This is a genomic window from Corallococcus sp. AB011P (genome assembly GCF_003611605.1).
GTDB classification, from domain to species: domain Bacteria; phylum Myxococcota; class Myxococcia; order Myxococcales; family Myxococcaceae; genus Corallococcus; species Corallococcus coralloides.
In genome coordinates, this window is the sequence record NZ_RAVX01000027.1 from 1 (window position 1) to 98,573 (window position 98,573).

The 98,573-nt window shown below is 70.3% G+C and carries 77 protein-coding genes; 35 read left to right on the forward strand and 42 right to left on the reverse strand.

Annotated elements, in window-relative coordinates:
* Positions 1 to 123: 123 nt before the first annotated feature.
* Positions 124 to 630, reverse strand: a complete 507-nt coding sequence (gene greA / locus D7X30_RS37400; protein ID WP_120567767.1) for a transcription elongation factor GreA — start codon at positions 628 to 630, stop codon at positions 124 to 126.
* A 183-nt stretch (positions 631 to 813) separates the two neighbouring features.
* Here greA and D7X30_RS37405 point away from each other — a divergent pair, with 183 nt between their 5' ends.
* Positions 814 to 1,344, forward strand: a complete 531-nt coding sequence (locus D7X30_RS37405) for an FHA domain-containing protein (protein WP_120567768.1) — start codon at positions 814 to 816, stop codon at positions 1,342 to 1,344.
* An 18-nt stretch (positions 1,345 to 1,362) separates the two neighbouring features.
* Here the strand turns inward: D7X30_RS37405 and D7X30_RS37410 are convergent, their stop codons facing one another.
* The 5 genes from D7X30_RS37410 to D7X30_RS37430 form a co-directional block, all read right to left on the reverse strand.
* Entirely contained in the window at positions 1,363 to 2,316 is a 954-nt protein-coding gene (locus D7X30_RS37410; protein ID WP_120567769.1) for a hypothetical protein, read from the reverse strand.
* Between the two features lie 311 nt (positions 2,317 to 2,627).
* The gene (locus tag D7X30_RS37415; protein ID WP_147443413.1) at positions 2,628 to 3,140 is read right to left on the reverse strand and encodes a hypothetical protein; all 513 of its coding nucleotides are present in this window, start codon (positions 3,138 to 3,140) and stop codon (positions 2,628 to 2,630) included.
* Between the two features lie 50 nt (positions 3,141 to 3,190).
* Positions 3,191 to 6,283: a CHAT domain-containing protein gene (locus tag D7X30_RS43740; RefSeq protein ID WP_120567771.1), complete on the reverse strand. Its 3,093-nt coding sequence runs from the start codon at positions 6,281 to 6,283 to the stop codon at positions 3,191 to 3,193.
* Positions 6,280 to 6,825 (reverse strand): RNA polymerase sigma factor, encoded by a 546-nt coding sequence (locus D7X30_RS37425; RefSeq protein WP_233592041.1) that lies wholly within the window; start codon positions 6,823 to 6,825, stop codon positions 6,280 to 6,282. Before D7X30_RS37425 ends, D7X30_RS43740 begins: the two co-directional genes overlap by 4 nt.
* A gap of 170 nt (positions 6,826 to 6,995) precedes the next feature.
* Entirely contained in the window at positions 6,996 to 7,616 is a 621-nt protein-coding gene (locus tag D7X30_RS37430) for a hypothetical protein (RefSeq protein ID WP_120567773.1), read from the reverse strand.
* 114 nt (positions 7,617 to 7,730) lie between these two features.
* Between D7X30_RS37430 and dgcN the strand changes: the two genes are divergently transcribed.
* The 3 genes from dgcN (at position 7,731) to D7X30_RS37445 (ending at position 11,263) form a co-directional block, all read left to right on the forward strand.
* The gene (gene dgcN, locus D7X30_RS37435; protein ID WP_120567774.1) at positions 7,731 to 8,744 is read left to right on the forward strand and encodes an N-acetyltransferase DgcN; all 1,014 of its coding nucleotides are present in this window, start codon (positions 7,731 to 7,733) and stop codon (positions 8,742 to 8,744) included.
* A gap of 60 nt (positions 8,745 to 8,804) precedes the next feature.
* Complete coding sequence (locus D7X30_RS37440; RefSeq protein WP_120567775.1) at positions 8,805 to 9,533, forward strand: YebC/PmpR family DNA-binding transcriptional regulator; 729 nt, start codon at positions 8,805 to 8,807, stop codon at positions 9,531 to 9,533.
* Positions 9,534 to 9,625: 92 nt separating this feature from the next.
* Positions 9,626 to 11,263, forward strand: coding sequence for a DUF2339 domain-containing protein (locus D7X30_RS37445; RefSeq protein WP_120567776.1), 1,638 nt, complete (start codon positions 9,626 to 9,628; stop codon positions 11,261 to 11,263).
* Positions 11,264 to 11,290: 27 nt separating this feature from the next.
* On the opposite strand, the gene D7X30_RS37450 is transcribed toward D7X30_RS37445, so the two are convergent.
* Both D7X30_RS37450 and D7X30_RS37455 read right to left on the reverse strand, forming a co-directional pair.
* Positions 11,291 to 11,557, reverse strand: coding sequence for a hypothetical protein (locus D7X30_RS37450; RefSeq protein WP_120567777.1), 267 nt, complete (start codon positions 11,555 to 11,557; stop codon positions 11,291 to 11,293).
* The gene (locus D7X30_RS37455; RefSeq protein WP_120567778.1) at positions 11,554 to 11,907 is read right to left on the reverse strand and encodes a hypothetical protein; all 354 of its coding nucleotides are present in this window, start codon (positions 11,905 to 11,907) and stop codon (positions 11,554 to 11,556) included. Before D7X30_RS37455 ends, D7X30_RS37450 begins: the two co-directional genes overlap by 4 nt.
* An 89-nt stretch (positions 11,908 to 11,996) precedes the next feature.
* Between D7X30_RS37455 and D7X30_RS37460 the strand changes: the two genes are divergently transcribed.
* From D7X30_RS37460 to D7X30_RS37475, 4 genes are all read left to right on the forward strand, one after another.
* Positions 11,997 to 12,830, forward strand: coding sequence for an alpha/beta fold hydrolase (locus D7X30_RS37460; RefSeq protein WP_120567779.1), 834 nt, complete (start codon positions 11,997 to 11,999; stop codon positions 12,828 to 12,830).
* Between the two features lie 149 nt (positions 12,831 to 12,979).
* Positions 12,980 to 14,587 (forward strand): patatin-like phospholipase family protein, encoded by a 1,608-nt coding sequence (locus D7X30_RS37465; protein ID WP_233592043.1) that lies wholly within the window; start codon positions 12,980 to 12,982, stop codon positions 14,585 to 14,587.
* Between the two features lie 88 nt (positions 14,588 to 14,675).
* Entirely contained in the window at positions 14,676 to 15,077 is a 402-nt protein-coding gene (locus tag D7X30_RS37470) for an MGMT family protein (RefSeq protein WP_120567780.1), read from the forward strand.
* A 121-nt stretch (positions 15,078 to 15,198) separates the two neighbouring features.
* On the forward strand, positions 15,199 to 15,741 hold the full coding sequence (locus D7X30_RS37475; RefSeq protein ID WP_120567781.1) for a D-alanyl-D-alanine carboxypeptidase family protein: 543 nt from the start codon (positions 15,199 to 15,201) through the stop codon (positions 15,739 to 15,741).
* Here the strand turns inward: D7X30_RS37475 and D7X30_RS37480 are convergent.
* Positions 15,738 to 18,071, reverse strand: coding sequence for a PAS domain S-box protein (locus tag D7X30_RS37480; RefSeq protein WP_233592044.1), 2,334 nt, complete (start codon positions 18,069 to 18,071; stop codon positions 15,738 to 15,740). The two genes, D7X30_RS37475 and D7X30_RS37480, sit on opposite strands and share 4 nt — an antisense overlap.
* Positions 18,072 to 18,341: 270 nt before the next feature.
* On the opposite strand from D7X30_RS37480, the gene D7X30_RS37485 reads away from it, so the two are divergent.
* Positions 18,342 to 20,147: a serine/threonine-protein kinase gene (locus tag D7X30_RS37485; protein ID WP_233592045.1), complete on the forward strand. Its 1,806-nt coding sequence runs from the start codon at positions 18,342 to 18,344 to the stop codon at positions 20,145 to 20,147.
* Between the two features lie 3 nt (positions 20,148 to 20,150).
* Here the strand turns inward: D7X30_RS37485 and D7X30_RS37490 are convergent, their stop codons facing one another.
* Positions 20,151 to 21,359, reverse strand: a complete 1,209-nt coding sequence (locus D7X30_RS37490) for an extracellular solute-binding protein (protein ID WP_120567782.1) — start codon at positions 21,357 to 21,359, stop codon at positions 20,151 to 20,153.
* Between the two features lie 104 nt (positions 21,360 to 21,463).
* Between D7X30_RS37490 and D7X30_RS37495 the strand changes: the two genes are divergently transcribed.
* Positions 21,464 to 23,665, forward strand: coding sequence for an LON peptidase substrate-binding domain-containing protein (locus D7X30_RS37495; protein ID WP_120567783.1), 2,202 nt, complete (start codon positions 21,464 to 21,466; stop codon positions 23,663 to 23,665).
* Here D7X30_RS37495 and D7X30_RS37500 read toward each other — a convergent pair.
* Positions 23,662 to 24,654 (reverse strand): alpha/beta fold hydrolase, encoded by a 993-nt coding sequence (locus D7X30_RS37500; RefSeq protein ID WP_120567784.1) that lies wholly within the window; start codon positions 24,652 to 24,654, stop codon positions 23,662 to 23,664. The two genes, D7X30_RS37495 and D7X30_RS37500, sit on opposite strands and share 4 nt — an antisense overlap.
* A 112-nt stretch (positions 24,655 to 24,766) precedes the next feature.
* Here D7X30_RS37500 and D7X30_RS37505 point away from each other — a divergent pair, with 112 nt between their 5' ends.
* The 5 genes from D7X30_RS37505 (at position 24,767) to D7X30_RS37525 (ending at position 31,600) form a co-directional block, all read left to right on the forward strand.
* A complete protein-coding gene (locus D7X30_RS37505; RefSeq protein ID WP_233592046.1) occupies positions 24,767 to 25,690 on the forward strand; it encodes a hypothetical protein in 924 nt (307 codons plus the stop codon).
* Positions 25,691 to 25,817: 127 nt separating this feature from the next.
* Entirely contained in the window at positions 25,818 to 28,049 is a 2,232-nt protein-coding gene (locus D7X30_RS37510) for a DUF4139 domain-containing protein (protein ID WP_120567785.1), read from the forward strand.
* Positions 28,049 to 29,608 carry a mucoidy inhibitor MuiA family protein gene (locus D7X30_RS37515; RefSeq protein ID WP_120567786.1) on the forward strand — a complete coding sequence of 520 codons (1,560 nt, stop codon included), beginning with the start codon at positions 28,049 to 28,051 and terminating at the stop codon, positions 29,606 to 29,608. The genes D7X30_RS37510 and D7X30_RS37515 overlap by 1 nt, the downstream gene beginning before the upstream one ends.
* A gap of 14 nt (positions 29,609 to 29,622) precedes the next feature.
* Positions 29,623 to 30,387, forward strand: coding sequence for an alpha/beta fold hydrolase (locus tag D7X30_RS37520; RefSeq protein ID WP_120567787.1), 765 nt, complete (start codon positions 29,623 to 29,625; stop codon positions 30,385 to 30,387).
* 7 nt (positions 30,388 to 30,394) lie between these two features.
* Entirely contained in the window at positions 30,395 to 31,600 is a 1,206-nt protein-coding gene (locus tag D7X30_RS37525) for a DUF6348 family protein (RefSeq protein WP_120567788.1), read from the forward strand.
* 9 nt (positions 31,601 to 31,609) lie between these two features.
* Here D7X30_RS37525 and D7X30_RS37530 read toward each other — a convergent pair whose 3' ends face one another.
* The 5 genes from D7X30_RS37530 to def form a co-directional block, all read right to left on the reverse strand.
* The gene (locus D7X30_RS37530) at positions 31,610 to 32,044 is read right to left on the reverse strand and encodes a hypothetical protein (protein WP_120567789.1); all 435 of its coding nucleotides are present in this window, start codon (positions 32,042 to 32,044) and stop codon (positions 31,610 to 31,612) included.
* Positions 32,045 to 32,186: 142 nt separating this feature from the next.
* Complete coding sequence (locus D7X30_RS37535; protein WP_120567790.1) at positions 32,187 to 33,347, reverse strand: FAD-dependent monooxygenase; 1,161 nt, start codon at positions 33,345 to 33,347, stop codon at positions 32,187 to 32,189.
* A 30-nt stretch (positions 33,348 to 33,377) separates the two neighbouring features.
* On the reverse strand, positions 33,378 to 34,226 hold the full coding sequence (locus tag D7X30_RS37540) for an MBL fold metallo-hydrolase (protein ID WP_120567791.1): 849 nt from the start codon (positions 34,224 to 34,226) through the stop codon (positions 33,378 to 33,380).
* Positions 34,227 to 34,245: 19 nt separating this feature from the next.
* On the reverse strand, positions 34,246 to 35,313 hold the full coding sequence (locus tag D7X30_RS37545) for an NADH:flavin oxidoreductase/NADH oxidase (protein WP_120567792.1): 1,068 nt from the start codon (positions 35,311 to 35,313) through the stop codon (positions 34,246 to 34,248).
* Entirely contained in the window at positions 35,310 to 35,936 is a 627-nt protein-coding gene (gene def, locus D7X30_RS37550) for a peptide deformylase (protein WP_120567793.1), read from the reverse strand. The genes D7X30_RS37545 and def overlap by 4 nt, the downstream gene beginning before the upstream one ends.
* A 138-nt stretch (positions 35,937 to 36,074) precedes the next feature.
* Here def and D7X30_RS37555 point away from each other — a divergent pair, with 138 nt between their 5' ends.
* Complete coding sequence (locus tag D7X30_RS37555) at positions 36,075 to 36,572, forward strand: hypothetical protein (protein WP_120567794.1); 498 nt, start codon at positions 36,075 to 36,077, stop codon at positions 36,570 to 36,572.
* Between the two features lie 2 nt (positions 36,573 to 36,574).
* On the opposite strand, the gene D7X30_RS37560 is transcribed toward D7X30_RS37555, so the two are convergent.
* The gene (locus D7X30_RS37560; protein WP_120567795.1) at positions 36,575 to 37,726 is read right to left on the reverse strand and encodes a fatty acid desaturase; all 1,152 of its coding nucleotides are present in this window, start codon (positions 37,724 to 37,726) and stop codon (positions 36,575 to 36,577) included.
* 94 nt (positions 37,727 to 37,820) lie between these two features.
* Positions 37,821 to 38,297: a MaoC family dehydratase gene (locus tag D7X30_RS37565; RefSeq protein WP_120567796.1), complete on the reverse strand. Its 477-nt coding sequence runs from the start codon at positions 38,295 to 38,297 to the stop codon at positions 37,821 to 37,823.
* Between the two features lie 211 nt (positions 38,298 to 38,508).
* Here D7X30_RS37565 and D7X30_RS37570 point away from each other — a divergent pair, with 211 nt between their 5' ends.
* The gene (locus tag D7X30_RS37570) at positions 38,509 to 39,906 is read left to right on the forward strand and encodes a BamA/TamA family outer membrane protein (protein ID WP_370052032.1); all 1,398 of its coding nucleotides are present in this window, start codon (positions 38,509 to 38,511) and stop codon (positions 39,904 to 39,906) included.
* Positions 39,907 to 39,915: 9 nt separating this feature from the next.
* Here the strand turns inward: D7X30_RS37570 and D7X30_RS37575 are convergent, their stop codons facing one another.
* The 5 genes from D7X30_RS37575 to menA form a co-directional block, all read right to left on the reverse strand.
* Positions 39,916 to 40,767 (reverse strand): DUF5995 family protein, encoded by an 852-nt coding sequence (locus D7X30_RS37575; RefSeq protein ID WP_147443415.1) that lies wholly within the window; start codon positions 40,765 to 40,767, stop codon positions 39,916 to 39,918.
* Positions 40,768 to 41,037: 270 nt separating this feature from the next.
* Positions 41,038 to 42,291 carry a c-type cytochrome gene (locus D7X30_RS37580; protein ID WP_120567799.1) on the reverse strand — a complete coding sequence of 418 codons (1,254 nt, stop codon included), beginning with the start codon at positions 42,289 to 42,291 and terminating at the stop codon, positions 41,038 to 41,040.
* 100 nt (positions 42,292 to 42,391) lie between these two features.
* Positions 42,392 to 43,531 carry a hypothetical protein gene (locus tag D7X30_RS37585; RefSeq protein ID WP_120567800.1) on the reverse strand — a complete coding sequence of 380 codons (1,140 nt, stop codon included), beginning with the start codon at positions 43,529 to 43,531 and terminating at the stop codon, positions 42,392 to 42,394.
* 15 nt (positions 43,532 to 43,546) lie between these two features.
* Positions 43,547 to 45,457 (reverse strand): hypothetical protein, encoded by a 1,911-nt coding sequence (locus D7X30_RS37590; protein ID WP_120567801.1) that lies wholly within the window; start codon positions 45,455 to 45,457, stop codon positions 43,547 to 43,549.
* 248 nt (positions 45,458 to 45,705) lie between these two features.
* Positions 45,706 to 46,632 (reverse strand): 1,4-dihydroxy-2-naphthoate octaprenyltransferase, encoded by a 927-nt coding sequence (menA, locus tag D7X30_RS37595; protein ID WP_120567802.1) that lies wholly within the window; start codon positions 46,630 to 46,632, stop codon positions 45,706 to 45,708.
* Between the two features lie 255 nt (positions 46,633 to 46,887).
* On the opposite strand from menA, the gene D7X30_RS37600 reads away from it, so the two are divergent.
* On the forward strand, positions 46,888 to 47,577 hold the full coding sequence (locus D7X30_RS37600) for a DNA-binding protein (protein WP_120567803.1): 690 nt from the start codon (positions 46,888 to 46,890) through the stop codon (positions 47,575 to 47,577).
* A gap of 209 nt (positions 47,578 to 47,786) precedes the next feature.
* The gene (locus tag D7X30_RS37605) at positions 47,787 to 50,237 is read left to right on the forward strand and encodes a transglycosylase SLT domain-containing protein (RefSeq protein ID WP_120567804.1); all 2,451 of its coding nucleotides are present in this window, start codon (positions 47,787 to 47,789) and stop codon (positions 50,235 to 50,237) included.
* Between the two features lie 47 nt (positions 50,238 to 50,284).
* Here D7X30_RS37605 and D7X30_RS37610 read toward each other — a convergent pair whose 3' ends face one another.
* Entirely contained in the window at positions 50,285 to 51,100 is an 816-nt protein-coding gene (locus D7X30_RS37610; RefSeq protein ID WP_199724661.1) for a hypothetical protein, read from the reverse strand.
* Positions 51,101 to 51,419: 319 nt separating this feature from the next.
* Between D7X30_RS37610 and D7X30_RS37615 the strand changes: the two genes are divergently transcribed.
* A complete protein-coding gene (locus D7X30_RS37615; protein WP_120567805.1) occupies positions 51,420 to 52,853 on the forward strand; it encodes a M28 family metallopeptidase in 1,434 nt (477 codons plus the stop codon).
* A 68-nt stretch (positions 52,854 to 52,921) separates the two neighbouring features.
* On the opposite strand, the gene D7X30_RS37620 is transcribed toward D7X30_RS37615, so the two are convergent.
* Positions 52,922 to 53,806 carry a fatty acid desaturase gene (locus tag D7X30_RS37620; RefSeq protein WP_120567806.1) on the reverse strand — a complete coding sequence of 295 codons (885 nt, stop codon included), beginning with the start codon at positions 53,804 to 53,806 and terminating at the stop codon, positions 52,922 to 52,924.
* Positions 53,807 to 54,025: 219 nt separating this feature from the next.
* Here D7X30_RS37620 and D7X30_RS37625 point away from each other — a divergent pair, with 219 nt between their 5' ends.
* The 3 genes from D7X30_RS37625 (at position 54,026) to D7X30_RS37635 (ending at position 56,518) form a co-directional block, all read left to right on the forward strand.
* On the forward strand, positions 54,026 to 54,688 hold the full coding sequence (locus D7X30_RS37625) for a TenA family transcriptional regulator (protein WP_014397545.1): 663 nt from the start codon (positions 54,026 to 54,028) through the stop codon (positions 54,686 to 54,688).
* A 176-nt stretch (positions 54,689 to 54,864) separates the two neighbouring features.
* Entirely contained in the window at positions 54,865 to 55,491 is a 627-nt protein-coding gene (locus tag D7X30_RS37630; RefSeq protein WP_120567807.1) for a DUF47 domain-containing protein, read from the forward strand.
* A gap of 1 nt (position 55,492) precedes the next feature.
* On the forward strand, positions 55,493 to 56,518 hold the full coding sequence (locus tag D7X30_RS37635) for an inorganic phosphate transporter (protein ID WP_120567808.1): 1,026 nt from the start codon (positions 55,493 to 55,495) through the stop codon (positions 56,516 to 56,518).
* A gap of 49 nt (positions 56,519 to 56,567) precedes the next feature.
* Here the strand turns inward: D7X30_RS37635 and D7X30_RS37640 are convergent, their stop codons facing one another.
* Positions 56,568 to 58,289 carry a hypothetical protein gene (locus D7X30_RS37640; protein ID WP_120567809.1) on the reverse strand — a complete coding sequence of 574 codons (1,722 nt, stop codon included), beginning with the start codon at positions 58,287 to 58,289 and terminating at the stop codon, positions 56,568 to 56,570.
* Positions 58,290 to 58,574: 285 nt separating this feature from the next.
* On the opposite strand from D7X30_RS37640, the gene D7X30_RS37645 reads away from it, so the two are divergent.
* The gene (locus tag D7X30_RS37645) at positions 58,575 to 59,990 is read left to right on the forward strand and encodes a radical SAM protein (protein WP_120567810.1); all 1,416 of its coding nucleotides are present in this window, start codon (positions 58,575 to 58,577) and stop codon (positions 59,988 to 59,990) included.
* Here D7X30_RS37645 and D7X30_RS37650 read toward each other — a convergent pair.
* From D7X30_RS37650 to D7X30_RS37665, 4 genes are all read right to left on the reverse strand, one after another.
* Positions 59,968 to 60,798 carry an acyl-CoA desaturase gene (locus tag D7X30_RS37650; RefSeq protein ID WP_120567811.1) on the reverse strand — a complete coding sequence of 277 codons (831 nt, stop codon included), beginning with the start codon at positions 60,796 to 60,798 and terminating at the stop codon, positions 59,968 to 59,970. The genes D7X30_RS37645 and D7X30_RS37650 overlap by 23 nt on opposite strands.
* 80 nt (positions 60,799 to 60,878) lie before the next feature.
* The gene (locus D7X30_RS37655) at positions 60,879 to 65,180 is read right to left on the reverse strand and encodes an AAA family ATPase (RefSeq protein ID WP_120567812.1); all 4,302 of its coding nucleotides are present in this window, start codon (positions 65,178 to 65,180) and stop codon (positions 60,879 to 60,881) included.
* Positions 65,181 to 65,198: 18 nt separating this feature from the next.
* Positions 65,199 to 65,600 carry a hypothetical protein gene (locus D7X30_RS37660; protein WP_120567836.1) on the reverse strand — a complete coding sequence of 134 codons (402 nt, stop codon included), beginning with the start codon at positions 65,598 to 65,600 and terminating at the stop codon, positions 65,199 to 65,201.
* 134 nt (positions 65,601 to 65,734) lie between these two features.
* Positions 65,735 to 66,265, reverse strand: a complete 531-nt coding sequence (locus tag D7X30_RS37665) for a molybdenum cofactor carrier protein (RefSeq protein WP_120567813.1) — start codon at positions 66,263 to 66,265, stop codon at positions 65,735 to 65,737.
* 243 nt (positions 66,266 to 66,508) lie between these two features.
* Here D7X30_RS37665 and D7X30_RS37670 point away from each other — a divergent pair, with 243 nt between their 5' ends.
* Together D7X30_RS37670 and D7X30_RS37675 are read left to right on the forward strand one after the other, a co-directional pair.
* Complete coding sequence (locus D7X30_RS37670) at positions 66,509 to 66,814, forward strand: hypothetical protein (RefSeq protein WP_120567814.1); 306 nt, start codon at positions 66,509 to 66,511, stop codon at positions 66,812 to 66,814.
* Between the two features lie 131 nt (positions 66,815 to 66,945).
* Positions 66,946 to 67,338, forward strand: a complete 393-nt coding sequence (locus D7X30_RS37675; RefSeq protein ID WP_147443416.1) for a hypothetical protein — start codon at positions 66,946 to 66,948, stop codon at positions 67,336 to 67,338.
* A gap of 74 nt (positions 67,339 to 67,412) precedes the next feature.
* Here D7X30_RS37675 and D7X30_RS37680 read toward each other — a convergent pair whose 3' ends face one another.
* The 6 genes from D7X30_RS37680 to D7X30_RS37705 all read right to left on the reverse strand — a co-directional run bounded on the left by D7X30_RS37680 (position 67,413) and on the right by D7X30_RS37705 (position 79,711).
* On the reverse strand, positions 67,413 to 70,766 hold the full coding sequence (locus tag D7X30_RS37680) for a serine/threonine-protein kinase (protein WP_120567816.1): 3,354 nt from the start codon (positions 70,764 to 70,766) through the stop codon (positions 67,413 to 67,415).
* Between the two features lie 4 nt (positions 70,767 to 70,770).
* Positions 70,771 to 71,595 (reverse strand): hypothetical protein, encoded by an 825-nt coding sequence (locus D7X30_RS37685; protein WP_233592048.1) that lies wholly within the window; start codon positions 71,593 to 71,595, stop codon positions 70,771 to 70,773.
* 26 nt (positions 71,596 to 71,621) lie between these two features.
* Entirely contained in the window at positions 71,622 to 74,231 is a 2,610-nt protein-coding gene (locus D7X30_RS37690; protein WP_120567818.1) for a TonB-dependent siderophore receptor, read from the reverse strand.
* A 235-nt stretch (positions 74,232 to 74,466) separates the two neighbouring features.
* Positions 74,467 to 75,393, reverse strand: a complete 927-nt coding sequence (locus D7X30_RS37695; protein ID WP_233592049.1) for a PhnD/SsuA/transferrin family substrate-binding protein — start codon at positions 75,391 to 75,393, stop codon at positions 74,467 to 74,469.
* On the reverse strand, positions 75,390 to 77,903 hold the full coding sequence (locus D7X30_RS37700; RefSeq protein ID WP_120567838.1) for a tetratricopeptide repeat protein: 2,514 nt from the start codon (positions 77,901 to 77,903) through the stop codon (positions 75,390 to 75,392). The genes D7X30_RS37695 and D7X30_RS37700 overlap by 4 nt, the downstream gene beginning before the upstream one ends.
* A gap of 8 nt (positions 77,904 to 77,911) precedes the next feature.
* Positions 77,912 to 79,711, reverse strand: coding sequence for a PP2C family protein-serine/threonine phosphatase (locus tag D7X30_RS37705; RefSeq protein WP_120567819.1), 1,800 nt, complete (start codon positions 79,709 to 79,711; stop codon positions 77,912 to 77,914).
* A 343-nt stretch (positions 79,712 to 80,054) separates the two neighbouring features.
* Between D7X30_RS37705 and D7X30_RS37710 the strand changes: the two genes are divergently transcribed.
* The 3 genes from D7X30_RS37710 (at position 80,055) to D7X30_RS37720 (ending at position 82,704) form a co-directional block, all read left to right on the forward strand.
* On the forward strand, positions 80,055 to 81,062 hold the full coding sequence (locus D7X30_RS37710) for a thiamine pyrophosphate-dependent dehydrogenase E1 component subunit alpha (RefSeq protein WP_120567820.1): 1,008 nt from the start codon (positions 80,055 to 80,057) through the stop codon (positions 81,060 to 81,062).
* A gap of 2 nt (positions 81,063 to 81,064) precedes the next feature.
* Positions 81,065 to 82,120 carry an alpha-ketoacid dehydrogenase subunit beta gene (locus tag D7X30_RS37715; protein WP_120567821.1) on the forward strand — a complete coding sequence of 352 codons (1,056 nt, stop codon included), beginning with the start codon at positions 81,065 to 81,067 and terminating at the stop codon, positions 82,118 to 82,120.
* 92 nt (positions 82,121 to 82,212) lie between these two features.
* Positions 82,213 to 82,704 (forward strand): GNAT family N-acetyltransferase, encoded by a 492-nt coding sequence (locus D7X30_RS37720; RefSeq protein ID WP_120567822.1) that lies wholly within the window; start codon positions 82,213 to 82,215, stop codon positions 82,702 to 82,704.
* Positions 82,705 to 82,762: 58 nt separating this feature from the next.
* On the opposite strand, the gene D7X30_RS37725 is transcribed toward D7X30_RS37720, so the two are convergent.
* On the reverse strand, positions 82,763 to 83,119 hold the full coding sequence (locus tag D7X30_RS37725) for a TIGR02266 family protein (RefSeq protein WP_014397565.1): 357 nt from the start codon (positions 83,117 to 83,119) through the stop codon (positions 82,763 to 82,765).
* A gap of 127 nt (positions 83,120 to 83,246) precedes the next feature.
* Here D7X30_RS37725 and D7X30_RS37730 point away from each other — a divergent pair, with 127 nt between their 5' ends.
* The 4 genes from D7X30_RS37730 (at position 83,247) to D7X30_RS37745 (ending at position 86,538) form a co-directional block, all read left to right on the forward strand.
* Positions 83,247 to 84,137: a hypothetical protein gene (locus D7X30_RS37730; protein ID WP_233592050.1), complete on the forward strand. Its 891-nt coding sequence runs from the start codon at positions 83,247 to 83,249 to the stop codon at positions 84,135 to 84,137.
* A 216-nt stretch (positions 84,138 to 84,353) separates the two neighbouring features.
* Complete coding sequence (locus D7X30_RS37735) at positions 84,354 to 85,631, forward strand: SGNH/GDSL hydrolase family protein (protein ID WP_120567839.1); 1,278 nt, start codon at positions 84,354 to 84,356, stop codon at positions 85,629 to 85,631.
* A gap of 101 nt (positions 85,632 to 85,732) precedes the next feature.
* Positions 85,733 to 86,086, forward strand: coding sequence for a DUF2845 domain-containing protein (locus D7X30_RS37740; RefSeq protein ID WP_120567824.1), 354 nt, complete (start codon positions 85,733 to 85,735; stop codon positions 86,084 to 86,086).
* A 98-nt stretch (positions 86,087 to 86,184) separates the two neighbouring features.
* On the forward strand, positions 86,185 to 86,538 hold the full coding sequence (locus D7X30_RS37745; RefSeq protein ID WP_120567825.1) for a DUF2845 domain-containing protein: 354 nt from the start codon (positions 86,185 to 86,187) through the stop codon (positions 86,536 to 86,538).
* Here D7X30_RS37745 and D7X30_RS37750 read toward each other — a convergent pair.
* The 3 genes from D7X30_RS37750 to D7X30_RS37760 form a co-directional block, all read right to left on the reverse strand.
* Positions 86,532 to 88,442: a CotH kinase family protein gene (locus D7X30_RS37750; protein WP_120567826.1), complete on the reverse strand. Its 1,911-nt coding sequence runs from the start codon at positions 88,440 to 88,442 to the stop codon at positions 86,532 to 86,534. The genes D7X30_RS37745 and D7X30_RS37750 overlap by 7 nt on opposite strands.
* Positions 88,443 to 88,520: 78 nt before the next feature.
* The gene (locus D7X30_RS37755) at positions 88,521 to 89,243 is read right to left on the reverse strand and encodes a hypothetical protein (RefSeq protein ID WP_120567827.1); all 723 of its coding nucleotides are present in this window, start codon (positions 89,241 to 89,243) and stop codon (positions 88,521 to 88,523) included.
* A 10-nt stretch (positions 89,244 to 89,253) separates the two neighbouring features.
* Positions 89,254 to 91,923: a phosphoenolpyruvate carboxylase gene (locus D7X30_RS37760; RefSeq protein ID WP_120567828.1), complete on the reverse strand. Its 2,670-nt coding sequence runs from the start codon at positions 91,921 to 91,923 to the stop codon at positions 89,254 to 89,256.
* A gap of 201 nt (positions 91,924 to 92,124) precedes the next feature.
* Between D7X30_RS37760 and D7X30_RS37765 the strand changes: the two genes are divergently transcribed.
* Both D7X30_RS37765 and D7X30_RS37770 read left to right on the forward strand, forming a co-directional pair.
* A complete protein-coding gene (locus D7X30_RS37765; RefSeq protein WP_120567829.1) occupies positions 92,125 to 94,476 on the forward strand; it encodes an immune inhibitor A domain-containing protein in 2,352 nt (783 codons plus the stop codon).
* Between the two features lie 150 nt (positions 94,477 to 94,626).
* The gene (locus D7X30_RS37770) at positions 94,627 to 95,592 is read left to right on the forward strand and encodes a hypothetical protein (RefSeq protein ID WP_199724662.1); all 966 of its coding nucleotides are present in this window, start codon (positions 94,627 to 94,629) and stop codon (positions 95,590 to 95,592) included.
* A 5-nt stretch (positions 95,593 to 95,597) separates the two neighbouring features.
* On the opposite strand, the gene D7X30_RS37775 is transcribed toward D7X30_RS37770, so the two are convergent.
* Both D7X30_RS37775 and mltG read right to left on the reverse strand, forming a co-directional pair.
* Complete coding sequence (locus D7X30_RS37775) at positions 95,598 to 97,292, reverse strand: ATP-binding protein (protein WP_120567830.1); 1,695 nt, start codon at positions 97,290 to 97,292, stop codon at positions 95,598 to 95,600.
* Positions 97,293 to 97,301: 9 nt separating this feature from the next.
* On the reverse strand, positions 97,302 to 98,318 hold the full coding sequence (mltG, locus tag D7X30_RS37780; protein WP_120567831.1) for an endolytic transglycosylase MltG: 1,017 nt from the start codon (positions 98,316 to 98,318) through the stop codon (positions 97,302 to 97,304).
* Positions 98,319 to 98,573: the final 255 nt, after the last annotated feature.

Below are 98,573 nucleotides of genomic sequence, written 5' to 3' on the forward strand. Positions count from 1 at the left end.
GCACAGCCAGTGTTGATCACGCCTGACGCTGGCCGGCAACCTCCAGATGCCCTCTGAAGCTGGGTCCAACCCTGAGGTTAGATCCGCCAGGTTGATTTTCGGGCCGGAGATCAGGGACAGCCCCTAGCTGGCCGCCTCTTCCCGAGGATCCTCGAAGCTGATGGAGACGACCTCCAGCTCGCGCACGCCGCCGGGGCTCTGCACCGTGGCGATGTCGCCCACCTTCTTGCCGATGAGCGCGCGCGCCACCGGCGAAGTCACGGCGATCCACCGCTTCTTCAGGTCGGCCTCCGTCTCACCCACCAGACGGTAGCTGATGGTCTTGTCGTTCTCCGTGTCCACCAGCTCCACGGTGGCGCCGAAGATGACCTTGTCGCCACCCAGCTTCGCTGGGTCGATGACCTCCGCGCGGGCGATCCAGTCGCCGAGGGTCAGGATGCGCCCCTCGATGTGCGACTGCTTCTCCTTGGCCGCGTGGTACTCCGCGTTCTCACGCAGGTCGCCGTGCGCACGGGCGACCTCGATTTCACGCGAAATCTTGCCCCGCTCCACGGACTGGAGGTGCTTCAGCTCGTCCTTGAGCTTCTGCAGACCGTGGGGGGTCATCGGGATGTTGTCGCTCCCGCTCATCGAACCACCGCTCCTTCCATCACCTGGCTGCGCATCGGAGGTCCGGCGTTCCCTCCTGGAACCCGGCCCGCGACTCGAAAGGGTCAATGTAGGGAACGAGTGACTGGCCGGTCAACGAAAGCCTTACAGCCATCGTCCGGTAGTGGCTGGGCGCCCGACGGCCGACCCGTTAGGCTGCTCCACGTGCTGTCCGTCCAGGAATTGCGCGCACTCGCCTCCGCCCTCCCCGTGGGCGCCTTCCAGCATCAGCTGGGCCCCTTCGCGCTGGTGCAGCGTCCGCCGTCGGAGCTGTCCGCCGCCGCGCTCGCGCCCACCCGCATGGCGGCCCCCGGCGACGTCGAGCAGGGCATGCTCGCCCTGCTCTTCGAGTTCGACGACCTGCTCGTCGCCACCCTCCCCACCCTCAGGGATTCGGAGGTGCTGCGCATTGGCCGGAGGCTGGACTGCGAGCTGGTGCTGGACGACGCGTCCGTGTCCAAGCAGCACGCGGAGCTCAAGTGGAGCCGCGCGGCGGGCCGCTGCACCGTGCGCGACCTGGGCTCCACCAACGGCACCTTCGTCAATGCCAGCACCATCGGGCAGCGCGAGGTGCCGCTCCGGGGCGGCGACATCCTCAGCTTCGGGAACGTCCAGTTCTGGTACCTGCTCACGGACGCGCTGCATGAACGGCTGCGCGTGGGCGCGGCCTCCGGCCTGGGCTCCCACTCCGGCTGAAGGCCACCCGCCTTCACCTCACGGACAGGCGCCGCAGTCCGCCGCGCACGCGTCGTAGGTGTCGGACGCCCCGCAGGACTCCGTCACCTGGCAGATGCCGTCGCCGCACACGGCCAGGTCTGCGGCGCGCACACGCGTGGTGAGCGGCTGGAAGCTCACGCCGCCCACCGTGCAGCTCACGAAGGCCGCGCCCGCCGCGCCCCCCTGCGTGCACACGTCCGAGCAGCTCCCCACGTAGACGAGCGGCGCGCACGTCATGCGGGGCATCCCGGAGCCATCCACCACCGCGCACGCGCGCGTGGTGCTCTGGGTCGCGTCCAGCGGCGGGTTCTGGCTGCCCGCGTAGAGCCCCTGGCCCTGGAAGAGGTTGCCGAAGAAGCAGGACTCCGGCCGGGCGAAGGAGGCCAGCTCACCGTCGGAGGCGGGGATCTCCTCCCCCAGCCCGTCCCGTCCCAGCACGGAGATGGGCACGCTCACACCGAAGGGATTGCTGTGCGCCGCGAGGCACGCGGAGACGATCTGCTGTTCGGCCACCGTCGCGGGAGCGCCACCGGCCCAGCCCGGCGCCAGTCCCAGCAGGCCCGTCCAGGTGTGCACCGTGTTCGTCTGGGGGTCCGTGAACGTGCGCGTCTGCCCTTCCGGGACGGCGCAGCGCACGATGTAGCGCATGACCTCCTCCGCGAGCGCCGGATCCGCGCCGTACCACGACGCGAAGTCAATGGATGACAAGCCATTGAACGACAGCCCGTTGAAGGACAACCCGTTGAAGGACAGGCCATTGAACGACAGCCCGTTGTACGAAAGGCTGTTGTAGCTGAGGGCGGCCTGCTCCTGCGTGGCCAGCGGATCCGCGGGCCCCGGCTCCCGGGCTCCCGGGGCACAGCCCGCTCCCATGACGGCCAGGGCCAGTCCCCACGCCCACCGTGAGAGCCCCCCCACGCCACGACGACGCCCGTTCTCCACGTTCCCCATGTGTGCAACCTCCTGCTACCGCGGGCGCTCCGACCGGCCCCACGAACGTTTGGACAAGGAGGGCGTCAAAAACAAACGGGCGAGCCGCGCCCCCTCACGCACGAAAAGTGCGAGCACGTTGTACGTATGGCAAGGCGCGAGAGATGCGGGAAACGCGGGAGCGACGTCAGGGCAGACACTCCGGGCGTCTGGGGTTGAACGCGTGGGCTGGCGTTCATCCAGGAACGTGAAGGCCGTGGCCCTCCGGGGTGAGGAGACGTGTCCCCACTCCGGCGCCACGGCCGTCCGTTCATTCCGTCGCGAGGCTGGGATTACCGCTGGGCCTGGGTGGCGATCTTCACCTGGGCCTTGTTCAGCTTCAGGCTGCCCAGCTCGCGGTTGATGTTGGCCAGGTCCGCCTGGGTAATCTGGCCCGGATCATGTCCGCCCGGAGGGCCGCCCTTGGGAGGCTTGCCTTCGGGGGCGACGGCGCCGCCGCGGTCCGGATCCACCAGGGCCGTGCCGCCACCGGCCTCCACGGCCGACAGCTCCTTGAAGCCGGCGGTGGTGCTGGCCGCCTCTCTCTGGGTGATCTGCTTCACCAGCGTGAGCTTCCCGCTGCTCCGGTCGTACCGGTACAGGCGGGTGCCCTTGGCGCCGTCGTCCACGGCCACGTCCACGGAGCCGGTGGACTTCGCCTTCGCCGGGCTCGCGATGGGCTTCGCCGGGGCGAGCTTCACCTGGTTGTTCTGGGTCCTCGCCGGCTGGGCCCCTGCCTGCGCCGCCGACAGGGCGACAAACCCCACGGCCATGCTTCCCACTGCGGACTTCCAACGCGTGTTCATGAATCCTCCCGGTTCCCTTACGCGCGGCGGCGCGGATATTCGCCGGGAGTCTATTCGAACGCGACCAGGTCCTGGACCCACCGGGCGCTGCCCTGCTGGAGCCACCGGGCGCGGGTGTCCCGGAGCGCCTGGGCCGGCGGGGTGCCTCGCCGCAGCGATTCCACCAGCGCCTGGAAGAAGGCCCCGGCCTCCACGTCCGGCACCTCCGTGGAGGGCGCGACCACGGCCCGCGCGCCCGCCTGGATCAGCGCGGACGGCAGGCTGGACACCGCGTGGTAGCGCCACGCGCCCACGTTCGCGTCGCAGGCGGCCAGCATCACCACCGGGGTGCCCCGGAGCGTGTGCCCCTCCAGCTCCTCCGCGGTGAGCGCGTACCGGCCGGCCGCGTCCGGGGACAGCGCCAGGAAGGCCGCGTCGGACACGGTGCCGGCGAGGCCGTGCGTGTGCAGCTCCACCTCCGTGGCGTCCTCCATCTCCGCGAGCACCGCTTCCGGCGTCGCCGCGCGGCCCCGCAGGTGGACGTCGCCCGGCCCCGTCATGCCCTTCCATGGCATCAGGCGCGGCAGCCCCAGCGTCGCGGGCGGCTCCACGTCCGACACCACCAGCCGCTTCGGGACGGGCGCCGGGGCCGAAGCCTCCACGCGGTGGCCGCCCGGAGCCAGGTAGCTCCACGCGCGGTCCGCGGGCAGCAGCCCCGGGCGCCCCAGGAGGATGGGCTCCGCGAGCACCCGCACCACGTCGCAGCCGGCGAGCACCTGCAGGAGCTGCTCGGGGACCGCGGGCACCTGTTCACGCAGGGGCTGCTTGAGGGCGTGGAGGTACACCCCGCCGCTCGCGCCGGTGGGGCCTCGGGCGACGAAGAGCATCCGTTCGTCCTGGCCGGCCAGCGCCAGCAGGCACGACGTGGGCGCGGTGCGGTCCACCTCCCGCGCGAGCAGGTCCACCGCGGTGCCCCACTCCTTCGCCCGGCCCGTGTCCATCACCAGCACGTGGTGGCTGTGGGCCCAGGCCTTGCGCGCCTCGATGTCGGTGGAGCGGTGGAGCGCCGAACCGGTGATGACCCCGCGCAAGAGCTTCTGGCCCTCCTCGCGGTCGCGCTCGATGAGGATGCGCCCTTCGATGTGGTCCACGAGCAACCGCTCGCCGGTGGTCAGCGACGGGTCCTGGCGCAGCACGCGGATGCGCTCGCGCACGCGGTCCAGCTCGCGGCCCGGCACGGTGCTTCCCTCCAAGCGCAGCAGATCTCCCGCGACGGCGACCTCCAGGAGCGTGGGCGCGGTGGGACAGGCGAGCGCGTCCTGCACCTCTCGCCGGGCCCGCTTCGCGTCCAGGTCCTCCACGAAGAGGAGCGCCCGTGCGTGGTGGTACTCGGACCGGCGTGCGCAGTCCTCCGGCGCGTGCTGGACGAACTCGTCCAGGTAGGCGCGCGCCAGCGCCGGGGCGTGGCTCAGCCGCGCGCTCGTCACCAGGTCGGACAGGAGCACCTCCTCCTGGAACCAGCTGTCGGTGCGGAACGCCTCTTCCAGCGCGGAGCGCGCCAGCGAGTCGGCTTCGTGGCGGCGATCCATCCGGTTGTAGAGCGCCGCCAGGTGCCGCTGGAGGTCCACGCAGCGGTCCTGGAAGCCCGCGCTCCGGCACGCCGCCAGCCCGTTCTTGAGGGACGTCTCCGCCGTCTCCATGTCCCCCCGGGCCTGCGCCGCCTGGGCCCGGCCCCGGGCGAGCGGAGCGTCGTACCAGGCGGGCTCACCGGACTGACGGACCAGCGTTGCCAGCTCGTCGACGAAGCGGTCCTCCTGGTGGAGCAGCAGGATGGCGCCCAGCAGCAGGTCGCGCTCGCCGGAGCGCCGCAGCCGCGCGAGGAACGCGTCCGCCTCCGCGCCCTCCAGCGAACGCGTGCCGGCCAGGAGCGCGTGGTAGGTGTTGGCCAGCGGGCCGCGCTTGCTGAAGTCCGCCGCCGCCACGCGCGCCACGTAGGCGCTCGCGGTCTTGGTGCGGGTGACGTCGTCCAGCAGCTCGGCCAGCGGGGCCAGGGCCTTCACGCGCTCCACGGACGGGGCCGCGCGCAACGCGTGGTAGAGGTACAGCCGCGCCAGGTCCGGGTTGCGCCGCGCCATCGAGCCCGGGTACGGCGTGCCGTCCAGCGCCAGCTCCATGCCGGCCCTGTTCATGGCCTGCCACGAGTCCCGCCGCGCCAGCGCGCCCTTGCGCAGGCCGTCCGCGCGCTCGGTGGCTTCGGTGCTCCAGCCGGGCTCCTTCGCCTGCGCCACGCGGGAGAACTCCGCCGCGGCGGCCAGCTCCAACGAGAGCGCCTGGAGCGCGAGGCCCCGGTTCCAGTGCAGCCGCGCGTCGTCCGGCGCGGTCTCCAGTCCCGACTCCAGCAGCGTCAGCGCGCGCTCCGGCTGGGCACGGCCCAGGGCCGCCACCGCCAGGTCGCCCATGACGGCGGGCGATGCGGGCAGCCGCTCCAGGATGCGCTCCGCGCGCTCGAAGTCCCCGGCCGCGAGCCAGGCGGTCGCGACGCCGTGCAGGTCTCCCTTCGCCTCCAGCTCAGACAGGGCCTTGAGGTCCAGCTCCGGCCGTCCGTCCGTGCCGCCGCGCATCGTGCCCGTGGCTCTGTAGTCCGCGAGGCCCGGGTGACTGAGCCGGCCCTCCAGCGGGCGCGCGGAGGCCAGCGCGAAGGGCAGCGCGCGCGCGGTCTCCGTGGAGCGCCACGGACGTCCCACCAGCAGCACCGCGAGCACCACCGCGGCGGCCGCGGCCGCGAAGCCCGCCACACGGCGGAGATCCCACACCGCACGGCCGCGAGGGCGCGCGGACGGGGACCGCGTCCCGGCATCGGGCGCCGGCTCGGACTGGCTCCCCGTCCCAGGGACGGCCCGGAGCCCCGGACCCGCGGGGGCTCCTTCAGAACCCGGGGACGCCACGGGCCGGGCGTCCGTGCCAGGAGGCCTCACGGCTTCCCCAGCTCCGGACGCGGCACGCGCGTCGGCGGCGGCCTGCACGAGGAGGCTCGCCTGCACCTGGTCCTCCAGGCCGGCCTGGCACTCCTCGCAGGTCGCGAGGTGGGCCTGGAAGGCCTCTGCCTCTTCTGGCGGAAGCTCCCCGTCCACGAAGGCGGCGAGCTGTTCACAGGAGACGGTCACGCCGGGCCCCCCGCGGTGCCTTCCCGGGCGAGGAGCAGCTCCTTGAGCTTCTTGCGCGCGCGGAACAGACGGGTGCCCACCGTCATGGACGGGATGCCGAGCCGTCGGCCGATCTCCGCGTAGCTCTGTCGCTCCATGTCCTTCATGCGGACCACCTCGCGCAGCTCCGGGGGAAGCTGTTCCACCGCCTTCCACACGTCATCCAACGTGTAGCGCGCCCATGTCTCCGGGGCGGCTTCTGCCTCCGCCAGGGTGTCCCCCATCGCGTCGGTGAATTCCTCCTGGGGGTGGCGCCGGTCGTGCCGGCACCAGTCGAGGAAGCGTCGAACGAGGATGGACGCCAGCCACGCCATGGGAGGCGCGGACCGGTCATACGTATGAAACGCGCGGAAGGCCCGCTCGTAGGTCTCCTGCAACAGGTCCTTCGCGTCCGACGGGTTGCGGCCCCGGCAGAGGATGCGGGCCCGCTCCTCCAACGCCGGAGCGCACCGCGCGATGAGCGCCTGGAACTCCGCGGCGTCCCCACGGGAGGCCGAAGGCACCTCCGGCTCGGATGCGGAGGACTCCCCGGGCGGGACGGCGCGGGGCGATCGCGGGCGGAAGACCACGGGGGCGTTCCTAGCAGGAGCCGCCCCGCCCGCGAAGTCCGTCGACACCCTCCCTGGCGCTTCCCACCCGACAGGTGGGAGTCCCGGGATGGCAGGCCGGAGGGCTAGCAGGGGCCGTTGCCGATACGAACGCCCGTGCGAACCCGGGCCTTGAAGACGCCCAGCGCCGCTCCGAAGCCCGTGACGCGGATCTTGCTGTAGCCGGACCCACCCGAGCCGATGTTGACGCGCAGCCCGCAGAACGCCGGGAAGAAGGGACCCGCCGGGTACCAGGTGCCGGTGGTGCTCACCGAGCCCAGCCCCCACCAGTAGCCGTTCGCGTAGCCGAACGCGGCGCCGGTGATCGCCACGCCCTTGCAGGCGCTCTCCGTGACGTTGCTCGACGCCGGGATGACCTCCACGAACGGCTGGGCGTAGTTGCCGTACAGGCCGGTGATCTCCGTCACGAAGCGGTGCGCGCAGGACGGCTGATCATAGGTGCCGTCGTTGGAGGCCGCCGAGATGTCCGCGTACGAGCAGTGGGGGAAGACGGCCGGGACCGACGCGCCGTCCGGCTGCGCCAGCACCACGCCCGAGCCCACGCAGGACTCGTCGACGCCCTGCTCCTGGCTGGCGATGGACTCGTCCACGACCTCGGCGCCAGGGGCCTCCTCGTCGAGAGGTCCCCCACAGGCGGTGGCGAGCGAGGCGGCGAACACGAACGCGGCGGCAGGGATGAAGCGCATGGGTGACTCCGGAAGCGTGAGCCCATCCGCGGGCTCCTCCCTGTTACGTCCGGTGTCGCGCTTATTCCCCGCGCCATTTCCACGCCGTTTTTCGGCCGTGCTAAGGCACCGCGCGTGGACATCGACAAGCCCTACCTGCTGTTCCTGGGAGACGTGAGGGATCAGCTCGCGGCCAAGACGGCCCAAGGCATCGTGGACTGGCGGCCCGACTGGTGCGTGGGTCAGCTGCGCCTCCCTGGCTGCGCGGCGGACTGTGGCCTGCCGGACATGGACATCGCCCAGGCGAAGGCGAAGGGCGCGCGCACGCTGGTGGTGGGCGTGGTGAATCCGGGCGGAGTGCTGGCGGACGCGTGGGTGGACACGCTGGTGCGGGCGATGGAGGCCGGGCTGGACGTGGCCACCGGGCTGCACAAGCGGCTGTCCTCGTTCCCCGCCGTGGCCGCCGCGGCGGCGAAGCATGGGCGCAAGCTGCACGACGTGCGCTTCCCGGACCGGGACTTCGCCACGGGACAGGGCACGAAGCGGCCCGGCCTGCGCGTGCTGACCGTGGGCACCGACTGCGCGGTGGGCAAGAAGTACACGGCGCTGGCGCTGGAGAAGGAGCTGCGGCAGCGCGGGTGGAAGGCGGACTTCCGGGCCACCGGGCAGACGGGCATCCTCATCTCCGGGCGAGGCGTGGCGCTGGATGCCGTGGTGTCCGACTTCGTCTCCGGCGCGGCGGAGTGGCTCACGCCCGCGAACGAAGCGGACCACTGGGACGTGGTGGAGGGCCAGGGGTCGCTGTTCCACCCCTCCTTCGCGGGCGTCACGCTGGGCCTGCTGCACGGCGCGCAGCCGGACGCGTTCGTCGTCTGCCACGAGCCCACGCGCAAGCGCATGCGCGGCGTCCAGCATCCGCTGCCGTCCATCCAGGACGTCATCGATCGCACGGTGCTGGAGGGCCGGCTGACGAACCCGGCCATCCAGTGCACGGGCATCGCCATCAACACGGAGCACCTGGGCGAGGACGAGGCGCTGGCGCTCCTGGAGTCCACCGGCCGGGCGCATGGCCTGCCCTGCGTGGACCCCCTGCGCACGGGCGCGGGCCCCCTGGCGGACGCGCTGGCGAGCCGCTTCCCGCGCGGGTGACACGGGCCCCTTTCGCGAAACCCGCTCCACTGGAGCGGCTCACGGTATATTGAGGACACCATGGGACGCATTTTCGAGACACGCAAGGCGACGATGTTCGCCCGCTGGAACAAGATGGCGAAGGTCTTCACACGCATCACGAAGGACATCGTGATCGCGGTGAAGGCGGGCGGGCCGACCATCGAATCGAACCCCGCGCTGCGCCGGGCCGTGCAGAACGCCCGCGCGGCGAACATGCCCAAGACCAACGTGGACGCCGCCATCAAGCGCGCCAGTGGTCAGGACCAGGCCGACTACCAGATCCTCCTGTACGAAGGCTTCGCGCCCCACGGCGTGGGCGTCCTGGTGGAGGCGGCCACGGACAACGTCACGCGCACCGTGGCCAACGTCCGCTTCCCCTTCACCAAGCTGGGCGGGAGCATGGGCACGGCGGGCAGCGTGTCCCGCCTCTTCGAGCACATGGGCGCCATCCGCCTGGACGCCGAGGGCGTGAATCAGGAGGAGCTGGAGCTGGAGCTCATCGACCACGGCCTGGAGGAGATGGGCGAGACGACCGGCGAAAAGGGCGAGAAGCAGCTGCTCCTGCGCTGCAAGTTCGCCGACTTCGGCAAGCTCATGTCAGCGATTGAAGCCAAGGGCATCACGCCCGTGTCCACGCAATCCGAGTACATCCCCCTGCCCGGCACCCTGAAGGAGCTGCCCGAGGAGCAGGCCACGGAGGTGCTCAAGCTGGTGGACATGCTGGAGCAGGACGACGACGTGCAGCACGTGTTCCACAACCTCGCCTGAAGCACGGGCATCCGGTCCCCGCGCGCACTCCCCGGGGGCCGGTGCCACGCTCACGCGGCGTCAGAGCTGCTGAAGCTCCGCCGAGGAGATCCATGGCCGACGAGGGTGACGGGCAGGACCTGCGGGACACGGTGAAGCGGTTGGAGGCGACGGTCGCGGCCCTGGAGACGCGGCTCGCGAGCCTGGAGTCCCGGGAGGAGCCGCGCACCTTGGCCTCGCCCTCGGCCGCCCCTGTCACGCCCCCGGTGGCCGCGCCCGAGCAGCGCGACCTGGAAGCGCATGTCGGCACCTACTGGTTGAGCCGCCTGGGCATCGTGGCGCTCATCATCGGCATCGCGTACCTCATCACGTACCACTTCGGGGAGCTGGGGGTGCTGGCGCGCGTGGGCGCGGGCTACCTGCTCAGCGCGGGGCTGGGCGCGTTCGGGCTGTGGCTGGCGCGGCGGCACCAGTTGTTCGGGCGCATCGTCTTCGGCGGCGGCCTGGCGCTCGCGTACTTCGTCACCTACGCACTGCACTTCATCCCGGCGGTGCGGGTCATCGACAGCGAGGTGCTGGCGCTGGTGCTGCTCGCGGGGTTCGTGGTGGCCATCGTCACCATCGCGCACCGGATGCAGTCGGAGACGGTGGCGGGCATCGCGCTGTTCCTGGGGCTGCACACGGGGATGCTCAGCGACATCACCGCGTTCACGCTGCTGTCCACGACGATGCTCGCGGCGGGCGCGCTGTTCTTCCTGGTGCGCAACCGCTGGGTCATCGTGCCCCTGTCCAGCCTGGTGGCCGTGTACAGCACGCACGTCGTCTGGGCGGTGCGCACGGGCCACATGGCGCCGGGTGCGCCGGAGGATGACCGGCTCCTGTTGAGCCTGGGCTTCCTCGCGCTCTACTTCCTGCTGTTCTCCGTGGCGCTGCTGGTGCGCCCGCGCGACCTGCCCGTGCGCGCGAGCCTCGCCTTCACGCTGCTCAACTGGGTGGGCCTGACGTCGCTGGGCGCGTACGAGGTCTCCCAGGAGCAGGACTCGCACCTCTTCGGCTTCCTCCTCGTCGTCGCGCTGGCGCATGGCGCGGGGGCCGTCGTGTCGAAGCTCCAGCGTGCTCCCGCGGCGCTGACACACGCGTACCTGGCGCTGACGGCGGTGACGCTCGCGCTGGCCATGCCCGCGCGCTACGACGACGTCGCGCTGGTGGCGGCATGGACGGTGACAGGGCTGATCGCGGGCCTGGCCGCGCGCGGGGTGGAGTCTCCGGTGCTGCGGGGCGTGGGCGTGCTCATCCTCTACGTGGCGCTGGGAGCGTGTGAATGGGAGACGCCGGGACGCCTGACGTTGCTCATCGGGCTGGTGGTGGCGTTCGTGCTGGTGGAGCGCGGCGGCACGGTGCGCGTCGCCGGCCTGCCAGAGCCCAAGGCCCGGACGGCCTTCACCGCCATCTGCGCGGCGGGCGCGGGGCTGTCACTGGTGGCGCTGGTGGGCGCGCGGATGCCCGGGGGACTCGTCACGCTGGGTTGGGTCATCGCCGCCTTCCTCCTCTTCGGCGTGGGCTTCGCGGTGCGCGAGCGCTGGTACCGGCTGGCCGCGTTGGCGGTGCTGGGGCTCGCCCTGGGGCGGCTGGTGCTCGTGGACGTGGCGAAGCTGCCGCCGGATCAGCGGGTGGTCACGTTCATCCTGCTGGGCGTCATGCTGCTGCTCGTCTCATACACATACACGCGGCTGCGCGACCGGCGCGGGTAAAGACACCGTCCCCTGAAGGGCGCGGCCTCAGATGTCGGTCTCCTGCCGCTCCGTCACCCGATACTCCTGCCGGTACGCCTTGCCCCCGCGCTCGAAGGTCTCCACCACGGTGACGCCGTCCTCGGAGAGGAAGAGGCGATAGTTCGTGTCCGCCGTGGGCGTCGTCACTCCGTAGCTTCCGAAGGGAAGCCTGAAGACCACGCGCGGGGGGCGATCCGGACAACAGGCCGTGAGCAGCGAGGAGGCCAGGGCGCTCGTCAGCATGCCCGCGAGCACGATGCCCAGCTTCCTCATGGCTGCCTCTGGAGGCTGAGGTTCCGGTAGAGCTCTCCCGTGCCTTCCGTCGGCTCGGCCTCGAAGAGCGTGGCCCTCGCGAAATCTCCGGTCGCACCCGCCTCCGGCCGCACGGCCCACACGTTGTAGACGGCACCAATGGGGCCAGTGCCCTGCGCGGGGATGATGGAAACACCATTCGCGGTGGCTGACACGAGCCGCAGCCGGATGCCTTCGGCTTCATCATTCAGCGGATCACACACCCCACCCTGGAGCTTCGCGCCCGCGAACAGGGGCCAGCCCAGCGCGAGTCCCGCGCAGAAGAGTGCCGTCGAGGCGACCTTGCGACGATGCGAGGAAGGAATTGGCATGGGGTGGGAGCCTGACCCAACTCACAACCGAAGCACCAGTGCCCCCGGGGACACGATAGCCTTCGCGCCTCCCTGCTCCAGGAGCCCGCATGCGCCTCGCCTACCGCCGACAGAGCACCCTGCACCGGGGCTGCACGCTGAGCTGGTTCGTGGAGGGAGACGGTCCTCCGGTGGTGATGATCCAGGGGGTCGGCGTTGGCGCCGCGGGATGGCGGCCGCAGGTGGAGGGCCTGGCCTCCCACTTCCGGTGCCTCTGCCTGGACAACCGGGGCTTCGGCGCCAGCCAGCCACCAGGCGACGCGCTCACGGTGGAGATGATGGCCGACGACGTGCTTGCCTTGATGGACGCGCAGGGCTGGGAGCGCGCGCACATCATGGGGCACTCGCTGGGTGGGCTGGTGGCGCTGTACCTCGCGCACCAGGCACGCGAGCGGGTGCGAAGCCTCTCGCTGCTGTGCACGTTCGCGACGGGCGCGGTGCCCACCCGCCTCGCGCCGGACCTGCTGCTCATGGGCCTGCGGACCCAGCTCGGCACGCGGCGCATGCGGCGCCACGCCTTCCTCCGCATGGTGCTGGCGCCCGAGGAGCTGGCCCACGCCGACAAGGACGCGTTGGCGGAACAGCTCGCGGAGCTGTTCGACCATGACCTCGCGGACCAGCCACCCGTGGCGATGCGCCAGTTCCGGGCCATGCGGAGCGCGGACGCGACCCCGTTCCTCCCGGGGCTGGCGGGCCTGCCAACCCTGGTCGTGAGCGCCACGCACGATCCCATCGCGCCCCCCACCGCCGGGCAAGCCCTGGCGGCGGGAATCCCTGGCGCCCGCTTCGTGGAGCTTCCCCATGCCTCGCACGGCGTGCCCCTGCGCTTCCCGGACCGCGTCAACGCGCTCCTGAAGGAGCACCTGGACGCCGCCGAGAGCTAGGGATTCCTCACGGGGGGGCACGGCCGGTCGAAGTACAGCGTGTGTCCCAGGGCAGCCATCCTTCCAGGCAAGGGATCGCCGGCCGCGTACCGGAAGATGGCGCCGCTGCCCTAAGTTCCCGCCGTCCTCCCCGCCGCGCCCCAGCCCCCATGAGCCAAGACGTCACGCCCCCTGTCTCCGTGAAACACGGTCCGCTCGGACCGCTCGTGCTGTGTCTTTCGGGTGGGGGTTACCGCGCGGCGGCGTTCCACCTGGGGACGCTGCGGTTCCTCGACACCGCTGGACTTCTGTCCGATGTCGTGGGCCTGTCCACGGTGTCCGGTGGCACGCTCACGGGACTGGCGTGGGTGGTGAGCCAGCTGGACGGCAAGCCGTTCAAGGCGTTTCACGAGACGTTCTCCGCGTACCTGCTGCGGACGAATGTGATTGCGGAGGCCCTGACCCGGCTCACCTCGAACCGCGACCACGGCAGCCATGCGTGGGCCAGCCTCATCCGGTCCGCCGCGGACGTCTACGCCCGGCCCGACTTCCTGGGCGACCGGCGCTTCGGTGAGGTCCTGGACGCGGGTGGGCTCCAATTCCAGGAGGCCATCTTCAACACCACCGAGTTCCACACCGGCCTGGACTTCCGCTTCCGGCGCAGCAACAACCCGCTCACCGTCCTGGGCAACAACGGCTACCGGATGCCGCGCCCGGTGGCCAGCCACGTTCGGCTGGCGGACATCGCCGCCGCGTCATCGTGCTTCCCGGGCGGCTTCGAACCGCTGGTGTTCCCGCAGCAGTTCCACTGGCCCCAGGGCTATCCGCTCGACACCGCGCTGGCGGCCCTGGGCCCGGGCTTCCAGAGCGGCCTGCCGCTGATGGACGGCGGCATCTACGACAACCAGGGCATCGACAGCCTGCTGCTCGCGTTCAACCGGACGGATCCGCCGCCCACGCTGCTCATCTCCGACGTCAGCGTCCAGAGCCCGGAGATGTACAACGTTCCGGAGAACCCGACGAAGCGCGGCTGGGTGACGCTGAACGGCGTCTCCTGGTTGGCCTACGGCCTCTTCTTCCTCACCCTGCTCTCCGCCGCCATCCTCGTGTGGCGCGGGTTCGAGACCGCGCGCGAGGGCAACTGGGAGCCCAGGGACTATTTCCTCTACCTCATCCCCGGCGTGTTGACGGCGTCGGTGGCGACGGCGCTGGTCTGGGTGCGTGCGCGACTGACGGATGTCGTCACGCTGGTGAAGCGGCAGATGGATCTGGACGTCTGGCCGTCGTTCAAGAAGCTCACCGTGCCGGAGTTCGCGCAGATGCTGGTGCTCCGCGCGACGTCGCTGCTGGCGCTGACGTCCAAGGTGTTCATGAAGCGGGTGCGCGGACTCGTGTTCGGTCAGGTGTATGGAGATTCGCGATTCAAGGACCGGCGCATCTCCAACCTCATCTCCGCGTTCACGGTGGACCGGCCCAACCTGTTCGCGAAGCACCCGTGGCTCAAGCCCGGTGCGCACCTGGTGGCCGTGGGCACGCAGGCATGTCAGATGCCCACCACGCTCTGGTTCACGGACGCGGGCCAGTTCACCACCGTGGAGAGCGCGGGCGCGGCCACCATCTGCTACGTGCTCCTGCGCCACATCGTGGAGCACCACGCCGGGCAGTACGAAGCGCCGGGCCAGCCGTTGAATGCGCTGTACCAGCGCCTGCGTCAGGAATGGGCGGTGCTCAATCAGGCCGGCGCTCCATCGCGGGAGCGACAGGCCGTGGCGGCCTAGCGCCCCGGGGACTGGCGGACGCCTCGGGTTTCGCGTGCATCGGGAGATGCCATGAGTAGGATTCTGGCAGCCCCAGCCCGGAGACCCGATGGCATCCCCCACCGATACGCAGGACCCGTACGAGCGCATCTACCGCGTCTGCGAACAGGTGCCCTCCGGACAGGTGGCCACCTACGGAGACATCGCCACCATCGTCGGCGGGGCCTGTGATGCGCGCACCGTGGGCCACGCGATGGCGGCGCTGGGGTCGCGCGCGGCGACCGTGCCGTGGCAGCGCATCATCAACCGCACGGGCGGCATCAGCACCTCCGGCCACCGCCAGCGCGAGCTGCTGGAGGCGGAGGGCGTCGCCTTCGACGCCGCGGGCCACGTGCGCATGGACGCGCACCACTGGAAGGGCCCGAGCGAGGCCTGGGCACGCGCCCACGGCTTCAACGTGCTGCCGCCCCAGGACGCGCCCGCACCCGACGCGCAGCTCAAGCTCTTCTAGGGCCCACGGAGCGTCCGGGCGACCGGGCACGAGGGGAAAGCGCTCGGCGGCCCGTCTGCTTTTCAGAGCGGAATAAAGGCGGCAGCCTCAGGTCCTCGCCCACTGCTTGGACCTCCGAAGAATGTCCTCTCCCCTGCTCCGCTGGGGCCTCGTGCTCCTGGTTTGTCTGCTGGCACCCGTCGGGTTCGCGAAGGAAACCAAGGTCCGCAGGGCCAAGGCGAAGGCACCGAAACTGGTGCGGATCCACAGCGGCCACCGGCTCCATCGCGACGCAGCGGCCGCCTTCGAGCGCATGGCGGCGGAGGCGCGCACTGCCGGTCAGTCCCTGCTCGTCACGAGCGGGTGGCGTTCGTATCAGCAGCAGCGCTTCCTGTGGCGCCGCTACCGCCAGGGCCTGGGGCCCAAGGCCGCGCGGCCGGGCCGCTCCAATCACAACCGGGGGCTCGCGGTGGACCTGGTGGTGGGCAGCGAGGAGGCGTCCCCCACGTATGACTGGCTCGCGGGCAACGCGTGCCGCTTCGGCTTCCGTCGCACCGTGGCGTCGGAGCCGTGGCACTGGGAGTACCGGCCGAAGAGCACCTCCGCGCCCCAGGACGGCGAGGACTGCCTGGGCCGCCCCCTGGACGTGAAGCCACCCGCCGTGGTCCGCCAGGACGCGAGCTAGGCCATGTGAGGCGGCAGCTCCACGATGAACCTCGCACCGTGCCCCGGCTCACTCTCGACGCGGATGCTTCCGCCGTGGGCCTCGACGATGCGTCGTGTGATGAAGAGCCCCAGCCCGAGCCCTCCGTAGTTGAGGGAGGCGGCGCGCTCGAAGCGCTCGAAGATGCGGGCCTGGGACTCGAAGGGGATGCCCATGCCGTGATCCTCGACGATGAGCCGCGCCCTGCCCGCGTGCTTCGCGACCTCCATCCGGATGGGACGGCCCGCGCCATACTTCATCGCGTTGGTCAGCAGGTTGAGCATGACCTGCTCCATCCGCAGGCGATCCCAGCGGCCCCAGACCGGCTCGGGGGCCACCAGCTCGAACTCGCAGCCCGCCTTCTGGAGCAGCTCCGCGACATGGCCCGCCATGTGCCGGGCGACCGTCACCAGGTCGATCTCCTCCATGCGCAGGTCGAGCCGCTTCTCATGGACGCGTGAGACGTCGAGCAGGTGGTCCGCCAGATTCGACAAGCGTTGGAGCTGATCCTGGAAGACCTCCAGCATCCGCGTCACCCGCTCCGTGGACAGGGGCTGCGCCCCCATGAGCAGCACGGACTCCATCTGCTGGACCCGCAGCCGCATGGACGTCAGCGGTGTCTTCAGCTCATGGGAGGCAATGGACAGGAATTCGTCCCGCGCGCGGATGGACTCCTGCGCCGAGCAGTAGAGCTGCGCATTGTCGATGGCGAACGCCGCCCGGCGCCCGAGTTCCTCCGTCAACGTCAGCTCCTCCGGCGCATACGTGCGCCCCGGTTCGGGAGAGAGGAGATACAGCACGCCCAGGGTGCGGCCTCGCGCCTGGAGGGGCACTCCGAGCGAGGGCCGGTCCTGGAGCGATCTCAGCTCCTCCGACAGCGCTTCGGGAGCCCACAGGCCCTGTGACGCTTCGGACAGCTCCGATTCTCCCGTGGCCAGCACCCGCGCCGGACCGTGACGTGCGTCCGGATCCGGCGGGTGACGTCGCAGGAACTCCCGCACGCTCGCGGCACGGGCCGGCGAACGGTCCGCCACCGCCACTGGCCGCAGGCCCACGCCGTCCGTCCGCACGAAGAAGACACACAGCTCCGCCAACAGCGGCACGGCCAGCTCGGCGACGCGCTGGAGCGTGGTTTCAGGGTCGAGCGAGGCCACCAGCTCGCGGCTCGCCTCGGCCAGGAATCGTTGGGACAGCTCCATCCGCTTGCGCGGGGTGATGTCGGTGGCGATTCCACAGAGCGCGTAGGCCACCCCATTGGTGTCGAGCAGCGGGAACTTCTGCGTGAGGTGGACGTGGAGCCCATCGTCGTGCAGGAGCCGCTCCTCCCGCTGCACGGGGACCCGGCTCTGGAAGATGTCCCGGTTGGCCTCGTGCAGCGTCTCCGCGATGTCCCGGGGAAAGACGTCGAAGACCGTCTTGCCAGCGACCTGTCGCCGGGTGCGGTGGAAGAGCCGCTCCCACTCGCGATTCACGAACAGGAAGCGCTCCTGCGTATCCAGGAGGAAGAACACGGTCGGCGCGTTGTCCAGGATGGCGCGCAGCCGCTGCTCGCTCTCCTGCAACGCTTCCGCTGTTCGCTTCCGTTCGGTCACGTCGGTCAGCACCGCGAGCGAACGGACCATCTGGCCGGAGGCGTCCCGCTCCACGATGGCGGACAAGAGGACGTCGATGACCTCCCCGCTCTTCTTCACGAGCTGGTACGGCACGTCCTTGCACACCCCTGTTTTGTAGTATTCGGGCAGGACGACCTCGCGGGCGTACCGCTGGGACTCTGGCGTGAGGAACTCCACCGATTCTCGCCCGAGCACCTCCTCGCGCTCGTAGCCCATCGTGCTCAACCAGTAATCGCTGACGCTGATGAGCCGCCCTCGAGGGTCGATGGATTGCATCATCACGGGCGTGCTGTTGTAGAGCGACCGGTACTTCTCGGCGCCCTCGCGCGCCGCGTCCTCCGCCCGCTTGACGTCGGTGATGTCACTGACGACGGAGACGCCGCCGCGCACCCGGCCGGCCTCGTCACGAATCGGGCTGGCGCTGACATGCAGCCAGGTCCCCGCCGGCCTCGCGGCGTTGCGCAGGAATACCTCCGCGCGGGTGACGCTCTCACCCCGGAGGGCCCGGCTCATGGGCAGGCGCTCGGGTGGATAGAGCGTGACCTGGTCCGACAGGTAGAGCCCGTAGTGCACCGGCCACCGGCTGACAGGCTCGTCGGTGAGCCCCATGCCCAGGATGCGCTCCCCCCTCGGGTTGATGAGCACGAGGCGCTCGTGCTCGTCCGCCACCAGCATCCCCTCGCCTATGCTGGAGAGCACGGCATCGAGGAGGCTGCCGTGCCCTGGCGGCGCGGCTCGCTGGGGCGGATACGCTGGGCTGTCGTGCGGGCGGGCCATGGGACGCGTGAAGGGGGCGGACTCTTCCCTCTTCAACGATGGGGGCTCGCCCGCCCATGTGCCAGACGTCGCCTCCCTCTCTGCGAAGCGGCGGCCGGGCATCCAAGGGCCGCCATCGGACAGACACTGTCACCCCACTCTTTTCTCACGGGTTGGACAAGGAATCCCTGCTGACGACTAAGATTCACGCCCGTGAATCCTTTCACGATGGTGCACCTGACACTCAGCGGAGCGTTCACCATGCTCGCGCTGGTGCATTTCGCCACCTGGGTGGCGGTGCGTTCGCAGCGCGTCCAGCTGTGGCTGGCGTGCGGCTTCCTGGGTTTCGCGGTCATCAGCATCACGGCGGGCATGACCCGCGAAGAGGCGACGGCGACGCTCACGGACACACGCCCGTGGCTGTTGCTGGGAGCGCTCACTTCGATTCCGCTGCCCTACGTCCTGCTGCGTGTCGTCTGGTCGCTGCTGGACCTGCCACTCACTCGCTGGCGGCGGGTGATGCTGGGAGTGGCGGTCGCGCTGGGCGCGGTGCGGGTGCTGGCCGTCGGGGTCGCCCTGTACGCGGCGCCCGTGGAGGGGCAGACCGCGGAGCAACTGGCGCGTGAGACCGCGAGCCTGGGGCTGCCCCTGTTCTGGCTGCTGGCGGCGGGCGTGGGCGCGACCTGGACCTTCGAAGCGGCGCGGCTGCTGAAGCGGCGGGGCGCGATGGCCGTGGCCGTGCTCGCCGCCGCGCTCTGTGCGCTGGCGCTCCTGCTGCGTGAGCTCGCGGTGGACCTCGGGTGGGTGGACGGGTTCCACGTGCTCCCGCTGGTGGGGCTGCCGTTCCTTCTGCTGTCGTCCACGGCGCTGGCCATCCTGACGGCGCGCTCGTTGCGCGGCGCGGACCTGGGAACGGGCATCCACCGCTACCGGCGGCTCTCACGGCTGGGACGTGGCGGCATGGGCGAGGTGTGGCTCGCGCTCCGGACCGGCCGCGCGGGCTTCCACCGGCTGGTCGTCCTCAAGCGGATGCTGGACGACGAGGCCGGGGAGGAGGTGGAGGCCGCGGAGGTCCGGGTGCGGCGCTTCATCGGCGAGGCGCGCACCTCCGCACGCCTGCACCACCCGAACATCGTCTCCGTCCACGACCTGGGGCAGGTGGACGGCGCGTGGTTCATCGTCATGGAGTACCTGAGCGGCGTGAACGTGCTGGAGCTCGTCCAACGCGCCACGACGGCCGGGGCGCTGCCGCTGGAGGTGATCATCGAGCTCTGTCAGCAGGCGCTGCGCGGGCTGGCCTACTCCCACGAACAGGGCGTCACGCACCGGGACATCAGCACGGACAACCTGGTCGTCTCCTTCGACGGTGTCGTGAAGGTGGTGGACTTCGGCATCGCCCAGAGGACCGGTGCGCTCCCGGAGCAGCGCACCGGCCGGGCGTCGCCAGTCCCCGGCGACGACCGCCTCACCCAGGAGGGCGGCATCATCGGGAAGCTGGCGTACATGCCTCCCGAACGGATGGAGGGCGCCGAGGCGACCCCCTCCGGAGACCTGTTCGCGTTCGGCTGCGTCCTCTTGGAGCTGCTCACGGGCAATCTGTCGCGGGTGATGCCTCCGGCCCCGGAGCAGGCGAAGGCCGTGGAGCGGGCGGACGCACTCGAAGCCTCACGGGTGCTCCGTGGAGTCCTGGAGGTGGCGCTCCATCCGGACCCGGCGCACCGCTTCGCGAACGCCAATGCCTTTCACCAGGCGCTGGAGCCGGCGCGCCAGGCGTTGCCAGCGGTGGACCTGGCCGGCTGGCTGCGCTCACGGTTCCCGGAGCGCTGGGCCCGTGAGCAGCGATTGCTGACACTGAGCGACCCTACTCCCGCGGAGGTGGAGGCCTTGCTTCGAGGGCCACCGCCGTCCGTGGCGGCGACCCTCGTCGCGAACACGCTCGAAATCGATTCGACCACCGAAGTGCTCGCGCCCAGGCCCGCGGCCGGTGACGCGCCCCTGCCGCTTCGACCCAGGCGCTGAGGCTCACTGGAGAGCTTCGAGCAGGGCCGCCTGGAGCGCCTTCCGGTTCTCGGGGAAGCGCTGGTTGGGATAGGGCCGCGCTCCGCTCAGGATGTCTTCGTACTGCTGGTACATGGGGTCGGAGCGTGCGGGCTCCTGCTGATAGAAGGCGCGGTTGGCCTGGAGCAGGTAGCGGGGCCGGGTGCCCTGGGGGGCGTCCGCACTGAAGGCGATGAGGCTGCGCGTTCCGGGGTCCTGCATGAACGACGTGAAGGCGCGGGCATCCTCCGCGCACGTCCCGGTGCAGTTCGCGTTGAGCACCAGCGCATCCACGAAGACCGCCGGCGCCGAGCCCGCGCCCAGCGGAACCGAGATGACCTCCGGGAGCGGCATGGAGGGCTGTGACTGGAGGATGTAGAACAGGCGCTCGGTGTAGCCCATGAAGCCGTTGGCCTGCTCCTGGGCGAAGGCCACTTCCGCCACCGTGTTGTCCGCGTAGCTGCCATCCAGGCACGGGTTGACGCCCGCTTCGAGCGAGCAGCTGTCGACGATGTCCGCGAACGCGCTCACCGTCGGTGCGTCGAGCGGCAGCGAGATGGCGCTCGCGAGCGCATCCCCCGGATGCGTGTCCGCCCAGGCATCGATGTACGAGGAAGGCAGCGTCCAGCTCCCGTCGAAGTTCGCCGCCAGTGGGCGCTTGCCGGGAGAGGCCTCGCGGAGGATTCGCGCGAGCGAGGCGCTGTCCGTCGCGGACCGGATGTTCGGGGTCCGCGAATAGATGACGTAGGTGCACAGATAGGTGGGTACGCCGTAGTGCTCACCGCCAATGCGGACGGCCTCCTCCGCCGCGGAATGCACGACGCCCGCTTCCAGCGCGACCGGCTGGATCCACTTCTTCTCCGCGAGCGAGCCGAGAATCAGCGTGTCCACCTCCACCACCTGGGCGGCCCCGGCCTCCGTGCCGAGCAGCTGGTTCAGCGTCCCGCCTTCATCCAGGTCATAGACATCCAGGTTGGCGTCGAACACGACGTCCAGGTCGATGTCCGGATGGGCCGCTTCGAAGTCGGCCTCCAGCCGCTGCTCCAGACTGGCGAAGCTGTCCCCCGCCGAGTCGGGGATGTACGGGAACAGGACCGCCTTCAGCGGACGCCTGGGAGTGGGGTCGGGATCGGACGACTCCGAGCAGGCGCTCAGGACCAGGATGGCGGGGCAGATCAAGGCTCTCCAACGCATTGCAGGTGACCTCTCAGAAGGGATGCCCGCTGGCGCGCGAGCGGTCCGGGGCGGGATGATGGCCGGGTGATGCGCGATTCGAAACGTAGGAAGGGACGAGACGCGTGACGACCGACCAGGCACCGTCGCAGCCCGGGGACTCCTTGCGTGGAGCCCTGGCCCGCTGGAGCGGTCATCTGCTCCTGTTCCTCACCCTCGTCGGACTGGGGCTTTCCGCCGCGATCTGGCGGCGCTTCGACAGCGCGCTCGTCCTGGCGGTCCTGGCCGGCATCATGGGTCAGGGCCTTGCCCACCAGTGGCCAGGCCTCCTGGCCGCGCGCGCGGACCTGTTGCTCCGCCGGGCGTACCAAGCCGCTGATCAGAAGAATCTGAAGCGCGCGCTACGGCTCGCGCACGCGGCCTGGACCCGCGCGCCCCAGGGGACCCAGACCCAAGCGGATTCGCTGGCCATGATGGCTTATGTGCGCGTCCACCAGGATCACGGCGCCGAGGCGCTGCGGGTTCTTTCCCACGTCCCAGAGGACTTCGTTCCCCCGTCCTCCTCACGCGCGGAGGCCTACCTGCTCACGGGAGAAACGGCGCTCGCGCTCAAGTGGGCGGAGGATGCGCACGCACAACGCCCGGATCCCCACGCACTGCATCTGCGGGTCAAAGCGTTGCTCCATCTGCGCCGCCTGGATGAAGCACGGGAACTGCTGGTCGATGCGACCCAGGAGCAGGTGTGCATGGACGCCTTCCACGAGTTCCAGCGCGCGGCGCTCGAAGCGGGCCGGCTCGAGGAGGCTGTTGTCCTGGGCCAGCGTGGATACGAGCAGCAGGCGTATCCGTTGGGTGCGTGGCTGCTGGCCCGGACGTTCGAGGCGATGGGACAGCCCGCGGACGCGGCCTTGTGGCAGGAGCGCGCCACGAAGGCGGGGTTCACCGACAAGCATGCACTGCCTCTCACCGAGAAGGAGCCGCTCAATCCCCTGGAGCTCGATGTCACGCCTGGAGCCCGGCAGTCCCGAACATGGATCGTGACGCATTGGGCGCTTGCGACGCTCGCGGGCTACGTGCTCGGCGGACTCTTCGTTGAGGTTCCGTACAGCTACCTCTTCGTCACCGCCCCCGAGCCCCTCGGCAGCGGATCCGCCCTCGTCCACGGTTTGCTTTTCGGAGCCGTGCTTGGGCTCGCCCAGTGGCTCGTCCTCCGCCACCAGGTGCCCGACACCCGACTGTGGATACCTGTCACCGCGCTCGGCCTGGGCATCGGGCGGTGGGCGATGCACCAGCTCACTGCCTTCCTGCCCCCCACGCACCTGTCGGGTTCCCACACCATCACCCTCGTGCAGTACGTGATGCTGACAGGAGCACTGATGGCGGGCTTCCAGGTGTGCCTGCTGGGACGCTGGTTCTCGAAAGCAGGGGTCTGGCCGCTCGCGCCGCTCCTGGGTGGAACGCTGGGGTTGAGGATCGCGAGCGGCCTGTGGCGGAGGGTGTCCTACGCCTACGAGCCATCTTTCATGATGTATGTGCCAGAGGTCCTCATCAACAACGCGATGCAGGGACTGCTGATCGGCATCGCGGAGGGATGGCTCCTCTCCTGGCTCCTCCAAGAGCGCTCACGGAGGTTTCCACTGCCCGTGGCGAAGCTCTTCCTGTTGGAGCCGCCTCACCAGCCGGTCGCGTTCCGGCCTCCCGTCCTCGACGCGCACACGCTGCCGGAGAGCCTGCCTCTCTTTCCAATGCGAGACGGAGTGCTCCTTCCGGGCCAGGTCCTGACCGTCGCTCCTGCCCCCATGAAATCGGTGGAGGCCTTCAATGCAGCGCTCACGGGCAACCGTCTCATCGTCGTCGTCACCCAGCGGGACGAGAGAGTGGAGGAGCCCGCCTTCGAGGATCTGCCCACCGTGGGCGTGCTCGCGTTCGCGTATCCGTTCCAGGCACCGGACGGGAGCACCCAGACGGCGATCCATGGGCTGGCGCGCGTGCGGTTGGAAGCGCCCGTCCCGCATGCGACGCATCTGCGGGTGCGTGCGCGCCCCTTCGAGGAGCCGCTGCCCCGGAACGCCCAGGCCATGCTCGATGTCCTGCGCAGGCACTATCACGCGTTTCTGCGAGCGGAGCCCGGACCGCTTCAGCGCCGATGGATGTTCCTCACCCTCGAGGATCCGAGGCTCCTCGCGGACTTCATCGCGAGCAACCTCGCCGCCCCGGTGACCGAGCACCAGGCGATCCTGGAGGAGGCGGATCCGGACGCCAGGACCCGCCTCGTGCTCGCCCTGGTGGAGCGCGCGAGCAGGGGGCAAGCGCAGCCGTCGGCCTAGCGCCCCAGGAACGCGCGCATCTCGGAGACGACCTCCGCCTGTCGCGGGAGCCAGAGGTAGTGACCCGCGCCCTGGAGCGTCACGATCTTCCAGTTCGGCAGGCTCTTGAGCAGGGCTTCCTGGTCGGCCTCGTGCTGACGCAGCTCCGGAAGGAAGACCCGGGCCCGCTCGCGCAGGTCGGCGGGGACGTTCTCCGCCTGGGACAGATACGCCACCCAGCCCGCGAAGGCCTGGTCGTCGGAGATGGCCAGCACCGGGCCCTTCAGCTTCGCGTAGTCCGGCAAGGCCGCGCCCCGGATGCACTGCTCCGTTGCCTCCGGCAAGCGGCGGTAGCGCAGGTACGCGCCCGTGCCCGCGTCGAATTCATACGCCTGATCAATCTCATGCGGCGGGAACGGGCCGCCCAGGTCGCGCGCCAGCAGCGCCGTCACCGCCTCACGTGACGGCTGCCCGTCGAGCACGGTGAACGGCAGCGGCGGCAGCGGACCGGGCTTCAGGAACTCGGCGATCTCTCCCTTGTTGTCCGTCGCGTCCAGGAAGATGAGCGCCTCCACTCGCTCCGGATGGTTCAGCCCCATCCAGTTCAGCTCATCCCCCGCGAGCGAATGCCCCGCGAGCGTCGCCTTCGCGAGCCCCAGGCCCTCCATCGCGGCCAGCACGTCATGCCCCAACGTCGCGCTGTCGTAGCCGGTGGCCGGCCAGCTCGACGCGCCGAAGCCGCGCCGGGTGAAGGCGTAGACGTGGTGCGTGGCGATGAACTCCGGCGCCAGCACGTCGAAGACGTGGGCCGTGCTCCCCACGCCCGCCAGGAACACCAGCGCCGGCCCCTTGCCGCCGTAGTCGAGCACCTCCAGCTCGACCTCCGGGGCCACCCGCACCCGGCCCACCTGGTGCAGTGGGTCCGCCGTGCCGCCGGGCGGCGGTGACGGCGTGGTCGCACAAGCGGAGATCAACAGCACCCACGACAGACGAAGCCAGGACGTTCGCATGGGCGGAAACCTTTGCATGGTCCCCCGCGACAACGAAACGGACTCAAGTCTGAGAATCACGCTTGGCTTCAGCGTAATTTTCCAACCCTCGCTGAATCCCCCTTGGAGACAGATGATTCGCTCGAACTGGATGACGTGGTTCCCTGCCCTGCGGGTGTCCGCGGGCCTGATGCTGGCCGCGTGCGGCGGCCCGGAGGTGGAGACTCCCGGGCCGGGCGTGTCTGCCATTGGCACGATGGAGGGTGAAGCAAACTCGCCCATCTACGACCGGGCGCGCGCGTACGCCGCCGCCAATCCCAAGCGCGACGGTGGTTCGTGGAACCAGTGGTGCGGTTCGCTGATGGTCCGCTTCGGGCAGCTTCCGGACTCCGCCGTGCGTCCCACGGCCATCGAGGCCTACCGCGCTTCGCGCATCGTCTCCACGGACGCGTCCAAGGCGCTGACGGGGGCCTTCCACTGGTGGGACATCGGCTCCGCGGGCCACGTGGGCGCGGACCTGAATGGCGGCGGCGGCACGGTGTTCATGGCCACGTACAACCTCTCCCAGTCGTGGGGGGATGCGATTGGCGTCAACAGCGTCTCCGGCTACTCGTCGAAGACGGGCGCGCGCTACCTGGGCTGGTCCATGGACTACGCGGGCGGGAAGATCGCCGGCGGTGGCCAGTCACCGGGCGGCGGTTCGAGCAGCCTGCCGCAGACGACCACCGAGTTCGACGGCATCCCGGGTGAAATCTATTACAAGCGCATCCAGACGGTGGGCCAGCGCGACTACGGCTACACGGGCCCCATCGACGGCGTGACGGGGCCGAACACGGAGAAGCTCCGCGTGCGCATCACCGCGCGCGAACTGAACCGGCGCGGCGGCCCCCGCACCTCCTCCGAGGACGATGGCATCCCTGGCTCCATCTACTGGACCCGCGTGCAGACGGTGGGCCGGTCCTTCGGGTACACCGGCCCCATCGACGGCCTCCCCGGCGCGAACACGTACAAGGCCGAGCACAAGATCTGCGCGTACGCCGTGAACCGCGCGTTCTGACCTCGCACGGTGGCCCACCGCGCGGTGCGTGATCCGCGCCGTGGAAAGCCTTGCCTCCTCTTCTCCCCGGTCGCCATTCGCGACGGCCTCGGGGTAGCCTGCGGGCCTCTCACGGAAGAGGGGGCCCATGCGCGTCGTACCGTCCGTCCTGGAATCCGTCACCGTTCACGCCGAGGGCGCGCTGTGCACTCGCGCGTTCGTGCTCTCGCCCGAGAACGGACACCTGCCCGGTCAGGTCCGCGTCGACGGCCTGCCGCTGTCCCTGCGCACGGGTTCGCTGCGCGCCCGGGTGGTGGAGGGGCCGCCGGACCTCCTCGTCCGCGACCTCAAGCCGACGTTCGATGTGCGGATGCCACCGGAGTCGGAGCTGCCCGCGGAACAGCACGCGCTCGAAGCGGCGGAGGCCGCGCTGGCGGCCGTGCATGGCCGGCTGGAGCGGGTTCGCGCTGAAATCACGGCGCTCCGCGGCCTGACTCCCGCCTGGCCGGCCCCGCGCAAGGGTCACCCCCCGCGCGAGGCACCGCTGGCCTCGATGATGTCCCTCACGGGCTTCGTGGACGCGGAGCTGGCGGAGCTGCAGGCCCAGGAGCTGGACCTGGCTCGCCAGCACCGCGACGCCACGAACGAGCTGGAGCTGCGCCGCCGCCGCGTCCAGGAGCTGTCCTCCGCGCGGAGCGTGGACCGGACCCGGCTGTTCCGCGCGGCGCTGCTGACGCTGTCCGGCCCCATCGCCGCGAACGCGGACGCGCGGCTGGTGCTGGAGTACGCGGTGGCCGGCGCGCGCTGGGTGCCCACCTATGACCTGCGCCTTCCACGCACGCTGGAGGAAGGCACGCTGCGCATGCGCGCCGCGGTCGTCCAGCGGACCGGCGAGGACTGGACGGGGGTGCGGCTGGCGGTCTCCACCGCGAGCCTGGAGCGGCGCGCGGAGGTGCCAGAGCTGAAGTCACTGCGCATCGGACGCAGCCAGCCGGCCCCCGCGCGCTCGGGGTGGCGTGAGCCCGCGCCGGGCCTGGAGGAGCTGTTCGCGGGCTACGACGCCCTGCACGTCGCCCGCCCGGAGCCGGTCCTCCCCAAGCCTCAACCGTCGCCCATGCCCGCGCCGCTCAGGAATGAAGGCGCCTACGAGCAGGAAAAGCTCTACAAGGAGTCGGCCTCGTTCGGAGGAGCACCCGGAGCGCCGCCCAGCATGTCCGCGCCTCCTCCGCCGGCGCCCATGGCGCCGGCACCGAAGTCCTCGGGGGCCTTCCTGGGAGCGGTTCGTCCCTCGGCGTCCCGCCGCAGCGACACCGGCGCCATCCCGGAACAGAACATGCCCGCGTCCCGCGGCGGGGGTGGCATGGACCGCCTGCGCAGCAAGAAGCGCGCGGTCGCGGAGGAAGACCTCGACGACGCCCCGATGGCGGACCTGTCGATGGATGAAGAAGAGGGCGGCGCCGGCGATGAGCTCCGGAGCGCGGCGGGCCTGGAGCCGGCGGACCGTCTGTTCGACTACGACTCGCTGACGCTGGCCCCCGCGGCCTCCCAGGCGCAGCGCGGCCGGCTGCGTCCCCGCTCCGCGCTCGTCTCCCAGGCGATGCTGTCCATCACGTCGGTGAACGTGCAGGTGGAGGTGGTGCGCCTGGAGGCCCAGGCCTTCGTCATCGCCGAGTCCGTGAGCAGCGTGGCGCCCCCCACCTGGGCCGTGCCGCCGCACGACTCCGCCCGTCACTTCGATGCGCGCTTCGACGCGGACGCCGTCGCGGACGTGCCCTCCGATGGCGCGTGGCACACCGTGCCCATGCTGACGGTGCCCCTGGAACTCAAGGCCGAGTACGTGTGCGTGCCCTCCGTGGAGCCGCGCGTCTTCCGCACGGTGCGCCTGGACAACGCCTCGCCGCATCCGCTGCTCGCGGGGCCGGTGGACGTGACGCTCGGCGACGAGTTCCTGATGACGTCGCCCATGCCCACGCTGGGGCCGGGCGAGACGCAGCGGCTGGGATTGGGCGTGGAGGAGGCGCTCCAGGTGGCGCGCAACACCCGCTTCGACGAGGCCTCGGGCGGCATGTTCGGCAACAGCACGGTGCTCACGCACCATGTCTCCGTGGAGGTGGCCAACCACCTCTCCCGCGCCGCGAGCATCGCCATCTCCGAGCGGATCAGCGCGGTCCCTGAATCCCAGAAGGACGTCAAGGTGGAGGAGGCGGAGGTGGCGCCGCCCTGGCAGAAGCCCACGCCGCTGCCGGGTGAAGAGGCGGTGGAGGGCGAGCGGGTGTGGCGCGTGAGCGTCCCCGCTGGAGAGAAGCGTTCGATGAAGGCGACGTGGGTCGTGAAGCTGCCCGCCAGCAAGATGCTGAACGGCGGGAACCGGAGGACGTGATGCGCACTTCCATTCTGTTGCCCCTGATCAAGGTGACGGTCCTGGAGGACCGGGCGCTCGTCGAGCGCAGCGGCACGGTGACGCTGCCCCCAGGGCCCTGCCGTCTCGTGGTGGACGGGCTGCCGGCGGTGGCGGTGGACCGCTCGCTCCAGGCGAAGCTCACCGGCGGCATGGTGACCCAGGCCAGCCTGCGCCGCTCCATGCGCGCGGTGCTGCCCGAAGCGCTGCGCGAGCACCACTCGGAGCTGGCCCGCCGCGCCTTCGAACGCGAGCAGGTGCTGGCACGCGCCCAGGCGGAGGTGCGGCGCCTGGAGGCGAGGCACGGCCTGCTGGAGACCGCGCGCCGGGACATCCTCCGCGCCATCTCCGAGCGCACCGGCGCGGGCGAGGCGGATCCAGCGAAATGGAAGGAACAGCTCGCGACGGTCCGCCAGGAGCAGACCGCGGCCGACGATCAACTGAGGCAGTCCCGCCGTGAGCTGGGGCGCCTGGAGCGGCAGCACATCCAGGAGAGCCGCGACGTGCTGTCCCGCACGGAAGCGCCGGAGCCCAGGCTGGACGTGCGCGCCGAGCTGGACGTGAGCCACGCCGCGGGCGGTGAAGCGACGTTGACGCTCAGCTACCTGGTGCCGTGCGCCGCATGGCGGCCGGCCTACCGCGCGGTGCTGGGGCTCGCTGAGGCGGCGTCCTCGGTGAAGTTGGAGTGTGAAGCCGTGGTCTGGCAGAACACCGGCGAGGCGTGGAAGGACGTGACGCTGGCCTTCTCCACGGCGCGGCCCACGCTGGGCGCCACGCCGCCCCGGCTCACGGAGGACTGGCTCTCCCTGCGGGAGAAGACGTCGCGCGAGAAGCAGGTGGTGGACGTCTCCATGCGCGAGGAGTCCCTCCAGGAGACGGGCGAGGCGGGAACGACGAAGGCAGCGGACGCGCTGCCCGGCATGGACGACGGCGGCGAAGCGGTGACGCTGTCCGCGCCGCACAAGACCACGGTGCCGTCGGACGGCGAGGCGCACCGCGTGGCGCTGTTCGCGTTCACGTCGCCCGCCACGTCGGAGCTGGTGGCCTGCCCGGAGCAGTCACCGCTGGTGCACCGCGTGGCGAAGTTCGACAACACGGGGCCGGCGGTGTTGCTCGCGGGGCCGGTGGACCTGGTGCGCGCCAACGGCTACGTGGGCCGCGCGCAGCTCAAGTTCGCGGGCCGGGGCGAGCGCGTGAAGCTGGGCTTCGGCAGCGAGGACTCGCTGCGTGTGTCGCGGCAGGTGGACGTGGGCGAGGAGGTCGCCCGTATCACCGGCCGGCGCACGCGCACGCAGAAGGTGAAGCTGTTCGTCTCCAACATGGGCGCGAAGCCCGCGGCGCTCGCGGTGGAGGAGCGCATGCCGGTGTCGGAGGTGGAGGCCGTGGAGGTGGCGCTGCTCAAGGACGCCACGAAGCCCGCGCCCAGCAAGGTGAGTGACGAGGGCATCGTGCGCTTCGAGCTGAGCGTGCCGCCGCGCTCCCGTCAGACGGTGGCCTTCGGCTTCACGGTGGCCCGCGCCGCGAAGGTCGCGGGCCTGTAGGGAATCACCACGCCATGCCCTTCGCGACAAAGTCCGGCCGCCGCATCTACTACGAGGTCCAGGGCCACGGCCCTCCCCTGCTGCTCCTGCACGGGCTGCTCCAGCTGGGCTCGCACTGGTCGCTCAAGGGGTACCTGCCCGCGCTGACGGATGCGTACACGGTGGTGACGTTCGACTCGCTGGGGCACGGCCAGAGCGACACGCCGCACGACCTGGAGGCCTATGCGCTGAAGCATCGCGTGGAGGACGCGCTGTCGGTGCTCGACACGCTCTCCATCGACCGGGCCCATGCGTGGGGCTACTCGATGGGAGGCTGGACGGTGTGCGGCCTGGCGTCCTTCGCGCCGGAGCGGCTGGCGTCCTACGTGGTGGGCGGCTGGGATCCGGTGGTGGGCCTGCCCGTGGCCTACGCGGCCCTGGAGAAACAGCTCAAGCCCGGCACGACCGTGGATTGGTTCCAGGTGCTCCTGATGGGAGCACGGCGCGCGCCGGAGCTGGCGGAGGCCATCGACGCGGGAGACCTGGATGCGCTCCGGCTGTGCATGAAGGCCTGTGAAACCTCGGCAGGCCTGGATGAGGCGCTGGTGGGCTCCGGCAAGCCGGGGCTGCTGTACTGCGGCGTGACGGACCCGTACCACGACTCCATGAAAGCGGTGGCGGAGCGGGCCGGCGCGGCGTTCGCGACCATCGAACACGCCGACCACGGCGGCGCCTGGGCGAAGGCACCCAAGGTGCTGCCCCACGTCCTGCCGTTCCTCGAATCCGTCACACGGTCCTGAGGCTTCCATGACTTCAACTCCCGCGAACGAGCAACTAGCGGAACTCCTCCGTGCCCACGGCCTCGCCCTCCAGGAGGAGGGCGAATGGCTCCGCGTGAGCCCGCGGGGCCCGCGCCTCCAGGCAATGTTCACCGACACGCGAACCGAGCCGGGCAACTGCACACGACGGCTCGACGTCTGGTTGGAGCCATGGACCGGCCGGTGGGTTGTCGAGTCCGTGGTAGGCTTTGGCAATACGGAAGAGGAGGCCTTGAACGATGCCCTGACGAACTTCGGCCGGGCGAGCCTACACGTGCTCCTGGCCGCCTTCATTCGTCCTCCCGATGAGCATGTCACCGTCGCGACCTGGCAGGTCGGTGGCGTCGACCGGAAGGTCATCCTGGGCAATATCATCACCCGAGGCGACAACCCCGGCCCGAAACTCGAGGAGCTGTGGTTCAAGGCCTTCGAGAGCGCGCTCCGGTCGCTGCCGCTGACCTCCGGCACTCATTGGGTGCGCGTCTATTACGCCCAGAGGGAAGAGAAGCGCATGGCGCTGGAGGTGCTGCTCGACAACGAGCCATGGCAGGAACTGGCGGACCTGCTCGAGACCGCCCCCTGGCCCGCGGCCCCCGGGTTTCTCAGCCGGAGGCTGTTCCTGGTGCTCCAGGGCGGCGTGGACGTGAGCAGCGCGGTCGGGGCCTGGTTTGACGTTCCCGAGGACGAGGATCCGATTCCCCTGATCCAGCAACAGGGGGCGACCCTGCTGGAAGCGGAGAAGCTCTACGCCTATCTGCCCCTGGCCTTTGGCGAGATCTTGATGAAGCAGATGGGCGCGGTGTCTCCTCTCTCGGCCGACTTCACCGCCAATCCACCGATCGTCCAGCGGAGCGTGTTGTTGGCGGAGGATCCGCTGTGGCGCGATGCCGTCCATCTGTCGGAGCAGGCCCTCCGGGGGGAGACTGCCCTCACGGGTCAGCAAGTGGTCCAGCTCGCCTGCTCCTCAGCGACGATCCACACTCTCAATGACTTGATGAAACAGGGCGCGAAGGCGAAGGACATCCGTTTCACTCCGCCCCTCATCATGCTCTCGCCCAAGGCGATGGCGGAATGGTTGACGTCCGAGCCTTTCGTCTCGATCCCCGCCTCTACGCCCGCGGCACCTGTGGAATTTTTCGAGGTGGGACCTGTCGCGCCTGTGGCGCCCAAGCGTCCCTGGTGGAAGTTCTGGTAGCTGCCCTGATCAATTCGCGGACTGGATGGCGATCACCCGGACGTCGAAGTCCTTGCACCCGGCGTCCTTGCAGACGCCGTTGAGCCACGCCTCGCCCTGGCCGAACATCACGCCGTCGGCGTTGACGAAGAGGTCCTCGTAGCGCTGCCGGGTGATGACGTTGGCGATGGCCGGTGTGACGATGACGTCGTAGTGCCGCACGAACGCCGCGGCGTCGGGCAGCTTCACCTTCCTTCCGCCCACGTTCGCGGTGAAGGGATACGCCACCAGGGCGGCGACGGCTTTCGCGTCGTGCGCGGCCACCGCCTTCTGGAACGCTGTGAAGGCCTGCTCGTACTTCGCGGGCTCCCCGAGGATGCTCTGGATGCGGGCGTTGACGTCTCCGGTCCCGGCATCCGGCGTACCGGTGACGACATTGGGAGCGGCTGGCGGCGCGGCGCCCACCGGTGTTTCAGTGCGTTGACAGGAAGCCGCTGACACAAGGACAAGGGCGGCAATCCGCGTGGGCTTCGTCTGCATGAGTTCCCCCCGCCAGGGCAGGCTGCTCTCTCCTGGCAAAGACAAACTCTACAGAGCTTGATACGTCTCAGCGCAGGCCTTGGACCAGCGTCCATAGCTGGCGTCTCGCGGCCGACTGCGGGACTCGCCGGAATAGTGCATCACGGACAAAACGCGCGGCTCCATTCTCCCACTGGGCCACACGTCCCACCTGATGTGAGCGCACGACCAGCGCGTTGGCACGTTTCACCCGGCGGGACTCGTATGCACGCAGTGCGTCTTCCACGCTGCCCGGCGCCGCGAGGCATTCCCCCAGCACCACGCCGTCCTCGATGGCCTGACAGCCGCCCTGCCCCAGGTTCGGCGTCATCGGATGCGCGGCGTCACCCAGCAGTGTCACCCGGCCCCGGCTCCAGTGACGCACCGGCGGGCGGTCGTGGATGTCCGTGCGCAGGACGCGCTCGGGCGGCGTCGCCGCGAGCAGCCGCGCGATGGGCGCGTGCCATCCGGCGAAGCGCTCCTGGAGGACGGAGAGCGTCTGTCCCGGTGCATCCTCCGCCCCCGCGGGCGCGTTCAGCGTGGCGAACCAGTACACCTCGCCATGGCCAATGGGCACGATGCCGAAGCGGGCCCCGGGTCCCCACGTCTCGCTGACCTGCCCCGCCTCCACGAGGCCCGCGCCCGGGCAGACACCGCGCCAGCTGGTGTAGCCGGAGTAACGAGTGGGCTGCGCGCCCAGCAGGCCAGTCCGCACGGCGGAGCGCAGGCCATCCGCGCCCACCAGGACGTCGCCGGTGACGGTCTCGCCAGTGGACAGCGTCACCGTGACGCGGGCCCCGTCGTCCTCGAAGCCCGTCACGCTGACCCCCAGCCGAACGGCCTCCTCCGGGCCCGCGTGGGCGCGAAGGACGGCCTGGAGGCGCGCGCGGTGCACGGCCACCATCGGGATGGCCAGTTCGTCCTGGAGCGAGCGCACGTCGACGGCGGTGATCCGGGCGCCCGTCGAATCCAGGATGAGCGTCTGCTCCGCGCGTTCGCCCTCCGCGACCACCGCGTCACACAGGCCGATGCGGCGCAGGGCGACCGCGGCGTTCATCTGCACGATGATGCCCGCGCCCACCGGCCGCAGGGCTTCGGCGCGTTCGAACACCGTGGCTCGAAGGCCCGCGCGCTGGAGGGCACAGGCCAGCGTGAGGCCTCCAATGCCTGCTCCGGCGATGAGGACGTGGCGGGTGGATGCGGACGTCATGGCGGGCTCCGGTCATGCCGGCGCCACGGGTCAACCGAACCAGCGGCCGGCGTCAGGCGCGAAGACTCGCACGCGTTCGAGCAGCGACGCCGGCAGACGGGCCTGGAGCGTCGCGTGGACCTGCGCGGGGCTGTAAGCCTGACTGAAATGCATCAGGACCAGGGCCTCGTTCTGGAAGCGGTCCGCCATGGAGGCGATCTCTTCCAGGTGGATGTGGGCCCGCTCCTGCGCGTCGCGCACGGTGCGCTCCGCGTCGATGAACGTGCATTCGAGGATGAGCACGCGGCTGTCGAACAGCGACGGCTGGCGCTCCAGCACGTTGGAGAGGGTGTCCGTGCAGTAGGCCAGCTCCAGCCGCTCGACCTCATCGAACAGCGGCTCACCGGCCTGACGGCGGCGGCCAATCTCCGCGGGAGGCAGCTCGCGGAACTCGGGCTTGAGCTTCGCGACGCGGCGCAGGAACTGATAGCCCAGCGACGGCACGGGATGGTGAGTGCGAAACGCGCGAACCCACAGGTCCTGCTGCACCTTCACGGTGTCACCGGGGCGCATGGGAACGGTGCGGATATCGGACTTCATCCGGTGCAGCCGCCCCAGGGCCGCGAGCGCCTCCTGCACGGGCGCTTCAATCTCCGCCGGCAGGTAGACGAACGGCGGCCCCTTCCCCACGAGCGCGCGGATGCCCAGCAGCGAGCCCAGCGCGCTCGCATGGTCCGCATGCCCGTGGCTGAGGAAGATGCGGTCCGTGGTGGCGAAGGAGCGGATGGGGATGCCCGCGTCGAGCAGCACCCCCAGCTCCGGCACCAGGAGCGACGTGTACACGCCGCCCACGGACACGCCGCGCACGGTATAGGGCCCCGCCTGCACCTCGGTCAGCATGCGCGGAAGCCTACGCCGATCAGTTCTTCGCGCGCTCGTACTGGTGCGGCCACAGCACGTCCGCGCGCAGCTCCTTCGCGGCGCGCAGCGGCCAGTACGGATCCCTCAACAGCTCGCGCGCCAGGAAGACGACGTCCGCCTGTCCCGTGGCCAGGATGTGCTCGGCCTGGTACGCGGAGCGGATCATCCCCACCGCGCCCGTGAGCAGGCCCGTCTCCTTGCGCACCTGCTCCGCCAGCTGCGTCTGGTAGCCCGGCCCCACCGGAATCTTCGCGTACGGCACCACGCCACCCGACGAGCAATCCAGCAGGTCCACGCCCTCCTTCGCCACCAGCCGCGCCAGCGCCACCGAGTCCTCCGGCGTCCAGCCGCCCTCCACCCAGTCCGTCGCGGAGACGCGCATGGAGAGCGGCAGCGACTCCGGCCACTTCGCCCGCACGGCGCGCGTCACCTCCAGCGCGAAGCGCGTCCGGTTCTCGAACGTGCCGCCGTACTTGTCCGTCCGCTTGTTCGACAGCGGCGACAGGAACTCGTGCAGCAGGTAGCCGTGCGCCGCGTGCAGCTCGATGACCTGGAAGCCCGCCGCCTTCGCGCGCACCGCCGAGTCCGCGAACGCCTTCACGATGCGCTGGATGCCCGCCTCGTCCAGCGCGGTGGGCACCGGGTATCCCTCCTCGAACGCCTCCGTCGTGGGCCCCAGCACCTGCCAGCCGCCGTGCTCCGGATCCACGCGCTTGCCCGCGTCCCACGGCCGGGGCGTGGAGGCCTTGCGGCCCGCGTGCGCCAGCTGCACGCCGGACGCGGCCCCGTTCTGGTGCATGAAGCGGTTGATGCGCGCCAGTTGCTCCACGTGCGCGTCCTTCCACAGCCCCAGGTCCTGCGGCGAGATGCGGCCCTCCGGCTCCACCGCCGTGGCCTCCGTCAGCACCAGCCCCGCGCCCCCCACCGCGCGGCTGCCCAGGTGCACCACGTGCCACTCGTTCGCGAAGCCGTCGTCGCTCGAGTACTGGCACATGGGCGAGACGACCACGCGGTTGCGCAGGGTGATGTCCCGCAGCTTCAAGGGGGAGAACAGCTTGCTGCTCATGTCGGGTCCTTTCGGGGAAGCGAGGAGGTCTGCTCTGGCAATCCCAGCGCCGTGCGCACCTGGGCCGTGCTCTTGCCCAGCCAGTGCCGGCGGTGGTTCTCCTGCGTCGTGAGGCTGCGCGTCTCCATGCGGTCCACGTAGAGCGTGCCATCCAGGTGATCCAGCTCGTGTTGGATGATGCGCGCGTACCAGCCGCGCGCGGACACCGACACCGGCTGCCCGTTCTCATCCAGCGCCTCCACCCGCACGCCGCGCGCCCGGGCCACCAGCGCCGCGAGCCCGTTCACGCTCAGGCAGCCCTCGTGGAACTCCATCGGCGTGGGGTCCTCCACGACGAGCTTCGGGTTGATCAGCACGTGGAAGGCCACCGGCGAGCGCTCGCGCAGCGCCAGGTCCGCGGGCGACGCGCCGGCCTGATACTCGGCGCGGTCCTCGATGACCACCAGCCGCAGGCCCACGCCCACCTGGGGTGCCGCGAGCCCCACGCCGGGCGCGTCCCGCATCGTGTCGCGCATCAGCTGGATGAGCTGCCGCGTCGCTTCACTGCCGATTTCTTCAGGGGTCAGCTCCCGCGCGCGCTGGCGCAGCACCGGCTCCCCCGCCTGGACGATCTTGAGCACCATGGTGGCCCCACCGTAACAACCGCTCTCCCGCCGCGCCGCATCGCCGTGGGGCCGGCATGGGCCTGGCCGCCCGGCTCCCCACGAAGAGGGCAGCCCCTGGCGTGGAGGGGTGCCACTGACGGTAGGCTGTGTCGCACCATGGCTCGCCGCAAGAAGGCCGAAGAAACCTCCGCGCGCGTGCGCAACCTGCTCGCCCTCGACGCCGCGGGCATCATGCGCCGGCTGGCCGCACGCCGGGAGGACATGTTCCTCCTCTTCTCCCGCCTGCGCAGCCGCGACCCGCTGGTGGAGACGGTGGCCTCGCGCTACGCGGACGGCGCCTTCGCCCAGCTCATCCACCTGACCGAACAGGAGCAGGCGGTGGTGGACCACTTCTACGGGCGACTGGACGAGCTGCGCTGGTACTTCACCTATACCGAGGACATGCCCGGCACCGCGCACCAGACCTTCGGCGCGCTGCACCGCCGCCTGGAGGAGAGCTACCGCCTGTTCGTGGAGACCCTGGGCCTGCCCGTCCAACCCGACGGTGTGCGCGTGGTGAACGCGGAGGCCGTGCGCCAGGAGGACACGGCCACGGAAGGAGCGCCCGTGGCGCTCGCCCCGCTGCCTCGCCGCCGCCGCGCGCCGCCCGCCTGACGCTAGGCCGCGGAGGCTTCCGCGCGGGCGTCCGCGGCCGACATCTCAGGCGCCGCGGGCTTCACCAGCCGCTTCATGGACGCCTTGCCCACGACGACGTCCACCATCTTCCGCGCGCGCGTCCAGACGCTCTCCTGCACGTAGGGGATGCCGTACTTCTCGCAGAGGGCGCGCACGTGCGGCTGCGCCTCGCGGTACTTCAGCATCGGCAGGTCCGGCCAGAGGTGGTGTTCAATCTGGTAGTTCAGCCACAGGTGGGCGTAGTCGTTGAGGTCGCCGCCCGTGCGGTAGTTCGCGCTGCCCACCACCTGCTGCACCATGCGCTCCGCCTTGTTCGCGGGCGCGGAGTCGAAGCGGTACAGGTCCTCGCCGGTGTGGTTGGGGCCCACCACGAAGAACGTGTGCAGGTTGGTGACGACGTCCGCCAGCACGGAGTTGCAGAACACGCTGAAGGCCGCCCACGGCGACACCAGCAGGAACGCCGCCGGGTACAGCCCGAAGAAGACGGTCGCGTACGGCACGTAGCAGCGCGTGAAGAGCTCCCACAGCTCCGCGCGCGTCAGCGCCCCACCCTCGCGCCGGCCCTTGCGGCGCAGCGAACCCAGCGTCTCCGGCGCGTAGTAGCTCGCGCGCCAGGTGACGGCCAGGAGCGCCAGCTGCACGTAGCGCAGGGCCAGCGGCCGGCTGGTGCCACGCAGCGAGCCCTCCGCGTTGCGCTCCAGCAGGTCCGGATCCGCATCCTCGCCGGTGTGCGAGTGGTGCAGCACGTTGTGCTCGAAGACCCACGCCTCCGGCAGCATCCAGTCCAGCCAGTCCACGAACCGGCGGTTGCCCTTCGCGAAGCCCTTGCTGGTGCGCGACGCGGGCAGGCCCGGCACCCGGTCATAGCCCCGGTGCCCCACGTGGTGCATCAGCAGCCAGCGCGTGGAGCGGCCCAGGCCCAGCGCCACCGCGGAGAGCGGGTTGGGGGCAATCCACGCCGTGGCCACGCCCAACACCGACGCGACCTTCCCCCAGCGCTCCATCTTCCGCAGGTGCGCCGCGTCCGCCTCTCCCAGGTTCGCGTCCAGCCGGGCGCGCAGTTCCTTCAGCTCCCGGTAGAAGCCCTCCACGTCCACGGAGGCCAGGTCGAAATCGGGGGCAGCGCGGGACATGCGAAGGGACTCCTCGGGAGCGGGACGGGGACCACGGCCAATGCGGGCCGCACCGTAGCCTCCGCCCGCGCTCACGCAAAGCGTCACGTCCCGCTCACCCGCTCGCCGGGCGACGGGGCAGCACCAGCTTCGCGACGAGCACCTGCAGCACGTCACCCTTCTGGTTGCGCGTCTCGCTGCGCACGGTGGCGATGCCCCGGTCCGGCCGCGTGCGTGAGGGAGTCACCTCCAGCACCTCGCTCTCCACGTGAAGGACGTCCCCCGGGCGCGTCGGCCTGGGCCAGCGGATGTCCCCGCCCGCCCCCACGATGCCGCCCTTGAAGGGCAGTCCGCTCTGGACGTTGAGCTTCATGGTGATGGCGGCCGTGTGCCAGCCGCTCGCCGCCAGCCCTTCGAACAGCGTGTCCTTCGCCGCGGCGTCGTCCAGATGGAAGCCCTGCGGGTCGAACTCCCGCGCGAAGGCGACGATCTGCGCCGCGTCCAGCGTGTGCGTGCCGCTGATGAACTTCTGCCCCACGGACAGGTCGTCCAGGAACAGCTCCCGGCGCCCGCCCTCTTCCGTCGATGCCATGCCCGCGTCCCTCCGGGACGGATGTCCGTCCAGATTATGAGCATAATCCGTCCAGACCCGGGCCGCTCGTCCGGATGCCAGTGTTCTCCAGGGCGCACGGGGGGCCGTCGGCGGGTCGAGCCGGACGCCGAACGTTGAACATCGCGCGACCGCGCCGTTCGACACGCGCCGAAACAACCAGCGCCCGCGGCCCGTGGAGTATGAGCAGTGCGTGCTTTTCTCCTGCTTCCGCCATCACCTGTCCGTCCTCGCCCTGGCCCTGACGGGCCTGGGGGCCCCCATGGCCCACGCTGACGAGGACCTGCCCGCGTCCACCTCCCTACGCTCCCAGGTCGGAGACGTGACGGTGGAGGGCGCGAACAAGACGCGGTCCTCGACGGTGCGCTCGTTCGGACAGGTGGGCGTGGGCGACGAGGTGGACAGCGAGGAGCTTGAGAAGGTGGAGCGGCGCCTTCTGGCCACAGGCCTCTTCCAGGATGTCCGTGTCAGCACCGAGCCGATGCCCGACGGGCGCGTGCGGCTGGTGCTGCGCGTGAAGGACAAGGCGTCGTGGGTGGTGGCCCCCACGGTGGCGCTGTCCTCCGCGAACACCGGCGGCGGGCTGCTCTACGCGGAGAACAACCTGGGCGGCCGCGCGAAGAAGTTCGCCGTCGCGGCGCAGGTGAGCACCGGCGAGAGCGGCCTGTACGTGGGCTTCCTGGATCCGATCCTCTTCGGCCTGCCGCAGCTCAAGTTCAGCCTGGAGGGACAGCTCAAGAGCGACCGCGTGGACGAGTACAGCATGGACGCCAGCGAGGACGACCCGGAGGTCCTCCGGCGCACGCGCTTCAACTCCGCGTCCATCAGCTCCGAACTGGGCGTCATCCTCTTCGAGCGCGTGCGCGCGGCGGCCAAGTACCGCCTGTCCAGCATCGACGCGAAGACTCCGGATCCGGAGATGCCGGTGACGACGCCGCCGTTCTCCACCGGCCCCGCCATGCGAGACACGTCGCTGCGCCTCATGGTGGGCCTGGACACGCGCCAGACGCTGCACGCGGTGACGGAGGGGCTCAACCTGGAGGCCTCCTACGAGGTGTCCACCCCGGACGTGTGGAGCGAGTTCGACTACCGCAAGTTCGGCCTCCTCTACCGCCACGGCATCCGCTTCTTCTCGGAGAACAACCTGGTGCTGCGCGGAGAGCTGGTCCTGGGCACGGACCTGCCCTTCCACCAGGAGCTGGTGATGGGCGGCAACACGCCGCGCGGCTTCCAGTACCGGCAGTTCCGCGGCGACAGCCGGCTCACCTTCACGGCCGAGTACCACTTCCCCCTCTTCAAGGTGCAGTCGCTGGCCTTCCGGGGCGTCGCCTTCTCCGACACGGGTGCCGTCGCGTGGCAGGAGGTGGCCGAGGATGGGCTCCTGCTCGACGCCAACGGGCGCGTCATCCGCAACTACCTGCGGCAGACGATCACGGGCCAGAACCCCATCACCCTGGCCCAGGGCGTGGGCGGGGGCCTGCGGCTCTACCTCAACAACGTCGTGCTGCCCCTGTTGGGCGTGGACGTCGCCTACGCCGTCAACTCCGGCCAGGTGCGCTTCTACCTCGTGGCCGGAGTCACGCCCTCCTGAGGCGGTCCGCTAGCCGGCGCGGGCAGCGCTCGCGTCCTCTGCCGGATCAGGCTCCGGAGGCAGCACCACGCCAGGCCACGCCTCCGGCGGCAGGTCCAGGCTGAACGGCGGCGACTCGCCGCGCACCGTCCACCAGAGCGCCTTGTCCGCGCACAGCGCCTGCGCGATGCGACCGGACGTCGTGCGGACGCGCTCCACGACGGCCTGGTGCTCCTCGGGCGTCTGCGCCTCCAGCATCGCGACCACGTTGTCCCAGACGCGCTGCCGCCACACGATGAGCATCTGCATCACCGTCCGCTCCACCACGGGGCGGCTGAAGGGCACGCGCAGCAGCAGCCGCGTGGACGCGCACCGGTAGCGCTCCGCGAGCAGGTCCACGCACTCCGGAATGCACGAGCGAAGGATCTCGTTCACGTGGAAGTAGTCATGCCGGTAGCGCGCCATGCGGCGTGCATCCGCCGGCGGCGACTGGTGGGCGATGTTGTCGTAGACGACCATTCCCAGGTCGTGGTTGATGTGGGCGCTCACGCCCAGCAGCGCGTCCTGGTACGGCTGGGTGAGGCGCTGGGCCGGGTAATGCGTCGCGAAGCGCCACGCCGCGGTGGGCAGCGGCAGGTTCTTCAGCGAGTCCCTGACGGCGATGAGCGCCTCCTCCGCGAAGCGGCCCGTCAGGTGCGACAGCCACTCGGGTTCCAGGAAGCCGCCCGCGTCCTCGCGGCTCAGCAGGTGGACGACCTTCCGCGTGACGATGGCGTAGATGTCCAGGAAGATGGCGCGTGAGTCATCCCGCGCGTTCAACCGGGCGAGGATCTTCTCCAGCCCCTCCAGCGCCTCCTCCGCGTTGACCGGATTCCAGAGCACGTCATCCAACCGGATGGGCCCCTGCGCATCTGGGGCCTTTGTCTCGTGGAGGTGAAGTTTCTGGGGGCGCTGCGACCGCTGAGCCGAGGGGGAGGCCGGTGAAACATTCATGGAATGACGCTCCGCAGGGTGGGGGAACGACTTCGCATGAAAGCTTATATCAACCGGTACTTCCTGTGACACCCGCCCACTCCGGGAGGGATGGGTTGTTTCACGAGACCCCCGCGTGTTGACACTCACGCGGGGGTCAATGTCACACCGGTGTCAAACTCAGGGCGCGGTGCCCTCACTGACAGTGCCACCCGTCTTGCCCAGGACGTACTTCGCCAGCGACAGGGCGTTGTTCTCGTCGACGAGGGACTCGTAGGTGGGCATCTGCGTGCCGGGCTTGAAGGACTCGGGGTTGCGGATCCACTTCGCCACCTCCTCCGGGGCTTTGCCCTTGGCGCCCTGGAGCTTGGCCTCGAAGGCCTTGCCGGGGGCGTGGCAGGTGGCGCAGCCCAGGGAGCTGAACATCTTCTCCGGATCAGCGGAGGGCTCCGCCTTGGGACGGCCACCGGTGGGCGGCGGCACGACCGTGTCGTTGGGCTTCATGGAGCGCAGGAAGGTGTAGAGGGCCGCGAGCTCCACGTCGTCCGCGTAGCGGTACTTGGGCATGGGCGGGCGCAGGATGTAGCCGCCCGGCGTCACGCCCGTGATCATGGCGTGCTTGAACTCCTCCAGCGTCCACTTGCCGATGCCGGCCGACTCGCTGACGGTGATGTTGGGCGACAGCAGCTTGCCCTCGCCGCCCAGCGGCGTCAGGTCGAACTCGAAGCCGCCGCTCAGCACCGTGTCCGGGTGCTGCAACTTCACGGCGCTGCCGTCGAAGCCCGGCGAGTGGCAGAAGACGCAGTCGTAGACGCTGCCGGCCAGGTAGCGGCCGTACTCCACGGAGTCCGCCGCCTTCGCGGGCACGGGCACCGGCTCCGTGCGGCCCTTGTCGTTGATGCCCATGGCGAACGCGAACACCATCCGGCCCGGGGGCGTCAGCTCGGAGCGCGGCGGCTGGGACGTCTCCGGCGCGAAGTCCGGGTGCCCGGAGCGCATGAAGCCGATGACCGCCGCGATGTCCTTGTCACCCATGTTGGGGAACGCGGGCATGGGACGGAAGTGGTGGCTCTTGTCGATGCCGTTGATCACCATCCGGGCGATCTCCTGGTCCGTCCAGGCCCCCACGCCCTTCTCCATGTCGGAGGTGATGTTCGCGGAATAGAACGTGCCCAGATCTGGCGGGAAGTCGTGCATCCGGCCGCCCACGGGCTTGGTGTTGCCACCGCCCGCGTGACACTCCGCGCACACCGCGCGGAACACCTGCTCACCGCGGGCAATGCCCTCCGGCGAGCTGTCGCGCGTGATGTTGGGCAGCGCGACATAGTCATACGTCTTGTTGATCTTGTGGCTGGCCACGCCCATGGCGGTACCCGCGCCAATCAGGACCAGGGCGACCAACGCACCAATGGCGATCAGGATCTTCTTCATCATGGGGAACGCTTCTCCGGATGAACGGGAACGGCACACGGCGCTCCGTCTGCTCCACGGGAAGGAGTGGACAGCAGCGCCGGTGTTGGAACGGGTGAGGCGGCTACTGGCCCGGCAGGCAGGTGCTGGGCGGGGGAATCTGGGGCGTCGAAGAGGGCGTCTTGCTGTACATCTGGAGGCCGGCGAACGTCACGCTGCCTGGGGCCACGGGAAGATCCAGCGGCTGGAGCACCCACGGGCGCCCTTCCGGGTCGCTCGTGGTGGTGTCCTTCGCTTCGTAGTGGACCACCGGCGGCGGCCCCATCGGCGGCTGCGGCTGCGGCGGGTGGACGACGGCGACGAGGCCCAGGGAGCTGTTGGGCGCCGGAGTCCCCCCCGGAGCCACCGGCGGGATGAAGAAGCCGCGCGTGGACTGCAGCCCCGCCAGCGGCGGCGGCAGCGGGGTGCCCGGGGGCGCCCACTCGATGTTCAGCACGCGGCCCGCGCTGGCCTCCACGGTGGTGTTCGCCGCCGGCACGCGGAAGACGGGGAAGCCCGGCCGGTACAGCCAGAACACCGTCACGCCGCCGAAGCGGCCCGGGTTGATCAGGTCCGCCACCGTGGTGGGCGTGCCCTCGAAGGACAGATACTTCGCGACCGCCTCCAGGATGCCCTTGTCGCTCATCTGCAGGGCCTCCAGGCCCACGCAGGCGCTGTGCGCGGGCACCACCGGCCGCACCGTCAGCGTGGGCACGTAGTTGCCCGCCGGCACGGGCTGCAGCGTCAACATCGGCGGAGGCAGCGGCATCACGGCGTTGTTGGCGAGCGCGGCCTGCGGCCCCCCCAGCGACAGCACGAAGTACGGCGCGCCCCGGCGCGTGGGCACCTTGTCCAGGGTCCAGACACCGTTGGGGTCCGACGGCGCGACCACGCCGGCTTCCGCGAGCACCTGGCCCGTGGCGCTGTCCAGCAGGGAGATGGGCGCGTTCTGCACCACCGCGCGCTGCAACAGCGGGCTGAACTCCGCGTACAGCGGCGGCAGCTGGCACTGCTCGGGCGTTGGCGCGCAGCCGGCCAGGTTGAAGAAGTAGGCCTCCGGGTCCACGGTGAAGCCGGTCAGCCGGGACGTGAGGCCCTCCGGCTCGCGGTTTTCATACGTGGGGCGCGGCGTGAAGGTGGACGCCGAGGGGTTGTTGGATTCCTGGCAGCCGGCGTTCAGCAGGGCCGCGCCGAGGAGCGTTCCGACGAAGAGAGCTCTGTGCATGGCGGGTTGCGTCCCCTACTTCGCGGGGAGGATGTGGCTGGCGGGAAGCTGATCGCCGCCGTGGCAGGTCTGCGCGCAGTTGCCGAACTTGCTGGGCGTGCCGCGCTGTTTGAAGGCGATCTGGAAGAACTCGTCCCCGTGCTGCGAGATGTGGCACGAGCCGCACAGCGACAGGCTGGGCCGCTCCGTGCTCTTGCGCGTCAGGTGGCACACGGTGCAGTCCGCGCGGTTGGCCGGATAGCTGGGCGAGTTCATGTGGATGCGGTGCACCATCTCCTGCGTGCGGCCCACCGTGTCCGTGTCGTAGTGGTGGCAGACCTTGCAGCTCTCGATGTGGTCCACCGACAGGCCGTGGCGCAGGTTGTCCAGCGACAGCACGCCGCGGTGGCAGAGCTGGCAGTTGCCCACGTTGCCCGGGTACGTCGTCGGCTCGTCCTGGCCCACCTGGAAGAAGAACGGGTTCAACTTGGCGACGCGCTCCCCCAGGGACGCGCGGTTGAACTTCACCAGCGCCACGTAGGTGCCCGGCTTCGCGTTCGCGGGCAGCGTGAACGTCTGGCGGGTGGGCCACTTGTAGTCGATGAGGCCCGGCGTCAGCCCCGTGAGCGTGGCGTCATCCAGCATCGCGAACGGGAACGGCCGGGCGAAGAACTCGGGCTTGTCGCTGGGGTTGCCCAGCACCTTCAGGTCCTGGATGGGACCGGCGATGGCCACGTTGGAGATGGAGTCGTTCTCCCCGACGGTCGCGATGACGTTGGGGACGAAGGTCTGGATGCCGTTGGACTGGCCGGCGATGATCTCCCGCGCGCTGGGCAGCAGGTCGCGCGAGTGCAGGTGCGCGCCCGCGCTGTCGCGCAGGTCCACGTAGACGCTCACGTCCTCGCCGGGCTTGTAGAAGCTGCCCTCCTTCGGAGGCGAGAACACCAGCCGCGAGTCCAGGCCCGGGCTGCACTGCACCGGGTTGCCGGCGTCGTCGGTGCAGGTGGACGGGCGGTCATCCGGGATGATGTACGTGACGGGGAAGAAGAACGGCTTGTCCGGCAGCTGGCTCCAGGTGGCCTTGAGCGCGCCGGGACCCGACAGGCGCGGCACGCGCAGCACCTTGAAGGGGTTGGTGCTGCCCACCCAGTCCACGCGCGCGATGGTGCGCGTGATGGCGCTCTGGTCCAGGCCGCCCGCGAAGCCCGTCACGGTGCCGGGGTCCTTGTCGCCGGGGAAGCGCGGCGGCTTCAGGTTCTCCGACCGCCAGGAGAAGCGGCTGTGGCCGGCGTAGGGTGAGGAGGCCAACAGCTCCGAGCGCAGGTAAGTCTGGCTCGCGCGCGGGGTGCCCGTCTCGTCCAGCACCTCCACGGTGATGGTGTCGTCCTTCACCTTCTGCCAGTTCGCGTTGCCGAACTGCACCTCGCGGGTCCAGCAGTCCTCCACGGCGCCCGCGAGGCTGTAGAAGCTCCACTCGTCCGGACCCTGGTTGACGTTGGTCCAGTCCAGGCCCGCGAACACGGACTCGTTCTTGATCCACCCCAGCGCGGCGGTCTGGTCGTTGGGGTTGTTGTGCTGGTTGACCACGGTCTCCGACACGGAGAACTGGTTCAGGAAGTACTGGGTGTCCGACAGAATCTGCAGCGTCCCAGTAGGAGGCGACAGCGTCAGCGGGTTCTGCCCGAGCGGCGTGATGCACATGTCCGGGTACGAGCCGGTCACGCTGTTCTTCGCCACCATCTGCCCGTTGGGCAGGAAGGCGCAGCCGTTGATGTACTGGAGGCTCAGCCGGATCGCTCCGGAGTTGAGGCCCTGGTACGGGTCGAACCGCTTGGCACCGCGGCCCGTGGTGGACCCCTCGTCGTCAGTGACCTTGAGGAGGTTGCAGGACAGCAGGGGCACCAACAGGGCGCACCACGCGCTCTTCAGCAGGATTGAGCGGTTCATGGAAGACGAGGCCGGGGGAAGTCAGGGGGAGGAAAGGGAGCAGGTATCCTCACGCGCGGGCCCACGCGACCCACCCTTCCCGACGCCGCCAACGCTCCGCATCGCGGAGACGGTGAGGCTTGGGAAGGGTTGGGAGGAGAACACCTCATCGGTTCGAACTGACCACATTATGAGAGTCCGCGCAATTCGTGGACTCCAGATCGCGCAGGCGGATGGAGCCCCGCGGGCGGGTGACTCAGGGCGTCGGACTAGAGGCTGAGGCCGGCGGACAGGAGCAGCGCGAAGACGAGCCCCAGCGCCGCCGTCTTCCCCAGGTGGGGGTTGAGCGCACCGCCATCCTCACGCCAGATGGCGCGGATCTGCCTCACCGCGAGCGGCAGGGCCGGCAGCGTGAAGAGCCAGGCCCGGCCGTGCTCGGGCATGAGCAGCCAGGCCGCTACCGGGAGCGCGAACGCGCCCCCCACCGCCACCGTGTACTCCCAACGCCCGAAGCGTTGGCCGAAGCGCACCACCAGCGTGCGCTTGCCGGCGACCACGTCCGTCTCGCGGTCGCGCAGGTTGTTCACCGCGAGGATGCCGGCGGAGAACAACCCCATGGACAGCCCCGCCAGCAGCACGGCCGGCGTGACGTGGTGGGTGAGCACGACGTAGCTGCCGCTCACCCCCAGCAGGCCGAAGATGATCAGCACCAGCACGTCCCCCATCCCCAGGTAGCCCAGGGGGATGGGGCCCGCGGAGTAGAGGACCGCGCCCGCCAGACAAAAGGCGCCGCCCGCGAACACCGTCCAGCCCTCCGCCCGGGTCAGCAGCAGCAGCGCCAGCGACGAGCCGGTGAACGCCAGCGCCGCGGCCGTCGCCACCTCACGCGCGGTGAGCCAACCCTTCTGCGTGACGCGCGCGGGCCCCAGGCGCGCCTCGGTGTCCGCGCCCCGCTCGAAGTCCGCGTAGTCGTTCACCAGGTTGCTCACGATCTGCATGAGCACGAAGCCCACCAGGAACGTGAGCGCCGGAGCGAGCCGCCATTGCCCCTCCGCGTTGGCGAAGGCCCACCCCAGCACCGTGGGCGCGATGGAGGCCGTCAACGTCTTGGGTCGCAGCGCGAGCCACCAGATGCGGGCCAGCGAGGGCTTGGCTTCGACCGCGACACTCGACGAAGGGAGACTCGAAGTGGTCATGGATGTCCGGGGGAGGGCAGCAGGCGCACGGTAAAGCTACAGGCCCGTGAACCGCAAGAGGAGCCAATGATTCACATCGGTTCTCCTCATGTATCACCTGTCGCAAGCCTCCACGCTCCGTCGCAGACGCAGTGTGTCGACAAGTCCGCCCGGCCTCGATGCGACACAAAGGCAGACGCCAGTCCTATTTCGGGCAAATTCGAGAACAATCAGAAATACCAGCTATCCCTGCCCGCTGGATGCTAGAAGGGGGCCATGAACCCGACCTCCTTCCCTTCCTCCCCTCCCCTTTCGAGCCGGAGCACCCTGACGGTGCTGGGCGCGTTCGTGCTCGCACTCGCCGGCTGTCATCCGGTGCTCTCCATCGAGGATGCGCGTTCGCGCTCCAACGGCTCGGAGGTGACGGTGGAGGGCTCGGTCACCGTGGCTCCGGGCACGTTCTCCTCCGCCCTGGGCGACGAGGGCTTCGCCATCCAGGACGACACCGGCGGCATCTACGTCAAGCTGGAGGAGAAGCTGCCCTTCAGCCTGGGCGCCCGCGTGCGCGTCACCGGCACGCTGGACGAGCAGAACCGGCTGCGCATCCTCAAGAGCGTGCCCGAGGACGTGGACCTGAAGTCGGGCACGGAGCAGGTGTCACCCAAGGGAGTCACCACCGGCGGCGTGAGCGAGTCCGTGGAAGGCCAGCTGATCCGCGTGAGCGGCGCGATCACCCAGGCGTTCCAGGACGACTCGCCCTACGGCTACAAGCTCTACATCGACGACGGCACCGGCGAGGTGCAGGTGTTCGTCCACGTGTCCGCCGGCTTCGACAAGGCCGCGCTCCAGGCCCTCACCGTGGGACAGAGCATCGCCGTAGTGGGGCTCGCCGCGCAGTATGAGGCGACCTACGAGGTGGCGCCCCGCATGCCGAGCGACCTCTCGGTGCAGAACGCCGCGCCCTGACAGCAGGCAGGCGCCCCTGGGTATGTAGCACCCCAGACGCCAGCCGCAGGGTCCGCGGGCCGTTGGCTTTCGTGCAGCGCTCCGGGTGTGTGCCTGGGGGCGGATGCACAAAAGCCAACGCAGGCCCGGCAAGCGGACGGGCGGGCAGGTTCCAAGCTCACGGGCAGTGCCAATCCATCCGGGTCCCTGGCGGACGAACGAGGGCTGGCATGGACGGACTTCGAGGAACAGCAGCGGTCTTGCTCGCGTGCGCGGGCCTGTGGGCTCCGGGCACCATGTGGGCACAGGCACCCGACGAGGACGACTCCGGCGACGTGATGTCGGAGGAGAAGCTGGAGGCCCTGCTCGACACGCCGACGGCGCAGCCCTCCCAGGACGAGGTGACGGCGGAGTCCTTCGGGCCGGAGCGGCTTTCGACCTACTTCGCGGAAGGCCTGCTGGCGAAGGCGAAGGCGGAGTTCGACCGCGGCCGGTACAAGTCCGCGCGGGCGCTGCTCGCGACGGAGTCTCCCCCTTCCCTCCCCGGCCGCTTCCTCCAGGCGCAGAGCGCGTTCCTCGCGCGCGACTTCGCGACCGCCGCCGCGGAGTTCACCGCGCTCGCGGAGGACTACGTCCCGTTGCGCGACCACTGCCTGATGAAGGCCGCGCAGTCGCATGAGCGGCTGCGCAAGCCGCTGCGCGCGGCGGAGCAGTATGGCGCGGTGAGCCCCAGCTCCCCGCTCTATCCGGAGGCCCGCTTCACCATGGCGCGCGTGCTCAAGCGCCAGCTGAAGATCCCCGAGGCGCTGGCGGCGCTCCAGGAGTTCATCGACAACCGGCAGGCCCGCGGACCGGACGCGCTGCGCATGAAGGCGCTGCTCGCGTACTGCGACCTGGCGCGCGCGCAGGGCATGTACAACGCCGAGCACCGCGCGCTGCTGGAGGTCTGGGCCACCGCGCCCCTGTCGCCGGAGGCGGACCGCGCGAAAGCCCTGCTGCGCGATTTGCCCCTGCCCATGAAGTGGCGCGTGCGCCGCGCGGAGGCGCTGGTGGAGCTGCACCAGAACGTCCCGGCCATGAACATGCTGGCCCGCTCGGGGCCCCGCACGGAGCTCCCGGACGAGCTGGCCTGCCGCGCCCAGCTCACCCTGGGCCGCGCGCTGCGCAAGGAGCGTCAGCACCGCCGCGCCATCCAGGTGCTGGAGCCGGTGGCGCGCGAGTGCCAGTCGCCCGAGCAGCGGCCGCAGGCGCTCTACCTGCTCGCCTATTCGCAGTCCGTGGTGCAGCCGGAAGCGGCGGTGGAGACGTACGCCACGCTGGCGCGCGACTACCCGGAGCACGGCTACGCGGACGACGCGCTGTTCTTCGAGGCCTGGACGCAGCAGCGCCTGGGCCGCGCGGACGAAGCGCTGGAGAACTACGAGGCGCTGGCGAAGCGCTACCCCGCCGGCAACTTCGCCGCCGAGGCCCTCTTCCGCGCCTTCTGGCTGCACCAGCGCAAGGGCGAGACGCAGCCGGGCCTGGCGTCGCTGATGTCGGTGGAGCAGCTGCCGGAGTCCGCGCGCACCGACGACGCCCTCTGGCGCGCGCGCTACTGGCAGGCGCGGGTCCAGGAGAACGCCGGCGCGCTGGACGCGGCGCTCGCGCGCTACGAGCTCATCGCCACCGAGCGCCCCACGGCCTGGTACGGGCTGCTGTCCCGCACGCGGCTGGCGCAGCACGCGCCGGAGCGGCTGGCGCGGTTGACGGAGACCGCCGCGCAACCGGCGGTGGCGAAGAGCGTGAACACCGCCGCGCCGGCCAACGACGAGGTCTGGCCCCTGCCCCCGGGCCCGCTCCAGAAGGATGCGCGCTTCGCGGCGGGCGTGGAGCTCTTGCGCCTGGGACAGCCGGGCGTGGTGGAGGAACTGCTCGCGGTGGACACGCGCGGCCTGGCGGAAGCGCCCGCGCGGCTGCTCTACCAGACCATGCGCCGCACCGGCCGGGGCCGGGCCACGAGGCAGGTGGCTCGCGTGACGCTGCGCCAGGAGGCCGCCGGGCCGCTCAGCGCCGCGTCCCGTCCGGTGTGGGAGGCGACGTGGCCGCTCGCGTTCCGGCCCCTCATCCAGAGCTACTCGAAGGCCGCGCGCGTGGACCCCGACCTCCTGCAGGGCCTCATCCGCGAGGAGAGCCGGTTCAACCCGCGCGCACGTTCGTCCACCGGCGCGCTGGGGCTCGCGCAGCTCATGCCCACGACGGCCCAGGCGGTGGCGGACTCGCTCAAGCTGGCGTCGTTCGAGATGTCGTCGCTGCTCCAGCCCGCGCAGAACATCCGGCTGGGGGCGGCGTACCTGGGCTCGCTGCTCAAGCACTTCGACGGCAACCCCGCCTACGCGGTGGCCGCCTACAACGCGGGCCCCGCGGCGGTGGAGCGCTGGCGCAAGGCCCTGCCCCAGGCGGAGCTGGACGAGTGGGTGGAGCACATCGCCTTCGACGAGACCCGCGACTACGTGAAGCGCGTGCTCAGTAGCTACAGCGCCTACAAGCTGCTCTACGCCAACGAAGTCCCCGCCTCCTTCGCGCCGGCCCGCAAGGCGCCGCTGGAGGCCGCGCGCACGCCCACGTTGAGCCCCGCCACGGGAGTGGGTGGCAGCGGCCGGAACGCGGCGACGCCCACGTCCTCCGTCTCCGGGAGACGCTAGCGGCTCACGCCGGACGGGAAGCACATCCCCGCCCGGCGTGGTCGTGACTACTTCACGCCCTTGGGCTGGGTGATGGACTCGGAGCGGATGGTGTACTCACCGGCGATGGCGTTCGTGTCGATGCCCGTGAAGTGACGGTACGGGTACGCGCCATCCGCGACGGTCTCGATGAACTCCACCGAGTCACCGGTGACGGACTTGCCGTTGATGTCCACGGTGAAGGTGTTCTTCTCCGAGTCCAGGCGCCACACGCACGCGCCGACGTTCGTCTCCGCGGAGCCGGTGGACAGCCCGTCGATGTCGTAGTCGTTCAGGAAGTGCTGGTGCATCTCCGCCCAGCGCAGGAAGTCCCGCCAGTTGGTGAAGGTGATCATCAGCCCGGCCGGCTGGGGGCTGGAGCCCTGGAGCACGCCGCCCCGGTAGATGTTCATCTTGTACGCGGAGCCGCCCGGCGAGCCCGTGAACGTGGGCAGGATGTTGACCGTGTTCGCCTCGCGGCCCGGCGTCACCTTCAGCGTGCTGACGACCTGGTCGCCATCACGCGCGGACAGCTGGTAGCCGCCCTGCGCCCCCAGGCTCATCGCCACGCGCTGATCCCACTTCACGGCCTGCGTGAAGCCGCTGGAGACGCCGTCCTTCTGGGTCGTGAGGTTGGACACCGCCAGCCCGTCCGCGGCGGAACCCAGCCTCGCGCGGCCCAGCGCGCAGCTCGTGATGCCGTCGAACTTGTTCACGCACTGGGACGCCGCGGCTTCCTGCGCGCCCAGGGAACCGGAAGCCTGGCCGTCGTCGGCACCGCCCGCGCAACCCGTGATGCTCAGCAGCACGGAAGCCAGCAGGGAACCCGTGATCTTCAAATGCATCCGCTACCTCATGGTGTGGGGTGGACTGCCCGCGGCCCTACTGCACCCCTCGCGCCAAGACCCGGAGTCTGTCTGTTTTCACTCGTGTCATTCATTGATTGAGAAAATGGAGTAGCGCCGGGCGTCACATGAAACATGTGATTTGTAGCAAGCCGGGTCTCACACGGAGCGTCAGGACGTCGCACTCATGGGCCCGGTTTTGAAACGGGGATTCAGGGGATGAACCGGACGCGGGCGGAACTTTGCCGTGACGCACAACTCCTCAGGGGGTTCGGCGGATAATCTGGGGAGCGCGGTTCCTCCCCCCGGACACCCCACCATGGCCTCGAAGATCAACGACAGCTCGCGTCCCCTCACCTCCGTCTCGCGGTTGTCCTCGCAGGACGCCCGGACGACGGAGACGAAGTCCCGGAACCGCCCCCTTGCGTTCAAGGACGGCTTCGAGTCCTCCAGCAGCACGCGTCCCGCGCCCGGCCAGCTGCCGCGGCTGCCCGCGCCCCCTCCCATCCTGGGGCTGCCCGCGCCCACCACCCCGACGCCGGCGCCGACGACACCGGTGCCGCCGGAGGCCCCCACCGAGCCGCCCGTGTCGGCCGACTCGGATCCGATGACGCACCTCGAGTACCTGGCCTCGGACGCGCTGCAGGGACGTGACAGCCCCTCCGCGGGGCTGGACGCCGCTTCCGTCTACGTGCAGGCCCACGCGGAGAAGTACGGGCTGGTGGGGCCCAACATCAACAACCCGGAGAACCCCTTCCAGCAGAAGTTCAACGTCTACTCGTGGCTGGGCGCGGACAAGGCGGGCGAGACGGAGGGCGCGGCCCACGCCGGGCATGCCGAGCACAAGCAGTTCGGCCACACGATGTTCCAGGAGGGCTTCTACCTGGACGAGAAGATGCCCAAGGACACGCTGAAGAAGCTCAACCAGCAGTACGAGCAGACGATGAAGGCGGCGGGCCAGTCGGTGGTGCCGGCGCGCGCGGGCAAGCAGCGCAGCGTGGAGGAGCTCAAGCAGGTGGCCTCCGCCACGGGCCAGGCGGTGAACACCATGGCCATGCTGCCCGGCACCGGCCCGCACAAGGACGAGGTCATCGTGGTGATGGCCCACCTGGACCACGTGGGCGTGGACCGCAAGGGCAACGCGTACAACGGCGCGGACGACAACGCGTCCGGCAGCGCGGTGCTGATGGCGGCGGTGCCGGAGCTGGCGGAGGCCGCGAAGAACGGCAAGCTGGACCGCTCCGTGCTCTTCATCTGGACGGGCGCGGAGGAGAAGGGCCTGGTGGGCTCGCAGTACTTCGTGGACCACCCCATCCCCGGCCTGGAGCTGAAGAACATCGCCGGCGTCATCAACACGGACATGGTGGGCCGCTGGGATGATCAGCGCCTGTCCGTGGTGGACACCAACACCAAGGGCCAGCCCAACTACTTCCGCGACGTGGTGGACCAGGCGAACCAGCAGCTGGCGGATCCGTTCGACCGCATCAACCGCGACATCAACGTCTACCGCGACCGGCAGGACGGCGCGTCCTTCGGACGCAAGGGCGAGGACGTGCTCTTCCTCTTCGAGGGCCTGTCCAACCCCGAGGGCGGCGGCGACCTCATCCCCGAGTACCACCGGCAGGATGACGACATCGACAAGATCATCGAGGACAACGGCGGCAACAAGCCCCGCCGCGTGAAGGACCTGCTCCTCAACGTCATCAACCTGGCGGCGAACCGCACGACGGAGCCGCAGCAGCCGCCGAAGTAACTGTCCGCGGCACCCTCCGCCGGAAGGAGCACTTCCGGCGGGAGCTTCCAGCGGGGACCGCGGGACCGCTAGGCGGCCAGCGTCTCCCTGCTGCCTTCCACGGGCCTGCCGGAGAGCGCGGCGACCTCGTGGTCGCTCAGCACGAGCTTCTCCTCGGAGCCGCGCCAGACGAACGGGATGCCCGGCTGGCGGTACAGGTTCGCGGGGATCTCCTGCGCCAGCTGCGCGTGCAGCTCCGGCAGCTTGGACCAGTGCAGACCGTGCCGCGTGTGATGCGCGGTGTGGTAGCCCAGGTTGCCCGTCATCAGGTTGTAGCCCTTGTGGAGGATGTTGTACGAGGCCTCCGAGTGGTTGGCCGTCTCCAGGCCCACGTGGTGGAAGTACGTGGCCCAGGTCGTCACGTAGAGCGACGCCATCATGGGCAGCAGGAACACGAAGAGCGCGTTGTAGGGGTTCACCCAGAACAGGCCCGCCAGCAGCACCAGCTGGAGCGCGGCCATCCACACGAACACGCGCAGCGCCTTGGGGTGATGCTTCTTGCCCACCTGGAACGCGCGCGAGTACGCGGTCAGCGCCGTGCTCAGCGAGTACTCCACCTCCCCCATCGTCGAGCCGTCATCCCGCTTCCAGCGCGACTCGTCCTGCGTCTGGTCCAGGTAGTTCTTGTGGTGGCCCAGCACGTGGTGGAGGAACCACGCCTGCGACGTCACGCCCGTCTGGAAGCCGAAGACGATCTCCAACAGGCGGTTGGGCAGCGCGTGCTTGAAGAAGGACAGGTGCTGGTGGTGGTGGTTCCACGAGCAGATCCACCCCTTGGGGATGATGCCCAGCCCGAACCACAGCACCGGCACCCACCAACTGCGCGCCGTGAGGAACACCGTCATGTCGAGCGCGAAGACGCCAAGGAACATCAGGACCGGGATGCGATCTTCAGGGTGCCGGAACAGGGTCATGCGCCTTCCGTACAAGGGGGCCAGGGGAAAAATGCCGATTTTCCAACTGTAGGCCGTCAGCCCCTATGCCGAACAGCCCACCCTTGCCTGCCTGCACGTTCCATACTGGCGGTAAACCACGTAGTCACGCTGAACTTGTCTTTCCACATTTCCAAGAATCACAGTCCTGCTTTGTGATAAACGCCCACCCAGCCCTTTTGGACCAACCTGGAGGCGGCAATGCGGAACCAGACCATCGAGGCGGCACTGGCGAAGAATTCCCACCGTGAGCAGCTGATCAAGCACCGGTTCTTCGAGGTGGTGGACGAGAAGGCCTTCAGCCGCGATCAGGCGGAGCTGGTCCTGGGTCAGTGGTGGCACCCCCTGCACTACTTCCCCACCTTCCTGGGCAAGCTCATCGCCGTCTGCCCGCAGATGGAGATGAAGACGGCGGTGACGCACATCCTCAACCAGGAGGTGGGCGAGGGAGACCCGGCGCGCGCGCACGAGCGCTTCTTCATCCAGACGATGACGGACGCGGGCTTCACCAAGGCGGGCGTGTCGGAGGCGGACATGACGCCCGCGACGCGCCGGCTCATCGACGGGTACCAGCGCTCCACGGACAGCCACCTCACGGGCCTGGGCTTTCTCTACGGCACGGAGGTGGCGGACCTCACCATGGTGGCCAAGCTGGGCAAGCTGGTGCGCCGCACCACGGGCCTCAAGGCCCTGCCCTGGGTGGACATCCACGTGAAGCAGGAGCCGGATCACGTGGAGACGGCCGGCCACACCATGGGCCTTGCGTACACGGACGAGGAGCTGGCCACCATCACCCGCGGTGCGGAAGAGATGTGGCAGCTGTGGGTGGGCTTCTTCGAGGAGCTGCGCAACCGCGTCGTCTGAGCGGCTCCTCGCGTCAAGCGCAACCCCCCGGAATCCGTACGTTTTCGTACGGAACACTGGCGAATCTCTCCAGGTAGGGTAGTCACTCCCGCGTCACGGGAGTGTCACCCCCTAGAGGCGCCACCCCCTCCCGCGGCGGATAGCTCCTGTCCCTCCAGGCGCCGAGGGAGATCCCCATGCTCGAAAAGCTGATGCCGAAGTCGGACGAGTTCTTCGACGACTTCGACGCGCAATGCGCCAGAACTGTCGAGGGAGCGAAGCTCCTACACGAACTCCTGAGCGACTTCCGGGACGTGCCCACGCGCGTCCAGGCCCTCAAGGACGTGGAGCACAAGGGCGACGAGGTCACCCACACGGCCTTCAACCGGCTCCACCAGCAGTTCATCACCCCGTTCGACCGGGGGCAGATCCACACGCTCCTGTCGCGCATCGATGACGTGTTGGACCTGACCAACGCGGCGGCGGCGCGGCTGCTCTACTACGAGATCGAATCCACCCGGGCGGACGCCACGGAGCTGGCGCGGCTCTTGGTGCTCTCCACGCAGAAGGTGCAGGAGGTCGTCGCGGCGCTGCGGCTCATCAAGAAGCCGGAGCAGATCCTCGCGGGCTGCAAGGAGATCAAGCACCTGGAGTCCCAGGCGGATGAAGCCCTGCGCGCGGGCATGGGCCGGCTGTTCAAGAGCGGCGTGGATACCCTGACCATCATCAAGTGGAAGGAGATCTACGACCTCATCGAGACGGCCACGGACAAGTGCCAGGGCGTGGCCAACGTCATCGAGGGCGTCGTGCTGGAGCACAGCTGAGATGCTGCTCGCAGCGGTCGTCGCCATTGTCGTCGTCGCGCTCGTCTTCGATTTCATCAACGGATTCCACGACGCGGCGAACTCCATCGCCACCGTGGTGTCCACGCGCGTGCTGTCACCGAACCTGGCTGTCGCCTGGGCCGCGTTCTTCAACTTCATCGCGGCCTTCGCGGGCGGCGTGCACGTGGCCAACACCATGGGCAAGGGCATCATCAACTTCGAGATGCTGCGCGCCGCCGGCCCCACCGCGGTGCTGATGGTCATCTTCTCGTCGCTGATGGGCGCCATCGTCTGGAACCTGCTCACCTGGTGGTGGGGGCTGCCCTCTTCGTCGTCGCACGCGCTGGCGGGCGGGATGATTGGCGCCACGCTGCCCGTGCTGGGCTTCGAGGGCCTGGTGGGCAGCGGCATCGCGCGCATCGCGGCCTTCATCGTGCTGTCGCCGCTCATCGGCATGACGCTGGGCATCGGGATGATGCTGGCCAGCACCTGGGCGGTGCACCGTCAGACGCCGCTGCGCGTGGACACCTGGTTCCGCCGGCTGCAGCTGGTGTCGTCCGCCATCTTCTCCTTCAGCCACGGCACCAACGACGCGCAGAAGGTCATGGGCATCATCGCGGTGGTGCTCTTCGGCACCATCTGGCGCGACCGCCCGTTCCACATCGACTGGTGGATGATCATCTCCTGCCACGCCGCCATCGCGCTGGGCACCTTCTTCGGCGGCTGGCGCATCATCCGCACCATGGGCCACAGCCTCACGAAGCTGGCGCCAATTGGCGGCTTCAGCGCGGAGACGGGCGGCGGCGTCACCATCATCGCGCTGGCGGAGCTGGGCATCCCCGTCTCCACCACGCACACCATCACCGGCGCCATCGTCGGCGTGGGGTCCACGCGCGGCTGGCGGGCCGTGAAGTGGGGCACCGCCGGCCGCATCATCTGGGCGTGGGTGTTCACCATCCCCGCCGCCGCGCTGGTGTCCGTCCTCGTCTACGGACTCACGCTGGCCGTGGTTCGGATGGTGGGCTGAAGAAGGCCCGGGCGCGGGGGAGCAGTCCCCCGCGCCACCTGCCGCGGCCCTACTGCACGACCCGGACGTTGAGGGCCGTCGACGGTCCACCCACGGCCGGCGGCACCCAGGGCACCACCTTCTTGTTCTGCCACTGGACCAGCTTCAGCGACGGGTCCTCCAGCGGCACGTCGAAGGTGTAGGAGATGCGCGTGGGGCCCTCGGCGTCCGCCTCCTCGATGCGCACCTTCATGCCCTTCATGTCGAACTCGTCGCCCTGGTGCACCGGGTGGCGCGCGGCGCGGTGGATGCGCTCCTCCACGGAGTCCAGGAAGTGGCCGCCCTTGGTGAGCGCCAGCTCCACCGAGTTGGGGCCGGTGCGCGTCACCTTCTGCTCGTGGAGCGAATAGGACAGCACCCACCAGGCCTTCGGCAGCGGCTGGCCCGAGGACCACCAGCGCACGGAGCCGTAGATGCCGATGATGCCGTTGGGGGAGTTGAGTACCACCACGCGCTGGTTGGGGAGCTTCTCCTGGTCAAACGCCTCCGTGTAGCGCGCCTGCACGCGCCCCATGAGCGCGTCCGCCTGGGAGTACTGCTCCATGGTCTGCCACCAGATGTAGGGCGAGCCCACGACGTGGATGAGCGCCATCACCGCCGCGCCGGCCAGCACCGCGCCCGCGCGGAACGTCTTCGCCCGCCCCTTCCACGCGTGGCGCAGCACCACGGCCAGGCCCACCGCCATGCCCAGGCTGGGCACGATGAGCGTGCGCGAGCCGGCGAAGGCGGAGTTGGACATCCACGTGGACACGAACGCGCCCGTCAGCATCCAGCCCACCGTGCGCCGCTCCGCGGCCTCCAGCCGGGGCCACACGCCCCACACGAGCAGCGAGAACAGCGTCAGGCCCACCGCGCCCAGCATGGTGAAGAGGGGCACCAGGGACTGGTCGAAGATGAAGTCCGGGGGCGCGTTCAGCGTCAGGCCCGCGATGGCGGCCGGCACGCGCCCGAGCATCGCCTGGAACCACGCCACGGGCGTCCCCAGGGCGTCCAGGTACATGTCCGAGCCGCCCGCGCCGTAGCCCATGGCCCGGTACGCCGCGAAGTAGAGGGCCATCAGCACGCCGAAGGGGATGAGCCCCTTGAGCTTGTCCTTCGCCTGCCCCGGCCCGGAGAAGGCCTCGTAGGCCAGCACGTACGGGCTGAGGATGACCATCGTCTCACCGCACAGGAGCGCGAGCGCGAAGGACACGAGCGCCCCCACCAGCGCGCTCTTGCGCCCCTGCTCCCGCCACTGGACGTGGAAGGCGAGACCGAGGACGCCGAACAGCAGCGACATCACCACGCTGCGGTAGGACAGCCAGCCCAGCACCGCCGCGTGCGAGCCCCAGAGGGCGAAGAGGACCATCGCCACGCCCGCCACCGCCGTGGGCAGCACCCGCCGGAACAGCGCGCCCGCCAGCACCACCAGGCCCACGTACCAGAGCAGCGAGTGGAACTGATAGGCCACGGCGACGCGGTTGTAGAGCACGTGGTCCAGCCCGTAGAGCAGGCTGCCCAGGGGCCGGAAGAACGCGACGCGCACGGTGGGCTCCACCCACCACGGGAAGACGCCCACCTCCGCCAGCCGCAGCGTGTGCTCCGGGATGCCCGTGGCCGTGCGGTACACGTCCAGGTGCGTGTTGCCCAGCGGCGCGGGCGGCGGAATGTTGTCCCAGACGCCCAGCCAGATGAAGTCATCCGGCATGAATCCCGAGCGCAGCGCCAGTGCGCCCAGCGCCACCGCGAACACGATGGAAATCCAGAAGTAACGCTTAAACGGCCAACCCGGGGCGGTTGGCGAAGGAGAAGTATCCATGTTTCAAAGATCTATCAGCACGCCCCCACACGAGATAGGTCCTCCTGGGTCGTCCGCTGCCACCGGAAACACGCGGAGAGTGTGGCGCGTGTGATGGAGATCCTTTGCCAGCGCCCGGACTCCGGGTGATCCTCCGCCGACGAAGGGGGACGCGGTCCGGCAGGTGAAAACACGAACGCGAGCGCCCGTTGCAGCCGCGCCGCCACCGGGCCCGCTCGCATGCGCATCGCCATCATCGCCACGTACACCCATCCGACCCGGCTGCGAATCAAGGAACCCTCCATCATGCAGTCCTCTGTGCCAGAGCTCATCGCGGGCCTGTGCCCGGAGCACGCGGAGGTGGAGATCTTCAACGAGAAGGAGGCGGACCTGCCGTTGGACCGGCACTGGGACCTCGTCTTCTTCTCGTACCTGCACTCGTACTACGAGCACACCAAGGTCCTCTCCACCCTCTTCCGTCAGCGCGGCATGACGACGGTGGCGGGCGGCCGGCACGCGGGCCACTTCCCCGACGACGCGGCGAAGTACTTCGACGCGGTCATCACCGGAGAGCCGGAGTCCAACGTGCCCGCGCTCATCGCGGACTTCGAGAAGGGGGAGCTGAAGCCCCGCTACAGCCTACCGTCGCAGGGCGCCGCCGCCATCCGGCCGTACCGCTACGAGCTCATCGACTTCACGCACAACAAGGTGCGCCTGCCGGGCATCGAGGCGTCGCGCGGCTGCCCCTTCACGTGCAACTTCTGCGTGCTCACCGGCCACGAGCGCTACCGCTTCCGGCCCATCCCGGAGGTCATCGACGAAATCCAGACGCGCATGCGCTGGAACCCGAACTTCCTGGGGCTGATGGGGGACGCGTTCGTCTTCCTGGACAACAACCTGGGCGGCTCGCCCAAGTACCTGCGCGCGCTGTGCGAAGCGCTCATCCCCTTGAAGAAGACGTGGGGCTGCGCGCTCACCTTCAACGTGCTCAAGGACGAGTCCCTGGTGAAGCTGATGGCGAAGGCGGGCTGCCGCTACGTCTACACCGGCCTGGAGTCGCTCAACCCGGACTCGCTCAAGGCGATGAACAAGGGCCAGAACAAGCTGTCGGAGGTGGACGCCGTCATCCGCCGCGTCTTCTCCGCGGGCATCCTCCTGTCCTTCGGGCTCATCGTCGGCTCGGACGGCGACACCAACGAGTACCTGCACCGGCTGCCGGACTACCTGGCGGACCTGAAGTACTTCTCCGTCACGTTCCTGGGCATCGTGTGCCCGTATCCGGAGACGCCCTTCTTCCGCGAGCTGAAGGCCGAGGACCGGCTTCTGCCCGGCACCACCAGCCGGGACTACGACGGCTACACGCTGTGCCACCGGCCCAAGCAGATGCACGCGTCGGAGGTGGTGGAGCACTTCCAGCGGCTGTGCCACACGCTGGGCAGCCTGCCCAACATCGCGCGGCACTACGCGTCCAAGCTGATGATGAGCGACCTGCCCCGCTACAGGCAGACCATCCTCTTCTCCGGGCCCGAAATCGTCAGCATCCGCAACCCGGTGAAGAACCCGGCGCGCCGCTACATCGCGGGGCTGGATGCCATCGAGGCGTGGGACGCGGAGCGGATGCCCGCCCTGGGCCTCACGCCGCAGGTCCTGACCTGAGCCGGGACGGCAGGCGCACGTCCCACGCCAGCCCCAGGGCCTGGAGCGCTCGGATGAAGAGCCAGCCCGGGTCCCACTGCCACCACACCCAGCCGTGCCGCGCGGACGCGGGGAAGGCGTGGTGGTTGTTGTGCCAGCCCTCGCCCAGCGCGAGCACGCTCACCCACCACACGTTGCGGCTGTGGTCGCGCGTGTCGTGGACGCGGTGTCCGAACGCCGCGTGGCACACGGAGTTCACCGCGTAGGTGCTCTGCATCCAGCACACCACGGGCAGGAAGAAGTACGCGGGCACCGTGCGCCAGCCGAACGTCAGCCCCACGAAGAGCACCCCCAGCACCTGCGGCGCGATGCGGTAGCGCAGGAGCCAGTGGTAGTAGCGGTCGTCCGCCATGTCACGGCACCAGGTGCGCCAGCCGTCCTCCTCCGTGGAGGCCTCGTTGAGGATCCAGCCCATGTGCGCGTACCAGAAGCCGCGCAGCGGCGAGTGCACGTCCCCGTCCGCGTCCGCCTTCGCGTGGTGCAGCCGGTGGTTGGCGGCCCACAAGAGCGGACTGCCCTGCGCCGTGAGCATGGCCACGGTCACCAGCGCGTACTCCACCCAGCGGGGGCACACGAAGGCGCGGTGGCAGAGGAGGCGGTGCAGCCCCACCGTCGTGCCCAGGCCAATGGACACGTACACGGCCAGCGCCACCGGCAGCGCGTACGGGGGCCAGGGAAGGAAGAACGCCAACGCGGCCAGCCCGTGGACCACGAGCATGTAGATGACGATGACGGGACTGAGCTGGAAGCGGAGCGGCGCGGTGATCATGAGCCCGGTGCGGTGGTCGAGGAAGAAGCACGCAGTCTAGGGGCCCCGCCTGACGGGACAAGGAATGCGCGTCCGGCGCGTCACATCACGCGCGCGTCACGGAGCCGGGCGGCCTGGGGCGGCACGAGCGCCTCGGCCGGCGGAGCCTGGAGCGTGGCCTGGAAGCGGTCCACGCGGCGCAGCTCCGCGCGGGCCTCCACCTCCGTGAAGATGGCGCGCGCCCGGGCGAGGAAGTCCTCGCGCCGATGCGGCAGGGCCACCGCCGCGTCGAAGTAGGCCACACCCGTCTCCCAGCGGTTGGGACTCTTCTCCAGGACGGCGATGGCCTCCAGGAACACCGGCTCCGCGGCCTTCGGGCCCTTGCGCAGGGCCAGCGAGCGCGCCGTCACACGCAGCGCCGGGCCCTTCAGGTACGGATAGAGCCGAGCGATGACGCGCGCCTTGATGCAGGACAGGCGGACGATCTTCAACAGCTCCTTGCGCGGCACCACCGTGGCGCCCTCCTCCAGCGCGAAGAGGGCCGCCTCCGCCGCGTCCACCAGCCCCACCTGGAGGAAGGGCACCAGCACCTGGTAGCTCCAGATGCTCTTGAAGCAGCGCACCGCGACGAGCGCCGCCTCCTCCACCTGGTGCTCGCGCACCGTGACGTTGGCCAGGTGGTTCAAGCTGGCGCACTGGTTGGCCAGGTCCGCCACCTCCTCGCTGATGCGCAGCCCCTGCTCCAGCTCCGCGCACAGCTCGCCCACGTCACCTTCGCCCATGAGGTAGCGGCACATGGGCCCCCACGAGTGCGCCCAGCCCTGGTGCATCAGCGCGTTGAGCTCCACGCCAATGGTCCCCATCTGCTCATAGAGCGCCACCGCGGTGCGGAAGCGCGAGTGGAGGAACTCGCCCGTGGCCTGCATCATCAACGACGTCTGGCGCTCCCAGCGCTCGCCCACCTGGCGCAGCGTGGAGACGGCCTCCTCCTGGAAGGTGCGCGCGCGCTCCAGTTCGTTGGCGAAGAAGGCCTGGATGCCCAGGCGGCTGAGCGCGAGTCCCTCCGCCACGGGGTCCTTGGAGCGGCGCGCGTACTCCAGCGCCTTCTCGCAGTGGTAGCGCGAGCGCTTGAGCAGCCCCGCGCCGAACAAGAGCGTGCCGTAGTAACCGCGCGCCAGGCTCATGGCGTAGTCGTTGCGCGAGCGCTCCGCCATGTTGGTGGACACCAGCGTCGCCCAGGTGAGCTTGGTGATGTCCGCGAAGTAGTAGATGCGGATGAGCGAGTTGAGCGTGGACAGCTGCTGCAGGTAGTTGCCCAGCCTCGCCGCCGGCAGCGGGCGCAGGATGAAGGGCAGGAGCGACGCGAGCCCTCGAAGCAGCAGGTTCGCCAGCGTGCGCAGGCCCAGCGCGGCCAGGCTCCCCGGGAGGCTGCGGCCCCTCAGCACCAGTGACTTCTCCAGGTGCTGCGTGGCGAGCGCGGACTCGCCCTTCTCCTGGTGCGCGCGGCCCAGGCCCAGGTGCAGCTCCGCCTGGCGCGGGGGCTCCTCCTCGTCCACCAGGCACTGCTCGAACATCAGGATGGCGTTGGCGTAGTGGCCCGCCTGGAGCAGCGTCTCCGCCAGCTCCTGCATCACCCGGCGCGTCTGGAGCAGCGTCACCTCCGGGTCCACCGGGACGACGGTGCCCAACAGCTCCAGGCCGCGGTTGTAGTGGTAGAGCGCGTCGTCGTTCGCGTACTGCGCCCGCGCGCTCCGGGCCGCCATCAGCGTGTACTCCAGGCCCTTGTCCTCCACGTTGCCCGCGAGGAAGTGGAACGCGAGCAGACCCGCGGAGGCCGCGAGGTTGTCGTTGGCGCGGGCCTCCAGGTAGCGCGCGAGCCGGCGGTGCAGGTCCTCACGCGCCGACACCAGCAGCGTGTTGTAGGCCACGTCCCGGATGACGATGTGCTTGAAGAGGCAGGTGTACGGCTCCTCCGTCTCCAGCAGGATGAGGCCCAGGCGCTGGAGCGTGTCCATGGCCTCGCGCAACACGCCGTGGCCCAGGGTGGGCACCAGCGCCGCCACCGCGTCCAGCGTGAAGATGCGCCCGATGACGGACGCCACCTTCACCACCAGCTTCTCCGTCTCGCTGAGCAGGTCGATGCGCGACAGCACCACGTCCTGGATGGAGTCCGGCAGCAGCAGGTCCTGCAGGCCGCGCTTCAGCTCCATCCGCTGCGAGCCGGGCTCCACCGGCCCCAGGTAGCCCTGCTCCGCCAGGCCCTCCACGATGGATTCGATGAAGAACGGGTTGCCCTGCACCTTCGCGAGCAGCCGGTCCTCCAGCGCGACGTCCGGCGGTGACAGGCGCAGGTGCACGCGCAGGAGCGCCCGCGTGTCCTCGTCGTCCAGGCTCGTCAGGTCCAACGGGACGAACTCCGGCAGGTCGCGCAGCCCCCGGAGCTGGTCGCCCGGGCGCATCGTCGCCAGCACCATGATGCGGTGCGAGCCCACGCGCGCCGCCAGGTACTGGAGCAGGTCCAACGAGATGTAGTCCGCCCAGTGCAGGTCCTCGAAGTAGAGCAACAGCGGCTGCGCGCGGCTGAGCATCTCCAGGAGCTGGAAGACGATTTGAAACACCTTCTGCTGCTTGCGCCGCGCGTCGATTCCCGCGGTGGCGGGCGTCTCCTCCAGCGCCATGCCGAGGATGCCCGCGACGACGGGGATCCACTCCGGCCCCACGTCCTCCAGGCCCTCCAGCCCCTGCCGCAGGCGCGTGAGCTGCGCGTCGGTGTCGTCCGAGTCGTGCAGTCCGAACGCCTGGAGCAGCACCTCCTTCCAGGGGAAGAAGGGGGTGAAGGCCTCGTAGGAGTAGCAGACGCCGTACAGCGCCCGGGCGCCGCCCTCCTCCGCGTCCTCCAGCACGCGCGCGCCCAGCCGCGACTTGCCGATGCCCGCCTCGCCGGACACCACGCTCACGCGACCCTGGCCGGCGAAGGCCCCGGTGAGCGCTTCGTGCAGCACGTTGAGCTCACGGCTGCGGCCGATGATGTCGCCCCGGCCCTTGATGAAGAGGCTGCGGCGCGTCTCCCCCAACAGCCGGTACACCGGCACCGAGCGTGAGACGCCCTTCAACTTCGCGTCCTCCACGAACTCGGTGGCGAAGCCGCCCTGCTGCGATCTCGCCTGGGTGTTGGCGCACAGGTGCACGCCGTCCTGGCGTCCGCCGTGCGTCATCAGGCGCGCGGCCATGTTCACGACCTCGCCCAGCGCGGAGTAGCCCTTGCGCGTGGGCGAGCCCATGTCCCCGCAGTAGGCGTGGCCGGTGGCGATGCCGATCTGCAGCTCATCCAGGAAGGGGAACTGCTCCCGGGCCTTGAGCAGCTTGCAGGCCAGCCGGCACGCCAGCACCTCCTTGTTCTGCTGGGCGGTGGGCGCGCCGAACAGGACGTAGAGCACGTTGCCCTTGTCCGTGAAGTCCGTCATCAGCAGCACGCCGCCATGGTGGGCGGACTCGCGCTGGACGTATTCGTAGTAGGCGTTGAGGTCGCGGGTGAACGCGTCCGGATCCGCGTCCGCCCGCGCGTGGGTGAAGCGCACGAAGAAGCAGGTGACGTCGCGGAAGTCGCCCGCGAACTCCTGGTGCGCGGTGGTGATCTTCGTGAAGAGCACCGGGTGCAACAGCAGCGCGCACCGGCCCACCAGCTCCGCTCCGCCCGTGGGCGCGGGCAGCGGGCGCTTCACCGACTCCACCGGCGCGTCGAGCGCCAGCCGGTGGTTGCCGCCCTCGCGCGGCTCGCCCTTGCGCGCGGCTTCCGGCAGCGCCGCCCAGGCGCGCGGGCTCAAGACGACCTCCGACACCGTGGCCTGCTTCTCCGCGCCCACCGCCTGCGCCAGCGGCTCGCCCACGAGCGCCGGGTGCATCCACAGGCCGGTGGTGCCCATCACGATGCGGGTGGCCTCACCAAAGCCGATGCCGATGCGCGACGACACACCGAAGCGCTGGCCCAACAGCTCCAGCCGGGCGAAGCGCGCGAGCCTGCGCTGCACGCCCAGCGCGCACACCGCCGCTCGCTGCACGACGTCGGCGTCCGCCTCCGCGGGCGCGGACTCGAAGCACGCGAGGATGGAGTCGCCGGCGAACTGGTAGATGTCCCCGCCGTGGTCGCGGACCACGTCGATCATCTCCGTGTAGTAGTTCGTCAGCAGGCGCTGGAGCGCGTCGATGCCGCGCGGGCCCGCGCCGCTCAGCCCCACCACGATGGGCGTGAAGCCCGCGATGTCCAGCAGCAGGATGGCGCCCCGCACGCCCTCCGCCCGGGGCAGTGCGTCCGCATCCTGGCTCCCAAGCCGCGCGAGGATGGCCGCCGGCATGTACGGTGCCAGCATCGCGACAGCGGGATCGATGGGCTGCGTGGAGGGCATCCTTAAGGGGCTTTCCGCTCAGGACAGGTTGGCGAAGCGCAGGTACAGGGCGCCCAGGCACATGGCGCCGTAGAGGGGGATTTCCGCCGTCTCCGGCCAGGGCTGCTGCTTGCGCACCGCGCCCCAGACGTGCACCGCCGTCATCAGGCCACCAATGAGGCCGATGAGCTCGAAGATGACCAGGTGGCTCTTGGGGTCCGGGATGAACTGCACCACCGCGATGATGACGGACAGCGCCAGGCCGCCCAGGCAACGCGCGAAGTAGACCGTCAAATCGTTGTTGCCCGTGGGCAGCTCCCACCCGAACCAACGCGCCCAGCGCAGCGGAATGAACAGCAACGGCAGTGCGTAGACGAGCAGGAAGACCGAGGTGGAGACCGCGAGGAACCAGCTGGCCAGCGGATAGTCGGGGTTGATCATGATGGCGGACGTGACGGGTGACGGACGTGCACCCGCGGCGCACACCCTTCCCCACGCCGTCCATCCTAGAATCTTTTGCCACCCCGTGGGGCGGCTTCCCCCCGGCCAAGGCCCTGCTTGAGCCCGCCTGCCGCCTAGCGGGTGGCGGCCAGGAGGAACTCGGCCACCCGCTCCAGGGAGGTGGTGCGCTCGGCCTCCGCCGGGAAGCGCCGGAACACCTCCGGTGGCCCGTGCAGGATGAGCGGCTTGCCATAGCGCAGGGCCAGGACGGCCTCCGCCGCGGTGCCGGCGCCCCCGGGCAGCGCGACCAGCGCATGCGGCGTCAGCACGTTGATGTGGTTGCGGCTCATGGGGTCCGTGCCCTGCTCCCCGCTGAGCGGCAGGTGCGTGTAGATGGGGATTTCGATGTCCGTGTTCGGGTAGCCGGGCCGGGGCTGATAACGGCCGTCCGCGCCCACGGTGCCGGGGATGATGCCGATGGCCGCCCCCCGCCGCCCCTCCACCTGGACGAAGGCGCCCGCCGCCACGCTCATGACGCCGCCGCCCGCGCCGGTGAGCAGGTCGAACCCGGCTTCAGCAATCCACCGCGCCAGGGGGACGACCCACTCCTCGTGGGTATGCGCCCCGGAGCCGAACACTCCGATGATGCGGCGGTGTCTGCGCATGACTGCGTCCTCCCCGAAAAACTGGAACTACGTGAGCCCCTGTTCCATGCGAATCCCCGGCCAACGCCGCAAGGGCTCACGGACCGGCGTGCGTCCTGACTCCCGTCCACCCGTGGAAGGTGCGTGGCGCGAGCGTCGGGCAGCCGTCGCTTCCCTCCTCCCGGAGCGCCAGACGTTCCCGCACGACCCGTGATGTCGGACCCCTCCTCTACCTTCGTTCGCAGGTGAGCAAGGAGGCTGCCCATGTTCGACGCCTGTGGAGGTTGTGAGCGCCGTGGCACCGCCGGAGAGGTGTTCGACTGGTGCGCGCACTGCGAATTGTCCCTGTGCCCCGGCTGCCTCCAGCGCGGCTGCTGCGGCAGCGTGCCCGCGGACTCCGGGCGCGGTGCCCCCAAGGAGCTGCCCGACCCGCCACCTCCCGAGCGCGAGCCCCTTCCGGAGGACTTCGGGGGCCGCTGCTGCACGCACGCCCGCGCGGTGGCGTGCTCCTGCGCCTTCCACTGGGTCTGCACGCGCCACGGCGACCTGCACGTGGGCACGCACGACTGAGGCGCGGGGCGTTTTTCAGCGGACGTGGAGCATCAACGCCCGTGCGGGCGTTGACACACGGGCAGCCGGTCCACGAGGTTTCCGCCTTCTTTCAGGCATTCCCGCCGGACACAGCACGGAGCACGAACACCATGGGTCTCGCCGAACGGTCGGAAATGGCCGCGTTCAAGAAGGACTCCTTCGACTCGAAGGTGGCGGAGCTGAAGGAGGCCGCTGGGGGCGCGGACCTCCAGGTGACGCTGGACGAGGCGAGCTTCACCACCGTGGCAGCCATCCAGATGCTCTCCAACGGCGTCTTCGACCGGCTCATCGACGACATGAAGTCCGTCTGTATCGACGACATCGGAAAGCAGGCCGTCCGGGAAGGCATCCAGACGTTGCACATCGTCCACAGGGACGCGCCCGGCTTCACGCTGGAGCTGACGGGCGGCACGTTCACCGTGCGCGCGAAGGTGGACGGCTCACTCGGCGAGGACCTGCCGGGCTACGGCACGTACAGGGCCTTCCTGCTGAAGAAGCTGTAAGGCCTCACGCGGCTTCACGGACCGGAGGGACGCTTTGTCAGCGACGTCCTCCGGCCCGGGTCATTCCGTCCGGCTCAGGGCACGTCCAGCGCGACGCCCTGCCCCGGGACGGCCATCACCCAGCGGACGAGGTCCGGCTTGCCGCCGCAGGTGACGCGCACCTCGAACTCGCGGCCCGCGGGCATCTGGCTGGACAGGGGCGTCTGACCGTCCAGAACCTGCGAGCCCAGCGCCACGCGGCAGCCCTGGGCACCGGTGACGCTGAGCGTCCCCCGGGCATCCGCCTGGGGCGGGGCGTCCGCGAGCGTGCGCAGGTCGATGTGCTCGGACCTCGGCACCTTACCGAAGCGGTGCAGCTTGCCGTCCACGGCCGTGGAGATGAGCCAGCCGGCGGTGCCCTCGGGCAGGCCCTGGCTCGCCTCCAGCCGGACGCCGGACACGTAGACGCGCTCACCCTCCTGGGCGTTGCGCACCTCCACGCCGCCCTTGGGCAGCAGGAACACCAGCGCGAGCCCCGCGAGCACCAGGGCCACGCCGCCCACGATGAGCCCCTTGCGCTGGCCGGGCGTCAGCCCCTTCCCCGTCGCGCTGGCGGCGGGCGCGGAAGCCGCGGGGGAGACCGCGTGGACGGGGGCCGGCGGCGCGGCCACGGGAGCCGCCGGAGGCCGCGCGGGCGGGGCCACGGGGGCGGACACCGGCGGAGAATGCGGGGCGTGCGGCGGCGGCGCGGCCACGGGCGAGGCGTGGTGTCCCCCATAGGCCGCGTGGGTGCCGGTCGCCGGCGGCGCAGGGTGACCTGGCGGCGGCGGCGGGGCGCTTCCCTGCTGCGCGTGGGCGGCCCCGTATTGCGCGTGGGTCCCCCCACGCGGCGGAGGGGGCGGCACGGCGGACACAGGGGGCGGCTGCTGAGCCGCGGACAAGGGGGCGACGGAGGGCACCGACACCGACGGACGCGCGGGCGCCTGCGGCGGGGGGCCCACGCGCGTGGGCACGTTGGCGGACGCCGCGGGGCGCACCGCGGTGGGCGGCGGCAGCGGTGACGTGGGCGGCGCCACGGCCGGGCGCGACGGACGGGGCGCGGCGGCCACGGGCGGTGCCACCGGAGGCGCGGCGGCTACCGGGGGCCCGTTGACGGAGACGACCTCGGTGCCGCGCTCGGCGGGCTCCGGCGGGGAGGCCACCGGGGGCGGCTCCATCCGGGGCATGCTGCCGGAACCGCCACGCACGGGCGGCCGGGACAGGTCCGACGGGGCCCGCATGTCGCTGCCCGAGCCCGTGCCCACGTTGCGCGAGTGCGAGCCCGTGCCCGGCATCAGCGCCCGGGGGTTGGAGCCCGTCCCCGAGCCGGCGATGGACGACGGCGCGTACTCGGAGAGCCGGTCGCCCAGCGCCTCCTTGAAGAACTGCGCCACCGACGCGGGCGACGAGGACAGCCGGTGGTGCGCGATGACGGCTTCGATCTCCTCGCGCATCGCCGCCGCGGAGGGCGTGCGCCGCGCCGGGTCCTTCACCAGCGCGCGGAGGATCAGGTCCGACACGTCCTGCGGGATGTGGGGCCGCAGCTGAGAGGGCACCGGCGCGGGCTCGCGCACGATGGCCGCGAGCGTGGCCGCGTCATGGTCCCGGCGGAACGGCAGCTGGCCGGTGAGCAGCTCGAAGAGCACCACGCCCAGCGCGAACACGTCGTTGCGCCAGTCCAGCGGGCGGCCGCTGGCGGCCTCCGGGGAGAGGTACGAAATCTTCCCCTTGATGACGCCCGCCTGCGTGTGCTCCTCGCCCTGCACCTTGGCGATGCCGAAGTCCGACAGCTTGATGGCGCCGTCCAGCGACACCAGCACGTTGTGGGGGCTGACGTCGCGGTGCACCACCGGGTGCGCCGTGCCGGATGGATCCACGTAGCTGTGCGCGTAGTGCAGGCCCGCGGCCACCTCCGCCACGATGCGCAGCGCGTGCTCCAGCGGCAGCGCCATGCCCTTGCGGCGCAGCTCCGTGAGCAGGCGCTTCAGGTCCGGACCGCGCACGTACTCCATCAGGATGTACGCCACGCCGTCCGTCACGCCCACGTCGAAAGTCTGCACGACGTTGGGGTGCGTGAGGCGCGCGTTGGCGCGGGCCTCCGCGAAGAGCATGTCGACGAACTCAGGATTCTCAGCGAACTGCGCGAGAATCTTCTTCATCACCACGAACTTCTCGAAGCCCTTCACGCCCTGCTGCTTGGCGAGGAAGACCTCCGCCATGCCGCCCTGCCCCAGCCGGCGGATGATCTGCAACCGCGCGCCGCTGGTGTGCGTGTCCGTGGCTGACGAGCCCCGGGCGCTGGGGTCCTGGTTGGTGGAGCCGAAGAGGTACTGGCTGAGCGCGCGCTGCTCCAGCGCTTCGATGTCTTCCTGCGGCTTGTCGGTGAGCGGCGTGCGCGCGAGCAGCCCCTGGAACTGCGCGAGCGCCGGAGCCCGGGAGCTGCCGCCGCACACGGGGCACACGCGCTCCATGGTGCCCTTGGCGCGCAGCACCTCCAGGTACTCGGAGGTCTGGATGCGCTGGTGGGTGACCTGGCCGCAGTTGCGGCAGTCGCACGGCAGCCACAGCGTGGCCAGCTTCGCGGGCAGCGTCTTGGTGGACTTCGCCAGCACGGCCAACAGCGGCGGCGGCACGCGGCAGAGCACCACCTGGGCGCCCTGCGACGCCACCTCCAGCACCTGTTCGATGCGCGGCAGCGCCTCTGGCTCCACCACGCTCACGTGGCAGCAGTCGAACGCGACGCGCCCCTCCAGGCCGGACGCCAGCCGGCGCACGTTGAGGTCGCCCTTGAGCGTGCTGGCCAGGGTGATGAAGGTGATGTCGTCCTGGACGATCTTCAGGTGCGACGAGAGCTCGGACGGCTCCGACGGGATGCCGGAGCGCAGGTAGCGCAGCACCGCCGGATCCACCGCGGAGAACTGCTGGCGGCGCGCGAAGTCGAAGAACTCCGTGGGCTCGTCCGCGAACTCCAGCGGCTGGGCGCACACCGGACACGGGTGCGGCGGGGCCCCGCCCTGCTCCAGCACCTTCGCCTCCTCCACCAGGCGGACCAGCCGCAGCCGGTCCTCCTTGCAGAAGCGGCACGCGTACGGCGCCAGCAGCGAGAGCACGCGCGCGACACCCGCGAAGCCCTCCACCATGTTGAGCTGATCCACCACCACCGGCGGCGCGTTGACGACGTACAGCCCCGACACGCCCTGCGGCGGGTGGCCGGCGAACTCAATCCACCGGCGCACGCCGAAGGAGCTGATGCGCTCCACCAGGCCCAGGTCCACCACCACCAGTCCCTGGATGCCCTTGGACGCCGGCGAGAGGGGAAAGGTTTCGTCGATCACCCCGGCCACGCGCACGTGGGTCAGACTGCCCACGCGCAGGGAGGTGATGCTGGCATTGGAAGTTTGGCTCTCCACCCGCCTACCCTCGTTCCAGACTGAACAGCAGCGACTTGGGCTGCGCGGCCCGGCGGCGAGCGTCGCCCAGGTCCACCCCGCAGGCGAACTGCGTGCGCTTTCCCGGAGTCACCCGCACCGCCACCACGTCGCTGTGCTCCAGGATGCGCCGCAGACCCAGGCCCGCGCCACCACCGGAAGCATCCACCTGCGCCTTCTCACCCCACGCCTTCACCACCCGCACCAACGGTGACACCGACAGGCGGCCGAAGCGGTCAGTCGCCTCCAGCCACGCCCGGCCGTCCGCCACCGCCCAGGACAGCAGGCAGCGATCATCGTCCGCCACCGACTGCACCTGGCCGCGCCGGTGGGCGTACTTCGGCTCGCCGCTCCCGTCCACTGGCGCGTCGAGCAGGGCATTCACACCAATCTCATGGACGACATCCGCCACCCGGCTGGCCGCGCCCTTGGAGCCGCCGGCCTGGAGGACGGCCTCGGCCGCGCGCTCGCCCACGGCCGTCACCTCCGCCACGCTGCCCAGCCACGCCACGGACGTGGCGGCCTCCTTGGGAATCATGGGCTCGCCGCGCAGGAGCGCGCTCAGCAGCCGCGCCTCCCAGGCGGACGGCTGGCCGCCCTCGCGGGTGGCCAGCAGCAGCGCCGGGGGACGGCGTTCCAGGAGCGCGGCGTGGGCGGGGGTGAACCGCCCGTCGAACAGCACCAGCTGCGGCGCCGCGTCGTCACCGCGCCCCAACAGCAGGCCGTCCCGGGCCAGCACTCCGGAGGCCTTCTCCAGCGCCTCCGGCGTGAGCGTCGTGTCCGGCGTCAACTTCAGGGGAGCATCCTTCACGGCGGCAACGGTATCCAAACAGGGCCCTAATAATGGAGCCGGACTTCGGTGAAGACGCCCAGCGGCGGAGCGGGGAAGCCGTGGGACTCCTCGTACTTCGCGTTGAAGAGGTTGGTCCCCAACAGCGACACCGCCACGCGCTCGTGGACGTTGAAGCCCACACGCGCGGTCGCGGTGATGTAGCTGGGCAGCTTCACGCGGGTGGTGGTGCCGGCGTTTTCATCCACCACGAAGCCCGGATCATACCGGGCGCCCACGAACAGGCCGTAGAACTCCACGAAGGCGAACTTGCCGATGTTGGTGCGGCCGCGCAGGTAGACGCGGTGGGTGGGCGCGTAGTCCAGCGGGTAGCCGGCCCCTCCGCCCACCGGCAGCGCCTGGGCGTCCAGGAACTGGTAGGCCACGTCGAAGGACGAGTTGATGGACGGCACCTGCGCCGCCGCTTCGGCCTCGAAGCCCGCCACGCGCGCGTCACCCAGGTTCTTGAACTGGGACGTGGAGCCGAAGAGGAGCTCCTGATTGATGAAGTTGCGGGCGCGGTTGTAGAAGCCCGTGCCCGTCAGGCGCACCCTGCGGTCCAGCGGCCAGAAGTCCACCGCCGCCTCCACCGTGTCCAGCGTCTCCGCGCGCAGGGACGGGTTGCCCAGCAGCGTCGCGGCGTACATCTGCTGGTTGATGGCCAGCTCCGCCAGCGTGGGCGCGCGGAAGGCGCGGCCGTAGTTGGTGCGCAGCGTGAGCAGCTCCGGGATGGCGTGGAACACGACGCTGGCGCGCGGGGAGATCTGATCCGTCTTCGCCTCCCAGACCTTGGAGGGGATCTGGTAGTTGTCGTAGCGGGCGCCCGCGCCCACCACCAGCCGGTCCGTGATGCGGTACTCCGCGTCCACGAAGCCGCCCAGGATGGTCTGCTGCGTGTCGTCCAGGGTCAGGCCGGGCAGGATGTTCTGGTTGTTCACCTGGTCGGCCTTCACGTCGCCGCCGACGGTGACGGAGAGCTTTTCCAGGGAGAACAGCGCGCGCGCCTCACCGCCGATGCGGCTGCGCTTGCCCAGCGTGTCTTCCAGGGCGCCGGTGATTTCGTTCTCCAGCGTCACGTTGCGGCGCTTGAAGAAGGTGTAGGCCTGGGCGAACACGCGCACGTTGTCCGTCACCTGCTGATCCAGCTGCAGGGCGGCGTTCAGGTTCTGGACGTGCTCGTTGTCCTGCGCGGTGTAGTGGCAGCGGCCGCAGTTGCCCACGGTGGAGATGTTCTGACCGCCGGGCCGGCCGATGTTGCCGTCCGTGAAGTCCGCGTCCAGCGCGAGGGGGCCCACGCGGACCTTGCCGTTCACCTGGTGGACCAGCGAGTCCTCGTTGGTGTCCGTCTGGTTCAGCTGCGGGTTGTTGAAGAGCTGCGGGCCGTCCGAGCCGAAGCCGTAGTAGCCGAGCAGCGCCTCCACCGGGCCGCCGCGGCCGGCGACGTTGGTCTGCAGGCGCCAGGTCTTGTCCTGGCCCGCGAGGATGCGCGCGTCGGCGCCCACGTTCTGGCCCTTGGCGATGAGGTCCGCGGGCTGGCGCTCGATGATGTTGATGACGCCGCTGAAGGCGTTGGAGCCATAGAGCGAGGAGCCCGGGCCGCGGATGACCTCCACCTGCTTCAGGTTGGTGAGCGGCGTCGTCTCATCCGCGTAGAACTGGCCCGTCCAGGGGTCCGTCAGCGGACGGCCGTCCTTGAGGAGCAGGAGGCGGTTGGACAGGTAGTTGGAGCCCAGGCCGCGCGCGCTCACCGCCGCCTTGCGCATGGAGCCCCGGCGGCACTCCATGCCGGGGAAGTACTGGATGGCCTCGCAGAGCGAGAACTGGCCAGTGCCTTCCAGCTCCTCCGCGGGAATCCAGGACACCGTGAGGGGCACGTCGGAGATGCGCTGGCTGCGCTTGGACGCCGTGGTGACGACGGCCTCGCTCAGCGCCATGTTGATGTTCTGCTCCAGGTCGTCGCCACCGCCCAGGTCCGGGCCGTCCAGGCCGGAGAGGCTGGAGGGCGGCGGCAGCGCGCGGTCGGAGGTGGGCTCCGTGAAGGGCGCGCGGTCCGGGACGTTGTCCGCCATGCGCGGCTGCGACGACGGCAGCACGGCTCCGGTCCCCAGCGCCGGAGCGGGCGGCGGGTTGGACGGGATGTCCGACATCAGCGGCCCGTCATACGGCGACGGCGAGGCGGGCGAGGCCACGGGCAGCGGATCCGCCACGGACGGACCGGGGCCGGCCATGGGGGCGGGAGGCGCGGGAGGCGGCTCGGTGGCGAGCGCCGGCGGCTGCGGAGCGGGCTCGTCCCCGGGAATGGGCTCCACGTCCACCGGCGGGGGCGGCGTCTTCGCGCCCCGGCGCGTCTTCGCCGTGCGCGGAGGCTTCGCGCCCGGCGTCGTGGCCTTGGCGCCCGGAGTGGCCGCTTTGGCGCCCGGCGGGGTGGCCGCGCGCTTGCGGGGGGTCTTGGTCCGCGTCTTGGGAGCGGGCTCCTGGGCCTCCTGGGCCTGGGCCGTCTCCACCGTGAAGAGGGACAGCGCGCAGATCACCAGGGTCAGGCACGCGCGCGCGCCCAGCCGACCTGCGAACCCCTTCACCGCGTTGGTGCGCGATCCACCGTACTCAGTCGAGTCCATCGTTCTCAATTCCACGAGGGGAAGCAGGGATGTCCGTGGTGCTTGCGCCAGGAACCAGTGCCGGTGCGACTGGCAATCGTTCTCAGGGACGAGTTTCCACCCCTGAACGGTGGCGTTCCGCTCGACTTCTCAAATTACCGCAATAACTCGCCTTAGGCCAAGTCATGGCTGTCGATACCGGTGAAACACGCGCACGGCGGCGGGAGCGCCGTGCGCGGATCAGCCCACGCCGCAATCAGTCATCCGGCTGTTCGGCGGAGACGGCCAGGTCGTCCGCGAACGGCGGCAGGGCAGGACCCAGCGACTCGGATTGGACGAGCACGGGCGTCTCCACCCGCAGGTCGGGGGCGTCCGCGAGGACGGGCTGGCGGCGCGGGGGGCCCTGGGTGACGAGCTTGCGGAAGTCCTCGAACTCGCGGCCCTGGATGCGGGCGAAGGCGTCGAACGGGGCGACCGCACCCACGGAGGACAAGGACTGGGACAGCGCGTCTCCCCCGCCCTTCAGGTCCACCAGCACGGCGCCCGGCACCCGGCTGCTCTTGAAGAGCACCCGCATGTCCCTGGGCACGTGCGCCACCGGCACGAGCGCGGCCTCCGCGCCCTTGGCCTCCAGCATCTTCACCGCCGACTCCACGTTGGGCACCGGCACCAGCTTGAAGTGCTTCTGGGCATCCAGGTCGCCGCCCAGGACGACGTGGGAGACGAACTTGGGGTCCGCGGAGCCCGCGCCCTTGACCAGCGCCATGCGCTTGCCGGCGAGGTCCTTCACGGTGCCCTTCTGGAGGGAGATGATGGCCCAGCGCTGCTGCGTCTCACCGGCGCGCGGCGCGTACGCCACCGGCTCCGCCTTGGAGCCCAACTGCACCGCGGCCCAGCCGTCCACCACGGCGAAGTCGATCTGCCCCTCCCCCACCGCCTTGGAGAAGTCCTCATAGCGGCCGAAGCTCTTGGCGCCGACGGGGCGGCCCAGGCTGGCCTCCAGCTTCTGGGCGAGCGCCTCCGCGTACTGGAAGCGCTCCTGGCCGTCCGACAGCGTGGTGGCGAGGAACACGCCCAGCGTGGCCTTCTTCGGCGCGGCGGACGCGGGGCTGGCAACGGAAACGGCGAACAGCGCGGCGGCGAGCAGGAGGCTCCCCCGCGCGACAAGGGATGGCGTCTTCACGGCGTCTCCTCCGCGACCCCGGTGGCCGGCGTGACGCCCTGCGCGTCACCCAGTCCATAGAGGCCCTGCAGGCGGTCCTTCCATTCCCGCACCTGGGCGGCGCGGGGGGCCGCGCCGGAGGCCAGGTAGCGGCGCCAGGCGTCCACGGCCTCGGCGGGTTCATGCCGGCGCTCCTGCGCGTCGATGCCCAGGTTGAGCGACGCGACAGGCACGGCGGTCTCCAGGCGCTTCCACGTCGCGAGCGCCGAAGCGCTGTCGCCCTGGCGCCAGTCCACGCACGCCAGGTTGTGCTGCACCAGCGCGTCGTCCGGCGTCGCGGCGAGCGCGGCCTTCAGCGCCTTCTGCGACGCCTTCATGTTGCCGGAGGCGTACGCGAGCGCCGCCTCGCGCCGCAGCAGCGCGCCGGTGAGGTTGCCCATCCACTTCGGCTGCCCGGGCATGGGCTTCTTCTGGGCGGTGGTGAGCAGCTTGCGCGAGGGCGCCACCTTGCCCTGGCGGTAGAGCACCCACGCGTCCGCGAGCGTGCGCGTGTTGGGCCATGCCCATTCCGGCGTGGGCGTGAGGGAGCGCTTGAGGCCCGCGGTGGCCTCCGCGAACTTCCCTTCCTCCGCGCGCGTGAGCGCCCGGGCGAAGGTGGCCAGCTTCACCAGGTCCGCGCGCTTGCCGGTGCCCAGGCGGTCCACCGCGTCCAGGTCCCGGTTCGCCGCGGCCGCGTCGCCCGCCTCCAGCTTCGCCAGGGCCCGGCGCACCAGCACGCGGGGCAGGTTCGCCTCCGCCACCTTCGCGGCCGTCTTGGAGGGCCCCGCGTCCGTCAGCCGCTGCACGGCGGCGTCCACCTGGCCCAGCTCCACCTCCGCGAGCGCGGCGCCCGCGGACGCCTCCGCGCGCTGATCCGGCTCCTGCGTGGCCTCACCGGACTGGGTGAACGCGGCGAGCGCGGCCTGCGCGTCGCCACCGCCCAGCCGGGCGTAGCCCAGGAGCAGGTGCTCGCGCCAGGTCGCGCCGGGCAGCGTCACCGCGCCCTCCAGCACCTTGCGGGCCTCCGCGAACTGGTGGCTGTCCAGCAGCGCCGCGCCCAGCCGGCGGGCCATGGGCACGGAGCGGTCCAGGTCATACGCGCGGCGCAGGTCGCGCACGGCGTCTTCCAGGCGCTGGGTGCCGGCGCGATCTCTCGCGCGGTGGGCCAGGGCCCGGGCCAGCCACTGCTTCGCGCCGGGGTGGCCGGGTTCGACCTGGAGCGCGCTGCCGTAGTCCTCGATGGCCTGGTCCCACTGGCCGGTGGCGAAGTGATCCGCGCCCAGCAGCATGTGGCCCAGCGCCTGACGCGGGGCCATCTCCACCACGCGCCGGTGCACCTCCACCGCGCGCTGGTAGCGGCCGGCGCGGCGGTTGACGGAGCCCAGCGTCGCCCACAGCTCCAGGCTGCCGCCGCCCGACTTCACGGCGGACTCCAGGAACTGGATGGCCTCCTCGTGTCGCGCCTGCGCCTGGAGCGCCTTGCCCACGGCGATCTGCCCGAGGAGCAGGCCCGGCTGCAGCTCCAGCACCTTGCGGAACTCCGCTTCCGCCTGCGCGGGCTGCTTCTGCGCGAGCCGCACGTCACCCAGGAGCAGATGCGCGGCCGGCGTGGAGCCCAGCTTCATCAGGGCAGTGGCCTGGAGGTCCGCGCGCGGCACGTCGCCCGCGGCGAGGTACAGGCGCGCGAGGCGCTCCTTCGGCTCCGCCACCTGCGGGAACTTCGTCACCAGCCGCTCCAGGAGCGCGCGGGACTCCTGCACGTGGCCTTCCATCTCCAGCACGGCCGCGAGGCCGATCTGCGCTGTCGCGGACTCGGCCCTGCCGGCCTGCGCCTTCTCGAACGAGGCGCGCGCGGCACCCGCGTCCCGGCGGAGGAGGTGCGCCTTGCCCAGCAGCTCGTGGATCTGGAAGTCGTTGCCCGCGAGCTTCTCCGGGCGCAGCACCAGGTAGCGCTGCAGCCGCGTCACGGCGCGGTTCCCGTCCTGGGCGTACAGGTAGTAGCTGGCCAGGTAGTAGTGGACGATGAGGTGGTCCGGCTGATCCGCGGCGGCCACCTGCTCCAGCACCGGCACCGCCTCCTGGAAGCGGCGCAGCTTGAAGTACGCGGTGCCCAGCGGGTACGCGAGCGACAAGTCCTGCGGGTTCTGCGCGAACACCGGCGCAAGGCGCGTGGCCGTGCGCTGGAAGTCCTGGAGCGCGTTGGCGGCGCTGCCCAGGCCCGCGGCGGCGAAGACGGACTGCGGCTCCTGCGCGAGCGCCTGTTCGAAGAGCTGGAGCGCCTTCTTGAACTTCTCCTCGGCCTCCTTCTTGTCGCCCTTGGAGGCGGCGGCGTTGGCGGACACGAGGGCCTGCTCGCCCTGCTCCGTCATGCGCTGCGCCTCGGTGGCGGGCGGCGGGCGGAACTGGGCGAGCGCCGTCGGAGGGCCGGCCAGGGTGGCCATCAAGGCGAGCGCGCTGGAGACGCGGCGCGGGGAACGGAGGAATGGGCGCATGCGGTTCGTCACGGCGAGGGGGCGGGGCTGAATTCGGCGACGATGACGGTGATGTCGTCGCGCTGGGGCTGGCCGGCGCTGTACGCGCGCACGTCCGCGAGGAGCGCGTCGCGAAGAGCATCGGCGGGGAGGTGGGCGTGGGCCTGGAGCGCGGCGGCCAGCCGCTGCGTGCCGTAGAGCCGGTTGGCGCCGTCGCGCGCCTCGGTGAGGCCGTCCGTGTACCAGACGATGATGTCGCCGGGGCTCAGCTGCGCCTGGCGCGACGTGAACTGCGACGCCACGTTCGCGCCCAGCAGCGGACCGCGCGCCGGCAGCGACGCGATCTGCCGCGTGTTCCGGTTGTAGATGGCCGCCGCCGGGTGGGCGCCCGCCGCGTAGTCGATGCTGCCGCTGTACACGTCGATGACCGCGAGCGCGCTGGACATCTGGTGCTCGCCGCGTCCCACGTTGGCCAGCGTCACGTTGAGCGCGGTGATCAGCATCTGCGCGTGCACCTGCGACGGCTCGCGCAGCGTCATGGCGGAGGCGAAGCCGCTGGTGGCGCTGGTGGCGACCAGCGACGTGGACAGACCGTGGCCCGTCACGTCTCCGATGCCAATCACCACGCGCCTGTCATCCAGCGCGGCGCGGAACCACCAGTCGCCGCCGCACGCGTCCGCGGGCACCACCAGTCCGGCGAGCCGCAGCGGGCCCACCGTCACGGCCTCGCGGCCCGGCAGGAGCGTCTCCTGCACCGTGCGCGCGAGCGACACCTCGCGCTCCAGCTGCGCCTTGGCGCGCACGTCCTCCAGCAGGACCTTGATGCGCTCCGCCATGTGGTTGAACACCACGCCCAGCGTCGTCACCTCGCGGCCCGCGCCCGGCGCCGTGCCCGCGCGAGCGCCCAGGTCACCGGCGGCCAGCTGCATCACGCGGTGGGTGAGCACGCCCAGCGGCTTGGTGATGCGGCGGCTCTGGAAGGCGGCCAGCACGCCGGCCAATACAACGAAGCCCACGCCCAGCCCCACGATGCGCAGCGTGTTGGCGCGCACCGCGGCGCGGTTGGTCTCCTCCAGCTCGTGCAGCTGCTTCTGAAGGTCCTCCAGCGAGTAGCTGATGACGACCACGCCCTTGCCGGCCTGCGAGCCGTAGTCGAGCGGCTCCTGGAACTCGAAGACGGGCTGGCCCTGGAAGAAGGCGCTGGCCCAGCGGCGCTCCGCGGTGCGGCCTGCGGAGGACTCGCCCAGCTTGGCGGACGGGTCGCTGTCCGCGACGAGCTGCCCGTCCGCGTCGAACATCTGCACGCGCAGGATGTTGCGGTTGTCCGAGATGATGGAGCGCGCCACTTCCGTGAGGAACGCGTAGTTGTTGTCACGCAGGCTGGTGGCGGAGGTGAGCGCCAGCGTGTGGCTCACCGTCTGACCCAGCTCGCGCGCCTGGGACTGGAGCCGCTGCGTGAAGCGGTCCGACGCCGCGGTGAGCTGCGCCTCCGTCGTCTTCGCGGACAGCGCGGCCAGCAGGCCCACAATCACGATGACCAGCGCGCCCGTGGTGAGCAGCAGCAGCTGATCCAACCGCAGCCCGCGAATGGCCGCCACGTTGGGCAGCTCGCCGGCCTCCATGGGCGCGATGACCGTGCTCGTGGGCTCCGCGGCCGGCAGCCCCAGCGCGCCCGTCAGCCGGGTGGCCGTGTTCTCCCCGCGCAGGGCGGTGAGCTCCCGGGAATGGGTACCGGTGTACTCCGGAGGAGGAGGCGGCGTGCCGGGCGCCGCATCGGACGCATCGGGAGATTCGGGCACGGGGTCGAGGCGCGTGTTCGTACGGGACAAAGGCAGACCTGGGGGAGCCCGCGTCGGAAACGCGGTCGGGGCGGCGCGGACTCTATCTCACTTCCTGATTGACGCGAGGAGTCCACCTGTCGGGCTATTCCTCGCGGTCGCCCCCTCTCCCGCTCCCCCAACGGCCGTGCGACCAACCCGGACCGGGAGCGTCCGAACGCGTCCGGGAAGCAGCACGTCACGGGGGCATGGATGAGTTCCGCTCATTGCCGCGACGCGCCACCCGGGGGCTGAAAGGTGCTGGCGAACACCCGTGACATCAGGGTCCTTGAGCCGGGAGGCCGCGTTCGGAGTATAGGGGCGTCCCTTTCTTTCCCTTCGAGGTCCTCCGCCCGTGTCTCGGCCCCGGTTGATCAAAGAGAACTCCGCGCCGCTCTCCCTGCCCCGAGAGCAGCTCATCCGCATCCATGACCTGATGGTGAAGGCGCGCGTCCTGGAGGAGCGCCTGATCCAGATGTACAAGCAGGGCCACGGCTACTTCTGGATCGGCGGTCCCGGTGAGGAGGCGTTCAACGTCCCCCTCGGCCTGCTGATGAAGGTCGGCGAGGGCCCGGCCTACGACTACCTGCACGCGCACTACCGCCAGTCCGCGACGCTGCTCGCCATGGGCGAGGAGCCCATCGGGGCGCTGCGGCAGATGAAGAACACGGCCACGGACCCCTACTCCGGCGGCCGCAACTTCGCGGGCCACTTCAGCCGGCGCTCGAAGAACATCGCGCCGGTCACCTCCCCCATCGAGGTGCAGTACGCCATCGCGCCGGGCACGGCCATGGCCCAGAAGCGCCACGGCGGCGACGGCATCACCATCGTCACCGGCGGCGACGCGGGCACGGCCGAGGGCGATTTCGCCAGCTGCCTCATCTGGAGCAGCCGCCCGGCCAACCCGCTGCCCATCCTGATCATCGTCACCAACAACAAGTGGGGCATCAGCACCACTTCGGACGGCCAGCACGGCGAGACGAACATCAGCGACCGCGCGCGCGCCTTCAACATCCAGGCGAAGACCATCAACGGCAATGATCCGGTGGAGGCCTACCAGGAGCTCCAGGCCGCGATGGAGTACGTGCGCAAGGAGCGCAAGCCCTTCTTCATCGAGGCGCGCGTGTCGCGCCTGTACGGGCACTCGTCCGCGTCCGGCGCGAACTTCGTGAACGAGGAGCAGGACTGCCTGCGCCTGTTCGAGGCGCGGCTGGAGCAGGAAGGCGTCCTCAGCCGCGAGCAGATGGACGAGGCGCGCAACCGGTACTCGGAGGAGCTGGCCGCCGCGGCGCGCACCGTGCGTGACGAGCCGCAGCCCTCTGGCGACTCCATCTGGGAACACATCTACGCGGAGAAGAAATAACCATGGCGAACATGGCACAGGCCATCCGCATGGCCCTGCACTACGCGGAAGAGAACCTGGGCGTCACCGACATCTTCGGCGAGGACGTGGGCGCCCCGCTGGGCGGCGTCTTCACCTGCACCCAGGGCCTGAAGACGGCGTGGAACAGCCCCCTGGACGAGCGCGGCATCATCGGCGCGGCCATGGGCCTGGCGATGGCGGGCCACCGCCCCGTCGCGGAGATCCAGTTCTGCGACTACATCTACAACACCATCGACCTGCTCAAGCTCGTGGGCAACACGCACTGGTCCACGAACGGTGACTGGTCGGTGCCCATGGTGGTGCGCACGCCCGTGGGCAGCGGCATCCGCGGGTCGCTGTACCACTCGCATTCCTTCGACGCGACGATGACGCACATCCCCGGCTGGAAGGTCGTCATGCCCTCCACGCCGCTGGACGCGTACGGCCTGCTCATCTCCGCGTGCCAGGACCCCAACCCCGTCATGTTCCTGGAGCCCAAGGCGCTGCTGCGCGTGAAGGGCGACGAGCGCATCCCCGGAGAGCCCGAGGACGACCGCGCGCTGTCGAAGATGATCGACGCGCCCCTGGGTGACCGCTCGCAGTGGAAGCCCCAGTGGCCCCTGGTGGAGGCGTTCGCCATCCCCATTGGCAAGGGCAAGCTCGTGCGCGAGGGCACCCAGGCCACGGTCATCAGCTACGGCCGCACCATGCCCCTGTGCATCAAGGCCGCCGCCCAGCTGGCGGAGGAAGGCCTGAGCGTGGAGGTCATCGACCTGCGCTCGCTCTGGCCGTACGACTGGGAGATGATCAAGGCCTCCGTCCAGAAGACGGGCCGCGTGCTCTTCGTCAACGAGGACACGGAGGTCACCAACTTCGGCGAGCACCTGGTCCGGCGCACCGTGGAGGAGCTGTTCTACTCGCTGCTCGCGCCGCCCCGGCTGGTCGCCGGCAAGTTCGTCCCGGGCATCGGCCTGGCGGACGCGCTGGAGATGGCGTCCGTGCCGCAGCAGAACGACGTCACCACCGCCCTGCGCAACCTCTGCCGCGAGCAGCCATAAGCCGGCCGGGTTCCACCGACACCGCAGAAAGACATCTGGGCCGCCGTTCCTCTTTGGAGGCCGGCGGCCCAGTCGTTAGAATCCCAACTTCCGTGTCCCACCCCATCGTGCGCACCATGACCCCCGCCCCAGACGCCAACGCCTTCCGGATCCGCCGCGCGCGTCGCGGTGACGCCGAGGTCATGGCCCAGCTGCTGCGCGAGCTGGGCTACCCCCAGGGCACCGATCAGCAGACGGTGCACTGGGTCATCAGCCATCCGGAGATTGAAATCTTCGTCGCGGGAGACCCCCAGGACCGCGCGGTGGGCATGGTGTCCTTCTCCCACCGGCCGCAGCTGCGGCTGCGCGGGCGCGTGGCCACCGTGGACGAGCTGGTGGTGTCCGAGGGCTGGCGCCGCCGGGGCGTGGGCCGCGCGCTGCTCGCGCAGGTGGCGCAGCGGGGCAAGGTGCTGAGCGTGAAGCAGTTGCAGCTCATCGCCCCCATCAACGTCACCGACGAGACGCGCGCCTTCTACCGGGCGTGCGGCTACGTGGAAGCGGACTCCGGGGTGTTCCGCCACGCGGAGTACGAGCCCCAGCGGTAGCGGGAAGTGCCGCGAGAGCCCGGCATCACGGCCGGGCCCGCTCGCGGAGTGAAGCGTTTCAGCGCTTGAAGCTCGCGATGACGCGGCGCAGGCGCTCGTGGTCCTCTTCGCTCACGTCGATGAAGCGCACGCCGATGGCCTCCGCCTCGTCGCGCACCCAGGCGACGACGCCGGTGAGGTGGAACTCCTCCCCGTCGATGACCATGGCCAGCCGCACCTGCGCGCCCACGTCGTAGGACTTGCGCGTGCGCAGGCACAGACCGCCGGCGGACACATTCAGGGAGTAGGCCCGCAGCGCACGCGCCGCGTCCTCCATCTGCTCGAAGCGCACTTCGAACCGCGCCGCCACGCGCTCCTCGGCGCGGCGGTTCATGTACGGGTCTGGCTCCACCGGCCCATCCAACTTCGTGTTCATGCGCACCCTGACCCCCTCGGTTCTCGGACCGGAAGTGTCGGCTGGTTTCCAGGCCCGGTTCAAGGGCCCCCGGACAACGGAATCGCTCGTGTAAGTCCCAGGCTACTTCGACGCCAGGAGTTTCCGGATGAGTGCACGTCTCGTGTTGTTGGGTGGAGCCCTGATGTTGGGGCTGTGGGTGGCGGGTTGCGATGACGGAGAGACTGTCCGCCCGCCAACGGATGGCGGGACGACCCTGGATTCCGGGACCGATGCCGGAGATTCCGGGACTGTCGATGCTGGTGATGGCGGCGGCGGAGGCTCCGACTTCGCGTGCAACGTGGCGAAGCAGGAGGGCTGCGCCGCGGGCCAGAGCTGTCTGTACACGGACCTTCCGGATGGCGGCACGGGCAGCCAGTGCTTCGCGGCCGCGTGCGACGTGGTCCGCCAGGACTGTCCGTCCGGACAGCGGTGCACCTACGTGGGAGCTGACGGCGGCACCACCGCGCGCCAGTGCGTCGCGGCGGGCACCGCCACGGAGGGCGCGCCGTGCACGCTGGCCGAGTCGCCTCCGGGCCAGACGTATGACACGTGCGCGGCGGGCCTGTACTGCAAGGACGAGTCGCAGGACGACGGCAGCACGGGCTTCTTCTGCCGCAAGCTGTGCCACGCGCCGTCCGACTGCGGCACGGGCGAGTGCAACACCGTGCTGCGGCTGTCCGGCACGCGCGAGCTGCCGCTGGTGTGCGGCCCCGCGTCCGCGCGGTGCGACCCGTTCGCGCAGGACTGCGAGAGCCCGCTGGCCTGCTACCCGGCCGCCAACGGCGCGGTGTGCGCGGGCCAGGGTTCGCTGACGGAAGGCGCCGCGTGCGAGTTCAGCAACCAGTGTTCACGGGGCAGCACCTGCGTGACGACCGGCGGCAGCGGCACGTGCCGGACGCTGTGCCGCATGCCCGCGGGCTCACCGGGGTGTGCGAACGGCGCGACCTGCCGGGCCATCAACAACAACAACGGCGACGTGGGGGCCTGCGTCCCGTAGGCAACGGATTGCCCACGGGAGGAAGCGTCCCTGCTCGGGGTGGCGAGCGCGCGGGTCCTCCAGGGGCCCGGCCCGCCACCTCGTGGGGGAAGTCCTGCGCCGTCCGAGCCCGGACTGGGGGTGTTCCTGGCCTGCCGCGATTGGCGCGCGCCATGAATCCCCGGGTCGCCACGCGGGCACATCGTGCACATTGTCTTGCGCCGGGAGGTCGTGGGCATGGGTCTGAGGAAGGCGCTGCGCTGGGGGTGTTTCGGAGCCCTGTGCGTGCTGGTGGGGTGTGGAGGCATGGATGACGGCCGCTCGCCGGAGGAGACCTCCGGGCCGGGCCGCACGGACGCGGAGGTGACCGCGCCCGCCGCCACGGAGTCCGTGGAGGCCGCCCCCACGCTGACGCTTCATGACGGGCACCAGGTGCAGGCCACCCCTCCCGTGGCGCCCCTGCCCGCGAGTTTCCAGCCCGCCTTCCATCAGTCGCTGCGCGAATCCGTCTCCGTGGGGAGCTTCACCACGTACCGGATCAAGGTGCCCATGGGGCGCGCGGGCAGCCGCGTCCGCGTCACCTTCCGCTCCGGTGACGGCAGCCTGACGCTGCAGCGGGCCACGGTGGCGAAGGCCGGCGCCAACGGCGCGCTGGCCTCCGCGCCGGTGGCCCTCACCTTCGGCGGCAACGCGGGCTTCACCACGGGCACGCGCACGCTGGTGACGTCGGATCCGGTCGCGTTCCCGGTGGGCTTCCGCGACGAGGTGGCCATCTCCTTCGAGGTGAAGGGCGCGCTGGGCAAGAGCCGCATCCAAGCGTTCCCGGACAGCTGGATGAAGACCGGCGCCTTCGCGACGACGCAGGGCGCGCTCGGCGGCCAGGCCTGGGAGTACGCCACGGGCGTGGCGACGGTGGACGTGGAAGGCGCACCGGGCCGGGCCTTCGTCGCCATTGGAGACAGCATCACCGAGGGCTACACGGGCTCCTGGAACGACACACGCAACGCGTGGCCGTCCCGGGTGGAGAAGCAGCTCGGGGTGCCGGTGGTGAACTCGGGCGCGTCCGGGCAGGGCTTCTGGGACGCGAACCTCCAGCTGCCGCAGGAGGTGCTCTCCCTGCAGGGCGTCACCGACTGCATCGTCCTCCTGGGCATCAATGACATGGCCGCGGAGGGCATGACGATGCCGAAGCTGCAGCAGCGCATGACGCAGCTGCTGGATCAGCTCCAGCCCATGTGCAAGCTGTGGGTGAGCACGCTGCTTCCCAAGGAGAAGATGGGCGCGGACGGCGGGGACTTCGAGCTGATGAAGGCCCAGCGCCACGAGTTCAACGCGTGGCTGCGCTCCCTCACGCGCGCGCAGATCATCGACCTGGAGGCCGTGACGCGGCAGCCGGGCAACGTGGACCTCTTCATCGACGGGCTGGAGGTGGACGGCATCCACCCGTCCGTGGAAGGCCACCGGGTGATGGCGGACGAGGTGGCGCGGGCCCTCAAGGCGAAGGGCGGCCTGTAGCGCCTGCCCGGCTGGAAAGCGCACGGGGGGGCTGAATAGTTTCGGGGACACCGCGTCCAGGCCGTGTTCCCTGACTTTTCCTACTCCTTGGAGCGTCCCCCATGCGCACCCTCCCCGCCGCCCTCGTCGTCGCCTGCCTCGCCCTGCCCTCGCTTGCCCATGCGGCATCGCTGCGGTGTGGCAACAAGCTCGTGTCGGAAGGGGCCTCGCAGGCGGACGCGGTGGCGAAGTGCGGCCAGCCCGTGTCGACCGAGACCAAGCGCGAGCGCGTGACCACCAAGTCCCGGGATGGCAGGCGGGACGGGTCGCGCCGCGGGGATTCCTCCACGGAGGTCTCGTCCTCGAGCAGCGTGGAGGAGTGGACCTACAACTTCGGGCCCAACCGGCTCATGCAGATCGCCATCTTCCGCGACGGCCTGCTGGTGGACGTGCGCAGCGGCGGCTACGGCTACTGAGTCCAGAGCCGCGCGACCTGGTATTCGAAGTTGAATAGCTTCGGGGCCGCCGCGTCCAGGCCGTGTTCCCTGCCTTTCCTACTCCTCGGAGCGTCCCCATGCGCACCCTTTCCGCCGCGCTCGTCGTCGCCTGCCTCGCCCTGCCCTCCCTCGTCCACGCGTCCGCGCTGCGCTGTGACAACAAGATCGTGTCGGAGGGAGCTTCGCAGACGGACGCGCTGGCCAAGTGTGGCCAGCCCGTGACGAAGCAGAGCAAGACGGAGTACGTGACCCGCAAGGTCAAGGAAGGGGCGCGGGGAGAGACGCGCTACGGGGAGGCCTCCACGGAGGTCACGACCTCCACGACCGTGGACGAGTGGACCTACAACTTCGGGCCCCACCGGTTCATGCAGGTCGCCATCTTCCGTGACGGCCGGCTGGTGGACGTGCGCAGCGGTTCCTACGGCTACTGAGGCCCCAGGTGCTGCTCCAGCAGTTGGCGCATGAACGCCGGCCGCTGACGCAGCGTCTCCCGGAAGGACTCGAGGTTCGCGCGCCAGGCCTCCACGGAGGCCGGCTGACTCCAGCGCGCCACCTGGTCGGGCATCTCCAGCGCGAGCGCCTCCGCCGCCGCGTCCAGGGCCGCCGTCACCCGCTCCTCGGCGAAGGTGTGCTCGGTGTGCCAGAGGAAGCGCTCGACGAAGCGGGCCTTGAACTCCGGCGACTGGAGCAGCCCCCTCAAGAGCAGCGTGGACCAGGCCCCTACCCCTGATTGGGCGTCCAGCACGCGCCCCAGGCTGTCCTGATCCGGACCGGCGGCCAGGGCGAAGTCCAGGTCGTACACGAGCCAGCGCCAACGGCCGTCGTGTCCCAGGGGCGCGTCCGGCTCGAGCTTCTTCGTGCGCAGCCGCCAGTACTTCACGTTGTTCTCCGGCCAGTCCGTGTTGCCCAGGTAGAGCTGCGCGACCTGGTATTCGATGAAGTCCTCCACGTCCATCCGCGCGCGCACCCACGCGGAGTGCTCCGGCACCGCCAGGTCGTGCGTCGCCACGTAGTCGATGAGCTCCTGATAGGGCTGCTCGTCCCCCTCCTCTCCCACGTCCAGGGTCCCGGAGCCCTCCAGGATGACGGCCTTCTTGCGGTCCACGCCGTAGTGCGACGCCAGGTAGTACTCGTCCAGGCGCTCGCGCAGCTCGTGCAGGCCCCAGTACTCGCCATTGAGGAACACGAGCGTGGGACGGCAGGCCTGGAGCGCGAGCCGCGTCTCGGCCAGCAGTCCCTGCAGCACGCAGTCGCGCAGCTTGGTGACGCCCTGGTCCTGTCCGGACGTGCGCACGATCATTCGTGTGAACTCCGTCACCGGGGAGCCGGGGAACACCGGCCCCACGAACGTCTTCGGGCCGTAGTCCTCCTTCGCGTACAGCCGCAGGCTCTTCTGCGGCATCACCGCGCTGCCCGTACCGTGGATGCGCACGCCCGCGTCCTGGGCGAACACGCGCTGGCCAGCGGTTTCGAACCACTCCACGTGGACGGGGCGCTCCCACTCCTTGCCGTTCTGCAGGTAGTTGGCCGCGAACGGATCCTCGGGCCGGGCCTCGGCGAGGAGGCCGGGGACGTAGATGCCCGTCGCCGGATCAAAGAAGTTCGCCGCGTCGGTGACGAGCGACAGCACCGGCAGCGTGTACGGCGCCCGGCCAATGACGAACGTGCGCGTGCGGACCGGGCCCACCGGCTCCGCGCCCGCGTACTGCCGGTAGCGCACCACCGCGACCTGGGGCGGCGCCTCCAGCGGCGCGACCCACCGCAAGACCTCCTCGGCATCGGGCTTCGTCGTGGGAATGAAGGACCACCGCACCGGAGGCGTGGAGCGCGCCAGCAGCGCGATGGGAGCGGTGTAGCGCGATGACGCGGGCGTGGGCGTGGAGCCGTCCCGCGTGAAGTACGTCCGCACCCCCGGGGCCGTGGGCAACGCCAGCAGCGTCTCCGGCTGATAGAGCCCGGGCCGCGCGTCGAAGGTCAGGTGCTGGAAGTCGACGCGGGCCCTCGCCTCCGAGCCCTGCCTGTCGCGCGCCACCACCTCCAACCCCAACGCGCGCCGGCCCGGCCACCAGGGCAGGCTCCAGCGGCCACTGTCGATGTCGGCATGGCCCAGGAAGCGCCCGTCCTCGAACACCTGTACCCGTGACGGGCCGGCGTCGCTCGCCACCGTGCCGAACAGCCGGTTCGTGTCCGGTTCGTGCCCGTCGATGGTGACGCGAGGCCCGGAAGGGGGTGGAAGCTCGGCCTCAGTCAGCCGCCGCTCGGGGGCGGGCTCACAGCCGGACCCGGCGAGGACGAGGAGACCCAGGAAGAAGGACGCAAGGAGACGGAGACGCATGAAGGTCTCCGTCCTGTACCAGACAATGCTTTGACCTCACACCGGCCTGTGACACAGCGCGGCGGGAGGCCCCTTCCCTCAGGCGGGGGGCGCGGTGGCTTCGAGCAGGCCGTGCTTCTGGAGGAGCGCGGCCAGCGCGGGTGGCGCGAGCATCCAGTCCTCGCGCGTGGGCACCCAGCGCACGGGGGCTCCGGCTGCGGCGAGCCGCGCGTTCACCTCCGCGATCATCGGGGCGAAGGTGGGCTGGGGCACGTCCCAGCTGCCCACTCCCGCCTGGACCTCCACGGCCCCGGGCTCCACGCGCACCGCGGGCTGGCCCTGCACCGGCTGGATGGCGAACCCCGGCAGGTACGGCTGCATGGCGGCGGACAGGCGCTCCAGCAGCGTCGGGTCCTCGAAGGGGTGGGCGCCCTCCAGGTCGAAGAAGGTGGGCAGCTGCGCCTGGAGCTCGTCGCGCAGCGGGTTGTCCTTGCTGTCGCGCCAGGCGTGCTCGGCCAGGACGCGGGCCTCGTGGGGGATGCGGATCTCCCAGCGCTCCAGCAGCGCGAGCAGCTCCGCCACGCGCTCCACCTCCTCCCAGGGCGGCTCCACGCGCGTGAGCCAGGCCACCTCCGACACCGTCTGTCCCCGGCGAAGGCCCGTCACGCGGTCCCCCTCGCGCAGCTGGAAGGGCGGTGCCTGGGTGAACTCCGGATCCGGATAGAGGGCGGTGTGCAGCAACCCCGTGCCCTGCTCCGGGCGCACGCGCGCGAAGCCGTGCTTGGGGTTGATCTCCTCCACGACGAACGTCTCCTGGGCCATGGTCTCTTCTCTAACCGGTGTTCCGCATGCCCGCAGCGATGCCGTTCAGCGCCAGGAGGAGCGGCCGGTCGCACTCCGCGTCCCCGTCCCGCTTGCGCTTGAGCAGCTCCACCTGGAGGAAGGACATGGGGTCCACGTAGGGGTTGCGCAGCGCGATGCCCCGCTGCAGCTGCGGGTTGTTGTCGAGCAGCTTCGCCTCTCCCGTGAGCGACTTCACCGCGCGGCGCGTGCGCGAGTGCTCCTGCTGGATGCGCAGCCACAGGGGCCGCGTGGACGCGGGGGCCAGCTTCGCGTACCGCGCCGCGATGGCCATGTCCGTCTTGGCCAGCACCATGGTCACGTTGTCGATGACCGCGCGGAAGAAGGGCCATTCCTTGTACATGCGCTGCAGGAGCGCCGCGCCCTCCGGCGTGGCCGCCAACTCCTCCAGCGCGCTGCCCACGCCGTACCAGGCCGGGAGGATGGCGCGCGTCTGCGTCCACGCGAAGCTCCAGGGGATGGCGCGCAGCGTGTCCAGCCCGCCCGCCTTGCGCTTGCTGGGGCGCGAGCCGATGGGCAGCGCGGAGATCTCCTCCACCGGCGTGCCCTTCATGAAGAACTCCAAGAAGCCCGGGTCCTCCCAGACGAGCGCGCGGTACGCCTTGCGGCCGGACTCCGCCAGCGCGTCGAAGGCGGCGCGGAAGGCGGACTCGTCCTCCGGGGACGGGCGCGGCTGCGCGTCCAGCGTGTGCAGGAGCACGCCGCCCACCACCAGCTCCAGCGTGCGCTGGGTGAGCTCCGGGCGCGCGTACTTGTGGTCCATCGCCTCGCCCTGTTCGGTGGCCTTGTAGGCGCCGGCCACCGTGCCCGGCGGCAGCGCGAGGATGGCCGTCTGGGCGGGACCGCCGCCGCGCGCCACCGTCTCCCCGCGGCCGTGGAACAGGCGCAGGGGCACGTCGTTCTCGTCCGCCACCTGCGTGAGCGCCACCTGGGCGCGGTACAGCGCGGCGCTCGCGGCGAGCAGGCCCACCTCCTTGCCGGAGTCGCTGTAGCCCACCATCACCTCCTGCACCCCACGGCCCTTCAGGTGCTGGCGGTACTCCGGATGCGCGAAGAGCTGGCGCAGCACGTCCGGCCCGCCGTCCAGCGCGCCCAGCTGCTCGAAGAGGGGCGCCACGTCCACGGTGGCGCACTGCCGCTCCTTGTCCCAGAGCCCCGCGTGCTTCAGGCACTGGAAGGCCGCCAGCACGTCGTCCGCGGTGGAGGCCATGGAGAGGATGAGCGTGCGGCACACGGACTCGCCGCCCTCGTCCTGGCCCTCGCGCAGCTTCGCCAGCACCTCCATCAGCCGCTTGCCGCCCTCGGTGGGGGCCGGTCCGCCGTTGAAGGACGCCGCCGCGCTCACCGCGTCCTCCGCGGGGGCCCGCACCTCCAGCTCGCCCAGGCCCAGGCCCAGCGCGCGGACGCGCTCGGACATGCGGCGCACCTCGCGCAGGCCCGCGTGCTCCGCGCGCGCCGCGAAGAGCGACCGCTCCAGCACCGCCAGGTCATCCCCCAGCGCCTCCGGCGAACGGTAGGCCCCGGCCGGCAACGTGGACTCCCGCCCCTGCCGCCGCGCCAGCACGTGCTCCAGCGCCAGCGACAGCCGCTCCTCCATGAAGCGCAGCTTGCGGCGCCACGGCTCGCCCAGCGTGCGCGGCCCCTGCTGCTTCGCCACGTCCGGCAGCGCCTTCGCGTCCTCCTCCAGCGACCGCTCCAGTTCCTGCGTGGGGCGCGCGTGCCGCTCCGACTGGGACAGCATCCCGCCCAGCCGCTCCACGTCGCGCAGGAGCAGCCGCAGGCCCCGGGCGCGGTGCGCGCGCAGCGTGTCCGCGAACACCTCCGGCGTCACCAGCGGGTTGCCGTCCATGTCGCCGCCCACCCACGAGTGCACACGCACGGGCGTGTCCAGCGCGCCCAGGGGCTCGCCGTAGGCGCGCTCGAAGGCCCAGTCCAGCGCCTCCGGCAGCCGGGCCACCGGCTCCGACAGCATCTCCTCCACGTACCAGTGGACGTTCTTCACCTCGTCGCCCACGGTGGGGCGCTCGCGGCGCAGCTCGTCCGTCTGCCACAGCGCCGTAATCTCCTCGCGCATGGCGGTGAGGTTCGCGGCGGACTCGCGCGGGGTGAGCGCGCACCGGTCGCGCTCCTCCAACAGCTGCGACAGCCGGTAGAGCTTCTCCAGCAGCGTGCGGCGCACCGCCTGGGTCGGGTGCGCGGTGAAGGTCAGCGTCACCTTCAGCGTCCCCAGCGTCTCACGCACCTTGTCGGCGCTGACGCCCGCGGCCTTCAGCGCCAGCAGCGTGGACTCCAGCGACCCCTTCTGGGGCCGGGTGGCGGTGGGGCTCGCGTGGGCCCGCGCGCGGCGGATGCGGTGGTGCTGCTCCGCCAGATTCACCAGCTGGAAGTAGACGGAGAAGGCGCGCAGCACCGGCTCCACCTGCTCCGACGGCAGCCGCCGCAACACCGCCGCCAGCTCCGCCGCCGCGGCGCGTCGTCCGGCCACCGGGCCCCGCCGGCGCTGGATGGCCAGGTGGCGGACCTCCTCCTCCTTGTCGAACAGGGCCTGCCCCTCCTGTTCCACCAACACCTCACCCAACAGCCGGCCCAAGAGCCGGACATCCCGCCGCAGCGGGGGATCCACGGGACGTGTACGCGCCATAACGGACCGGAACCGTAGTCCTTTGGCCCCCCACCGCCCCTACCCATTCTCGAATTTTCGACCACCAGCCGACGGATGACCCAGTCCGTCCTTGCAGGAAAAATTCAACCTCCCGGTCTTCCCAAAAGGTCAGGCCTTCCACTAGAAAGTGGGCACTCCCGGACCCCGCCGGGATGTCTGACCTGACCCTAAGGAGTGGCAATGCGGAAAAACCCGTCTTGGCTGGCCGTGGGCCTGCTCGCACTCGCGGCGCCGTCCGCGTACGCGGAGCGTGCGTGGTACGAGAAGCCGCAACCGGACATCGCCGCGCCGTCGGCATCGCTGCGCAAGTCAGTGGTTCAGGACATCACGGACGACCTGCCCCACCGTCTGGGTGAGCAGCAGAAGGAGCTGAAGGCACAGGCGCTGCAGATGCGACTGGAGGGTCGTGGTCAGCCGGGCCGGGTGCAGAAGCTGGCCAACGGCAAGTTCGTGGAGCTGGAGTTGCAGCGCACGGACCGCATCTTCGTCATCCTGGTGGAGTACGGGACGCAGATCCACCCGGTGTTCGGCAACCCCGCCACCAACCCGGGCGGCAACATCCCCGGCCCGCTGCACAACGAAATTCCGGCCCCTGACCGCTCGGTGGACAACACCACCATCTGGCAGCCGGACTACGACCGGGCGCACTTCGAGAAGCTCTACTTCGACACCACTCCGGGCGTAGACTCGGTGGCGAACTTCTACAAGGCCGCGTCCTCCGGCCGCTACACCGTGTCCGGCACGGTGTCCGAGTGGGTGAAGGTGCCGTACAACGCGGCCCGCTACGGCAACAACCTGTGCGGCAGCTCCAGCTGCTCCAACTCCGTGTGGCCGCTCATCAGCGACGCCATCAAGGCGTGGACCAACGCCCAGGTGGCCGCCGGCAAGACGCCCGCGGAGATCAAGGCGTACCTGGACACGTTCGACACGTGGGACCGGTACGACTACGACGGCGACGGCAACTTCGACGAGCCGGACGGCTACATCGACCACTTCCAGATCGTCCACGCCGGCATGGGTGAGGAAGTCGGCGGCGGCGCGCAGGGCCCCAACGCCGTGTGGAGCCACCGCTGGTTCGCGTACAGCAACGGCACGAGCCCGGATGGCATCGGCCCCGCGTACAACCAGAACGGCGGCACGCGCTTCGCGACGGGCATCGACAAGTGGGTGGGCGACTACACCATCCAGCCGGAGAACGGCGGACTGGGTGTGTTCGCGCACGAGTACGGCCACGACCTGGGCCTGCCGGACCACTACGACACGACGAACGCGGCGGACAACGGGACGGGCTTCTGGACCATCATGTCGTCCGGCTCGTACCTGAACGACGGCACCAAGGACATTGGCAGCCGTCCGGGTGACTTCTTCGCCTGGGACAAGCTGCAGCTGGGCTGGCTGGACTACGCCACCACGGACGCGGGCCTGTACTCGTACCACAACCTGGGCCCCTCGGAGTTCACGTCCGCGAACGCGAAGCAGGCGCTCGTGGTGAAGCTGCCCGGCAAGCCCGTGCTGCAGCCCACCACCGCCCCCTACGAGGGCCAGGGCATGTGGCAGGGCGGCCAGGGCAACAACCTGGACCGCGTGCTCGAGAAGACGGTGAAGCTGCCGAACAAGAAGCCCATCACCTTCTCCTTCCAGACCTGGTTCGACATCGAGGAGGACTGGGACTACGCCTACGTCGCCCTCTCCGTGGACGGTGGCCCGTTCACCAACCTGGCCAGCCCCGTGAGCCGCACCTCGAACCCCTGGGGCAACAACCTGGGCAACGGCATCACCGGCACGTCCGGCGGTTGGATTCCCCTGGAGTTCGACCTGTCCGCCCACGCGGGCAAGACGGTCACGCTGAAGATCCGCTACAAGACGGACGCGGCGGAGTTCAACAAGGGCTTCCTGGTGGACTTCGTGCAGCTGTGGGCGAAGAACACCTACGTCTTTGGTGACGACGGCGAGTGGGGCCACAAGTGGTGGGACAAGTCGACGTTCTTCGTGACGGACGGCACCAACACCCTCTACGACAACTACTACCTGGCCGAGTGGCGCCAGTTCCGCGGCTACGACGAGGGTCTGGCCACGGGTCCCTACAACTACGGCTTCAGCGCGGACGGGCTGTTTGACTGGGCGGAGCGCTACTCCTACAACCCCGGCCTGCTCGTCACCTACTGGGACACGTCGCAGTCGAACAACAACGTGTCGCAGCACCCGGGTTCGGGCCGCATCCTGCCCGTGGACTCGCGCCCGCAGCCCCTGCAGCGCAGCGACGGCCGCTACTGGTCCGGCCGCGTGCAGACGCACGACGCGACGTTCGGTCTGGAGCCCAGCTTCCCGCTGTCGCTCAAGCCCAACGGCTTCCCGCGCAACGAGTACCCCTCGCAGCCCGCGGTGCCGGTGTTCAACGACACGAACGAGTTCTGGTCCGCCACGCAGCCGTACGCCGGCGTGAAGGTCCCGAAGACGGGCACCATCATCGAGGTGCTGTCGACGAACGCGGACCAGACCGTGATGGAAGTCCAGGTGCGTCCGGTCGACTGAGTGTCTGACCGTCGTCACCGCTGAGCCGTGAAGGAAGGCCGGTCCCGCTCTGATGCGGGGCCGGCCTTTCGCTTTTCGGGTTGAAGGAATCCGGACACCCGGAGCGCGGCCGGGGATGACGGATGCGCGCAGGGCGCTACGGTGCCCGCCATGGCCGAGTGCCCCGTGGGCGGTCCCTCCTCCCCTTCCCCTCCTCCCGAGCCGCCCTCCGAGGTCGCGCGAACCGTGGCGCTGGAGCCCGCGGATCCGCTCAGCGTGCTCAACCAGGCATTCCGCGACGCGTACGCCGCGCGCCGTGAGGCCGTGCTGTCCCGCATGGGGCCCGTCATCGCGCAGATCGACGACGTGCTCATCCTGCGCAAGGGCGGCCAGCGCTTCGAAGCGCCCGCGCGCACGCGCCACTACCACGAGTACAAGGCCGTCACCCACGTGCCGCTCGCGCTCCACGTCCTGCTCGCCAGCAAGGACGCGCTCGATGACGAGACGCGCACGCGGCTCACCACGATGCGCGGCCTCATCACCGCTTCGCACGCGAGCCTGGAGGGCCGGGGCCTTCCGGCCGACGCCCTGGCGCGGCAGCACCGCCTGCTTGACGCGTCGCTCGCGCTCGTGGACGGCGTGCTGGCGGCGAACCGGGTGACGCAGGCGGAGCTCTCCGCGTTCATCCACGCCCGGGTGCCAGACCTCTTGAAGAACGCCGAGGACGCGGCGAGGGATCAAATCGACACCATGCACGCCTCGGTCGAGGCGTGGAAACGCCAGATGACCGAGGAGGAGCGCGGCCAGCTGCGCGCCGTGGTGGCCGCGTCGCACATGTCGCGGCCCGGCAACGTGGCCGCGCAGTACTTCTCCATCACCCTGGGCGACACGTGGGAGGGGCGCTTCCACGAGGAGGATCAACAGCCCGGCAAGCGCGTGCTCTCCTCGGAGGCGACGTTCGACGAGCCCTCGGCGTTCGCGCTGCTGGCCACGCACGTGCTGGACGCGAACACGTCACGCGGCATCTTCGGCGAGGAGACGCGCATGGCCAGGGATCTGCTCGCGGACGCGGCCGAGCGCATCCTCGCGGGCATGTTCCAGACGTCGCCCCAGCCGCCCGGCACGAGCGCGCCTTAAGCCACTCAGGGGCGCGTGAGCGGCAGCTCCACCATGAACGTCGCGCCCTCGCCCAGACGGCTGTCCAGGGACACGCGCCCGCCCTCGGCCTCCACGATGGTGCGGGTGAGGTAGAGCCCCAGGCCCAGGCCGCCATAGTGGCGCTCGGACACCGCGCGGCCGTAGCGCTCGAAGAGGCGGGGCCGCTGCTCCGGCGAGATGCCAATGCCCCCGTCGTGCACGGTGAGCCGCGCCACGGGCCCGTCCGCCACGAGCCGCACGGACACCGGCGTCCCGGGGCCGTACTTGAGGGCGTTGTCCAGCAGGTGATCCAACACCTGCGCCAGCCGCGTCCGGTCGAAGCAGCCGCGCACCGACTCCGGGGCCTCCACCTGGAACTCGCAGTGCTCCAGGGCGAACCTCGGCGCGAAGCCAGCGGCCACCTCGCGCACCACCTCCGCGACGTCCACCTCCTCGCGCTGCAGGCGGAAGGTGCCGGCGCTGATGCGCGACACGTCCAACAGGTCGTTCATCAGATCCGTGAGCCGGCGGACCTGGCGGTGCCCCGTCTCCACGTGGGCCTCGATGATCGGGGCGAGCGGCGAGTCCGGATGCGACTTCACCGCGCGCGAGAGCGCCTGGAGCTTCAGGCTCAGCGGCGTCAGCGGTGTCTTCAGCTCGTGGCTCGCGACGGAGAGGAACTCGTCGCGCAGGCGGATGGCCTCGCGCGCGCCCTGGAGCAGCCGCGCGTTGTCCACCGCGAGCCCGGCCACGTTCGCCAGCTCCTGGGCGAAGCGCAGGTCCTCGTCGCCATACCGGCGGCTGGAGGTGGTGACCAGGAAGGTCAGCGCGCCCAGGATGTGGCCCCGGGCCATGAGCGGCACGGTGAGCAGCGAACGGATGCCCACCCGCCGCATCGTCTCCAGGTGCTCCGCGTCCTGCGCCACGGACTGCATCACCGCGTCCGTGACCTCCGGCACCAGGGTGGACCGGCCGGTCGCCAGCGCCACCGCGGGAGGATAGACGGGCCGCTCCTGGGGCATCGGCGTCAGCCGCTGCACGGTGGCCGCGAGCGGCGCCTGGGAGGGATCCGCCGCCACCACCTGGACGCGCTCGAAGTGGCCGTCCGCAAGCAGCACGTCCACGATGCACCAGTCCGCGAGCGCCGACACCGACAGGTTCGCCAGCGACGCCAGCGTGGCGGAGGCCTCCAGCGACGACGCGAACAGCTCGCTGGCCCGTGCCAGGAACGCGGCGCGCTCCTCGCCCAGGGCCTGCGCCTGGATGTCGATGCAGGTGCCCACCCACTCGCGCACGGAGCCGTCCGGCCCCAGCACGGGCATGCCTCGCGCGAGCATCCACACGTACGAGCCATCCACGCGGCGCAGCCGGTAGCGCGTGGCGAAGAGCTGCGTCCCCGCCTTGGCCCGCTGCCACGCCGCCAGGGCCCCGGCCCGGTCATCCGGGTGCAGGGCGAGGAGCCACCCCTGGTTGCGCAACTGCTCCGCCGTCTGGCCGGTGAAGGCCGTCCACGACGGAGAGATGGGCGTCAGCGCGTCCCTGGCGGGCTCCGTCGACCAGGTGACCTGCGCCGCGGTCTCCAGCAGCCGGCGGAGCCGCTCGGTCTCCTGGCGCAGTTGGGCCACCTCCTCACGCAGGGCGGCCTCGGAACTGACGGGAGGCGTGGGGAGGCGGCTCGGGTCCAGGAGCGGGGACGTCATCGTGGTGCCTCAGTACACGTTGTATTTGGCCCGAAGCGCTTCGTGCTCCTGCGCGTTGCGCGACGGGTGCAGGACCTTCTGCGCGTCATGCAGGTAGTACCAGTAGTCGCTCTTCACCGGCCGCAGCGCGGCGAGTAGCGAGTCCACCGTGGGCGCGCCAATGGGGCCCGGCGGCAGGCCCGCGCGGGTGCGCGAGTTCCACGGATCCGAGTTGTCCCGCAGCCGCTTGAGGAACGCCTTGCGGTCGTTCCACTCCGCCAGCTCGTAGCGGCTGGTGGCGTCCACGCCCAGCGGGAAGCCCTTGTCCACGCGCTTCCAGAGGATGCCCGCGACGAGCGCGCGCTGGGAGGGCACCGGCTCCTCGCGCTCCAGCATGGAGGCCATCACGACGATGTCGTGCAGCGACCGGCCGCTCTTGGCGATCTCGTCCTTGTGCTCGTCGTAGAAGCGCGCGCGGAAGGTGTCGATCTGCCGCTGGATGAACGCCTCCACCTTGAAGTTGTCCGCGATGATCCCGTACGTCTCCGGGTACAGGTAGCCCTCCAGGCTGCGCACAGGCAGCGGGAACGGCGCGGCGAAGCTGCTCGTGCGGCTGGCCGCGGCGATGTACTCGCCCGGTTTGATCAGCCCCTGGGCGGCGAGCACCTGGTCGGTGTCGCGCAGGCGCCAGCCTTCGATCATCGCGAAGGGCACGTCCTCCGGCAGCGGCTGGCCTTCCAGGGCGGTGGCCAGCTCCGCCACGGAGGCGGTGGGGCTGAGCATGAAGCGGCCCGCCTTCACGTTGAGGCTGCCCCGGCGCCACAGGTGGAAGCGCCACACGTTGGGGTCGTCCAGGAAGCCCTGGGACTGGAGCTGCTGGCCCAGCGAGCGCGCGGACGCGCCCTTCTTCACCACGAACTCCTTGGGAGCGGGATCCGCCGCCGTGTGCGGCGCGGTGGTGGCGTTCTGGAAGTGCATGAACACGCCGCCTGCACCCGCGACCGCCAGGACGATGAGCACGAGGAGCGCGACGAGGATCTTCTTCATGGGGCGCCAACCTATCAAAGGCCCTGACGCTTCCAACGAGAACCACCGTGCGCCCGGCCGGGCAGGCGGACGCAAGCGCCCCCTTCTCAACACCCGGCGATGGAGGCGCCCCTCCCCCCGCGCCTCGTCTAGGGGCTGTCCCTGATTAGCGCAGCCAAAGAAGCATGGAGGCGACATGCAGGACGGCGAGGTAGCTGCTCGCCGTCTTGTCGTAACGGGTGGCGGCGGCGCGAAAACGCTTCAAGTCGTGGAAGA

Coding starts and splice junctions, on each gene's coding strand:
- D7X30_RS37770 (WP_199724662.1), top strand. CDS start 94,627: ATGGCCGAGTGCCCCGTGGGCGGTCCCTCCTCCCCTTCCCCTCCTCCC.
- D7X30_RS37600 (WP_120567803.1), top strand. CDS start 46,888: ATGAACCCGACCTCCTTCCCTTCCTCCCCTCCCCTTTCGAGCCGGAGC.
- D7X30_RS37525 (WP_120567788.1), top strand. CDS start 30,395: ATGACTTCAACTCCCGCGAACGAGCAACTAGCGGAACTCCTCCGTGCC.
- D7X30_RS37715 (WP_120567821.1), top strand. CDS start 81,065: ATGGCGAACATGGCACAGGCCATCCGCATGGCCCTGCACTACGCGGAA.
- D7X30_RS37650 (WP_120567811.1), bottom strand. CDS start 60,798: ATGATCACCGCGCCGCTCCGCTTCCAGCTCAGTCCCGTCATCGTCATC.
- D7X30_RS37755 (WP_120567827.1), bottom strand. CDS start 89,243: ATGGCCCAGGAGACGTTCGTCGTGGAGGAGATCAACCCCAAGCACGGC.
- D7X30_RS37660 (WP_120567836.1), bottom strand. CDS start 65,600: ATGATCAACCCCGACTATCCGCTGGCCAGCTGGTTCCTCGCGGTCTCC.
- D7X30_RS37655 (WP_120567812.1), bottom strand. CDS start 65,180: ATGCCCTCCACGCAGCCCATCGATCCCGCTGTCGCGATGCTGGCACCG.
- D7X30_RS37635 (WP_120567808.1), top strand. CDS start 55,493: ATGCTGCTCGCAGCGGTCGTCGCCATTGTCGTCGTCGCGCTCGTCTTC.
- D7X30_RS37465 (WP_233592043.1), top strand. CDS start 12,980: ATGAGCCAAGACGTCACGCCCCCTGTCTCCGTGAAACACGGTCCGCTC.
- D7X30_RS37565 (WP_120567796.1), bottom strand. CDS start 38,297: ATGGCATCGACGGAAGAGGGCGGGCGCCGGGAGCTGTTCCTGGACGAC.
- D7X30_RS37490 (WP_120567782.1), bottom strand. CDS start 21,359: ATGCGTTGGAGAGCCTTGATCTGCCCCGCCATCCTGGTCCTGAGCGCC.
- greA (WP_120567767.1), bottom strand. CDS start 630: ATGAGCGGGAGCGACAACATCCCGATGACCCCCCACGGTCTGCAGAAG.
- mltG (WP_120567831.1), bottom strand. CDS start 98,318: ATGAAGAAGATCCTCGTCGCGCTCCTCGTGCTCATCGTCCTGGCGGTC.
- def (WP_120567793.1), bottom strand. CDS start 35,936: ATGGTGCTCAAGATCGTCCAGGCGGGGGAGCCGGTGCTGCGCCAGCGC.
- D7X30_RS37675 (WP_147443416.1), top strand. CDS start 66,946: ATGGGTCTCGCCGAACGGTCGGAAATGGCCGCGTTCAAGAAGGACTCC.
- D7X30_RS37670 (WP_120567814.1), top strand. CDS start 66,509: ATGTTCGACGCCTGTGGAGGTTGTGAGCGCCGTGGCACCGCCGGAGAG.
- D7X30_RS37460 (WP_120567779.1), top strand. CDS start 11,997: ATGCGCCTCGCCTACCGCCGACAGAGCACCCTGCACCGGGGCTGCACG.
- D7X30_RS37620 (WP_120567806.1), bottom strand. CDS start 53,806: ATGACCCTGTTCCGGCACCCTGAAGATCGCATCCCGGTCCTGATGTTC.
- D7X30_RS37410 (WP_120567769.1), bottom strand. CDS start 2,316: ATGGGGAACGTGGAGAACGGGCGTCGTCGTGGCGTGGGGGGGCTCTCA.
- D7X30_RS37745 (WP_120567825.1), top strand. CDS start 86,185: ATGCGCACCCTTTCCGCCGCGCTCGTCGTCGCCTGCCTCGCCCTGCCC.
- D7X30_RS37725 (WP_014397565.1), bottom strand. CDS start 83,119: ATGAACACGAAGTTGGATGGGCCGGTGGAGCCAGACCCGTACATGAAC.
- D7X30_RS37455 (WP_120567778.1), bottom strand. CDS start 11,907: ATGCCAATTCCTTCCTCGCATCGTCGCAAGGTCGCCTCGACGGCACTC.
- D7X30_RS37690 (WP_120567818.1), bottom strand. CDS start 74,231: ATGGACTCGACTGAGTACGGTGGATCGCGCACCAACGCGGTGAAGGGG.
- D7X30_RS37605 (WP_120567804.1), top strand. CDS start 47,787: ATGGACGGACTTCGAGGAACAGCAGCGGTCTTGCTCGCGTGCGCGGGC.
- D7X30_RS37440 (WP_120567775.1), top strand. CDS start 8,805: ATGGGACGCATTTTCGAGACACGCAAGGCGACGATGTTCGCCCGCTGG.
- D7X30_RS37500 (WP_120567784.1), bottom strand. CDS start 24,654: ATGCGAACGTCCTGGCTTCGTCTGTCGTGGGTGCTGTTGATCTCCGCT.
- D7X30_RS37535 (WP_120567790.1), bottom strand. CDS start 33,347: ATGACGTCCGCATCCACCCGCCACGTCCTCATCGCCGGAGCAGGCATT.
- D7X30_RS37760 (WP_120567828.1), bottom strand. CDS start 91,923: ATGGCGCGTACACGTCCCGTGGATCCCCCGCTGCGGCGGGATGTCCGG.
- D7X30_RS37505 (WP_233592046.1), top strand. CDS start 24,767: ATGATTCGCTCGAACTGGATGACGTGGTTCCCTGCCCTGCGGGTGTCC.
- D7X30_RS37585 (WP_120567800.1), bottom strand. CDS start 43,531: ATGCACAGAGCTCTCTTCGTCGGAACGCTCCTCGGCGCGGCCCTGCTG.
- D7X30_RS37540 (WP_120567791.1), bottom strand. CDS start 34,226: ATGCTGACCGAGGTGCAGGCGGGGCCCTATACCGTGCGCGGCGTGTCC.
- D7X30_RS37665 (WP_120567813.1), bottom strand. CDS start 66,265: ATGCGCAGACACCGCCGCATCATCGGAGTGTTCGGCTCCGGGGCGCAT.
- D7X30_RS37775 (WP_120567830.1), bottom strand. CDS start 97,292: ATGACGTCCCCGCTCCTGGACCCGAGCCGCCTCCCCACGCCTCCCGTC.
- D7X30_RS37730 (WP_233592050.1), top strand. CDS start 83,247: ATGAGTGCACGTCTCGTGTTGTTGGGTGGAGCCCTGATGTTGGGGCTG.
- D7X30_RS37450 (WP_120567777.1), bottom strand. CDS start 11,557: ATGAGGAAGCTGGGCATCGTGCTCGCGGGCATGCTGACGAGCGCCCTG.
- D7X30_RS37445 (WP_120567776.1), top strand. CDS start 9,626: ATGGCCGACGAGGGTGACGGGCAGGACCTGCGGGACACGGTGAAGCGG.
- D7X30_RS37630 (WP_120567807.1), top strand. CDS start 54,865: ATGCTCGAAAAGCTGATGCCGAAGTCGGACGAGTTCTTCGACGACTTC.
- D7X30_RS37580 (WP_120567799.1), bottom strand. CDS start 42,291: ATGATGAAGAAGATCCTGATCGCCATTGGTGCGTTGGTCGCCCTGGTC.
- D7X30_RS37475 (WP_120567781.1), top strand. CDS start 15,199: ATGTCCTCTCCCCTGCTCCGCTGGGGCCTCGTGCTCCTGGTTTGTCTG.
- D7X30_RS37610 (WP_199724661.1), bottom strand. CDS start 51,100: ATGCATTTGAAGATCACGGGTTCCCTGCTGGCTTCCGTGCTGCTGAGC.
- D7X30_RS37470 (WP_120567780.1), top strand. CDS start 14,676: ATGGCATCCCCCACCGATACGCAGGACCCGTACGAGCGCATCTACCGC.
- D7X30_RS37560 (WP_120567795.1), bottom strand. CDS start 37,726: ATGTCCCGCGCTGCCCCCGATTTCGACCTGGCCTCCGTGGACGTGGAG.
- D7X30_RS37765 (WP_120567829.1), top strand. CDS start 92,125: ATGCGGAAAAACCCGTCTTGGCTGGCCGTGGGCCTGCTCGCACTCGCG.
- D7X30_RS37625 (WP_014397545.1), top strand. CDS start 54,026: ATGCGGAACCAGACCATCGAGGCGGCACTGGCGAAGAATTCCCACCGT.
- D7X30_RS37520 (WP_120567787.1), top strand. CDS start 29,623: ATGCCCTTCGCGACAAAGTCCGGCCGCCGCATCTACTACGAGGTCCAG.
- D7X30_RS37430 (WP_120567773.1), bottom strand. CDS start 7,616: ATGCGCTTCATCCCTGCCGCCGCGTTCGTGTTCGCCGCCTCGCTCGCC.
- D7X30_RS37415 (WP_147443413.1), bottom strand. CDS start 3,140: ATGAACACGCGTTGGAAGTCCGCAGTGGGAAGCATGGCCGTGGGGTTT.
- D7X30_RS37700 (WP_120567838.1), bottom strand. CDS start 77,903: ATGCGCCCATTCCTCCGTTCCCCGCGCCGCGTCTCCAGCGCGCTCGCC.
- D7X30_RS37735 (WP_120567839.1), top strand. CDS start 84,354: ATGGGTCTGAGGAAGGCGCTGCGCTGGGGGTGTTTCGGAGCCCTGTGC.
- D7X30_RS37740 (WP_120567824.1), top strand. CDS start 85,733: ATGCGCACCCTCCCCGCCGCCCTCGTCGTCGCCTGCCTCGCCCTGCCC.
- D7X30_RS37645 (WP_120567810.1), top strand. CDS start 58,575: ATGCGCATCGCCATCATCGCCACGTACACCCATCCGACCCGGCTGCGA.
- D7X30_RS37615 (WP_120567805.1), top strand. CDS start 51,420: ATGGCCTCGAAGATCAACGACAGCTCGCGTCCCCTCACCTCCGTCTCG.
- D7X30_RS37750 (WP_120567826.1), bottom strand. CDS start 88,442: ATGCGTCTCCGTCTCCTTGCGTCCTTCTTCCTGGGTCTCCTCGTCCTC.
- menA (WP_120567802.1), bottom strand. CDS start 46,632: ATGACCACTTCGAGTCTCCCTTCGTCGAGTGTCGCGGTCGAAGCCAAG.
- D7X30_RS37545 (WP_120567792.1), bottom strand. CDS start 35,313: ATGAGCAGCAAGCTGTTCTCCCCCTTGAAGCTGCGGGACATCACCCTG.
- D7X30_RS37515 (WP_120567786.1), top strand. CDS start 28,049: ATGCGCACTTCCATTCTGTTGCCCCTGATCAAGGTGACGGTCCTGGAG.
- D7X30_RS37590 (WP_120567801.1), bottom strand. CDS start 45,457: ATGAACCGCTCAATCCTGCTGAAGAGCGCGTGGTGCGCCCTGTTGGTG.
- D7X30_RS37510 (WP_120567785.1), top strand. CDS start 25,818: ATGCGCGTCGTACCGTCCGTCCTGGAATCCGTCACCGTTCACGCCGAG.
- D7X30_RS37555 (WP_120567794.1), top strand. CDS start 36,075: ATGGCTCGCCGCAAGAAGGCCGAAGAAACCTCCGCGCGCGTGCGCAAC.